The sequence below is a fragment of the Paraburkholderia sp. PREW-6R genome (genome assembly GCF_039621805.1).
Classification (GTDB): Bacteria; Pseudomonadota; Gammaproteobacteria; order Burkholderiales; family Burkholderiaceae; genus Paraburkholderia.
Map to the genome: position 1 here is coordinate 1 of NZ_CP155073.1, position 114,803 is coordinate 114,803.

Consider the following 114,803-nt stretch of genomic DNA (forward strand, 5'->3'; position numbering starts at 1 on the left):
TCCACAGGCTGCCGCCATGCTCGATAATGACTACCCCGTTGGTATACGTAAATTTTCGAGAAAACTTGAGCCCTTGCAAGGGGCCAATCCCGGCGAAAAAAAACCCGCACGCGGCGGGTTTCTTTAAACATCTCACCGATGTAATCGCGCATCGGCCTATTCGCGCCACTGCAAACATTGCTGTCTGACAGCTTCGTGCAAGGACTTTTCCTGTTCGAAAACGCCACGTAGCCACGTTGCATCGTTCACCTGACTGCGCGCAATCGCGCCGACTTCCGCGAGCGCGTCGGCCGAGCCCAACACCTCCGCGTGCGGCGCGATGGTATCCAGCGTTTCGAGTATGTCCTCGGCGATCGTTTTGCGTTCGCCTGTTTGCGGATTGATGCAGGTGCCGGCGAGGCCGAAACGGCAGGCTTCGAAACGGTTGAACGTGTAGACGAGATAGTCGTCTTCCTTCGGCGTGATCGGTTTGTCGAGCAGCAGATGCCGTGCGAGCGTTTGAATGTAGCAGGCGATCGCGGCCGCACGGTCAACCGAGAGCGGCGTATCCATCACGCGGACTTCGATCGTGCCGAAGCCGGGCTTCGGCCGGATGTCCCAGTAAAAGTCTTTCATGCTGTTGACCACGCCCGTGTGGACCATCTTCGAGAAGTACTCCTCGAAGCTGTCCCACGTCAGCACGAACGGCGCGCGGCCGGACAACGGGAACGCAAACACGGAATTCAGTCGTGCCGAATGAAATCCGGTATCTACCCCTTGTACGAACGGCGACGATGCCGACAGCGCGATGAAGTGCGGAATGAAGCGCGACAGCGAGTGAAGCAGATAAAGCGCGCTATTCGGGTCCGGACAGCCAATGTGCACATGCTGGCCAAACACCGTGAACTGTTTGGCGAGATAGCCGTACAGTTCCGACAGATACTGGAAGCGCGGTGTATCGACGATCTGCCGTTCGCTCCACTGCTGAAAGGCGTGCGTGCCACCGCCGCACAAGCCGACGTTCAGGTGGTCGGCTGCGGACACCAGCGTGTCGCGAATCTTGCGCAGATCGGTGAGCGCCTGTTCGTGTGTCGTGCAGATTCCCGTCGACAACTCGATCATGCTTTCGGTGATTTCCGGCGTGATGTTGCCGGGGATTTTTTCGTCCTTGATGAGGCGCAGCAGGTCTGAGCCGGCTTTGGTCAGATCATAGTCGTGCGTATTGACGATCTGCATTTCGAGTTCGACACCGAACGTAAACGGTTTCGAATCGATGAAGGGTTCGAGTGACATGGCGTCCCCTGAGTCAGGCGGCCGGGCTGAGTCACCTGCCCGGCCGCTTTTAAAACGAATGAATTGAATCGAGCGTGTGACGCACGGATCAGCGCGGTGCGTTCACTCCTCGCGACGTTCAGCGACGAGCGCCAGACTGCGGTACACGAGCCACGGCCCGAGAATCTGCAGAACGAAGATCGAGCACATCACGATGGCCCGCAGTTGCGGGTCGAAATTCGGATAGAGATTGTAGGTATCGTCGACCAGCAGATAAGCGAGCGCCGACATCGGCGATAACGACAGGCCCAGCGCCATGCCCTGCTTCCAGTCCAAACCGCTCGGCTTGGCGAACGCCATCACGCCCACCAGTTTGGCTATGAGGCGCGCAACAATCAGACCCAACGCCGCGACGCCGCCGAGCGCGATGTCCTTCCATTCAAACGACGTCAGCGTCAGCACGAACAGGATCACCGTGAGCAGCCAGCCAGCCGTGCCGAAATGCTGCGGCCACAACTGCGGGCGAGCCTCGTGATTTTTAACGATGATGCCGGCGGCCAGCAGCGCAAGAATCGTCGACAGTTTGAACAGATGCGCGAGCGCGATGGCGAGCAGCACAAGGCCGAACAACGCGACAAACGAGTGTTCGTCCTGCATGTTCAGACGGCGGTAAAAGAACGTGCAGGTGCGCGCGAGCAGATAGGCGAGCACGAGCGAGCCGGCCAGCAGATACAGCGGTTGCAGAATCGTTGCAAAAACGTTGCCGTACACCTCCTGATGCAGCCAGCTCGACACGAGCTTTTCGATCACGACCGCGTACATGCTATTTAACGCGGTCAAGGTCAGCAGCCGCTGCGTTACCTGCCCTTCCGCGCGCAATTCGGTTTTGAGCTGGATCACCATGGCCGGTGACGTGGCCATCGCGATCGCGGCAAGCACGGTTGCCACCATCAGCGGTACGTGCAGGAACAGCAGAACTGGCAATACTAAAGCGAATGTTAACGTGGCTTCCGCGATGCTCGACAGAATCAGCCAGGGATTACGGCGAATCCAGCGAAGATCGAGACGGCTGCCGAGTTCGAACAGCAGAAGGCCGAGCGAGACGTCGAGCAACGGCCGCGCGGCGCTTGCGGAATTCGCGTCGATCACGCCAAGACCCGCCGCTCCGGCAATCAAGCCAATGACCGCGTACCCCGAAATACGCGGCAGCCGCCAGGCGCGATAGCACAGTTCACCGCATAAGCCTGCGGCGAGCAATGCCAGACCAGCCCAGAAAATGGCATCGGGTGCGAGCGGCCAGGCTGGAAAAAACGAAAACGCCGAATTCATCGTAATGGGTTCTCCTTTGCAGCAACGGCAAACGACACGAACCGGCCGCAAACACCGGCGGGCGGGTGAGCGCACGAATGCTCACAGCTGCGATCGTTTCGCATGACCCGCGTTGCGAATTTCAGTGATCGGATGATCTGAACGCGCCGCAGCAGCGGCAACCCGGCGCAATCGGGAGTGCGGCCACGGTATACCGGTACGGCACGGTGTGAGAACGCCGTCGGGCTTCAGTCAGATGCTGATTGGGCGGCACCGTTCCGTTTGCTGCGTGTGCCGTAACGGAAAGGCACCACGCGGAAAAGAACGGCGATTGTGCCATAGCTTTTTCTACGTTAATGGAAAACACATGAACCCGCAGGGAAAACGGTAAAAACTCGCATCAACTTGCAGGCACGAGGAAAAAGCGACCGTCAATTTTTCATTGTGATTGGCGTCACTGCCGTCGACTGGCCTGCTTTGCGCGTGCTTGACGAGAACTGGCTTAGAGAAATTAGCCAATCCTGGTGTCGCGCTTCCAGGGGTGATGAGCGGCCGGCTCGCCACGGCTTGTCTGTATACAGGTTTACCGTATGTATACGTAGTAACAGTTAACAAGGTGCCTCGTTGTCTGTGGATAACCGTAGTTAACCGAAGTGAATCATGGGTTTGCAGACGGCATAACCGGATGCACAGCATGTGCGGCGGCAGCAGGTAAACAGGAACAACTTTGGCCGGTTAACGCGTGTCGCTGAGTTACCCCGTTTACGTCCACAGCGGGTCCACACGAGTTGCCTCTGTTAACAATAGGGTTATCCACATCTTCCGGTGGATAACCCATTTTTTCTTCGATCCCAGTTAACCTTCGTCCGGATCGGTGCGCATGGTTCATTGTCCGTTGACGGTCTGCTGCCGCAACGCACGCAGCAGGAACCGGGCGACGTCGACGTCTTCGGCAAGATCGCGTTCGAGCGGCCACGGCTCGCCTTCTATCTGCGACGCGATAAGTTCCGCGCCGAGCCCCGCCCATATCAGGCCGCGCGAGCCGTAGGCGAACGCGCCGTACAGACCATCGCTTCGAGGCAGATCGAGAGGCCACGCGCCGCGCAGCAGTTGGGCGTTGCTGACGGCGGCGGCTTCGTCGGCCAGTTGGCCGATCATCGGCATGCGGTCGCTCGTTACGCAGCGGAACGCGACACGGCCGGCCAGCGACTCGATAGGTATCGTGTCGGTCGCTCGCACCAGCGCGGGCAGCATCCGTGCGACACGCTCCAAGTTTTCTCGATGACCACTGGGGCGCAGCAGGGTGTCGGGATCGTCGAGTTCGTAGGTCGCACCCGTCAACGTCGTGCCATGGGTAAGCGGCACGGCATAGCCTTCACCGATCACCGGTATCGAGAGCGGCGGCACGGCGCCAGGCGGCAACAGCGTCAATTGACCACGAATGCTGCGCGTTGGCGCATAGCGCAAGCCGGCGATGCGCGATGCATCGTGAGCGCTAGCGACAATCACCACTGGCGCCCGTGCAACGGCCTGCCCGGCGCGATCGAAAACGGTCCATTGATCCGTCGTGCGCTCGATTCGCGCCACGTGAATACCAAAGCGCCGTTCGAGCAGATGGCCGGCTGCGGCGCATTGCGCGGCGCACAGCGAAGCCGGGTCGATCCAGCCGCCGGACGGGAAGAGCCAGCCCGCGCGCGCGAGCGGCATGCCGGCAAGGCGCTCCGCTTGCGCGAGCGAAACAGGCGTCACGTAGTCCGGCGGGTAACCCAACGCGGCAATGGCCTCGACCATCAGGCGCGCTTCTTCGTCGTCGGCGGCAATCTGCAGTAGGCCATGACCTCCCCGTAGCGGTGCGTGACCGGATCGCTCGAGGTCAGCCCATCTTTTTAATGCGTAGAGAAAGCCCGCGCGCGTGACCCGGGACGCGACGCTGTCGTCGCGCGAAATCATCGGATGGAACACGCCGGCGGGATTGCCCGACGCCTCCTGCGCAACCGAGCCGTGTCGCTCCAGCGATGTCACGCGCCAACCGCGCGCGGCCAGACGCTCGATCACTGCGCAGCCGGCCAACCCGGCGCCGATCACGATTGCGTGCCGTTCTTCCGACGCGAACGGCAGCGGCGGCTCATGGCGACGCACACGCCAGCGCGGCTCGAAGTGGCCGACGAGCATTGCGCGCTTCCAGCCAAAGCCGTCGACCTTTTGGTACACAAAGCCGTTTTGAAGCAACGCCCGCTTGATGTCGCCGGCGCTGCTGTAGGTGGCAAACGTGGCTCCCTCGCCGGCCATGCGCGCGAGTGACCTGAAAACGGCCGGCGCCCACATTTCAGGGTTTCTCGCTGGAGAAAAACCATCGAGATAGAAAGCGTCGGCGCGCAGCCTGAGCACCGGCAGACTTGTTTGCACGTCGCCGAAGACAAGAGTGAGGACGACGCGGCCGCCTTCGAATTCCAGCCGGTGCGTACCTGGAACAAGCATCGGCCAAGCGTCGACCAGCGTCTGGGCCAAAGCTGCGATCCTGGGATCGGAGAGCGTGGCCGCATACACACTGCGCAAGTCGCCTGGAGTAAACGGATGCTTCTCCGTCGACACGAAATGCAGCCGTTCGCAACGCGCCGGATCGGCTTGCCATGCCGCCCACGTCACGAGGAAATTAATGCCCATGCCGAAGCCGGTTTCGAGCACGGTAAACACCCGTCTTCCATGCCAGCGATCCGGTAGCGCGTTGCCGCGCAGAAATACGTAGTGAGCCTGCTCAAGACCACCTACGGCGCTGTGATAGATGTCGTTGTACAGCGGCGAATAAGGCGTGCCGTTGTCGCGGAAAGCAAGGACGGCAGGGATCAGCGGATCGGTCATGCGCAGCGGAAAATGATGCTCGACAGAGCGATGCGAAGGTTACCGCCAGCGCGCGCGGCTCGCCGGGCGGCGAAATGGAGGTGGCAAACGTTGGCAAAAACCAACGCAATGCCCCGCCCGTACTGGGTTTCAGCGCTTTTAGCGAGGCTGCCGGACGCACCAGGCGTCATTGCCCTGTTGCACGGCTTCCGGAACCGCGTAATTCTTCGAAACCCTTATCCTGATTGGGTTTGCGCTGCGCTATCATAGCAAGCGCCGCGAAGGGAGCGGCGGCACGGCCGACGGACAGTCATGCGTCCGGCGCTATTGTCCGGAGGGGATCCGGAGCCGCAGCTGCTCGACGGCGCGGTACGCGCACGTATAATCGGCGCGTTCGCGCTGTTCGTGTCAACCTAAACTCAGAAAGGAACCTTAATGAACAAACAGGAACTGATCGACGCCGTCGCAGGACAGACGGGCGCCAGCAAGGCTCAAACCGGTGAAACGCTGGACACGTTGCTTGAAGTGATCAAGAAGTCTGTGTCGAAGGGCGATGCGGTCCAGTTGATCGGCTTCGGCAGCTTCGGTTCGGGCAAGCGCGCAGCACGTACGGGTCGTAATCCCAAGACCGGCGAAACTATTAAGATCCCGGCAGCCAAGACCGTCAAATTCACGGCTGGCAAAGCGTTCAAGGACGCAGTCAACAAGCGCTAGGCAGATTACTGCCGGCCGTTGACACCCGCCAACGGCGGGTTTTTTTTCGTCTGCGCACGCTGAATCAGGTCGCCGCCATGGCGACGGCGCTTACCTGATGTGAGCGCGAATGGCATGTCGCGGCCTAATCGTGACGATGGATGATCTCGCCGTGACCGTCATGATCATGGTCATGATGTCCGTGCTCATGATGCGCATGATCGTGGTCATGATCGTCTTCGTCGAAATCCCATACAGGGAACGGATCGGCGAACTGCTGCCAGGCTGCCGGGCCTTGTGCGTATTCTTCATCGGTCAGAAGGCATGCGTCGAGCTTCGCCTGCCATGCGGCTGGATCGATGTCGACGCCGATCATCACCAGCTCCTGGCGACGATCACCGATGCTCAGGTCATCGGCGTCGCCATACCAGTCGGCGGCGATTTCCGCGGCCAGTTCGTCGTCGCCGTCGGGCCATTCGCTGCGATCCTGTGCGGCCCACCACATGCCCGCCGGTCCGTGCCGGCACGTGCCACCTGCTTGCGAGAGCGAGCCCGCAATGTCATTGCGCGTAGCAAGCCAGAAGAAGCCTTTGCTGCGCAATACGCCCTTCCACTCCTGATGCAGCAGCGCCCATAAGCGCTCGGGATGAAACGGCCGGCGCGCGCGATAGACAAAATGCCCAATGCCGTATTCATCCGCTTCACCGTGGTGAGCGTGGTCGTGAGCGTGATCCTCATTAAGCGATGCAAGCCAGCCCGGCGCACTCGCCGCTTCATCGAAATCGAAACGACCGGTGTTCACCACTTCCGCGAGCGGCACCGCGCCGAACGTGCTCACCACCTGCACGGCGCGCGGATTGATGCGGGCGAGGATGTGCTGCAGCCGCGTCAGATCGTCTGCGCTTACCAGATCCGCTTTATTCACTACCAGTACGTCGCAGAACTCGATCTGCTCGACCAGCAGTTCGACCAACGTGCGGTCGTCCTCTTCGGTAGCGGCGATTCCGCGCTCGGCGAGTGCGTCGGCGCAACCGTAGTCGCGCAGGAAGTTGAATGCGTCGACCACCGTGACGAGCGTGTCGAGCCGCGCGACATCGGAAAGCGCGACGCCGTCGTCATCGACGAACGTGAACGTTTCGGCGATCGGCATGGGCTCGGCTACGCCCGTCGACTCGATCACGATTGCGTCAAAGCGCTTTTCGCCAGCGAGGCGCCTGATCTCGACCAGCAGATCATCACGCAACGTGCAGCAGATGCAGCCGTTCGTCATTTCGACCAGTTGTTCCTCGACATGCGACAGCGCGGCGGCGTCGCGCACGAGCGTGGCGTCGATATTGACCGCGGCCAGATCGTTGACGATCACGGCTACGCGCAAGCCGTCACGATTCGCGAGGATGTGGTTCAGAAGCGTGGTCTTGCCGGCGCCCAGAAAACCGGAGAGCACGGTGACGGGCAGTAGCGGCTGGTTCATCGCAGTACGAAAAAAGCTGGAAGATAGAAGGCGTGCCGAGGCGCTAACGAGGATTTGAAGCAACCTGAGGGCGCCCCTGAGGGACCCACGTCGACGGCAGCACGAAGCCGCATTGTGCATCAAACGGATCATGCCCGCGTAACGATTGCCGCGGGACGCCGCCAGCGTATGAACACGCGTAGCAGCCAGCCTATGAACACGCATAGCAACGAGGCAATTTCGTTCGCGTAAGAAGCGCGAAAATTCAAACGTGTAGAATACGCGGCGGCAAGAGGGCCGGTAACCCCATCGTACTAATTGGGGAAGAAGCGCATGTTAGCGCGTGGCCGGCATGAGGTTCCACTTGCGCAGAATGGCGACGATCTGCTGGGCGTATTTGTCCCGCAGGGCCGGCGTTTCGGAGTGATAGGCGCCAACTGCCTGCCACGTGTTGCCGTACTTGTTCATCTGGCGGCGCAGATGCCACGCTGCGATGTACACGTTCTTGCACGGCTCCATGAGCGTGCCCTGCGAAATGCCGTACTGGGCGAGCGTGGGCAGATGAATGGAGTTGATCTGCATGAGGCCGAAGTCGGTCGAACCATTGGCGTTCTTGTGCGTCGCGTCCGGCCGGTTGTGCGATTCCTGCCAGGCAATGGCGCGCAGGATCAGCGGATTGACTTTCTGATATTTGGCCGCTTCGTCGAAGCAGTCAGCGCGTGCGGACTGAGCTGCAAGCAGCACGGCAAGTCCAACGGCGACAGTCACGAAGGGTCGTTTCATCGGGCGATAAGACTGGGCAAAGTCGCAAGGTTAAGGGTTGGTAAGGCGCTTCATCGGCCAAACTTTAGCCGCACAGGCCCGCAAAGGCACGCCAGCCGGGCTTTCGTGATCCATCGGGGAAAACCCGCGCGGACATTACGGAACCAGCGGGTCGAACCGCTCGTATCATACCGGCAGGCAAACACCCGTCAAGTTGGCTAACCGACATAAGCAAGCCAAACGCGCAGGTTCGCGCGGCCAGAACGGCGCCGAACCCAGCTTTCATTCGTATGACAGCGAATGAAAATCTCTAGAGGAATCGCACCGAGCGGTTTCGTTTGTGACAAATCCGACATGAAAAACTGTTACTGTTCATTTTTTTCGGACTTTGTACGACCGGCGCAGGCAGCGATGCCCGTTTGCGGTTCCGGTTCGCAGACCGACACGGCGGCGGCCTGCTCTTATGTCCACACGGCATGACCGTCGGCAGCTCCGGCTGCCGGCATCGATACCACATTCCATGAGAAGAAATCGTATGGCTTTGCGTCGCGTCGCAACGGCGCTGCTGGTGGCTGGATTGATCACCGCGCAGACAGCACAGGCACAGGTGACACTCAACTTCGTCAACGCTGACATCGACCAGGTCGCCAAGGCGATCGGTGCGGCGACCGGCAAGACCATCATCGTCGACCCGCGCGTAAAGGGACAGTTGAACCTCGTCTCGGAGAACTCGGTGCCTGAAGATCAGGCGCTGAAAACCTTGCAGTCCGCACTGCGCATGCAGGGTTTTGCGCTGGTCCAGGATCACGGTGTCCTGAAGGTGGTGCCCGAGGCCGATGCAAAGCTGCAGGGCGTGCCGACGTACGTAGGCAATTCGCCCGTCGCGCGTGGCGATCAGGTGGTGACGCAGGTCTTCACGCTGAAGAACGAGTCGGCCAACAATCTGCTGCCTGTGCTGCGTCCGCTGATCTCGCCGAACAACACCGTTGCGGCCTACCCGTCCAACAATACGATCGTCGTGACCGATTACGCCGACAACGTTCGGCGCATCGCGCAGATCATCGCGGGCGTGGATTCGGCGGCCGGTACGTCGGTCGCGGTGGTGCAGCTGAAGAACGCCAACGCGATCGACATCGCCACGCAAATGGGCAAGATGCTCGACCCGGGCTCGATCGGCAGCACGGATGCAACGCTCAAGGTGTCGATCACCGCGGATCCGCGTACCAATTCACTGCTGATTCGCGCGTCGAACGGCGCGCGTCTCGCCGCGGCGAAACAGCTCGCGAAAGAACTCGATACGCCGACCACGATGCCCGGCAACATCCACGTCGTGCCGTTGCGCAACGCGGACGCGACGCGCCTTGCCAAGACGTTGCGCGGCATGATGGGCAAAGGTGGCGACAGCGGCTCGTCGGGCGGCTCGAACGACGCCAACTCGTTTAACCAGAACGGCGGCGGCGGCGGCGGTGGACTCGGCGGCAACAACTCCACCGGGACATCGGGCACGCCTCCGCTGCCTTCGGGCGGCTCCAGCGGCAGTTCGCTGGGATCGTCGCCGCTCGGCGGCAGCAGCGGCGGCTATGGGTCGAGCGGCGGCTCGAACTCCGGCGACTTCCTGGGCAGCGACAAAAACAAGAGCGACGACAATCAGCCAGGCGGCATGATTCAGGCCGACGCGGCGACCAATTCGCTGATCATCACCGCGGCCGAGCCGGTCTATCGCAACCTGCGAGCCGTGATCGACCAGCTCGACGCACGCCGCGCGCAGGTTTATCTCGAAGCGCTGATCGTCGAGTTGAACTCGAACACGAACGCGAACCTCGGCATTCAGTGGCAGGTCGCGAACAATTCGGTGCTCGCCGGCACGAACCTGCAGACAGGCTCCAGCAACAGCATCGTCAACCTGACGGCTGCTGCCGCAACGGCTGCCGCCACCGCGGGCACCGGCGGTCTTGCCGCGGCGCTGGGAAATTCGGGTCTCCAGCAAGGCCTGAACGTGGGCTGGGTGCACAACATTTTTGGCGTGCAGGGTCTCGGCGCATTGCTGCAGGCGCTCTCGCAGACGGCCGACGCCAACGTGCTGTCCACGCCTAACCTGATTACGCTCGATAACGAGGAAGCGAAGATCGTCGTCGGTACGAACGTGCCGATCCAGACAGGCTCGTATTCGAACCTGACGAGCAGCACGGCGACCTCCGCGTTCAATACGTATGACCGCGTCGACGTGGGCCTGACGCTGCACGTGAAACCGCAGATCACCGAGGGCGGCATTCTCAAGCTGCAGCTCTACACGGAAGACTCGGCGATCGTTACCGGCACCACCAACGCGACGACCAATCCGGCCGGCCCCGAATTCACCAAGCGCTCGATCCAGTCTACGGTGCTCGCCGATAACGGCGAGATCATCGTGCTCGGCGGCCTGATGCAGGACAACTATCAGGTCAGCAACAGCAAGGTGCCGCTGCTCGGCGACATCCCGTGGATCGGCCAGCTATTCCGTTCCGAACAGAAAACGCGTAACAAGACTAACCTGATGGTGTTCCTGCGTCCGGTGATCATTGCCGATCGCGACACCGCGCAGGCCGTGACGTCGAACCGGTACGACTACATTCAGGGCGTGCAGGGCGCGTACAAGTCGGATAACAATCTGATCAAGGACAAGGACGATCCGGTCGTTCCGCCGATGCCGATCGGTCCGAGTCAGGGTGGCGCGCCGGCCATGAACCTGTTCGACCTCGACAAGATGCGTCGGCAACAGATGGCGCCGCCGCCGGCCAATGTGCCGCCGCAGCCGGCGAACGTGCCGCAGCCGTCGTCTTATGTGGCGCCGCAACCCGCGACCGTCGTTCCCGCGCCGGTTACGGGCGGTGCGGTGCAGACCAATCCCGTCACGGTGACGCCTTCAACGGTGTCGCCTGGAGTTCAGCCGTGAGCACACCGTCCACGCCGCAGTCCGTATCGCCAGCAGCAACGCGGGCCGGTGCTGCGGCACAAGCCGCAGCGATCCCGGCCGCGGTCGTGACCGAGCATGCCGAGCGTGTGGCGCCGTCGGCGGTGGCCGCGCGTCTCGTGCCGTATGGTTTTGCACGCAGCGGTCAGATTCTGGTCGCGCATCAGCATGCGGACAGTCTCGAAGTGTGGATCAGCGAGCGCACGAACGAAGCCGCGCTCGCCGAAGTCACGCGCAATTTCGGTGCGATTACGGTGGTGCGTCTGCCCGCCGATGAACTCGCGCAGGCCATCAATCAGGCGTATGCACGCCAGGACGGCAGCGCCGCCCAGGTGGTCGGCGAAGTGGAAGGCGAAGTCGATCTGTCGCGTCTGATGCAGGACATTCCCGAAGTGGAAGATCTGCTTGAGTCGGAAGACGACGCGCCGATCATCCGCATGATCAACGCGCTGCTCACGCAGGCAGCGCGCGAACAGGCGTCGGACATTCATATCGAACCGTTCGAGAATGCGTCGGTTGTGCGCTTTCGGGTGGACGGCACACTGCGCGATGTCGTGCGGCCGAAAAAAGCGCTGCATGGCGCGCTGATCTCGCGGATCAAGATCATGGCGCAACTCGACATTGCGGAAAAACGTCTGCCGCAGGACGGCCGTATCACGCTGCGCGTGGGTGGCCGCCCGGTCGACGTGCGGGTGTCCACGCTGCCGACCGGCCACGGTGAGCGCGCCGTGCTGCGTCTGCTGGAAAAAGACGCCTCGCGGCTGAATCTCGAAGCACTCGGCATGGCGCCCGATACGCTCGTCAAATTCGACAAGCTGATCGGCAAGCCGCACGGCATCGTGCTCGTGACCGGCCCGACCGGCTCTGGCAAGACGACCACGCTGTACGCGTCGATGTCGCGGCTCGAAACGGCGACCACCAACATCATGACGGTGGAAGACCCGATCGAATACGACCTGTCCGGCATCGGCCAGACGCAGGTGAACGAGCGGATCGGCATGAGCTTCGCGCGGGCGCTGCGCTCGATTTTGCGGCAAGACCCGGACATCATCATGATCGGCGAAATCCGCGACCTCGAAACCGCGCAGATCGCCGTGCAGGCATCGCTGACGGGCCACCTCGTGCTCGCCACGCTACACACGAACGACGCGGCGTCGGCCGTCACGCGTTTGACCGACATGGGCGTGGAGCCTTATCTGCTGGCGTCGTCGTTGCTCGGCGTGCTGGCACAGCGGCTCGTGCGGCGGCTGTGCCCGGTCTGCCGCGAAGAGCGTGTCGAGAAAGACGGCAGCGTGCGCTGGCATCCGGTGGGTTGCGACAAATGCGGTCAATCCGGCTATGCCGGACGGCGCGGCGTCTATGAGCTGCTGCTGATCGACGACGAGATCCGCGCGCAGATTCACCGCAACGCGTCGGACGCGGAAATTCTCACGGCGGGCCGCACGCAAGGCATGCGCACGCTGCGCGAGGACGCGGACCGTTGGCTCGCCTCCGGCCTGACGTCGCTCGAAGAGGTGATCCGCGTGACTGGCGGAGCATAAACGCATGCCGGCATTTCGTTTTGAAGCGATCGACGCGGCGGGCAAAGCGCAGAAAGGCGTGCTCGACGCGGACAGCGCGCGCGGCGCGCGGACCAATCTGCGCTCGCAGGGACTCACGCCGCTGATTGTCGAACCGGCGGCCACGCGCACGCGCGGCGAGCGCAATCAGCGTCTGTCCCTGGGACGCCGTCTGTCGCAGCGCGAGCAGGCTATTCTGACGCGGCAGCTCGCGAGCCTGCTGATCGCCGGCTTGCCGCTCGATGAAGCGCTTTCGGTGCTGACCGAGCAATCCGAACGCGACTACATTCGCGAACTGATGGCGGCGATTCGCGCGGAAGTGCTTGGCGGCCATTCGCTCGCCAGCGCGTTGACGCAGCATCCGAAAGACTTCCCCGAGATTTACCGCGCACTGGTCGCGGCCGGTGAGCACACCGGCAAGCTCGGTCTCGTGCTGTCGCGCCTCGCCGATTACATCGAGCAACGCAACGCGCTCAAGCAGAAGATCGTGCTGGCGTTCACGTATCCGACCATCGTCACGATCATCGCGTTTGGCATCGTCACGTTCCTGTTGAGCTATGTCGTGCCGCAGGTGGTGAACGTGTTTGCCAGCACCAAGCAGCAACTGCCCGTCCTCACCATCATGATGATGGCGCTCTCGGGCTTCGTGCGGAACTGGTGGTGGGCGGTGCTGATCGGCGTCGCGCTCGTCGCCTATCTGGTGCGCTCGACACTCAGGCAAGCCGGCCCGCGGCTCGCTTTCGACCGCTGGCTGCTGACTGCGCCGCTGCTCGGCAAGCTCGTGCGCGGCTATAACACGGTGCGATTTGCCAGCACGCTCGGCATTCTGACGGCGGCCGGCGTGCCGATTCTGCGCGCGTTGCAGGCCGCCGCCGAAACGCTGAGCAACAATGCGATGCGCGAAAACATCGACGATGCGATCGTGCGTGTGCGCGAAGGTACGTCGCTATCGCGCGCGCTCGGCAATACGAAGACGTTCCCGCCCGTGCTGGTTCACCTGATCCGGTCGGGCGAGGCCACGGGCGACGTGACGACCATGCTCGACCGGGCCGCCGACGGCGAAGCGCGCGAACTGGAGCGTCGCACGATGTTCCTGACGAGCCTGCTCGAACCGTTGCTGATTCTGGCGATGGGGGGAGTGGTGCTGGTGATCGTGCTGGCGGTGATGCTGCCGATCATCGAGTTGAACAATCTGGTGCAGTAAGGCGCACGGATGCGGATTGCGCGGCGCTGCCGGGTGTGCCGCAACGAGCGATGAGGGGCAAATCTGTGCCGCACAGCCAACACGCGGCGGTTACCGCGCCAGCGGCTGAAGCGGCAGTGGGACCACGCTGCTTCAGCGCACGTAGATCGTGGGACCTGCGGGGTTGGCAGGCAGGAACACTTCCGAATGCGCGCCGTTGCGGTCGATGATGATCGATCGGGCGCGGACTTCGGAGAGCTTGGCGCCTTGCATCAGCGTATTGCCGATCGACACCGCGTGCGGCGGTTCGCCGCCGACGCTGACGATAGCGGCGGCGCCCTGTTGCAACGCAAGGATGCCGAACAGATGGATGTCCTGATTGGCGCTGCGCGTGAGCCGGCCGCCGAACAGCGTTGCTGCCTCGTCGGTCGAAACCTGCGCGTGAGCGGCCGCGGCGGGAACCGGCGCGCCGGACATCGAAGTGAGCGTGATGACCCAGTAGGTCAGCGTCGCGCAGAAAACGGCGAACAGCGCGAGCGACAAAAGGCGGATTTGGATGGCGTTCATGACGCTCATTGTACGGACTATTGTGAAAATTGCGTTGGGTTGAAGCGACCCCGCGGGACATTAAAATGACCGGCCGGACGTACTCGATGGCTTCCTCGTTGCTGCCATGCGAATGCGGCCCTGGCCAAAAATTTCACCGAAAAGAGGTAGGAAGCTATGCAACTGTCGACCACTCGACGTATGGAAACCGCAGCTACGCGCAGCCGTCGTCAACGCGGTTTCACGCTGATCGAAATCATGGTCGTGATCGCGATTCTGGGCATTCTGGCCGCGTTGATCGTGCCGAAAATCATGAGCCGTCCGGACGAAGCGCGCCGCGTCGCCGCCAAGCAGGATATTGGCACCGTGATGCAGGCGCTGAAACTGTACCGTCTCGACAACGGCCGTTATCCCACGCAGGAGCAGGGCCTGCGCGCGCTGATCGAAAAGCCGACCACCGACCCGGTTCCGGGCAACTGGAAAGACGGTGGCTATCTGGAGCGTCTGCCCAATGACCCGTGGGGCAATGCCTATCAATATCTGAATCCGGGCGTGCACGGCGATATCGACGTGTTCAGTTACGGCGCGGACGGCAAACCCGGCGGCGAAGGCAATGATGCCGACGTCGGCTCGTGGCAGTAGTCGGCGTAGCGGTGACCCACGCATCGTCCCTGTATTTCTAGCTGATTGGTTCTGGCCGGCTCTATGCGACTGTCCGCTTGCAAGTCCCGTGTGGACACTCCGTGTACGGCACTACAGCCGCACCCGGCGCGTGACGGCGCGCGCCGTGCGGCGCGGTCGCAGGGTTCGCGTGTGACGAGGCGTCGTCGGGCGGCGGGTTTCACATTGCTGGAAATGCTGGTGGTGCTGGTGATCGCCGGTCTGCTCGTGTCCCTGACCGCGTTGACGATGACGCGCAATCCGCGCAGCGATCTGAACGAAGAGGCGCAGCGTCTTGCGCTGCTGTTCGAGTCGGCCGGCGACGAAGCGCAGGTGCGCGCGCATCCGATTGCATGGCAGCCGGTGGATGGCGGCTTCCGTTTCGACATGCGCACCGAGGATGGCTGGCGCCCGATACGCGACGACCTGCTCGGCCCGCGAACGTGGGAAGGCGGCGTGACCGGCGTGGCGATCAGCTATCCCGGCTCCGACGCGCAACCGAGCCGCGTCGTCTTCGGCACCGAGGCGATCGACGTACCGGTGCAGATCACGCTGTTTTCGTCGGCGGGGCGCGCGACGATCGTCGGCACCGGCAATGGCCGCTATGAGGTTCACTGAGATGCGTCATTGCAGCAATCACGGGGAGCGAAACGCGCGCGCTTCGCAGCGCGGTTTCACGATGATCGAGGTGCTGGTCGCGCTGGCGATCATCGCGATCGCGTTGGCGGCTTCGTTGCGCGCGGTAGGCAGTCTCGCAAGCGGGGAGGCCGATCTGCACCGTCGGCTGCTGGCCGGCTGGAGTGCGGACAATACGCTCGCGCAACTGCGGTTGACGCATGCATGGCCGGACGTCGGCGCGACGAGTTTCGACTGTTCGCAAGGCAATTTGCAGTTGCTCTGTACCGAGCAGGTGAGCGCAACGCCGAATCCGGTGTTTCGTCGCGTGGAAGTACAGGTAACGACGCCGGGCCGTTCCGGCAATCTGGCGCAGATGGTGACGGTGGTCGCGAATGAAAACAACCGTTCGCTCTGAGCGCCGCCGCCAATCGGGCGCGCGCGGCTTCACACTGATCGAATTGCTGGTGGCGATTGCGATCATGGCGGTGATTGCGGTGTTGTCATGGCGCGGGCTCGACCAGATTATTCGTGGCCGTCAGACGATTACCAACGCCATGGAGGACGAGCGCGTCTTCGCGCAATTGTTCGACCAGTTGCGTATCGACGCGCGCCACGCCGCGACCGACGACGAATCCGGCCAGGCGGCCGTGTCGATATCGGGCAGTGTGCTGCAGATCGTGCGCGAAATGATGTTGCCGGGCACGGCGCCGCGCTTGCAGGTGGTGCGGTATCGCATTTCGGACGGACGCGTGATCCGCTATGCGTCGCCGCCGCTCGGCAACCTCGACGAAGTGCGGGCGGCGCTGCGCGGTGGCGAAGGCAGCGACTGGTCGGCCGTGCCGTTGATGGGCGGCGTCGGCGCGATCAATGCGCGGGTCTATGTGCCGAAGGTCGGCTGGACCACGCAGATGAAAGACGTACAAAGTGCGATTACGGAGAACGACAACAATCTGAAAGTGCCGCAGGTGGGCAATGCGCCGTTGCCGAGGTCGGTGACGGGGCTTCAGGTCAGTATTGGGGCGAGCTCGCTCGCGCGGCCTGTTGTGCGGGTTTTTCTGGTCGGAGAGTGATATGAAGCAGTCTCATCGGTCTCCGCGACGCACGAAGGAATCCGGCGCAGCCATCATCAGCGCCCTGCTGGTCGTCGCGCTGTCGGCGATCCTGGTCTCCGGCATGCTCTGGCGTCAGCAGATCCAGATACGCAGGATCGAAAACCAGCGCCTGCTGTCGCAGGCCCAATGGGTCTCCCGCGGCGCGCTGGACTGGACGCGCCTGATCCTGCGCTCCGAAGGAGACACATCGGCCGGGATCACGTATCTGGGCGGCCTGTGGGGTGTTCCCGTCGCCAAAACACGGCTCTCGGACTTTCTCGGCCAGATCGGCGAAGTACGTGCGCAAGAAGGTGCAGCGACTTATCTGTCGGGCTCGATCGAAGACGCCCAGGCGAAATTCAATCTGCGCAACCTGGTCGAAAGTCCCGCCCCTGGCATCATGCAACTGAACACGGAGCAGATTGGCGCCTACCAGCGCCTGCTGGTCTCGCTCGGCCTGAGCAGCCAACTCGCCAAGGCCACCGCGATTCAGGTGCGCGACAGCCTCGCGCAATCGGCCACCCGCTTCCAGGCGGTCACGAACCCGAACGGCACGACCACGACTTCCGCGCCGACCATCCAGGGCGGCGCGACTGGCGGCGGCTTCACTGACAAGCCCGGCATTTCCGACAGCGACGACGACACCGGACATCACCCTTTGCAAATGACGAGCGTCGATTCGCTGCTGGATATTCCCGGCTATTCGCCGGAGATGGTCGCGCGCCTGCGGCCGTTCGTGACCGTGTTGCCCACGGTCTCCGCGCTCAACATGAACACGGCCTCCGCCGAAGTGATCGCGGCGGTCGTGCCGGGAATGAGCCTGTCCTCGGCGCAGGCGTTCGTCGCGCGCCGTCAGACGGTGTTTTTTCATAACATCGGCGACGTGCAACTGGCGCTGCAAGGGTCGGGCGCCCAACAGGTCGGGATCGACCCCAGTCAGCTCGACGTCAACACCAACTATTTCCTCGTCCACGGGCACGTGCAGCATGAACGCGCCGAGGTGGACCGGACAACCCTCGTCTATCGCGACGCTTTGACTCACACTACGCGTATCGTGCGGGTGGAAGACCAACCATGAACAACGCCTTTCCCAGAGAGAGTGGCCTTTGAGCACGCTGATCGTCCTACTGCCGCCGCGTGATCCGGCGGTGCCATCGCAGGAATGGCAACTGCCGGAGCTGCCGTTCGTGCTGCTCGACAAGGCGGGCCGCACCCAGCGCGCCGGCCGCTCGGCGCTGACGCTGCTGCCGCGCGCCACGTCGACCGTGCTGATGGTCGCCGCGCGCGACCTGCTGATGATGCCCGCCACGCTGCCGCCGCTGCGCGGTCCGCGGCTGCGCCAGGCGCTGCCCAATATCGTCGAGGATCAGCTGATTCAGGACCCGCAAACGTGCCACATCGCGGTCGATCCGCAACCGCTCGCGGGCGGACGCCAGTTGCTGGCGATCATCGACCGCGGCTGGTTCCGGTACATCTGCGAAGGCTTTCATGCCACCGGCCACCGCAGCCTGCGCGCCGTGCCGGTCACGCGCTGCCTGCCGCAGGCCGTCGCGCTCGATACACCAATTGAAATTCCCGAAACGGTTGGCGTCGGTGAACCGGCGTTGGCGGGCTCGGCGGGTGTGGCGACGTCGCTGCCGGGCGTTGCGCCGGTAATCGCGCCAGGCGCTGCGGCGGCCGTGCCCATGGTGGCGGCTGTGCTCGGCGCGGTCGTGCAAACGGCCCCGGCGTTCATGCTCGAAGGCGCGGTCGACAACACGTCGACGAGCACCGTGCCGCGCGTGGAACTGGCCATTGCGCGCGGCGCGCAGGGCGAAGGGCTCGCAGTGCCGGCCAGCGCCGTGAACGCGACCATAGGGGCGCTCGCCGGTGCTGCCCGCGTGTCGCTCTACATGCTGACCGAAGTGCCGGGCAATGAACCCAGTCTCGCCACGACGAGCCCTGCGCGCCTTGCCGCGTACGTGCATGGCGCGAGCCCGTTGCCGTTCGAGCAACTCGCCCGGCGCGCGCTGGACTGCCGCTTCGATCTTTGCCAGTTCGAGTTCGCCTCGCAGCCGTGGCGGCTCGACCGCTCGACGCTGCGGCGTCTGCGGTTGCCGGTGATGCTGGCGATCGGCGCGCTGGTGATCGCGGTCATTGGCGCAAACGTGCAATGGCTGATGCTGTCGCGTCAACGCGACGCGATCAACACGCAGATGACCGAACTGCTGCTTAACACGTTCCCGAAGACGACGGTCGTACTCGACGCGCCCGATCAGATGTCGCGTCAATTGCAGCAGTTGCGGGTCGCGGCGGGCGAGCTGTCGCCGGATGACTTCCTGTCGCTCGCCGACGGCCTCGCTCGCTCGCTGGCGCCGGTTCCGGTGAACGGCATCGCCGCGCTCGACTATCACGACCGGCGGCTCGACGTCACCTTCAAACCCGAGGTCAAGCTCGACGCCGATTTCTCGAAGCGCCTCGCGCGCAACGGTTTGAGCGGCGCAATCGACAGCAACACCGGCAAGTGGACCATCAGGAACGGACAATGAAAGCTGAACTCGCCCAAACCTGGGCTGGATTCTGGGACCAGCGCACCGAGCGCGAGAAGACGCTGATCGCGTGGGGCGGCAGCGCGCTTGCGGTCGTGATCGCGTGGTCGGTGCTGTGGGCGCCGGCGCAGGAAGGCCGCGCGCGTCTGCGGGAATCGCTGCCGAGCCTGCAACGTCAACTCGCGCAGATGACCGCGGAGTCGAACGAAGCGCGGCAGCTGTCGGCGGCCGCCCAAGGGGTCGCGCCGACCGGCGCGGCGCTCAAGGATGCGCTCACCGCTTCGCTGAGCGATCACGGCCTCGCCGCCACCCAGGTGCAGGCGGTCGGCAGCGCGGTGCAGATCCAGATGAAGAACGCGTCGTTCCCGGCGTGGACGCAATGGGTGGACGACGTTCGCAAGCAGTTCAAGGTGCAGGTTGCCGAGGCGCACATGACCGCGCTCAAGGACGACGGGCAGGTGGACCTGACGGCGTCGCTGCAGCCGTCTACCGCGAAATGAGCCGCGAAACGACCCGCGAAACGGCCATGATCGCGATGCCACCGTCACAGGGATTCGCATGACTTACTGGATGCGACGTCTGCGGTTTGCGCTGCCGTGGATCGCGGTCGCGGCGTTCTCGAGCGCGGCCGTGCTGCTCGCGTTGCTGCCTGCGGCATGGATCACGCCGCAGTTCGCCAGGCAGACGGCAGGTCACGTCAATCTCGTCGACCCAGCGGGTTCGCTGTGGCATGGTTCCGCTACGCTGATGCTCGCCGCCGGTTCCGATATGAGCGCAGCGACGCTGCTGCCGGGCCGGATCGAATGGACGACGGCGTTCTGGCCGCTCTTTACGGGGCGTGTGCGCATGACCATGCGGCACAGCGAAGCCATGCCCGACCCGATCACGGTCGATGCCACGCCGCGCAGCGCCAACGTGACGGCGGGCGCGATTGCCGTGCCGGCGTCGTTGCTGAGCGGGCTGGGCGCACCATTCAATACGCTCGATCTGCAAGGCGATGTGCGGCTCGCGTGGTCGGATTTGCGCAGTTTCAATCGCGAGGTGTTCGGGCAGTTGACCGTGACGCTGAATGACGTCAGCTCGCGCGTGTCGCTGGTGAGGCCGCTCGGCTCGTATCGCCTGCTTATTCAGGCACAGGGCGCTTCGTCCACGATCGACCTGAGCACCTTCAAAGGACCGCTGATGCTCACGGGCAGCGGTACGGTGTCGCCCGCCTCCACGTCGTTCCACGGTACGGCGAGCGCCGCGCCGGAAGCACGCGACAATCTCGCCGGACTGCTGAATGTGCTCGGCCGGCCGAGCGGACCGGATTCGGTCGCGCTGACCTTCGTGCACTGACCTTCGCCGCGCCTATTGCGGGGGTGCGAGCGCCCCGCTTTGCGCGACCGGAACAGCCGCCGACGCCGGCAGCGGCGCGGGCGCGGCGATGTCGCCCGTTTCGCGATTCATCTGCGACGCGTCCCAGCCGCCGCCGAGCGCCTTCACCAGACCGACCGACGACACCATCCGCTGCCCGGCGATGTTTTCGAGTTTCTGCTCGGCTGTCAGAGCGGTGGTCTGCGCGGTCAGCACGTTGACGAAGCCGACTGTGCCCGCCTTGTACTCGTTGGTGACGATGTCGAGCGCCTGACGCGCCGACGCCACCGCCTGCTGCTGCACGACGATTTCCTGTTCGAGGATGCGCTGCGACGCGAGGTTGTCCTCGACGTCCTGGAACGCGGCCAGCACGGTCTGACGATAGGTCGCGACATTCGCGTCGTACGTGGCGCGGGCCGCTTCGGTCTGCGCCTGGCGCAACCCGGCGTCGAAGATCGTGGCGGCCAGTTGCGGGCCGAGCGTCCAGAAGCGCGAAGGCACCGTCAGCAATTGCGAAAACACCGAGTTCTGGAAGCCGCCCGTGGCCGACAGCGTGAGCGACGGGAAAAACGCGGCAATCGCCACGCCGATCTGTTCATTGGCCGCGGCCGCCTTGCGTTCTGCCGATGCGATATCCGGACGACGTTCGAGCAGCGCCGACGGCATTTGCGCCGGCACCGCGGGCGGCGTGGCGGTAAGCGGCATGCTCGGCAGCGAGAATGTCGACGCCGGTTCGCCGATCAGCACGGCGATTGCATGCTCGTCCTGGGCGCGCTGGACGCCGTTGTCGATCGCGGACGCCTGCGCCGACTGCAGTTGCGTCTGTGCCTGAATGACGTCCGAGCGCGCCGCAACGCCTGCCGCGTACTGGTTCTGCGTGAGTTGCAGCGAGCGCTGGTAGGCCGCGACGGTGTCGTCGAGCAGCTTTTGGGTGGAGTCAAGCGCGCGCAGTGAGAAATAGGTCTGCGCCAGCGTAGCCTGCGCCGACAGACGCGCGTTGGCGAGATCGGCAGCAGCGCCCTGCTGACCGGCTTTCTGCGCATTCACCGTGCGCGAGATCGAGCCCCACAGATCGAGTTCCCATGAGGCGTCGAGTTGCACGTTAAAGCTATTGTTGATGCCGGAGCGGCTCGTTCCAGTGGTGGCAATGCCGTTGGACGACGCGCCGTTGCCTGAACGCGTCGCACCGGCGGATGCGCCGATTGTCGGAAAGTAAGCCGCGCGGGCTTCGCTGACCAGTGCGCGCGCCTGCCGGTAAACGGCGGCATATTGGGCGACCGTCTGGTTGGCGGTATTCAGCCGGTCTTCGAGCGCGTTCAGTTGCGGGTCCTGATAGATGGTCCACCAGTCGCCACGATCCTGCTGATCCGCCGGTTGGGCGACTTTCCAGCCGGGCGCGGCCTCCTTGTATGACGCGGGGACCTCGGCGGCCGGCCGCTTGTAGTTGGGACCGACGGCGCAACTGGCCAGCAGGGTGCCAAGCGTGGCCGCCACAGCAATGGTCAGCGCGCGCGGCGCCAGCGTGGCTCGCGCGCGCGAGATTCGATCTGACTGCATGCATTGATTCCTTCTGGACGCCGCGGTCAGGCGCCATGGGCGCCGCCGCCTGACGGGCGAGATCTTGGGTCTGCCGGCATGTTAGCGTATTGACCCGCATGGCGCGGGAAACTGAAAGGGTAATGCGAGGCAGGGGCGAGGTGTGTTACCGAGGGTGTCCGCAAGGTTACGCGCTGTTACGACCCTCGATCTCAGACGCGCGTTTCCGCTACGTTCGTTTGCCGTGCGAGCTTGCCGGCGGCGGCTCGACAAGGGGCGTCGGCGCGTGATTGGCAACCACCGGCAGGCGCCGGTTGGCTTGCAGTGTTCAACGCCGCGTGGCTGGCTGATTTGGCGCCCGGCGCCGGCAGCTGCTTCAAGTCTGCGGCGTTCGCATTCCTGCGTCCCCGCCGATGCTCGATCCACGCCAGCACCGCCACACCGACCGATCCGCCCGGTAGCACAAACAGCACGGCGAAAAGCGCAAGCTTCCACCAGCGGTTGGGTCCCTGGAAGCTATTCAATGCGGAATCGGTCAAAGAGCGGCTCAAGCCGCCAAGCGTGTTTTTGAGGTACAGCATCGGAAAACCCTTGAGAGCACGACACAGGCGCGGCGTGCTGAAAATCGGTCAGAACATGGTCTCGGGTGGCGCGGATTGCGCGAAACTCGTTGCCTATAATAATATTGACTATGCAATTAAATTTCAAGATACTTCCCTCCTGAGTAACCGTCATGTTGTTTTTTGGCGCTTCGCAACCGGCGAATTCTCATTTCTGGATAGCACCATGGCGGATGGTCCGTACAAGGCCGACGAAATCCAACTCGAAGCGAGTCTTGGCTATTACCTGACCAAAGCGCGCAATGTGCTCGTCGAGCGCACTGATCGCGCGGTCAAACCATTGGGGCTGACCGCCCAGCAGATCGGCGTGATCGTTGCGTTGTCCGCGGGGCGAGCGAGTACGCCCTTTGAGCTGTCGCGTGTGATGTCGTACGACAGTGGCTCTATGACACGTCTACTTGACCGGCTCGAGAAGAAAGGGTTTGTGAGCCGGGCGCGTAGCGTTGAAGACCGTCGGGTGATCAAGCTCGAACTGACCGCACAAGGTCGGGAAGCGGCGCGGCAACTTCCGGGCATCGGGGCGGAAGTATTGAACGAGCAGTTGCGCGGGTTCAGCGCCGCCGAGCACGAAACACTGATCGCCCTGCTCGCCCGCTTCATCGGCAACGGGCTTGGCGCTGATCAAATGGTTGGCTGCGGTTCCAGAATGGAGCCCACGCCATCGAACGTTGTTGCGGAGAAACCGCTCCCCGGGCGACGCGACATGTAGCCACGCATCCAGATTAAAGCATTGTTGCCGATAAATATCTGTCTGGGCAGAAGATGATGTGGCATATAAGCACGCCAACTATGCGTCCGGGTAAATCTGCCGTGACAAGTTTTCGTATTGAGGAGAAAAAGAATGAATGCGACGGCTTCCACCCCTGCCGTTCCACCCGGCGCAGCCGCTGAACCCGCGCCGCTCAAGGGCGGCGCGCTGGCTTTGCTCACCGTCGGTCTCGCGCTCGGCACGTTCATGGAAGTGCTCGATACGTCCATCGCGAACGTTGCCGTGCCGACCATTTCGGGCAGCCTTGGTGTGGCGACCAGTCAAGGCACGTGGGTCATTTCGTCGTACTCGGTCGCGTCCGCGATCGCCGTGCCGCTGACAGGCTGGCTCGCGCGGCGCGTCGGCGAAGTGCGGCTCTTCACGTTGTCCGTGCTGCTTTTCACGATTGCGTCGGCGTTGTGCGGCTTCGCGCATAACTTCGAGTCCCTGATCGCGTTCCGGCTGGTGCAAGGGCTCGTGTCCGGTCCTATGGTCCCGCTGTCGCAGACCATTCTGATGCGTTCCTATCCGCCGGAAAAACGCGGCCTCGCGCTCGGCCTCTGGGCGATGACTGTGATCTGCGCGCCAATCTTCGGCCCGGTGATGGGCGGCTATATCACTGACAACTACACGTGGCCGTGGATCTTCTACATTAACGTGCCGATCGGCCTGTTCTCGGCGGTCTGCGCGTTCCTGCTGTTGCGCGGCCGCGAAACCCGCACGACGAAGCAGCGCATTGACGCGATCGGACTTGCGTTCCTCGTGATCGGCGTCTCGTGCTTTCAGATGATGCTCGACCTCGGCAAGGACCGCGACTGGTTCAACTCGTCGTTCATCGTCACGCTGGGCGTGATCGCGGTGGTGTCGATCGCGTTCATGCTGGTCTGGGAAATGACGGAGAAAGAGCCCGTCGTCGATCTCACGCTGTTCAAGGACCGCAACTTCGCGCTTGGCGTGGTGATCATCTCGTTCGGCTTCATGGCGTTCTTCGGGTCGGTGGTGATCTTTCCACTCTGGCTGCAGACCGTGATGGGCTACACCGCTGGGCTCGCCGGCCTCGCCACCGCGCCGGTCGGCCTGCTTGCACTCTTTCTGTCGCCGATGATCGGCAAGAACATGCACCGGCTGAACCTGCGCATGGTCGCGAGCTTCGCGTTTATCGTGTTCGCGTTCGTGTCGTTCTGGAACTCCACGTTCACACTGGATGTGCCGTTCAATCACGTGATCTGGCCGCGCATCGTGCAAGGCATTGGCGTGGCCTGCTTCTTCGTGCCGATGACCACGATCACGCTCTCCAGCGTGCCGGACGAACGGCTCGCGAGCGCCTCGGGCCTGTCGAACTTTTTCCGCACGTTGTCGGGCGCGATCGGCACCGCGATCAGTACGACGTATTGGGAAAACGACACCATCTACCACCATGCGATGCTGACCGATTCCGTCAACGTCTACGCGGCCAACACGAATGCCTATACCGATGCGCTGGCGAGCCTCGGACTCTCAGGCGGCAGCTTGACCGCGCAGTTGAATCAGGAGGTGACGGCGCAGGCTTACATGCTCGCCACCAACGACTTCTTCCGCATCTCGTGCGCGGCGTTTCTCGTGCTGGCGGTGCTGGTCTGGATCACCCGGCCAAAAAAAGGCGTCGGCCCCTCGATGGGTCACTAGACTTAAGCCGCGTCATTGCGTGAGGGCCTCGCCATTCGCCGACGGAATGGACTGCCCCTGCGACGACACATCGGGATGCGCAGCCGCAGGCGCAGACTGAGACGGCTGTGCGCCGCTTTGCGGCTCGGACGGTGCGCCTTCCACGCCGCTTCGCACGTATTCCTTGAAGTCCGCGCCCGCTTCCCACGGATTCGGCTTGCAGCCGAGCGAGCCGTCGCAATGTGCGGCGAAGCCGATCGTTGCCGTGCCGTCCGGGTTGGCCGTGCGCGTGATCTGATACGCGAGCGCGCGCTTGCCGCCGTCCGGGCCCGAGGTCTGGATCAGCGTGTCGGTGGCGGTTTCCACCTTGTATTTCGAATGGCTCGTCACCCATGTCTGCGCGCGCTGCCACCACGTGTCGCACTGCGCTTTGCTCGAACACGTCAACGGCGTAGTGGCGATCTGCATCACGTCGGGGTTGACCTGGCCTTGTGTCGAACAACCCGCCGCCGCTGCGCACAGCACGGCCAACAGACTTTTTCTCATCACGTTGCATCCTCCTCGGTGGCGGCCTTTATACCAGTTTGGACCGTTTCATCGGTACGGTGTTTCATCTGTATCAGAGAATCATAAGACGGCGCGGGGCACTCGCGGGTACCTTTACGCGGCGTGCCCACGTCGTGGCAGAGCGTATCTGCGCGCAAAAAAAAGCGGCCCTGCTGAGGGCCGCTGTCATGCCATGCACGTCGGACGAGCCACTCACACGCTGAACCGGTTCAACGTGAACGCGCGATAAGCCGCGACGAAAGCATCGAACGAGCCGACTTCTTCCTGCTCGAGTTGGGTTTGCTCCGCCAACGACTTCGCGGCGAGTTCGTTGAACTCCCTCGTTTGCTCCGCATTGAGCGGACGCGAGCGGAAATACGCCGCATGCGCGTTGCTTTGCTCGAGTCCGAACGCAAGGAAGCTCTGTTTCTTCTCACGCATGGTTTGCAGCACGCGTGCCGACGGGGTCAACGACACATCCGCGAGCCTTTCGCGCTGTACCGACACCGAGCGAGCGTGTGCGTCGCCGCCTTGCAATGCATCGAGCGCACTGGCTGCCGCTTCGACCTTGACCATCAGTTCGTTGGCCCAATCCACCATCGCGACGGACACCCCATCGCGTGTCAGTTCGAGGCCTGGCTTGCGCCCTTCCATCGTGACACGGCCGAAGTTCTGATTGGCCTCGGCATAGGCGTCCGGCGGCAATGGCGCGCTGTCGTCGAGCGCACAGACCAGCAGGTAGGCGTCGAGAAAACGCGCTGTCTCCAGCGAGATACCCGTGGGCTCGAACGGGTCGATATCCATGCAGCGCACTTCGACGTATTGCACCCCGCGCGCGGCGAGCGCGTGCAGCGGCCGCTCGCCCGGACGCGTGACGCGCTTGGGACGGATCGTCGAGTAAAACTCGTTTTCGATCTGCAGTACGTTCGTGTTGATTTGCACCCATTCGCCGTCACGCTGCGTGCCGATTGCCTCGTACGCGGGATAAGGCTGGCTCACGGCTTTTGCCAACGCGTCGAGATAGCCTGGCAGCGTGTCGTAATCGGCATGCAGTGCGGCTTGCGCCGTGGTATTCGAATAGCCGAGATCGCTCATGCGCAGGCTCGTTGCGTAGGGACGGTACAGCGTGTCGGCGTCGAATGGTTCGAGCGAATGTTCGCGATTGCGGAGGAAGCGCCGATCCAGCGCCGGCGACGCGCCGAACAGATACATGAGCAGCCAGTTCGTGCGGCGGAAGTTGCGGATCAGCGCGAGGTAACGCTCCGACTGGAAATCGACCGCGCTCGACGCGGAGCGCTGGTCCGCGTGCAGCAAACGCCACACTTCTTCGTTCAGCGAATAGTTGTAGTGAATGCCCGCAATGCATTGCATCGCGCGGCCATAACGCAAAGCGAGGCCAATGCGGTACACATGTTTCAGCTTGCCGATATTCGACGAGCCGTAGTTCGCAATGGGAATGCCCTCGTCGGTGTCGGGCAGCAAGGCCGGCATCGAGTTGTTCCAGAGAATCTCGTCACCGAGTTCTGCGAAAACGAAGCGATGCAGCGTATCGAGCTTCTCCAGCGTTACTGCGACGTCGTGCTCGGCGGGCGTGATCAGTTCGAGCAGCGCCTCGGAATAGTCCGTGGTCAGCGACGGATGCGTGAGCGCCGAGCCGAGCGTCTGGGGATGCGGCGACAGGGCAAGCTTGCCATCCTGCGTGACGCGCAAGCTCTCCTTCTCGATGCCGCGCAGGCCGCGAAGCAGCGCGTCGCGCTGCGGGCCGGAGGTCAACACGGACAGGCGGTGCGAGAACGCGTCGGTCGTGCGGGATGTTGTGGTGTTTGGCATTGATGCGAGTCGGGCGTTGTCGGCCGCCATGTGCCGCTCCGCTACTCGACGGCAGCAGTGCGCGGTAGACAACGTTCGGCGGAATTTTCAGTAGCGGGCACTTTAACATCTCGCCACGGCGGCTGCTTGAGGCCATTCCAGCCTGTCTGGGAGGCGCGCTGAAGCGCTTGTTTTATCGAGGTTTTCCGCGTCTCGCTGCGGCAGCTTCGCCGATAGTTTGCAGACGCCATCACGGCGCTTTGCGTTGCCTCGGATCGCGTGCGAGTGGTGACCTTGCCCGGCAACGCACAATGAAGATCAGCCGCCGCGCGCGGCGCCTGCCCGGTCCGCGATCTCGTTCCACAAATGCATGGCCGCATACGCGCGCCACGGCCGCCATGCGTCGGTGCGACTGCGCTGCTGCGCTGGCCGCACGAGCGAAGGGTCGCGCGCGCAGATCGCCTGCATCAGCACGAGGTCCGATGCGGGCCACGCATCGGCATCGCGCCACGCCCGCATCGCGACATACTCGACCGTCCACGGACCGATACCCGGCAGCGCGAGCAACGCGGCGCGCAAGTCGTTTGCGTCGGCGGCGTCGCTATCCAGTGGAACATCGCCGGTCGCAACCGCCTGCGCGAAGCCCTGCAACGCTGCTACGCGTTTACCCGGCATGCCGATCAGCGCGAGATCGGCAGCCGCCAGCGCGGCGGGCGTAGGAAACCGCCATGCGGTACTGTCATGGGGATGGCCCTCGATGCGCTCGCCGGCGCGCTGCACGAGCCGTCCAATGATCGTGGTCGCCGCCTTCACGCTGACCTGCTGGCCGACGATCGCGCGCACCACCAGCTCGAAGCCTGACCAGGCGCCAGGCACGCGAAGACCTGGCACCGCTTCGACGAGTGGAGCAAGCCACGGATCGGCTCCAAGCACGGCGCCAATCTTCTTCGGATCGGCGCGCAGGTCGAACATTCTCGCGATCGACACGGCGAGCGCGTCGGCGTGCCGGCTCACGGGTCCTTCGATGCTCGCGACAATGCAGCGTTTGCGCGGATGCAGCCGCACGGTGAGCGTGCCGCTGTCGCCGGCCCAGTCGATTGCGCGGCGGTATGCGCCCTCTTCCACGGCTTCGACGCCTGGTGTGGCACGTCCGCCGAAAAAGCGCAGGAGGCGCGGCCAGTCGAACGGTGTCCTGAACGGCAATTCGAGGGTCGTTACATCGTCAATCGTACTCACGCGGCGTGATCCAGTTTGTCCTTCGTTTTCAAGATAGCCGTCGTGTCGCGCTCGCTTTTCTGCGTCGACTGCAAAGCGGTGTCGGCATGCTGCGCTTCGTTGTCGAGCAACGCAGCCTTACGCGGCAAGCCCCAACGATATCCCGCGAGCGCGCCACCCTTGTGTACGACCCGATGGCACGGAATCGCCAGCGCGACCGGATTGGTCGCACACGCGCTTGCCACGGCACGCACGGCACGCGGTGAGCCGACCGCCTCCGCGATTTGGGTGTAGCTGCGCGTCTCGCCGTACGGAATGCGCCGCAATGCGTCCCAGACCCGCTGCCTGAATGCGGTGGAAGCGATGTCGAGCGGCAGGTCGAAGTCCTGGCGCGTGCCGCTCAGATAGCCGTCGATCTGCGCGATGAACGGCGCGAGCTGCGCTGCGTCTTCCTTCAGTTCGGCGTTGGCGAACTCCGTGTGCAACTCTTCAGCGAGCTGCGCGGCGTCGTCGCCGAAACCGATTTTGCAGATGCCCTTGTCCGTGGCCGCGACCAGCACGAAACCGAGCGACGTGGGCGCGCTCGCATAGCGCACAGTCAGCCCGGCGCCCTTGCGGCGGAAGTCGGACGGCGCCATGCCCAACTCGGCCGACGCGCTTTCATACATCCGCGATGGCGAGCCGAAGCCGGCGTCGAGCGTCGCGCGGGTCACGTCCGAGCCGCTGCGCAGCGCTTCGCGCAACGCGGCGCCGCGTCGCGCCGCCTGATACTGCCGCGGCGATACGCCGACCACGCGCTTGAACAGGCGCTGCAAATGAAACGGGCTGACATGCACGGCGTCGCTCAGTTGTGCGAGCGTGAGGCGCTGCTGCGGATCGGCGTCGAGCGCGGCGCACGCACGCCTGACAATTTCCAGTTCGCGCGGCAGGCCGCCGGGCTGGCAACGCTTGCAATCGCGAAAGCCGGCGGCGCGGGCGGCGTCCGGATCGTCGAAAAAGGCGACGTTCTCGCGACGCGGCTGGCGCGACGCGCACGACGGGCGGCAGAACACACCGGTCGTGCGGACCGCGAAGAAAAATGCGCCGTCCGCCTGCGGATCGCGGCGTGTAACGGCTTCCCAGCGTTCTTCTTCCGATGTCCAGTTGTTGGTACTGGCGGCGGTTGCAATTTCAGCAAGGTCGGCTTTGCGGTTCATGATGATTCTTCGGAGAGAGTGTCGATGCTCACCAATTTAGGCCGCATGCCAACACATTACGCCCCACTTCTTGCTCTGTCATTGCGCTCGACGGCAGACGGAGAGCCCCGCCTGGCGCCCGTTTCGATTGAAAGTGCGACAATTTGGCACGATATCGGGTTTTCCCTTAAAAAGTTATTGCGCCGCGTCAACCCCATGTGTATATTAGTACCTGTCTCCTCCATGTCTCCTCCTGATATGGATTCAGCCCGCTCCACATAGAGCGGGCTTTTTTTCGTCTGATGCTTTTGCGGACAGTGGGCGCGTCGGGCAGCTCGCCCCCATGCGGACCTTGCGCCCGCGACATAAGCCCTTTCTTCGCAGCGTCGTCCTTTCTCCTACACTGGCTATTCATCGGTTCATCCGAGAATAGCCACAGGACGCTCGACATGAAAATCCACATCCGCGAAATCGATCACGTCGTCATTCGGGCCGCGAACGTCGAGGTCATGGCGCGCTTTTATTGCGACGTGCTCGGCTGCAGCCTCGAAAAGGACCAACGTGATCTCGGCCTGACGCAGTTGCGCGCGGGCCGCTCGCTGATCGATCTGCTGCAGGTCGGTGCGAAGCTCGATCACGCCGAGAACGGCGTGCCCGGTGCGGGACGCAATGTGGATCACGTCTGCCTGCGCGTCGACCCCTTCGACGCCGATGCGCTGAGCGCGCATCTCGCCGAACACGGTGCAAGGCCGGGCGAGCCGGCGCTGCGCTATGGCGCGGACGGTTACGGGCCGTCGCTGTATCTGTACGACCCGGAAGGCAACATGGTCGAACTCAAGGGGCCACCCGAGGCGGCGCAGGCAACTTCGTTATAAGAAGCGCTGACCGGCGAGCCGTTCAAGCGTTGGCCGGTGCTTTCAACACGGTCCATTCAATCTTGACCGCGTCCGCGTCGGCACTGCCAAGCCATGCTTCGCCGTCCTGCACGGTGCACTGCAGCCGCATGGTCCGCTCGGCGAGCGAGCCGAGCGCGGCCGCGACGTCTTCGCCGAGCGTCCACACCGTCACGTTGCGTATGCGTTCCACCTTGTTGCGCACGCCTTGCCACCAGATTTCCGACGTGCGGCCGCCGTAGGCGATCACGATCACTTCGTTCGAGCGCCCGCTCGCTTTCGCGATGCGCCGCTCGTCCGGCTGCCCGACTTCAATCCACGTTTCGATCGCGCCGGTCAGATCCTTTTGCCACAGATCCGGTTCGTCGACGTCCGACAAACCTTTGCAGAATTCCAGGCGTTCCTGCGCGAACAGCGCGAACGCGGCGACGCGCACCATCATCCGCTCGTCTGTTTCCGAGGGATGACGGGCGATCGTCAGTGAGTGGTCGGCGTAGTAATGCCGATCCATGTTGGCGATCTGCAATTCCGCCTTGTAAATCGTCGATTTGAGAGCCATGCCGTTGCTGAACCAGACGCTCGCTCCGCCGGAGCGAACAGAAAAAGAATCGTCGACGGCGCGTTGCCGTTTTCGGTGTTGGTTATACATCGCGTCTCCCTCCCCGCGCCGTGGCCGGCCGTCATACACGGAAAGGAGCATTTATTGCGCCACAGTCGTGCGGGGATCCACGCCCGGCATACCGGACCCGCTGGCCGTACCGTGCGCAGCCGGTGAGGAGGCAAAACCGCCCGTCGCGACAAGCGCGACAGGCGCGTGATGATACCGAATGTATCGGTCACGCAATGTGAAACGATCGGCATCTGTTTCCATGATTCGTACGGTCGCCCTGTCCGTCACCTGCGTTGAATCAGCCGCGACTGCACTTTGCCAGTCCTCGGCGGCCGGTGTCATGTGGCCAGCCCGCCGCCGTGCTCTCATCGTTGCGCATGGCGCTTGCGTCGCGTGAGGGTCTGCGCGAACCTACGGCTTCAGTTGCACGCCTACCTGCTTTGCAAAACTGGAGGAGATGACATGGCTGATTCAAATGAGAGAAAAAAGCCGCTACGCAGCCAGGCGTGGTTTGGCCGGAAAGATCGTGATGGGTTCATTCATCGCTCGTGGATGAAAAACCAGGGCATTCCGCATGATGAGTTCGATGGACGCCCCGTCATTGGCATTTGCAACACGTGGTCGGAACTCACGCCGTGCAATGCGCATTTTCGCGAGCTTGCCGAATACGTGAAGAAAGGCGTGCACGAAGCCGGCGGGCTGCCGCTCGAGTTTCCGGTGATGTCACTCGGCGAATCGAATCTGCGGCCCACGGCGATGCTGTTTCGCAACCTCGCTTCAATGGACGTCGAAGAGTCGATTCGCGGCAATCCTATGGACGGCGTGATTTTGCTGGTCGGTTGCGACAAGACCACCCCTGCGTTGCTGATGGGCGCGGCGTCGTGCAATCTGCCCGCGCTCGCTGTGTCGGGCGGTCCCATGTTGAATGGGCGCTTTCGCGGCAAGACTATCGGTTCCGGCACGGGCGTCTGGCAGATGTCCGAAGAGGTGCGCGCCGGCACGATGACGCAGGACGAATTCACCGAAGCCGAATCGTGCATGAACCGCTCACGCGGCCATTGCATGACGATGGGCACGGCGTCGACCATGGCCTCGATGGTCGAATCGCTCGGCATGGGATTGCCGCACAACGCGGCGATTCCCGCCGTGGACGCCCGGCGGCAGGTCCTCGCGCATCTCGCGGGGCGCCGCATCGTCGACATGGTTCGGGAGGATCTGACTATGGACAAGATTCTCACGCGCCAGGCATTTGAAAACGCAATCCGCACGAACGCCGCGATTGGCGGTTCGACCAATGCGGTCGTCCATCTGATCGCACTGGCCAAACGCATTGGTGTCCACCTGTCGCTCGACGACTGGGAGCTGGGTTCAGAGGTGCCGTGTCTGGTGAATCTGCAGCCATCCGGTGAATATCTGATGGAAGATTTTTACTACGCAGGGGGTTTGCCGGCCGTACTGAGACAGCTTGGCGAACAAGGTCTGTTGCACAAGGAAGCGCTCACCGTGAACGGCCGATCGATCTGGGAGAACGTGAGCAACGCGTCCAACTACGACGAAAAAGTCATCACCACATTTGCCGAACCGTTTAAGCCGAAGGCCGGCATTGCGGTGCTCAAGGGCAATCTCGCGCCGAATGGCGCGGTGATCAAACCGTCGGCGGCGACCGCGGCGTTGCTCAAGCATCGCGGCCGCGCGGTCGTCTTCGAAAACGTGGAGGAATTGCACGCTAGGGTCGACGACGAGTCGCTCGATATCGACGAGCACTGTGTGATGGTGCTCAAGGGAGCGGGGCCGAAGGGTTATCCGGGTTTCGCCGAGGTGGGCAATATGCCGCTACCAAAAAAGGTGCTGCAAAGAGGCATCACGGACATGGTGCGCATTTCCGACGGCCGCATGAGCGGCACGGCGTACGGCGCGGTGGTCTTGCATGTGTCGCCGGAAGCCGCGGCAGGCGGCCCGCTCGCGTTCGTGCAGACGGGCGACATGATCGAACTCGATGTCGAAGCACGCCGTCTTCATCTCGATGTTTCCGACGATGAACTCGCGCGCCGGCGCGCGGCGTGGCAAGCGCCGGAACTGCCGGCACGCGGCTACTACCGGCTTTACGTCGAACACGTCTTACAGGCCGACCAGGGCGCGGATCTGGACTTTCTCGTCGGCTCGAGCGGCGCGCCCGTGCCGCGCGATTCGCATTGAACTGACAACAGGAATCGGCCGGGCAATCCATGCCAGGCCGATTCCCTGAATGGTCTGATCGTCAAAATCGTGCAAGCGTCTATTCGCGACAATTTGCGAATTAAAAAACCGACGATTTGCAGCGCACGCCAAGCCATACCGGCATTCAGCCAGCACGTTAGTTAAAGCCGACGTTTCGCTTGTTACCTGTTTAGCTTATTGCTTGATGAAGCGGTCGTTTGCCCACAGACCTTGCGTGTCGCTATTGCCTGAATTAACAAATTCGACGTCATGGCCGACGACGCGCACGACGCGGAAACTCGAATTCTCTGGAGTCGAAACGCACTGATAACCGGAGAAGAGCTCCTGCATTTTCTGCTGTTCGCCGGCTTGTGCGTGTTCATCGGCGGCGTCGAGCTTATCCTTCGACAGGCAGCCATACGCATTGGCCTTGAACTGAATGGTTTGCTGCGGCTTGACCATAGCGTCTTGCGCCTGAACAGAAGCGGCAGCCAAACCCGCAATGGCGAAAACAAGGGCGATTCGCGTTTTCATAGTGTCCTCCGGTGCGGGCCGATTACTCAGGTTAGCTATGTATTTAACTTTAAAGCCCAGCCCGCATCTTGCACTTTAGGAGACCGCAGCAAAACGACAAGCACATCTTGTGTGCGGTCGCAACAGTGGCGAATTGTCGCACTTCGTCGAGAACGTGCTTGAGCCTGAAATCGGAAGAAGAAAGGGGTTCGGCGTGCGGATTGACTGAACGGCATTACGAGACGCCGCTTTATCTAGCAAAGCTTTGCGGCACGCTGTCGCGTAAACCATAATCTCAAATTAAGTGATTTAATAATAACGAGGTTTGGTTTGATGCGTTGCACACAAAATAACTCAATACAGTAACGGCGTTGCCACCAATTAGCCTGTAAGCGCAAAAGATAAACAGTGCCAGGCTTTAATTGATGCCGCTAGCGGAGGGCGCGCTGCCCGACATACGCAGACGAAAACGGCGCTAACGGCCTACAATGAAACGATGCTCCTGCGAACGGAGGCTACCGTGGTCGAGCACTTGATTCTGGGCGTCTTTCTGGTGATTCCACTGGCGATCGTCGCGTTTCTTTTTTCAGACGAGCTTTGGCAGGAACACCGCCATCTACACGACATGCGGCCGCTGCAAGTCAGACCGCGCCGCATCCACTGGCGACACCCGCTGCGCCGGGACCGACATCAATCCTGAAACGCGTCGTCGACGAGCCTGCACGACGCGATACCGCGCAATGAAAAAAGCCTGCCATTTCGGGCAGGCTAAAAAGAGATCCACACTCAATGCCTCGTAGATACAAGGCAGGGCAAGTGTAGCGGCGCAATGACGCGCGCTGGTTTCACAGGCTTTTACAGTTATTACCGCGCGTGACGGCCGCGTGGTGATCGCTGCATTCACGTGTCTGCGCATGCCCGTTGAAGCATCAGTCTGCGCGCCACTGATTGCGGATGCGGGCGGCCAGCGCTTCGAGCGTGGCCGAATCGGCGACTTCGCGCGCGTGCAGGCGCAGCGGCTGGCCTTCCCAGCGCGGTATCACATGAAAGTGGACATGCGGCACCGTCTGTCCTGCCGCTGCGCCGTTGAATTGCCCGATGAACACGCCGTCAGGGCGCAGAGCCGCGCGAACGGCAATGGCCAGCTTTTGCGCCATGCGCATGCACGCTACAGTCGACTCGTCGGACAGATCGAAAATTTCCGCTGCCGCTTCCTTCGGCACGACGAGCACATGCCCGTCCGCTTGCGGCATCAGGTCCATGAAGGCCAGCGCCGCACTCGTTTCGGCCACCTTGATGCAAGGCAGCTCGCCACGCAGAATTTTCGCGAACGGGTTGCTGTCGTCATAGTTCATTGCGCCATTCCTCCAGTTAGCGGTCCATATTCGTGCCGATGTCCGCATTGTCCACCACGTCCGTTACAAAACATCGCCTGCGGCTTGCTAGCGCCAGTCGGTGGATCCGTCGTCGGGATCGGCCAGTGTCAGTCCGGACGACGGCAACGGCAACGCCGTCTTGTAGCGCACCTGCTTGAGCGCAAAGCTCGAGCGAATGTTGGAGATGCCGGGAATCTTCGTCAGATGGTCGACGATGAAGCGCTCCAGCGTTTGCATGTCCGGCATGACCACGCGCAACAGATAGTCGGCGTCGCCGGTCATCAGGTAGCACTCCATCACCTCGGGCCGCTCCGAAATGGCCCGCTCGAAGCGCAACAGCGCATCTTCCACCTGCTTTTCGAGACTTACCTGAATAAACACGTTGATGCGCAGGCCGAGCGGCTCGGGATTGAGCAGCGTGACCTGCTGCTTGAAAAGGCCCAGCTTTTCGAGCGCCCGCACACGATTAAAGCACGGCGTGGGCGACAGATTGACCGAGCGGGCAAGGTCGGCGTTCGTGATCCGTGCGTTCTGCTGCAGCTGGCTCAGAATGCCGATATCGATGCGGTCGAGCCGCCTTGGTGGGGTGGTCATAGATGAAATATTCCATGAAGGGCGCTTATTCCGGAATAAGTAGCCTATCCCGACCTAACGTGGCAAGCAAATCAGACGCTAATTTTGCGACTACATGATTACCATTGACCTGATCGATAATGAACCAGGCGCATGTACGCGGGAGTCGTGCCATGACGGATTTGTCCACAGGTAGCCAGCAATTGCTCCATTCGCTCAACACGCCGGGCGCGGAGCAGATCGACAGTGATCCGCAGGAAACCGCCGAATGGCTGGAGGCGCTCGACGCGGTCGTCGCGCACGTCGGCCGCGAGCGAGCGCAATTCCTGTTCGACAAGCTTGCGAGTCATGCGCTGTCGCTCGGCGTCGAGTCGGCTCGCACCAATGTCACGCCTTACCAGAACACGATTGCGTGCGATCAGCAGCCGCGCTATCCGGGCAATCTCGAACTGGAGGAAAAGCTCGCCGCCGCGCTGCGGTGGAATGCGCTGGCCATGGTGGTGCGCGCGAACCAGGCGTATGGCGAACTCGGTGGTCACATCGCCAGCTACGCGTCGGCGGCGGATCTGTTCGAAGTCGGCTTCAATCATTTCTTCCGGGCCGCGGCGCCAGGCGGCGAGGCGGGCACGGGCGACCTCGTGTACTTCCAGCCGCATTCGTCGCCGGGCGTGTATGCGCGCGCGTACCTCGAAGGCTTCCTCAGCGAAGACAACCTCCAGCACTATCGCCGCGAAATCGGTGGACCGGGCCTGTGCTCGTATCCGCATCCGTGGCTGATGCCGGACTTCTGGCAGTTCCCGACCGGCTCGATGGGCATCGGCCCGATCAACGCGATTTATCAGGCGCGCTTCATGCGCTACCTCGCGAATCGCGGCCTGGCGCAAACAACGGGCCGCAAAGTGTGGGGCTTTTTCGGCGACGGCGAGATGGATGAGCCGGAATCGACCGGCGCGCTGTCGCTTGCGGCGCGTGAAGGGCTCGACAATCTGGTGTTCGTGATCAACTGCAATCTCCAGCGGCTCGACGGCCCGGTGCGCAGCAATGGCCGCATCATCGACGAACTGGAGGCGCACTTCGTCGGCGCCGGCTGGAACGTCATCAAGGTGATCTGGGGCTCGGACTGGGACGCGCTCTTTGAGCGTGACCGCACGGGTGCACTGTTGCGCGCGTTCGCGCATACCGTCGATGGCCAGTTTCAGACTTTCTCGGCGAACGACGGCGCTTACAACCGCGAGCGTTTTTTCGGCCAGAACCCCGAACTCGCGGCGCTCGCCGCGCAACTTTCCGACGAAGAAATCGACCGCCTGCGCCGCGGCGGCCACGACGTGCGCAAACTGCACGCGGCCTACGCGAAGGCGCTCGACCATCGCGGCCAGCCGACCGTCGTCCTCGCCAAAACGATGAAAGGCTACGGCATGGGCACGTCGGGACAAGGCCGCATGACCACGCATCAGCAGAAGAAACTTGGCTTCGAGGAACTGAAGACGTTTCGTGACCGTTTCCGTCTGCCGCTCACGGACGCCGACGTCGAGCAGGTGAAGTTTTACAAACCCGCGGACAGCAGCGCCGAGATGCAGTATCTGCATGCCCGCCGGGCGGCACTCGGCGGCTATCTGCCGAGAAGGCGACGCGCCGCGTGGGCGGGCCTGACTGTGCCGCCGGTAGCGTCGTGGGGACGATTCGCGCTGGAGTCGAACGGCCGTGAGATGTCCACGACCATGGCGCTCGTGCGCATGCTCACCGCGCTGCTGAAAGACGCAGGCGTAGGTCGGCGCGTGGTGCCGATCGTCGCGGACGAAGCCCGCACGTTCGGCATGGCGAACATGTTCCGCCAGGTGGGCATCTATTCGCCGCTCGGCCAGTTGTACGAGCCCGAAGATCTCGGCTCGATGCTGTACTACCGCGAGGACACGCAAGGCCAGATTCTGGAGGAGGGCATCTCGGAGGCCGGCGCGGTCTCGTCGTGGATTGCGGCGGCCACGTCGTACAGCGTGCACGATCTGCCGATGCTGCCGTTCTATATCTACTACTCGATGTTTGGCTTCCAGCGGATCGGCGATCTGATCTGGGCCGCGGCGGACCAACGCGCGCGCGGTTTCCTGATCGGCGCGACGTCGGGCAAGACGACGCTCGGCGGCGAGGGTTTGCAGCACCAGGACGGCACGAGTCATCTGGCGGCATCGACGATACCGAACTGCCGCGCATACGATCCGGCGTTCGCCTACGAGCTTGCCGCGATCGTCGACGAAGGCATGCGCGAGATGGTCGAGCAACAGCGCGACGTGTTCTATTACGTGACGGTGATGAACGAGAATTACGCACAGCCGTGCGTGCCGGCCGGTGACGCGCAGTCGGTGCGCGAAGGTATTCTCAAAGGGATTTATCCGCTGGCTGCACGAAAGCAAACTGAGCAGACAGAGCAGACGGAGGCGAGGGTGCAACTGCTCGGCGCCGGCGCGATACTCGGCGAAGTGATCGCGGCGAAACAGTTGTTGGCGAACGACTGGGGCGTGGAAGCCGCCGTCTGGAGCGTGACGAGCTTCACCGAGCTGCATCGCGACGGGATCGGCGTCGAGCGAAACGCGCGTCTTGGCGTCGCGACGAACACGCCGTATGTCACGCAAGCGCTCGAAGGCTCGCAAGGGCCGGTCATCGCCGCAACGGACTACGTGCGTGCCGTGCCCGAACTGATTCGCGCGTATGTACCGCGCCGCTACGTGACGCTCGGCACAGACGGCTTTGGCCGCAGCGACACGCGCGAGGCGTTGCGCGAATTTTTCGAAGTGGACCGCAAGTCGATCGTGATTGCCGCGTTGAAGGCATTAGTGGACGACGGGACGCTCGACGCATGTGTGCTGGAGCAGGCGCGCAAGCGCTATCGTGGCGACGCCGTCGCCGACGCCGGCCCCGCGCCCTGGGAATGTTGAACCGCCATTCAATCGGCGCTAAAAGGCGCACCAGACAGCGAACGCGCCCATTGCGGCGCGTTTTCCCGGGCGAACCGGGCGCGTGAGCGGCGCCTCAGCGGACCATCTTCAGCGGACCATCGCCACCTGGTTTTTCCCGTCGTGTTTCGCCCGATACAGTCCGGCGTCAGCGGCTTCGATCAGCGTCGTCACCGCTGTGCCAGGCATCGGCACCACGGCGGCCGCGCCGACGCTGATCGTTACCGCGCCGCTTGCCGAGCCTGAATGCGCAATGGCCAGCGCTTCGATCGCGATGCGGATCTTTTCGCCGAGCAGACGCAACCCGCCCGCCGACGTGCCTGGCAGCACCACCGCGAACTCCTCGCCGCCAAAGCGCGCGGCGAGATCGTGCGAACGGCCGAGGCAGGCTTCGATCGTCTGCGCGACGCGCTTGAGCACCTCGTCGCCGGCCACGTGCCCGTAGGTGTCGTTATAGGCCTTGAAGTTGTCCACGTCGATCATCAGGAAACCGAGACTGGATTGCTCGCGCGTGCCGCGACGCCATTCGGCGGCAAGATACTGATCCAGGTAACGGCGGTTCGAAAGTCCCGTGAGGCCGTCCGAATGCGTGAGCCGCTGCAACTCCAGATTGGTCGCGAGCAACTGCTGCTGCGATTGACGCAGCGCCTGGTAAGCCTCGTCACGTTGCAGCAGATTGAGATACGAGCGCGAGTGATAGCGGATGCGCGCAAGGAGCTCGATCCGATCAGGCAGTTTCACCAGATAGTCGTTCGCACCCGCTGCAAAAGCGGCGCTCTTGACGAGCGGCTCCTCCTTCGTGGATAGCACGATGATCGGGATATCCCGCGTGGCCGGATTCTGCCGGTATTGGCGCACCAGCGTGAGCCCGTCCGTGCCCGGCATCACCAGATCCTGCAGGATGACCGTGGGGCGCGTTTCTTCCGCGCAGATCACGGCTTCTTCCGGCAGCGCGCAATAGTGGAAGTCGACGCTCGACTCGCCCGCGAGCGCCTGCCGGATTGCCTCTGCGATGATTGCCTGGTCGTCGACCAGCAGCACCATGATCGGACACTCGGCAGCGGGCGGATTGCCGAGTACGCGGACCAGCGCGTCGTCGACGGCCTGATTGGGCGCGTCGTTGTGAGGCCTGTTGGGAGTGTCCATGTTCTTCAACCGGAATAGATGTCAATAAAACGGAACGGGCCCGGACGTCAGGCGTGCGACTGGCGTGCGTTCACCGCCGCCGCGAGAGCAGCGGCGATGCTCGGCAGCGGCAGGATCGCGGCGGCGGCATCGAGCGCCGCGGCCGCCTTCGGCATGCCGTAGACGGCACATGTCGCCTCGTCCTGTGCGATCGTGTGATAGCCCTTGGTGCGCATGGCCTTCAGTCCGATCGCGCCGTCGCGGCCCATCCCGGTCAGCAGCACGCCGACCGCGCGTGCCGGCCAGCGCGCGACCACGCTATGAAAGAACACGTCGACGGAAGGGCGGTATGGCGTTTCTCTGGGCACCGGCGTGTAACCGAGCACGTTCGGCAATTTCAGATGCAGGTGATCGTCGGTTGCCGCGAGCAGCACGACGCCCGCTTGCGGCCAGTCGCCTTCGCGCGCGATCCGCACCGGCAGCGCCGACTGCTGGTTCAGCCAGTCGGCCATGCCGGCGGCGAAGGCCGCGTCCACGTGCTGCACGATCACGGTCGCCGCCGCGAAGTCTTTCGGCAGACCGGCGAGCAGCGTGGCGAGCGCAGCCGGGCCGCCTGCCGATGCGCCGATTGCGACGAGCGGCGTGTCGCGACTCGCCGCGCCCGCGGTGGCCGCCATAGCCGCCGTGCCGGGCGCGTTGCGCTCCTTCACGAGCGCGCCGATGCGGTCGATCTTGGCCATCAAGGTGGCGATGCTTCTGTGGGCATCCACGCCGGCGAGCGACGGCGTGTCCACTGCGTCGAGCGCGCCCGCGCCCATCGCTTCGTAGACGCGCCACGCGTTCGCGCCCACGTCGACGGTGACGATCAGGATCGCGCACGGCGCGCGCGCCATGATGCGGCGCGTAGCCTCGATCCCGTCGACGTTTGGCATCACGAGGTCCATCAGCACGATGTCGGGCCGCTGCGCGCAGCAGAAGTCCACCGCCTGCTGGCCGTCCTGCGCGACCCACAGTACCTCGTAATCATGGCGCGCCGCGAGCGCACGACGCAGCGCCTCGATCGCGAGCGGCATGTCGTTGACGATTCCGATTCTCATCCGTTGCCTCGTGGGTATCTAGCCGTGCGCTTCGCCGATCAGGTCGCGGACCGCGTCGAGCAATGCTTCGTCGTGAAAACTGCCTTTCGCGAGATAGTAGTCCGCACCCGCGTTCAGTCCCGCACGGCGGTCCTCTTCGCGATCCTTGTACGAGACGATCATTACCGGGACCGAGTCCAGGTGCGGGTCGCGCTTGATGAGCGTCACGAGTTCGATGCCGTCCATGCGCGGCATGTCGATATCGGTGATGACGAGGTCGAACCGCTCGCCACGCACCGCGTTCCAGCCGTCCATTCCGTCGACGGCGATCGTGACGTCGTAGCCGCGCGTGGCCAGCAGCTTGCGTTCGAGTTCGCGCACGGTCAGCGAGTCGTCGACCACGAGGACACGCCGCGTGCTGCGTTGCGCGGTGCGCGCGTCGCCGTGTTGCGCGTGCAGCAGGTCACCGCCCGTCACCAGCTTTTCGACCGAGCGCAGCCAGTCGTCGACGTCGGCTAGCAGCACCGGGTCGCCGTTCTCCATCAGCGCGCCGGCAGTGATGTTGCGGATCTTGCCAAGGCGCGGGTCGAGCGGCTGCACGACGAGCATACGCTCACCGAGGAAACGGTCGACCACGACGCCGTACGTCTGCCTCCCTTCGCCGATCACGATCACGCTGACCATGCCCGCATCGTTCGTGGGCGGTGCGGTATCGAGAATCTGATGCGCGGTCACGACGCCGATGCGGCGGCCGTCGAACGCAATGTGCTGATGGCCTTCGAGCAGTCCAATGTCAGCGCGCTCCACGTGCAGCGTGCGGTTCACGTGCGCAAGAGGCACGGCGTAAGGCTCGCCGGCGACTTCGACGAGCAGACTGCGGATCACGGAAAGCGTCAGCGGCAACTGCAGCTGCACGCGCGTGCCGAGACCCGGCTCGTGTGTGATGCGCACGGTGCCGCGCACGCGTTTGACGACGTCGTGCACCGCGTCAAGCCCGACGCCGCGGCCCGAGACTTCGGTGACCTGATCGCGCAGCGAGAAGCCCGGCAGGAACAGGAATTCGAGCAATTCCGCCTCGGACAGGCGCGCGGCCGTGTCCGCGCTCGCCAGCTTCTTGCGCACGATCGAGCCGCGCAGTGCGTCGAGGTCGATGCCCGCGCCATCGTCGGATACGGTGATGAGCAACGCGCCCGCCGTATGCCGCGCGTCGAGCGTGAGGGTGCCTTCTTCGGATTTGCCGCGCGCCATACGAACGTCAGGCGCTTCGATGCCGTGATCGAGCGCGTTGCGCAGCATGTGGCCGAGCGGCGCTTCGAGCAGATCGAGAATGTCCCGATCGACCTGAGTGGATTCACCCACGAGTTGCCAGCGCACTTTTTTGCCGAGCGAACGCGCGACGTCGCGCACCATGCGCGCGAGACCGGCGGTGCCGTCGCCAAACGGACGCATCCGGCATTGCAATGCGGCGTCGTAGAGTTGCTGCGACAGATGTGTCGAGCGACGGTCGAAGCTTTCGAGATCGGCAAGGCGCTCGGCCAGCAGATGCTGCGATTCGGCGGTGAGGCGCCGCACCTCGTCGAGCGCGGCGTGCGCGCGCGGATCGAGTTTCAGGTCGGCGAGCGTTTCGTGCAGCTGATCGAGCGCACGGCCGCTTTCGCGCTGCACGCGTTTGACGCGCAGCATCGATTGCGCAAAAGGTTTGAGCCAACGGGATTCGACTAGCGATTCACCGGAGAGCGACAGCAAGCGGTCGAGATTGCCGGCGCGCACGCGCAGCATGCGGCCGGAGTCGGTGCCCGGCGACGTTGCGGTCACGTCGGGGTTGGGTGCGGCTGGCGAGGTTGCGTGGGAGCCGTTCGACGCGTGCACGGCGCCCGCTCCATCGTTCGACGCGTGCGCCGCGGCGGTAATGCGGTGCGCAGCCGCATCTGAAATCGCATCCTTCGACGCGGCCACTGCCACGTCCCGCAGCAACTCGCCGTGCGGCGCAACACGCCCCGTTCCCGCCATACGAGCCTGTAACGCCGCCACGCACGCGCTCACCGCCGCCTGCGCCGAGTCATCCTCGTCATTGCCGAGATGCGCAACGATGTCGACGCCGCGCAGCAACTCGTCGATCCACGCGGCGTCGAGCAACGCGCGCCGTTCCTGCGCGGCCACGAAACAGTCCTCCATCGCGTGGGCAAGCTCGACGCCCACCTGCACGCCGACGATCCGCGCCGCGCCTTTCAGCGAATGCGCGGCGCGCATGCAGGCTTCGAGCGCGGTAGCGTCGGCGGGAACCCGATCGAGCACGAGCAGGCCGTCGGCGAGGACGCGCGCCTGGGTACGCGCTTCTTCGCGGAACAGGTCGATCAGCGACGGGCGGCGAGGATCGTCCGTCATCCGAGACTCCGGTTCAAGGTGTCGAAGAGCGCATCCGCATCCAGCAGGCCGACGGTCAAGTCACGCCACGGCGCGACCGCACGAGTATGCGCGGCGGCGGCGGCCGACAATGTCGCGGGCGGCGGACTGAACGTGGACAACGCAATGCGATGCACGCCATCCACCTGGTCGACGGGAAACACCGCAGGCTCGTCGTCACGCGACACCACCAGCAGACGCGGCATATCGTGGCGCGGATAGTCGCCGCGTGTGGCAATGTGGTTTTCAAAACCGAGCAGATGCGCGAGCGACAGGCACACCAGCAATTCCCCTTGCACGTTCACCACACCCAGTACCGCGCGATGCTGGCGATGCGGCAACGTGTGAATCGGCCGCGTTTGCACGATGCGTTTGAAGATCGGCGTGGGCAGCGCGAGCCACTCGTCGCCGATACGGAATACGAGGAACGATTCGCTCGCGCCTGTTCGACCGTCGTGTGGCGGGTGTTGCAAGGGCGCGCGTGTGTCGTGCTGCGAAAGATCGACGAGCGGAATCGGCCGTTCGAGCAAACGAGCGGCCGCGGTTTCGAAGACAGGGCAGTTCAGGCAGCGCACATACTCGGTCAAACGTTCACACGACGAATCGCCGCGCACGCCGATGCGGTTCCAGCAGTCGTCGAAATTCACCGTGCGCAGATCAGCCACGCTGCGCTCCCGATACGCGCGACACGCGCTGCTTGAGCAAACGTGCGCCGTTGCGGTCGCCTTCGAGTTCGAGCAGCGTCGCCAGATGGGCGAGCGCTTCGGCGTGCTGCGGATCGAGGTAGAGCGCCTTGCGATAGTGACCGCGAGCGAGTGCGGTGTCGCCGTTGGCGTCGGCGAGAACGCCGAGCAGATAGAACGCGTCGGCGTGCGGCGCATGCTGTTCCAGATACGCGTTGATCGCCAGCGCGGCTTCAGTCAGTTGACCCGCGTCTGCCAGTAAGTGTGCTGATTTCAGCGAGTCGCGCGCGGCTTGTGCCGGCACGTTTGGCAACGGTGCCGCGGGTCCGGGCGACGCTGCCCACGGCGTCTGTATTGGCGCGACGCTGACCGGCTTCTCTTGCGACACACCATCTGACGATGGACGCGCTACCGGATCGGGCCACGCAAACGGCTCGGCCGAATAGATTAGCAGCGGCTCGAGCGCCGGCACCGCGACGTGCGTCGTCATGGCGAGCGCGGCGGCGGTTGCAAGCGGCGCCGTGTGCCATCTGCTCAACGGGGCGTCGGCGGGCGCAGCACGATGAAAGGCAAACGCCAACGGAATTTTCGCGGACTGCATGCCGTGGCGCATCAGCAGCCCGGTTTCTGCGGGACCGACGAACAGTGTGCCGTTTTCGGCGAGCACGCTGTTGAGCGTTTGCAATGCGGCGTGTTGCGTGTCACGGTCGAAATAAATGAGCACGTTGCGGCAGAACACGAAGTCATAGACGCCGAGCGCCGCCGCATCGAGCTGCATCAGATTGGCGCGCGCGAAACGCACGGTGTCGGCAATGCGGGCGTTCAGACGCCAGCCGTCTTCGGTGCGCGTGAAATGCGCGTCGCGAAACGGAAACGCGTTGCCACGAAACGAATTGCGTCCGTAGACCGCGCGCTGCGCAACGGCGAGCGAACGTTCGCTGATATCCATCGCATCGATGCGCAGATGTGCGGCGTCGATGCCCGCGTCGAGCAAGGTCATCGCGATCGTATAGGGCTCTTCGCCGGTCGAGCAGGGCAAGCTCAGAATCCGCAGCGGGATGGCCGTGCCGCGTTCGCCAAGGCGCTCATGGGCGAGGCGGGTAAGCGCGGCGAACGCGTCGGCATCGCGATAAAACCAGGTCTCCGGCACCACGACCGTTTCGATCAACGCCTGGATCATCGCGGGTGAGCGTTGCACCGCATCCCAGTAATCGGCGAGTGTCGCGGGTGTCTGACTGTCGGCGGACCAGGCGGCGGCGCGCTGGGCGACCGCGCGCTCCACCGCGCTTTGACCGAGCGATGCAGCATCCAGACCGATGGTCCGATTCAGCAGTTCGGCAAAGCGCCGGTAGAGCGGGGCGTTGTCGCGATGGGCGTTCATGCGCGCGCCTCGGCAAACAGCAGCGCCTTGACGTAATCGGGCAGCAGATGCTCGACGCGAATCCACTGCACCAGACCGCCCGCTTCGCTTGCGACGGGGCCAAGATAGCGCGCATCCGGCAGGTCGATGCCGGACTCGCGAAACGCACTGGCTTCGAGCCGGATCGTGCGTGTCGCGCCTTCGAGCAACAGCGCGAGCAGCCGCACCGTGCCCGCATGAGGGTAGCGAACCAGCACCACGCGCGTGGACATCAGTCGTGCAGCGGGACGGCCCAACGCAAGCGCCGGCAGGTCGATCAGCGGCAGCGGCGCGCCTTCGTGGTCGAGCACGCCCGCAACCCACGGCGGTGCGCCGGGAATCGACTTTGGCGGCGCTTTCGGCGTGAGTGGCATCAGACGCTCCACCTGCGTCGCGTCGATCACATAGCGTTCGCTATCGAGCGTGAAGAGGATGAACAGCATCGGCCTGGTGGGTTAGTGAGTGCGGACGACAGGCTCAAGGCGGGCATGACGCTCGCGCGTCAGGCGCTCACCTTGAAGCGCGACACACCGGTACGCAGACTATTGGCGACGTGCGTCAGGTCGTCGATCGCCTGCGTCGACTGACGCAGCGACTCCGCGGTCTGCTGCGCGGCCTCGGACAATTGCGTGAGCGCCTGGGTGATCTGCTCGGCGCCCGTGGCCTGCGTCTGCATGCCTTCGTTGACCATCGAAAAGCGCGGCGCGAGTTGCTGCACCTGCTGGATGATCTGCGTGAGATGGCCGCCGACGTTTTGCACGTCGAGCATGCCGCGGCGCACTTCTTCGGAAAACTTGTCCATGCCCATGACGCCAGCGGCCACGGCGGACTGAATTTCCTTGACCATCTGTTCGATGTCGTACGTCGCGACGGCGGTCTGATCGGCCAGCCGGCGAATTTCGGTCGCGACCACGGCGAAGCCTCGGCCATACTCGCCGGCCTTCTCCGCTTCGATCGCGGCGTTCAGCGACAACAGGTTGGTCTGGTCCGCCACTTTGGTGATGGTGGCCACCACCTGGTTGATATTGCTGGCCTTCTCGTTGAGGATCGCGAGCTTGGCGTTCACCGAGCCGGCGGCTTCCATGACGAGGCGCATCGTCTCTTCCATGCGCGCGAGGCCGGCGTGGCCGGTGCCCGCGAGCGCCGCGGACTGACCGGCGACGTCGGATACTTCGTTCATCGTGCGCAGCAGATCGCGCGAGGTCGCGAAAATCTCCCGCGACGTCGCGCCGATCTCGGTCGTCGTGGCGGCGGTTTCGTTCGCGGTGGCCTGCTGTTCGCGCGAAGTCGCGGCGATTTCCGTCACCGACGTGGTGACCTGTACCGCCGACTTCTGCGCCTGCCCGACGAGCGCGGTGAGTTCGTCGGTCATGCGGTTAAAACCCGCCTCGAGTGCGCCGATTTCGTCGGCGCGATTCAGTTGCAGGCGCTGCGTCAGGTCGCCGGTGCGCATGACGTCGACGACTCGCAGCACTTTGGCCATCGGCGTGGTGACGGCGCGCAGCAGCCAGTAGCCTGCAGCGACGGCCACGGCCGCTGCGACCAGCAGCATGACCAGCAGCACGATGCGAGTTGCCTCGACCGACCGGCGAATGCTTGCGGCAGCCTGATCGGCATACGCCTTGTTGTCCTCGACGAGCTTGCGAACCGAAAGCCGCCCGGTTTCCCACACCGGCGTGAGCTGCGCGTTGAAGATGCGCGCCGCTTCGGCTTTCGACGTGGGCAGCGCGCCCAGCAACGAGGTCTGGATGGGCAGGTACTGGGTCTGTTGCAGACGGAAATCGTTGAAGAGCTCACGGTCGGAATCGCGAAAAATCGTCGCGCCGTAGTCGTTCGTGAGCTTTTGCAAGGTCTGCTGGGTTTCCTGGAGGCGCGTCGTGTCGCGTTTGACGGCGTCGGCGTCGGCGTCGATATAGACAAGACGTTGCGTGACACTGTAGTTCTCGAACCAGGCCGCGCGCATGGCGGTCGCGTAATAAAGACCCGGCATGGAGTCCTGTTGCTGACTCTTCGCGTCGCGGTCAATGCCGCCGAGCTGTTCCAGGGTGACGACTGCCATTGCCAGCATCACGATCAGCACGATCCCAAAACTGCACAGAATCCGTTGCCGGATAGTCCACTGTTTCACGCGCACGCCCCTTACTTGACTGGCTTGTCCCGCGCCGGCGACGCGGCCCGGTGTTGGTACTGATGCCGAATCTGCGGATCGGAAAGCCTTACGATTCTTCGGACATATCCGACGGGTATTGCGGCGAATTTTACATTGATCGGTGGATTGACGAAGCGCGAATCAGGAAGCGCAGAAGAGCCGGCTTTCACTCCCGGCGTCGGCGACGTTACAGGGGTAATGCCCCGTTACCACTTGCAGCATCTATTTCTGGCCGTAGCCCGCACAATCGGTCGCATGCCAGAACGGCGGGAGTGAAACATGAAAAAGATTGCGGTCGCGTTGGTGATGATTGGAAGCCTGAGTGTTGCAGGGCAAGCGTCGGCTCATGGCAATGGTGGCGACGTGGTAGGCGCGCTGATCGGCGGCGCCGTGCTTGGGGCAGTGGTGACGTCGGCGCTGAATCCGGCGCCCGTGGCGGCCTATCAGCAACCGGCTTACGCACAGCCGGCATACGCACAGCCGGTATATCAGCCGGCGCCGGTCTATGCGGCTGCGCCGCCGGGATACTGCTACGACCCCTATCAGCGCGCGTATGTGGCGTGCAGTGCGCCGCCGCCGGCGCAATATGGGTATCCACAGGCGCAGCCTGGCTGGTAAGCGTTGCAGTCCACCGGCTCAGGCTCCCTCCGTGGAGACAAAAAGGCCGTCGCATTGCGCGACGGCCTTTTTGATTTCAGCAACGCTTAGTGCCTGTGATGCATCCACTCCGCGTAGTGCGTGTCCAGCCAGCGTTCCAGGCGTTGCGGTTTGGTCTTGTCGTGGTAGCGGGACGCGGCCCATATTGCAGCGCCGACCACCAGCATGACGGCCGGTCCGAGCAAGTACGCCATTAAAGATTCGTCCACGGGAGCCTCCGTATCGGGTTCCATCCATGCTCCCAGTTTAGGCGATGTAACGCGTGAGAAAAGAATCACGTTGCAGCTAGACGCATGGTCTCACAGGGGTGCGTCGAGGCTGATCGTGTAACCTTGCGAAGATCAGAATTTCCGTTTGCCCGCCTGTTGTTCGTGGTTCGATTCAGGTGGCTGTGTACCAATGAATGGTCGGATGCGGCGTTCGTCTGGTGATCCAATCGAACCTTGACTTTGGCCGCTCGAAACTAGCCGGGTCGTCAGATTCGATTTGCACGCTGAATGTGTGAATCGACGAAGTCAGCCCAGCGCTGCATGGTGTCGCGCTCGTGAGCCGCGCCGGCATCCGGCGCGTCGGAAGGCATCGGCTCGGTACCCATTTCGCTTGCCAAAGTATCGGAATGAACCCGATCTCGCGAGTGTGCCAAGGCCGTGCGTCTGAAGTCGTGCAGCACGAAATGCTCGACGTCGAGCCCTAGCGCTTTGACTGCCTGATTGAGCGTGCTTTTCGCGATCGGCCGATCATCGCCGCGTACGCTCGGAAACACAAACGTGCGGCTCGCTCCTGATTCCTGAAGTTCGCGCAGCATTGCGACCGCCTGGCGCGATAGATAGACAGGCTGATCACCTTCTCTATTCAGACGCGCAGCCGGGATAGTCCATAGCGCGCGATCGAGGTCGAATTCGCGCCACGTCGATTCGACCAGATCCGATTTGCGGACCATCGTCAACACGAGCAGATGCAGTGCAAGTTTCAGTGGACGCCGGATGCTCGATGCGTCGATTGCGCGAAGCGTCGCGCCGATTTCATCGCCTGACAGCACGCGCGTGCGACTGGCGAACGTAGCGATGGAACGTGCGGGAATCACGTCCGCCGGGTTGGCCGTCACGATCTGACGTGCGATCAGATAGTCGTATAGACGCTTGATCACATTGCGGGTGTGTAGCGCCATCTTTGGCGAGCCACGGCTTTTGATGCGGTCACAGATCCCGACAATGTCTTCCACCGTGACCGCTTTGACTGCCTTGCCGCCGATCGCGGGCAGCACGTCCTTGTCGAGTGCGCGCCGCGTGGTGCGGCGATATTCCTCGGACTTGCCGGCCATGGCGGTGGCGAGATACAGCTCGGCGGCGTCGCGCAGCAGATCGGCTCTGCTTTCCGCGCCGCGGTCGCGACGCGCGGCGGTGACGGGCGAAATGCCCTGCGCAACCATCTCCCTGTACTTCTGCGCCTTGGCGCGCGCGACGCGCAGCGAAATCATCCGATAGTCGCCGATGGTGGCAAGCGGCTGACGTTTGCCATTGAGCGTGTAGCGAAAGCGCCAGACCTTGGTGCCGGTCGTCATGACTTCGATCACGAGACCGTTGCCGTCAGCAACGCAATACCGGGTGGCGCGCGGTTCGAGCGCGCGAATCTGGCTTTCGGTCAGAGGAACGGCGAGTCGGGGCATTGCGTGGGTTTTACGAATTTGGCTGGCGGCGTCAATTCTAGCTCGTACAGCCTCTGTGTACCAAAAATGGGCGGGTTTTTGGTAGCCTGGTTCGTGCTTCTGGTGTGCAGCAGCCTGTTTCATCAGCGCACACCTTGCCCTGCCACCGTGACTGCGCAGTCAATCGCTGCATCATTTGCCGATGCAAAACCGGCTGAAAATCACGCCGAGCAGGTCGTCTGAACTGAATTCGCCGGTGATGGAATTCAGCTGATCTTGCGCGAGGCGTAATTCTTCCGCGAACAGATCGAGCGCCTGTGCGTTCTGATCGGCGTGAGCGGCGGCAGTCGCGAGGTGCTCCCCGGCGGCGCGCAATGCGACCAGGTGTCGTTCGCGCGCGAGATACACGCTTTCCGCCCCTGCCTGCCAACCGGCAATGCGCAGCAACTCGCCGCGTAAAAGCGCGACGCCGTCGCCCTGCTTCGCCGACAGGCGCACTTCGCTCAAATCGCGCGCGGCGTCGAGCACGGTCACCGTGGGCGCGAGATCCGTCAGGTCTGTTTTGTTCAGCACGCGGACCACCGGAACGCCACTCGGGAACCGGCTCGCAATGGTTTCGTCCTCTGCGGTCATTCCGGTGCGCGCGTCCAGCAGATGCAGCACGACATCCGCGCGCTCGATCTCGCTCCACGTGCGTGCAATGCCGATCTTTTCCACTTCGTCTTCTGTATCGCGCAGGCCGGCCGTGTCGATCACATGCAGTGGAATGCCTTCGATCTGGATGGTCTGCGCGACTTTGTCGCGCGTCGTGCCGGCAATCGGCGTGACGATGGCCAGTTCCGCGCCGGCGAGCGCGTTCAGCAGCGACGACTTGCCCACATTCGGCTGCCCTGCCAGCACGACCGACAGCCCTTCGCGTAACAGCGCGCCCTGCCGCGCCTCGCTCAACACATGCGCGAGGCGCGCGCGAATGCGGGCGAGCTTGCCGCGCGCGTCGGCGGCTTCGAGGAAGTCGATTTCTTCTTCCGGAAAGTCGAGCGTTGCCTCGACCAGCATTCGCAGCGTGATGACGTCTTCCACGAGCGCGTGAATGTCGCGCGAAAACGCGCCGTCGAGCGAACGGCCCGCTGAGCGTGCGGCCGCCTCGGTGCTCGCCTCGATCAGGTCGGCGACGGCTTCCGCTTGCGCCAGATCCAGTTTGTCGTTCAGAAACGCGCGGCGCGTGAATTCGCCCGGTTCGGCCAGACGCAAGCCCGACGCCCGGCCGGCGTCGATGCAGCGTTGCAGCACCAGCTGCAACACAACCGGACCGCCGTGGCCCTGCAACTCCAGCACGTGCTCGCCGGTGTAGGAATGCGGCGCGGGAAAATACAGCGCGATGCCGCGGTCGAGCGCGTTGCCGTTGCCGTCGAGAAATGGGACGTAGCTCGCGTGGCGCGGCGCGAGCGTCTGTCCGGTCAGCGCCTGCATGAATGGATCGGCCGCCGCCGCGCCCAACCGCCCGAAAGAAATTCGCACGACGCCGATGCCTCCCCGGCCGGGTGCGGTAGCAATGGCGACGATGGGATCGGAATCGGTGGTCAACATGGGATGTGACGAAAAGCTGGAAAGGGGACGGGGGCCTAAAGGCGCACGACAGGCAGCGCGAGGCATTGTAACGCGCGCTTTCATTGCGCCCTGTAGTGAGCGCTGTACATGTCGTTTGGGTCTTGCTCCTGCCTTGGTCCGGACAAATAGGATTTATCCTAAGCAGGCTAGAACAGTCATCGCCATTTACAGGACTGAGCAAAAGAATTTGAGACATGCATGCCGTTCGAAGCCGCGCTGCGGCTCAAAATTGACGAAAAATTGCAATTCGGCGAAACGCGCTGTGGATGGCGGAAGACAAGCTAAAATTATCTCAAATAGGCACCATTGAAGCTTGCCTGGTTGTCAACTGGGCGCGCTCTGAATTGCACAATCTGGCGCATGCCAACCGACAAAGAAAAAGCCGCCTTCGCCAAACGGTTGAAGGACCTGCTAGAGCCGCTCAAGATTCGCGGCGGGACGAAACTCGCCCAGCAATTCAACCTGCGCCACCGCGGCGATGTGGAGGTCACGCCGCAGACCGCGCACAAATGGCTTTCGGGTACGACGATTCCCAAGCCCGACAAGTTGCGAACGCTCGCTGAATGGCTGAACGTCAGCCAACATTGGCTTCACTACGGGCCGTCGCCGGGGGTGAAGGCGCGGCCGCTGGCGCGCGGCGAGAAGTATCCGCTGTCGCCCGAGACGATCGTCCTTGCGTCCAGAATTCAGACGCTGATGCCCAGAGATCGTTACCTGATTGAAGAGATGGTGGGTCGCTTTGCTGGCGAAGACGAGGAAGATGGCGAAGGCGAGCCTGGTGAGGACACCGACCAGGACCACGAGCCATAACTGACGCAGTGGGGAACATTGCACGAGCATGAAAAAAGCCGCCCGGCTCTGAACACCGGGCGGCTTTTCTTTGGCCATCGACAAAGGGCGCTGGGCGCCCTCCTGACACGCTATCAGGCTGCTTTGGTCTTCGACTGACCCATCATGCGCGTGATGTAGTACTGCTGCGCGATCGACAGTACGTTGTTCACGACGTAGTACAGCACCAGACCCGCCGGGAAGAAGAAGAACATGACCGAGAATGCGATCGGCATGAACATCATCATCTTGGCTTGAACCGGGTCCGGCGGCGTCGGATTCAGGCGGGTCTGCAGGAACATGGAGACCGCCATCAGCACCGGCAGAATGAAGAACGGGTCCTGCTGCGACAGATCGTGAATCCACAGAATCCACGGCGCGCCGCGCATTTCCACCGACGACAGCAGCACCCAGTACAGCGAGATGAACACCGGAATCTGGATCACGACCGGCAGACAACCGCCGAACGGATTGACCTTTTCGGTCTTGTACAGCTCCATCAGCGCGGCGTTCATCTTCTGCGGATCGCCCTTGAAGCGTTCGCGCAACGCCTGCATGCGCGGCGTGATGGCTTTCATGCGCGCCATCGACTTGTAGCTCGCAGCCGACAGCGGGAAGAACACGGCCTTGATCAGCAGCGTAAGCAGCACGATCGACCAGCCCCAGTTGCCCACGTAGCTGTGGATCTTTTCGAGCAGCCAGAACAGCGGCTTCGCGATGATCGTCACCCAGCCATAGTCTTTCACCAGTTCCAGACCCGGCGCGATGCCTTCGAGCATGCGCTCTTCTTCCGGACCGGCAAAGAGGCGTGCCGACACGTCGACCGTCTGGCCGGGTGCAATGGTCGCCACCGGCTCCTTCACGCCAACGCGATACAGCGCAGGATCGATCTTCTCGACATAGATGTCGCGCTTCACACCCTGCTGCGGAATCCAGGCCGACGCGAAGTAATGCTGAACCATCGCGACCCAGCCGTTGTCGGCCGAGTTCGCGTAGTCCTGCTTGTTCTTGTCGATGTCGCTAAACGTCATCTTCTGGAAGTGATGCTGATCCGTGTAGACGGCCGGCCCGATGAACGTGTGCGAGAAGCGCGGCGTTTCCACCGGCTGATCGTCGCGCACCAGTTCCATGTAGACCGACGGAGTCACCGGCGTCGTGCCGACGTTCTGGATCTTCGTGTCCACGCCGATCACATAGCTGCCGCGCGTGAACGTGTAGGTCTTGATGACCTTCACGCCACCCTTTACCGGCGATTCGAAGCTGAGCTGGAACGATTTTTCGTCGCCCGTCAGATCGTGCTGCTGGTTCGGCAGCGGCGTGTAGATATCGTTATGGTTCGGGAAATCGCCGCCGAGCAGGCCCGTGCGCGCGAGGTACGTGTGGTTCGCGGTATGGTCGAACAGCGTGATGACGAGGTCCGGCTGCTTGCCGTCGCCTTGCTTGACGAGCGACAGCTTCGACAGCGTGCCGCCGCGCGTATCAATTTCGCCGCTGTACACGTCGGTGTTGAACTTGATCAGCTGCGACTGCGTGGCTGCCGGCGCGTTGCCCGGCGCTGCTGCGTTCGTTGCCGGCAGATCGGCCGGCTGGGTTCCCGGCGTCGTGGTTCCCGGTGCGGCGCTACCGACGGTTCGGGTCGGCGTGGCGCTCGGGAAGAACATCGACGGGCGTCCGTGGTCGCGTTGCCAGTTGTCGAACAGCATGACCGCTGACATGAAAAAGATGACCCATAGGACGGTGCGTTTGATATCCATGCGTTGTCTCAGTGTCGATGGAACGGCGCGTCAGCGCTTTTCAGAAGTGGGAGGCGGGACGAGATCGATGCCGCCCGCGGAAAATGGGTGGCAGCGGCAAATACGCCTGGCGGCGAGATAAGTCCCGCGCGCGGCGCCATGATACTGGATTGCTTCGCGCGCGTAATCAGAGCAGGAAGGGTAAAAACGGCACCGGCTGCCGAGCATTGGGCTGACGGCAACCTTGTAGAAACGCAGTAAAGCGAAAAGTACCGTTTGCATGGCTAGTGCGGCCCGACGGCGCCGCGCAACGTGGAGTACCGGACTGTGTCCGCCAGGCAGGGCGGCCCGTGCTGCTCTGGCTGCCTGAACCGCGAGGCGGGCGGTCACTTGAGCGTCATTCCGTCTTGGGCGCTTCCGCGGGCGGCGCCTCGCGACGGACAATTTCGCGCGCTGCCTTGTCGAGCAGCGCCTCGATTTCGCTGCGGCACAGCGCCCTTAGAGGCGGCGACGACGCGCTCGGCAATGCTTTCTTGTCGAAGCGCGTGTGCAAACGCAGCAGCACATCCCAACCGCCGAATTCGGCGCGCCGCAGCCGGAAAGCTTCTCGCGCGATTCGACGCACCAGATTCCGCGTGGCCGCGCGCGGCGCATACTTCTTGCCGATGACGAGACCGAGGCGAGCTTCGTTGCCGGTAGGCCGCCCATACACGACAAAGTGCGCAGTACGGCGCCACGGGCGCAAACGAAAAACGGATGAAAATTCATCCGTTTTCAGCAGCCTTGCGGCTTTGGGGAAGGCGGCTTGCGCTCGCAACGGAACCGAGCGCTGCTGCGGCGTCCCAGCCGTTCCCGCATGACCGCCGCAGGCCTCGTCCGGCATAGACGGAGCGCGCAATCCGCTCGCCTGCTTTAGATAGCGAGGCGCTTGCGGCCCTTCGCGCGACGTGCGTTGATGACCTTGCGGCCGCCAGCGGTCTTCATGCGAACGCGGAAACCGTGGGTGCGCTTGCGACGGGTAACGGAAGGTTGGTAAGTACGTTTCATGTTGCTCTCACTTGATCGAAAAAAACCGCGCGATCATCGCTGAAAGCGCAATGGCCGGAGGTTTACTGAAATTGGTTTTCGCGGAACCCGCTATTTAAACTGGTTTTCTATTGGGCGTCAATACTTTAGCGTTGCCGCACCATGCGCGCTGCGTCCTGCGCGCGCTGATCCGTCCCTGTGGATAACTCCCTTTCCTGCTGAATTTGGCGTTAGAATCTCGCCTTACTTCCCAAAAAACCAGCACGCCGCTCCGGCTCGCTTGCCCCGCAAACCCTTGTGGCACAAGCGCCCGGAGCCATTGCGCCTGGTCCGCCAAGCTGCTCAGGGCCTTGTTGCGTTCGCGCGACAGGGGCAGCGGCGAACCGCCGTGCACACCATAACGACAGCAACTCGATGAACGATTTCTGGCAACACTGTTCCGCATTGCTGGAGCGCGAGCTGACGCCCCAGCAGTACGTGACGTGGATCAAACCGTTGGCCCCGGTCGCCTTCGACGCCGATGCGAACACGCTTAGCATCGCCGCGCCAAACCGTTTCAAGCTCGACTGGGTCAAGAGCCAGTTTTCCGGACGGATCGCTGATATGGCCCGCGATTTCTGGCAGGCGCCGGTCGACGTGCAATTCGTGCTGGACCCGAAAGCAGGCCTGCGCGTTCCGGCTGCAGCGGCGCCGGCTCCCGCGCGTCCAGCGTCTTCCGCGCCGATGAGCCGCCACCCGGGCGGCAGTGCCGCCGTGGATGCGGCAGTCAATGTGGTGCAGTCGTCGCAAGCCGCACGCGTCGGCAGCGCGAATGCCGCCGCGCAGCAAGCCCAGCAGAATGCGAACGCCCGCGCAGCCGCCGCGGCCGCTGAAGATTCCGCCGACCTCGATCTCCCCAGCCTCGACGCGAACGAAGCCGCCGCCGCGCGTCGCACGTGGCGGCCGGGGCAGGGCGCGGGCGCGAACGCAAACAGCGGCGAAAACGACTCGATGTACGAGCGCTCGAAGCTGAACCCCGTCCTCACGTTCGACAACTTCGTGACCGGTAAAGCCAATCAGCTCGCGCGCGCCGCGGCCATTCAGGTGGCGGACAACCCCGGCATTTCGTACAACCCGCTATTCCTGTACGGCGGCGTCGGCCTCGGCAAGACTCACCTGATCCACGCGATAGGCAACCAGTTGCTGCTCGACAAGGCTGGCGCGCGCATCCGTTACATCCACGCGGAACAATACGTGTCCGACGTGGTGAAGGCTTACCAGCGCAAAGCATTCGACGACTTCAAGCGCTACTACCATTCGCTCGACCTGCTGCTGATCGACGATATTCAGTTCTTCTCGGGCAAATCGCGTACGCAGGAGGAATTCTTTTACGCGTTCGAGGCGCTCGTCGCGAACAAGGCGCAGGTGATCATCACCAGCGACACGTACCCCAAGGAAATTTCCGGTATCGACGACCGCCTGATCTCGCGCTTCGACTCCGGCCTGACTGTCGCGATCGAGCCGCCCGAGCTGGAAATGCGAGTCGCGATCCTGATGCGCAAGGCGCAATCCGAATTCGTCAGCCTGAATGAAGATGTCGCGTTCTTCGTCGCCAAGCACCTGCGCTCGAACGTGCGTGAACTCGAAGGCGCGCTGCGCAAGATCCTCGCTTATTCGAAGTTCCACGGCCGCGAAATCACGATCGAAGTGACGAAAGAGGCGCTGAAGGATCTGTTGACGGTGCAGAACCGGCAGATTTCGGTGGAAAACATCCAGAAAACCACGGCTGACTTCTACAGCATCAAGGTTGCGGACATGTATTCGAAGAAGCGCCCTGCGAACATCGCACGGCCACGTCAGATCGCCATGTATCTGGCCAAGGAGCTGACGCAGAAGAGCTTGCCGGAAATCGGCGAGTTGTTCGGCGGGCGCGACCACACCACGGTGCTCCACGCAGTGCGCAAAATTGCCGATGAACGCAGCAAGGACGCGCAACTGAACCATGAATTGCACGTGCTGGAGCAGACGCTGAAGGGCTGAGCGGCCGGTCTGGAAAAATCGACCTGTTTATTTCGGAACTCGCCCCCAATTTAGTGAGGCGGTTCCTTTTTCAGGCACAATACAGGTTTAACCGCCCGGCGGCCGCGGGCGGATTTCACGCCGTGACAGGCGCTGCGTGGCGCCGGCGGGGAGCCGCGGCGGTGTGCTGAAGTGCCGCGAGGCAGGGTGCGCACGCCGTCATATCAACGAAGGAACTCTATGCAACTGGTCAAGACCGAACGCGATAACCTCCTCAGGCCGCTGCAAACCGTGAGCGGCATCGTCGAACGCCGCCATACGTTGCCGATCCTCGCCAATTTGCTGATTACCAAGAACGGCGCCGACGTGTCGTTCCTGTCGACCGACCTGGAGTTGCAGATCACCACGCATGCCGATTTCGGCGTGGGCGGCGATTCGGTGGCGACCACGGTGGCAGCGCGAAAACTCCTCGACATTCTGCGCGCCATGCCCGACGGGCAGGTCACGCTCACGCTGAATGACAAGCGGCTGACCGTGCAGTCCGGCAAGAGCCGCTTTGCATTGCAGACCCTTGCGGCCGACGAGTTCCCGACCGTTGCACAGGCTAAAGACTACGGCGCAAGTCTGGTGGTTCCCCAGAAGACGTTCCGTCAATTGCTCGGCATGGTCCATTTTTCGATGGCCCAGCAGGATATCCGCTACTACCTGAACGGCATGCTGCTGGTGGTAGACGGCGATCAGTTGATGGCCGTCGCAACAGACGGCCACCGCCTTGCGTTTTCGTCGATGAAGATCGAAGGTTCGTTCCCGCGTCAGGAAGTCATCATTCCGCGTAAGACGATTCTGGAGTTGCAGCGTCTGCTGGAAGACATCGACGACACGTTGAAGATCGACATCGCGCCCACGCAGGTCAAGTTCACCTTTGGCCAGGTCGAACTGGTGTCGAAGCTGGTCGAGGGCAAATTCCCCGACTTCCAGCGCGTGATCCCGAAGTCGCACAAGAATCAGTTCGTGATCGGCCGCGAAGAACTGCAGCGCTCGCTGCAACGCGCGGCGATTCTGACGTCGGACAAGTTCAAGGGTGTGCGCTGCATTATCGAGCCGGGCCAGTTGAAGATCATGTCCACCAACGCCGATCAGGAAGAGGCGCAGGAAGAACTGGAAATCGCGTACGACGGCGACAGCGTCGATATTGGGTTCAACGTCACGTATCTGCTCGACGTGCTGGCGAACCTGAAGGTCGACACGCTGCAAGTGAGCCTGGGCGACGCCAGCTCCAGCGCGTTGATCACGATTCCCGAGAACGACGAATTCAAATACGTCGTGATGCCGATGCGCATCTAACGCGTCCAACATCGAGAACACACCAAGGGGCGCAGCGCCCCTTTGGCGTTTTTATGGTGTTTTGAAAAGTCCCGAGCAGCAACCTTGCAGTAACGCAGAACCGGAAAAAATCCATGACTGAAACGAACAATTCGCAACCCGATAACAGCTACGGCGCCTCCTCGATTCAGATTCTCGAAGGTCTGGAAGCAGTGCGTAAGCGGCCGGGAATGTATATCGGGGATACGTCAGACGGAACCGGTTTGCATCACCTCGTGTTCGAAGTGCTGGACAACTCGATCGACGAAGCGTTGGCCGGGCACTGTAACGACATCCAGGTGATCATTCACGCGGACAACTCCATTTCCATTACCGACAATGGCCGCGGCGTGCCGACCGGTTTGAAGATGGACGACAAGCACGACCCGAAGCGCAGTGCCGCGGAAATCGTGATGACCGAGTTGCATGCCGGCGGCAAGTTCGACCAGAACAGTTACAAGGTCTCCGGCGGCCTGCACGGCGTGGGCGTTTCCTGCGTGAACGCGCTGTCGGCATGGTTGCGCTTGACCATTCGCCGCGACGGCAAGAAGCACTTCATGGAGTTCCACCGTGGCGTGCCGCAGAACCGCATCATCGAGATGATCGACGGCGTGGCGGTCTCGCCGATCCAGGTGACTGGCGAGACCGAAAATCGCGGCACCGAGGTGCACTTTCTCGCTGACGAGACGATTTTCGGCAACATCGAATATCACTACGACATTCTGGCCAAGCGCATTCGCGAACTGTCGTTCCTGAATAACGGCGTGCGTATTCGCTTGATGGATCAGCGCACCGGCAAGGAAGAAGATTTCGCGTTCGTCGGCGGCACGCGGGGTTTCGTCGAGTACATCAACAAGAACAAGTCGGTGTTGCATCCGAACATTTTCCATGTGAGCGGCGAGAAAGACGGCGTTGGCGTGGAAGTGGCCATGCAGTGGAACGACAGCTACAACGAAAACGTGCTGTGCTTCACGAACAACATTCCGCAGCGCGACGGCGGCACGCATTTGACCGGCTTGCGTGCGGCCATGACGCGCGTGCTCAACAAGTACATCAATGATCACGACGTCGCGAAAAAGGCAAAGGTCGAGACTTCCGGCGACGATATGCGCGAAGGGTTGTCGTGCGTACTGTCGGTGAAGGTGCCCGAGCCGAAGTTCAGTGCGCAGACGAAGGACAAGCTGGTGTCCTCGGAAGTGCGTGCGCCGGTGGAAGACGTCGTCGCCAAGGCGCTCGAAGAGTTTCTGCTCGAAACGCCGAATGACGCGAAGATCATTTGCGGCAAGATTGTCGATGCTGCGCGCGCGCGGGATGCGGCACGGAAGGCGCGTGAGATGACGCGTCGCAAGGGTGTACTCGACGGCGTCGGTCTGCCTGGAAAGCTGGCGGATTGCCAGGAGAAGGATCCGGCGAAGTCGGAAATTTATATCGTCGAGGGTGACTCGGCGGGCGGGTCGGCGAAGCAGGGCCGGGATCGCAAGTTCCAGGCTATTTTGCCGCTGCGCGGCAAGGTGCTGAATGTGGAGAAGGCGCGCTATGACAAGCTGCTTTCTTCGGAGCAGATCGTCACGCTGATTACGGCATTGGGCTGCGGGATTGGTAAGGAGGACTACAACCTCGATAAGCTGCGTTATCACCGCATCATCATCATGACCGATGCTGACGTGGACGGTGCGCACATTCGGACACTGTTGCTAACGTTCTTCTATCGGCAAATGCCGGAAATGATCGAGCGCGGATATATCTATATCGCGCAGCCGCCTTTGTTCAAGATCAAGGCTGGGAAGGATGAGCGGTATCTGAAGGATGAGGCTGAGGTCAATGCTCACATCTTGAAACTGGCTTTGCAGGGGTCGGAGTTACTGGCTTCTGAGGGTGCTACGCCGATTACTGGAGATGCGCTGGGTGAGTTGGCGCGGGCTTATTTGCTTGCTCAGGCGGTCGTTAACCGGTTGAGCCGGTTGTATGACGCTGGCGCGCTCGAGGCAATAATGGACGGGATCGCGATCGACCTGTCGAGCGAGGAAGCGGCGGATGCATCGGCTAAGGCGCTGGAAGCAAAGCTGCGGGATGATCCGTTGAAGCCTGAAGTCAAGGTGACGACGATGTATGACCCGGTGCGTGAATTGCGCTCGTTGCGGGTCGCGCGGACGCATCACGGCAATCAGAAGATTTCTGTGCTGGATCAGGATTTCCAACTGACTGCCGATTACCAGCAACTGGTCAATACGGCGAATACGTTCAAGGGGCTAATTGGGGTTGGGGCGGTCATCAGACGCGGTGAGCGGAGTATGGCTGTCACTGACTTCAAGTCGGCGATGAAATGGTTGCTGGCCGACGCTGAGCGCAATCTTTCCAAGCAGCGTTATAAGGGGCTCGGGGAGATGAATCCCGAGCAGCTTTGGGAAACCACGATGGATCCGGCTGTGCGTCGCTTGCTGAGAGTGCAGATCGAGGATGCTATTGCGGCCGATGGCATTTTCACGACGCTCATGGGCGATGATGTGGAGCCGCGGCGGGCTTTCATTGAGTCGAATGCGTTGAGGGCGGGGAATATTGATGTTTGAGGTTGTTTGTAGCTAGCCGCATAACCTGATAAAAACGAACCCATAAGTTGAAAAACTTATGGGTTTTTTTTGCGCAGACTCGAGATCGACTTGCATCTGGATGACAACGCAAACCAGAATCTCCGCATCGCTCATCGGCAGCCTTTAGTTTAGAAATAGCGCCGTCAAAGACTGGAAATACCAGTCAGCTTGCACAGATCGATGCCCGCTCCGCAACAAGCTAAGGCGACACCTGTGTCATGCTCCACGAGCTTAAGATTGCGGGCAAGACAGTCCTCCAAGACTGGCTACGCGTATCTCAACGTCCAATCTTGCGGGTCGTCTACGCCTCACAAGCTCACTCAACCGCCTCGTCCCCCTCCCACTCAATCGCGTCGAAAATCGCCCGCAATTTGCCGCCCCGCGCCGCATTCAGCCTCTCCGCATGCGCGACCCGTCCGGCGAGGTGTGCGCGAAAGTCTTCGAGACCCTCACGATTCTGCGAGCGCGGCCCATGCCTGACACAGTTCGTCAGCACTGCTTTTAACCGGTCGAACTCCGGCCGCATCAGATTCGGATGACGATTGACGACCACCCCTGCCAGATGTTGCCGCGCTCCAGCGCGCATCACACGCGTCTTGCGCAGGTTGACCGTGAACCCTTCCTCGATCGCAATGGCCGCGACGCGAATCGCCAAACGCTCGGCCATCCTCGCAAGATCGCCGTCGCCCGAAAACGCAAGGTCATCGGCATAGCGCGTATAGCGAGCCCCGAGCGAACGCGCGAGGCCCGCTAGCCGAAGATCCAGTCGATACGCGCACAGGTTGGCGAGCGCGGGCGAACTCGGCGCGCCTTGTGGCAAGTGCCGATCTCGATAGCGTCGCCGCTCCTGCCAGTCAAAGCGCTCACGTAAATCAGGCGCGAGCAGACGTGCGCTCGGAACGCGATTGGTACACAGACCCGTCAGGCAGCGTGCAACCTCGCCCGGATAGCCCAAAGCACGCCAGATGGCATCAATACGTCCGGCATGGACGGACGCGAAGAAGTCCGTCAGATCGAAGCGAATCACAACGGCCTTGCCGACATGAGGTGCAGCGAAACTCAGCGTGCTGCGGCCACGCCGGAAGCCATGCACGGATTCGTGCGCCGGGACCTTGTCGAGCAGGCCATGCAGCACCTTTCGCTGCAAGCCACGCAAAGCGACTTTGGCATTTCGATAAGACGACAGCGTCCGTCGCGCTTCTCGACCACCTTATAGACATAGTGATGCACCGGCGCATTCGCGTCCCCGGCCGGCACGCGCCAGCGGTCCGCGAACCAGTCCAGTTCGGCGGCGTCGAGTTCGAGCCAGTTGGCGACGTCCCCAGGCGTCGGCAGGTTGGGTAGCACTGCGCCGTGCAACCAGGGCGGCGCAGGCTTCTGAGCCGGCGGCAGCTTCAACAGACGAACCGCGCGCGGAGGGTCGTCGCCGCGCCATGCGGCGACGAAGCCGGCCGATTCAGCCACGATTCTCGACAACTGTTGACGCTCGACGCGATCCCAGCGCGCACCAAAGCGTTTCGCGATCTGTTTCGCGAGCGGCACCATCCACTCCGCCGACGCACCGACCACGAACGTCATCCGCCGGACCAGCGCGTCCGATTCCGGGCCACCCGCAAGCATGGCATCGGCGAGTGCGGAGGTGACGTACTGCAGCGTGGATAGGGACATGAAAGAAGAGGCGGGCAGGCCAGTCAACGCGTCTTGTGATGCGTGAGCCGGGTTGCGCAACGCGCAAATAACGCTCATGCGACGAACTGCGAAGTGATTCAGATCCACGGGGTAGCCCCGTAGTGCCTTGAACGTAAACCATCCCATCCCTGGCAAGCTTGACCAGCCGTCCCGCGACGCGAAGATAATGAACGCGCCCGCACGTTGTCAACGCGTTGCCGCACGCATCACTTTTTCGCAGCCATTTTGCATCGCCCCTGGCTGATAACCGATTCAAGGCCGAACAGTTATCCACACGGCCCTCTGGACAACTTGTGTACAACCCGCCGCACTCGTTGTGGGCGGAATCTTGATAACACGGCGATCGAATGTCCCGGCAGACAAGTTGTCCGTCGCTCGCGCTGATTCCCGCTGTTTACATCGCAGGGTTATCGAATCCACAGTCCGTTGATCCGTCGACCAAGTTTCAGGTTATCCACAGCATGAGGCGATGCTTGTTAACTATTACTACGTATACATATACGAAGACTGTAAAAACCAGAGAAGCAGGTGAGCAGGGTGCCACGCTCGCCTGCAGATGCTCCTTAAGACAGCGTATCGACAGCCTCGTCAGCTTCTCAGACGAGCGGTAAACATATTTCCGTGAGTAGATCTGCAGGGGCAGTGTCCGTCGGGCTGTTCAGGTATTCCTCGAAGGCTGGCGCATTGGCCGCTTCTCTGCCTGACTGTACGAGCCACGTGCCGTACAGCCAGTCATAAGCGGCGCCGAGATCGCTATACGGTCCACTGTGCTCCAACACCGCGTAATCACCGCCGGCTATATGCGCGATAGCAACCGGCGGACTGACCGTCACCGAAGTCAGCACCGGATGCGGCAGCAACACGGCCGCTTTCGAGCGCAGCGCGTGCTCTTCGACCACGCCGGGGTCGTCGTAATAGACGGCGATCATCCGCATCCTTCCGGCAAGCAGATTGTGTTTTGCCAGCCAGCCGAACAGCGCATCGAACGCCTTGCCGATCTCCATGTACGGACCGATATGATCGACCGCCAACAAATCCATCGGCTCCATCGTGCGAATCGTCACTTCACGCACAGTCATTTGATCGTCTCCTGAAAGGGACCAACGACACCGGCCGACATAGCCCGCCGATGGTCTGATGCATTCATGGAACCGCCCAGCAAGGTAGCGTGCGACAAGAATATTGCGACCTTATCACGACACCATTTAGCCAAAGCTGCGGAGATCGCACTGGATCGGCGCCGCCTGTGTCGTCACGGTGACGCGCGAGATGGGCGCTGCACCGCACATCTGCGCTTCGCGCCCCATTTCGCGCGATCCACTGCAAGCGGAATGGCAAGTTTCTCCGAAATCCAGGGCGGCGAGTCGATCCACATAAGGGAGAAGAGCCTGACCGCGAGCAACGTGACGGTCACTGTATTTTGGCGCCATCAGGCAGGGTTATCATCAGCCTGTGACCGCGTCTCGGCCTGCGACGAACCGGGCCGAACTCGGATTGCCTCTTCAGCGTGCCGCTGTCGGATCGGCGGCAATGGAGTCGTAAATGAGCTACACAGAGACGATCGGCAGCCGCACCTATCGCTTTGCCGACCTGAAGACGTTAATGGCAAAGGCGAGTCCGCAGCGCTCCGGCGACCAGCTTGCGGGCGTCGCGGCGGCGAGTGAGGAAGAGCGCGTCGCGGCCAGAATGGCGCTCGCTCAGCTGCCGCTGCGTGCGTTCCTGAACGAAGCGTTGATTCCCTATGAGAGCGACGAAGTCACGCGTCTCGTGATCGACAGTCATTCTCTTCAAGCATTTGCCGAGATATCGCATCTCACGGTCGGCGATTTTCGCAACTGGCTGCTGAGCACCACGACCGATGCCGCCGCGCTCACACGCGTCGCTGCCGGTCTGACACCGGAGATGGTCGCCGCCGTGTCGAAAATCATGCGCAATCAGGATCTGATCGCGGCTGCGCGCAAACGTCCAGTGATTACGCGCTTTCGCAACACGGTCGGCTTGCCCGGACACATGTCGGTGCGTCTGCAACCTAATCATCCGACCGACGACGTCAAAGGCATCGCCGCCTCCATGCTCGACGGCCTGATGTACGGCTGCGGCGACGCGATGATCGGCATCAATCCGGCTGGCGACAATCTCACCGCAATCACGAGACTGCTGACGATGGTCGACGATTTTCGCCAGCGCTACCAGGTGCCGACGCAATCCTGCGTGCTGACGCACGTCACCAATACGATCGCCGCGATCGAGAAAGGGGCGCCCGTCGATCTTGTGTTCCAGTCGATCGCGGGTACGGAGAAGGCCAACGCGGGCTTTGGCATTTCACTCGCCTTGTTGCAGGAAGCGTACGAAGCAGGACTGTCGCTGAATCGCGGCACGGTCGGCCATAACCTGATGTACTTCGAAACCGGCCAGGGCAGCGCGCTGTCGGCAAACGCGCATTCCGGCGTCGACCAGCAGACGTGCGAAGTGCGCGCCTATGCAGTGGCGCGCAAGTTCAACCCGTTTCTCGTCAACACAGTCGTGGGCTTCATCGGGCCGGAGTATCTGTACGACGGAAAACAGATCACGCGCGCCGGCCTCGAAGACCACTTCTGCGGCAAGATGCTCGGCGTGCCGATGGGTTGCGACATCTGCTACACGAATCACGCGGAAGCCGATCAGGATGACATGGACAATCTGCTCACGCTGCTCGGCGTCGCGGGCATAAACTTCATCATGGGGGTTCCCGGCGCGGACGACGTCATGCTCAATTATCAAAGTACGTCGTTCCACGACGCGCTTTATGTGCGAGATGTGCTCGGACTGCGCCGCGCGCCGGAGTTCGAAGAATGGCTGGAGTCGATGCAGATCACCGACGCGCGCGGCGCGTTGCTGAGCGCGTCGAGCCAGCAACCATTGCTCGAAGGCGTAAGTGACTGGATGGGCGTCGCATGACCGATTCCATCGAAAAGAATCCTTGGAATGCGTTACGGCAATTTACCCACGCGCGAATTGCGCTGGGCCGCGCGGGCAACAGCCTGCCGACCGCGCCGCTGCTCGCGTTCAACCTGTCGCATGCGCAAGCGCGCGATGCCGTGCACCATCCGCTCGACGCCGACGCGTTGCACGAACAGCTGCGTGTGCAAAACATCGCCACGCTGGACGTGCACAGCGCCGCGCCGGATCGTGAGCATTACTTGCGGCGACCGGATCTAGGCAGACGCTTGTCGGACGAGAGCCGCGAGCGGCTGCGGCAACACGCGGCGCAGTCGCCGGAGGTCGTGTTCGTGATCGCCGACGGCCTGTCGGCATTCGCGGCGTCGAAGCAGGCCATTCCGCTTTTGCAAGCGGTTCTGCCACGGCTCGCTGACTGGAAAATTGGCCCGGTGGTGGTCGCGCGGCAGGCGCGCGTGGCGTTGGGCGATGAGATCGGAGAACTGCTCGACGCGAAGTTAGTCGTGATGCTGATCGGTGAACGGCCGGGCTTGAGTTCTCCCGACAGTCTCGGCATTTACCTGACCTACGCGCCGAAAGTGGGTTGCAGTGACGCGCAACGCAACTGCATTTCGAACGTGCGGCCCGAGGGGCTCGACTACCCGCTGGCTGCGCACAAACTGCACTACCTGTTGACACATGCAAGGCGTCTCGGTCTGACGGGCGTCGGGCTGAAAGACGACAGCGATGCGCTGCTGGCGGATGCGCCCAGGCCACCCGCCGTCAGCGATGAATCAAAGCCCGATGCGGCATGACGGGTCAGGCATCGGCACGCGCCACGGGATGCGCTTCGAGCCACGCATTCTCGTCGTCCTTGAAAAGACGCGAGCGCGTGAGAAAGCGTAATCCGCTCGGACGTTCCAGTGAAAACATGCCGCCATTGCCAGGCACGGCGTCGATGATCAATTGCGTGTGCTGCCAATATTCGAATTGCGATTCGCTCATGTAAAACGGCACCTCTGCGATCGCACCGAGTTTCACGTCGGACGAGCCCACCATGAATTCGCCCTGCGGAAACATCATCGGCGCGCTGCCGTCACAGCATCCACCCGATTGATGAAACAGCACCGCGCCATACTCGGCCTTCAGCTTCTCGATCAACTCGATTGCTGCCGGCGTGGCAATCACGCGGGCCACCTCGTGTGCATCAGCCATCACCTATCCTCGCTGAAAATGAGCGAGCCGCATGGCGCGGCTCGCCCGAACAGGATCGCTGCGCTTTAGAAGAAGCCGAGCGGCTTGTCGCTATAGCTCACGAGCAGGTTCTTGGTCTGCTGGTAATGATCGAGCATCATCTTATGATTCTCGCGGCCAATACCGGACTGCTTGTAGCCGCCAAACGCGGCATGTGCCGGATACGCGTGATAGCAGTTGGTCCAGACACGGCCGGCCTGAATGGCGCGGCCGAAGCGATATGCACGCGTGCCGTCGCGCGTCCACACACCGGCGCCGAGGCCATATAGCGTGTCGTTGGCGATGTCGAGCGCTTCCTCTTCGTTCCTGAATGTCGTCACCGACACGACCGGTCCGAAGATTTCCTCCTGGAAGATGCGCATTTTGTTGTGGCCTTTGAACACGGTCGGCTTCACGTAATAGCCTTTGCTCAGTTCGCCGTCGAGTGCATTGCGCTCACCGCCAATCAGACAGTCGGCGCCTTCCTGTTTGCCGAGATCGATATACGACAGGATTTTTTCCAGTTGCTCCTGCGAGGCCTGTGCGCCGATCATCGTCTTGGTGTCGAGCGGGTGGCCTTGCGAGATTGCCGCGACGCGTTTCAATGCGCGTTCCATAAAACGGTCATAGATCTTTTCGTCGATCAGCACGCGCGACGGGCACGTGCAGACTTCGCCCTGATTCAGCGCGAACATCGTGAAACCTTCGAGCGCCTTGTCGAAGTAGCTGTCGTCGGCGTCCATCACGTCGTCGAAGAAAATGTTCGGGCTCTTGCCGCCCAACTCGAGCGTGACCGGAATGATGTTCTGGCTCGCGTACTGCATGATCAGGCGGCCGGTGGTGGTTTCGCCGGTAAACGCGATCTTCGCGATGCGCTTGTTGGATGCCAGCGGCTTGCCGGCTTCGAGGCCAAATCCGTTCACCACGTTCAGCACGCCGGCCGGCAGCAGATCGTGAATCAGCTCGACCAGCACGAGAATCGAGGCCGGCGTCTGCTCGGCAGGTTTGAGCACCACGCAGTTACCCGCAGCGAGGGCGGGTGCGAGCTTCCATACCGCCATCAGGATCGGGAAGTTCCACGGAATGATCTGGCCAACCACGCCGAGCGGCTCGTGGAAATGATAGGCGACGGTGTCGTGGTCGATCTCCGAGATCGAGCCTTCCTGAGCGCGCACGGCGCTGGCGAAATAGCGGAAGTGGTCGATGGCGAGCGGAATGTCGGCGGCCATGCTTTCGCGCAGCGGCTTACCGTTGTCGATCGTCTCCGCGACGGCCAGACGCTGCAGATTCGCGTCCATGCGGTCCGCTATACGCATCAGGATGTTCGAACGGTCGGCGGCGGACGTTTTGCCCCAGGCGGTTTTTGCGCGATGCGCTGCGTCGAGCGCCAGTTCGATATCGGCTTCGCGCGAACGCGGAATCGACGTGAACGGCTCGCCAGTAATGGGCGACACGTTGTCGAAATACTCGCCGCCAACAGGCGCGACCCATTCGCCGCCAATGAAATTCGCGTACTGCTTTTTGTACGGAAATTCGGTGGTCAGAAACTGCATCTCTGCATGATTCATCTGTGTGCTCCTCACATGTTTGAATGGGCTTTTTCGGCGCGATGTTGCAACGGGCCGCGATACGGCAGAGCCAGAAGTGTGCCAATCGGCCGGCAGGCCTGCGCGCGCTTGCGCAGCTGGCCTCGACGAATGAGAATGAGCGGCAGACCTGTTCAGCGTGCGACGCCTCGCCGTGCTGATTCTGATCACTGCTCAGGGTGGCGTTCAGGAATTGAACAGTTCGCTTGCGGGCTGCAACGGCGGATTGGCACGACCGCCTGCGTGACCGTCTTGGGGCGGCGCAGTGGCTTCCTCGGTCGTTTTGTGGTCTAGTAAACACCTTGAAGCCACTACAAGGTCAAGACCGCGTTCCCGGAGGGTCGATGAAAATCGGCGAACTGGCGAAAATCGCCCACTGTACGACCGAAACCATCCGCTTCTACGAGAAAGAGGGCTTGTTGCCCGACGCGGATCGCACCGAGGCCAATTACCGCAGCTACACCGCGCGCCATGTCGAAAGACTGCGGTTTATCCGTCACTGTCGTGCGCTCGACTTGACGCACGACGAAATCCGCACGTTGTTGCATCTGACGGACGCGCCCGTGAGCGGTCGCGGCGGGGTCCATGCGCTGATCGACGCGCACCTCGCGCACGTCGAGGCGCGTATCAACGAACTCAGGCAACTTGAAGCGCAGCTCATCACGCTGCGCGCACAATGCCGCGACAAACCGGCCGCGCAGGATTGCGGCATCGGTCAAGGCTGCGTGGAAATGGACGCGAGGGCGCCGCGGGCGCGGCACACGCATCCGGGCTGACGCGGCCGGGCGGCTCGCTGCGTGCATCCCGGCAGAACCGCATACATTCATGGCCGGGCCGTTTGCACGGTCCGCTCAACAGACAATCGAAGTTGGAGAATCAACGTGTTTACCTGTAGAAACCAGTCCTGCGGCGCGCAGTGGGAACAGTCGGAAGTCGTCATCAAAAACGAAGGCCAAGGCCTTCTGTTTCGCTGCCCGATGTGCGGTGCGCGCAATTATGTCGAACGTTTCGACGCAGACGATGGCTCGGTGTTGTACGAGCAGATTGAAGGCCGTCCGAATCCCGGCCCGATGGCCGTTTGAATTCCAGTCATCGGCGCCTCGCCATCAGTCGAATATTTGAGTCTCCATTCCATGAATAGTCCCAACACCGCCGGCGCGCCGTTCAGCGAATTGCCGCTACCGGCCGCGACGATCGCCAATCTGACGCAACTTGGCTACGTCGACATGACGCCGATTCAGGCCGCGAGTCTGCCGATCGCGCTCGCCGGGCAGGATCTGATTGCGCAGGCGAAAACCGGCAGCGGCAAGACCGCGGCGTTTTCGCTTGCATTGCTCAATCGTCTCGACGTGCGCAACTTCGCCGTGCAGGCCATGGTGCTGTGCCCCACGCGCGAACTCGCCGATCAGGTCACGCAGGAAATCCGCCGCCTCGCTCGCGCCGAGGAAAACGTCAAGGTGCTGACGCTGTGCGGCGGCACGCCGATGCGTCCGCAGACCGCGAGCCTCGAACACGGCGCACATATCGTGGTCGGCACGCCGGGGCGCATCATGGATCACCTCGAACGCGGCAGTCTGCCGTTGCAATCGCTGAACACGCTGGTACTCGACGAAGCGGACCGCATGCTCGACATGGGTTTTTTCGACGACATCGCCACGGTGGTGCGGCAATGTCCGAAAGAACGTCAAACGCTCCTTTTTTCGGCGACGTATCCCGAAGGCATCGTCAAATTGAGCCAGCAGTTCCTACGCAATCCGAAAGAAGTGAAGCTCGCCGAGCGGCACGACAACACCAAGATTCGCCAGCGTTTCTACGAAGTGACCGAGGACGAGCGTCTGCATGCAGTTGGCCTGTTGCTGAACCACTATCGGCCGGTCAGCACGCTCGCGTTCTGCAACACCAAACAGCAGTGTCGCGATCTGCTCGACGTGCTTCGGGCGCAAGGTTTTCATGCGCTCGCGCTGCATGGCGAACTCGACCAGCGCGAACGCGATCAGGTGCTGATCCAGTTTGCGAACCGCAGCTGCTCCGTGCTGGTTGCAACGGACGTCGCCGCGCGCGGTCTCGACATCGCGCAACTCGAGGCGGTGATCAACGTGGACGTGACGCCTGATCCGGAAGTGCATGTGCACCGTATTGGCCGCACCGGTCGCGCCGACCAGGAAGGCTGGGCGCTGAGCCTCGCGAGCATGAACGAGATGGGCCGCGTCGGCAATCTCGAACATGCGCAGAAGCGCGACGTGGAATGGCACAAGCTGTCGGAACTGAAAAGCGAGAGCAACGAACCGCTGCTGCCGCCCATGGAGACGCTGCAGATTCTCGGCGGCCGCAAGGAAAAGATCCGTCCCGGCGATGTGCTCGGCGCGCTCACCGGCGAAGCGGGCTTTGCCGGTTCGCAGATTGGCAAGATCAATGTGACCGAGATGTCCACCTACGTCGCGGTAGAACGCAGCATCGCGCGCGACGCGGTGCGCAAGCTGAGCGCCGGCAAGGTGAAAGGCAAGAAAGTCAAAGTGCGTCTGATGGACGACGCCTGATCGCGTGGCGGCGCGCTGGCCGTTGTGCTTGCGCGATCGTACGGGTCGCGCAAGCGCTTTGCATCACGTCGCATCGCATCGCATTTCGTCATATTGCCAGGCTCTCCGCGCGGCTTCCCATGCATCCCGCAGAGCGCCGACCCCGCTGTGTCCCGTACCAAAGCGCCTTTGCGCCTGTCATGACGTAAACGCATGCCGCGCATGACAAAGTTTCGATTGTGACGCTTCATTGGCTGATGCCTAATTCATCGACCGGAACGGACGGCCTCGCTATGGCTGTTCGTCAATCCGCTGCCGGATGGAAAGGGAGACGCCTTATGCAGAGCGCTACGCAAACCCGCTCGAAATTGCCTGACGTAGGCACGACGATATTTACCGTGATCGGCCAGCTTGCCGCGCAGTACGACGCGCTGAACCTGTCGCAAGGCGCGCCGAATTTCGCGCCGGACCCGAAACTCGTGGACGGTGTCGCGCAAGCCATGCGCGCCGGTCACAACCAGTACGCGCCGATGGCCGGCATCGCCCCATTGCGTGAAGCGCTCGCCGACAAGGTCGAGACGCTCTACGGCGTGCGCTACGATCCCGCCACTGAAGTCACCGTGATCGCCAGCGCGAGCGAAGGCTTGTACTCGGCGATCAGCGCGCTCGTGCATCCCGGCGACGAGGTAATCTACTTCGAGCCTTCGTTCGACAGCTACGGCCCAATCGTCCGCCTGCAAGGTGCGACGCCGGTGCCCATCAAACTGTCGCTGGACGACTTCCGCGTGGACTGGGACGAGGTCGCCGCGGCGATTACGCCTAGGACGCGGATGATTATCATCAACACGCCGCACAATCCGACGGCCACGGTATTGCGTGAGGCAGACGTCGCGCGGCTCAAGGCGATCACGCGCAACACCGATATCGTGATACTGGCCGACGAGGTGTACGAACACGTGGTGTTCGACGGCGCTAAACATCAGAGCATGGCTTGCGACGCCGAACTGGCGGAGCGCAGCGTGATCGTGTCGTCGTTCGGCAAGTCGTATCACGTGACCGGATGGCGCGTAGGCTATTGCCTTGCGCCAGCCGCGCTGATGGATGAGATCCGCAAGGTCCATCAGTTCATGGTGTTTTCCGCCGACACGCCGATGCAGTACGCGTTCGTCGATGCGTTGGCGAATCGCGACAGCTATCTCGGCTTGTCTGTGTTCTACCAGCAAAAGCGTGATCTGCTGATCGACGCATTGCGCGGTTCACGCTTCGAACTGTTGCCGAGCGAAGGCTCGTTCTTCATGCTCGCGCGCTTCCGCGGCTTCTCTGAAGAAAGCGACAGCGACTTCGTTTTACGTCTGATTCGCGACGCGCGCGTTGCCACGATTCCGCTTTCCGCTTTCTATACCGATGGCACCGACTCCGGTTTGATTCGCCTGAGCTTCTCGAAGGACGACGCAACGCTGCTCGAAGGTGCGCGGCGTTTGTGCGAAATCTGATGACGCGCTGCATGCATGCGTGACGACACTATCGAACCAGAAAAGGATCTGCCGATGACATTGCTCAAGCCTCTCTTCGCGCTGGTCTGCGCGTGCGCGTCGCTGATAGGCATACCTGCCGCGAGCGCAGCCGATACGTCCACATTGCGTTTTGGACTTGAAGCACAGTATCCGCCGTTCGAATCGAAGGGTGCCAATGGCGAGTTGCAAGGCCTCGATATCGACGTGGGAAATGCCGTGTGCGCGGCCGCGCACATGACCTGCAAATGGGTCGAAACATCATTCGATGGCTTGATCCCTGCATTGCAGGGTCGCAAGTTCGACGCAATCAATTCGGCGATGAACGCGACGGAAAAGCGCCGTCAGGCGATCGATTTCACGGCGGTGGTTTATCGCGTGCCGTCACAGTTGATTGCAAAGCGCGACAGCGGTTTGCTACCGACTCCGGAATCGTTAAAGGGCAAACGTGTCGGCGTGTTGCAGGCGTCCATTCAGGAGAACTTTGCGAAAGCGCATTGGGAGCCGGCTGGCGTGACTATCGTTCCGTATCAGGATCAGAATCAGGCGTATGCGGACCTTCTGGCGGGGCGTCTGGATGCCACGCTCGTGCTGGCGCCGGCGGGGCAGACCGGATTTCTTTCCAAGCCTGAAGGCAAGGACTATGCGTTCGTCGGCCAGCCCGTGCGCGACGACAGGATTCTCGGCAGCGGCATTGCATACGGGATTCGTAAAGGCGATACCGCGCTGCGTGACAGGTTGAACGCGGCCATCGCGAAAGTGCAGGCCGACGGCACCGTGAAGACGCTTGCCGCAAAATATCTCGGCAATATCGATGTGAGCGTGAAGTAGGTTTTCTGGTATGCGGGACGCGCGGGCGGTGGCGACATGCAGACGCAACGGGGGAGCGTTTCTGCCCACGCGTGTATGAGAATCCGAACAGCAAAAAGCCCGGTTAGCGTTCGCTAACCGGGCTTTGAATTCTTTGGTGGGGCGTGAGTGACTCGAACACTCGACCTACGGATTAAGAGTCCGCTGCTCTACCAACTGAGCTAACGCCCCAAACAGAAGCGAAATTATGCAGCAACTTTTCGGGATTGCCAAGTCCCTTTAGCAGATTTCCTAAAAAATCCGCGCGACAAAGTGGAGGGCTGCCTCTCCCGATAAACGGCATCCAGAAAGCCGCGCGATTCATCGTCCCGGTATCATGTTGCGGACACCTTGCCGTTCGACGCGTCGCGCGGCTTTTGATCCGGGGGACGCCATGGATGACAAAGAGATTACGGAACTGCTGGATCGCATCCTTGCGCCATGGGTGAGAGCGTTGACGCTCACGCCGGTTAAAGTGGACGACGAAAGCGCGACGCTGCGTCTGCCGTTTTCCGGCGGCCTGCGCCACTCGGGCGGCGTGATCTGCGGCCAGGTGTTCATGGCCGCCGCCGACACCGCGATGATCGTCGCCATTTCGGCCGCTCTCGGCGGTTTCAAGCCGATGAGCACCGTGTCACTCAACATCAATTTCATGCGCACGGTCCGTAAGGGCGACGTGCTGATCACCGCGCGCGTGCTGCGCATGGGCCGCAATCTCGTGTTTGGCGAAGTCGAATTGTTCGATGAAAGCGGCAACATGGCCGTTCACGCCACGACCACTTACGCGCTGCTCGATTAGCGGCAGTCATCGGCGGCTTAAGAGGAACTGACAGGATGTTCGATCAGGTCGTATTCGCCGGCGGCGGCAATCGCTGCTGGTGGCAGGCAGGTTTCTGGGACGTCGTCCAGCCGGAACTGCATATTCGCCCTCGTGTCATCACCGGCATTTCGGCTGGCGCGGCGACCGCGTGCATGCTTTACACGAACGACTCGGCCTCGGTCATGCGCTATTACGAGGAGGCGCTGCGCCACAATACGCGCAACGCTTACTGGGGCAATCTGTTGCGCGGCCAGTCGGTGTTTCCGCATTACCGCATTTACCGGCAGGCGCTGCTGGACATTTACGGCGACAAATTTTCGACGCTTGCTGACGCCAGCGCGCCGGAAATCCGCATCGGCGTGTCGCATCTGCCGCGTTGGCTCGGCGCGCGCAGCGCGGTCGCGGCCGGTTTGATCGCATACAACATCGAAAAATATGTTCGCAAGACGCTGCATCCCACGCTTGGACAAACGTTAGGTTTTCATCCTGAGTTCGTGCGGGCGCAGGATTGCGCAACCGTCGAAGATCTTGCGGATCTGATCCTGCAATCGTCGAGTACGCCGCCTTTTACTCCGGTCTTGCGGCGCAACGGGCGGCCGGTGCTCGACGGCGGCATGGTCGACAACGTCCCTGTCGGTGCGCTCGACGCCGACGCGCCCGGCAATGTGCTGGTGATGGTCACGCGGCTGTATCCAAGGCCGCAGATGTTCGTCGTCCCGCACGGCGTGCAGCAACGGCTCTACGTGCAGCCGTCGCGCAAGGTGCCGATCTCGAGCTGGGATTACACCAGCCCGGCGCAGATGGCGCATGCGTACAACCTCGGTCGCACCGACGGTGAGACGTTTCTCGAACGCCTTCCAGGTCTGCTGGACGCGAGCGCGAGGAACGAGACGGCTCAGGTGTCTCTCTAGCCGGAGTGCCGGTCGAAGGCGGTCATCAGGCGCGCGCTCGCAGGAAAAAGAAAGGCGCCCAGAGGCGCCTTGGCTTGCAGGTACAGCGGTTTTATCGCCGGCGTCCGCCCTGCAACGCTTCGGGATTGGCGACGCTCGCGGTGTCGCCCGCATCGAACGCGAGGATGTTCCTGAAAGCCGCGGTGAAGTACTGCTCATAGCTCTCGCGCTCCACATAGCCGATGTGCGGCGTGCAGATCACGTTTTCCATGCGCAGCAGGCTGTAGCCCTGCAGGATAGGCTCGCTTTCGTACACGTCGATCGCGACCATCCCCGGACGGTTGTGCGACAGCGCGTTGACCAGCGCATTCTCGTCGAGCAGTTCGGCCCGGCTCGTGTTCACGAGCAACGCGGTCGGCTTCATCCGCATCAGATCTTCCTGCTTGACGATGCCACGCGTGTCGTCATGCAGACGCAAATGCAGCGACAGCACATCGCTCTGTTCGAAGAGCGCCTCGCGGCTCTCCGCCACGCCGTAACCGTCGGCGCGCGCGGCTTCGCGCGAATGTTCACGGCCCCAGATCAGCACGTTCATGCCGAAAGCCTTGCCATAGCCGGCAACCAGGCGCCCGATCTTGCCGTAACCCCAGATGCCGAGCGTCTGCCCGCGCAGGACCTGACCTAAACCGAAGTTCGGTGGCAGCGCCGACGTCTTCAGCCCCGACTGCTGCCAGGCGCCCTGCTTAAGGTTTGCTACGTATTGCGGAATGCGGCGTTGCGCGGCCATGATGAGAGCCCAGGTCAGCTCGGCCGGTGCATATGGCGAACCCGTGCCTTCCAGCACGGCAATGCCGCGTTCGGTACAGGCGTGCAGGTCGATGTGGCTCGACACTTTGCCCGTCTGGCTGATCATGCGCAAACGCGGCAGTTTGTCGAGCAGTTGGGAGTTGATGCGGGTACGTTCGCGAATCAGCACGAGCGCATCGACTTCGGACAGACGGCTTGCGAGTTGTCCAAGACCGCGAACTGTATTGTTGAAAACCTTGACCTCATGGTCGGCCAGCAAATGAAAGCAATCGAGCTTGCGGACGGCGTCCTGGTAATCGTCGAGGATGGCAATCTTCATGATGTCTGTCTTGCGACGCACCTTGGCGGTGCGGAACGGAGTGTTATGCTGACTGTCCCACCATGTGACCTAGGTCACATGCCGGACTGGCTGGATGCCTTACCGTAGAAGCTCCCGCAAAAGACGGCGGCGCCACAGTAAGGCCGATTGACATCGTTTTTAACAGTTTGTTGCGTGTAGAGGCAAGCCGCTTTACAGACGGTTGCAGAAGCCGTCCGCCGGCGCCCCGCCCAGCAAGCCGTGTAGCCCAATGATGACCTGCGCAATGGCGCGTCGGAATCGTTTGAAACCGGGTTGAATCTGGTCCGATCCCTGACGCGATGTATTGAACGCCTCTCGCGAGCAGCGTCCATTTCTGGGCTTGTACCGTTTTTCTATTGTTATCAAAACGGAGACAGGTCGATGAATCTTCCCTCGTTCGAAGGACAGTCCGCCATTCAAACGTCCGCAGGCGCACCCGCCTGGGTCAAGCACCAGAAACTGATCGAGTGGGTCCAGCGGGTCGCCGCCTTGACCCAGCCCGAGACGATCGTCTGGTGTGACGGCTCCAAGGAGGAATATGACCGCCTGTGTGCTCAGATGGTCGAAGCGGGCACCCTCCGCCAGCTCAATCCAGCGAAACGTCCCAATTCCTATCTGGCGTGGTCCGATCCTTCCGACGTCGCGCGTGTCGAAGATCGCACCTTTATCTGCTCGCAACGTCCCGAAGATGCGGGCCCGACGAACAACTGGATCGCGCCGGCTGAAATGCGTTCCACGCTCGACGGTCTGTTCGAAGGCGCCATGCGCGGCCGCACGATGTATGTCGTGCCGTTCTCGATGGGCCCGCTCGGTTCGCCGATTGCGCACATTGGCGTGGAACTGAGCGACAGTCCCTACGTGGTGACCAACATGCGGATTATGACCCGCATGGGCCGCAAGGTGTACGACGTGCTGGGCGAAGACGGCGAATTCGTGCCGTGTGTTCACTCGGTGGGCGCACCGCTCGCAGCCGGCGCGCAGGACGTGCCGTGGCCGTGCAACGACACGAAGTACATTGTTCACTTCCCGGAGTCGCGTGAAATCTGGAGCTATGGGTCGGGTTACGGCGGCAACGCACTGCTCGGCAAGAAATGCTTTGCGCTGCGTATCGCGTCGACCATGGGCCGCGACGAAGGCTGGCTCGCCGAACACATGCTGATTCTCGGCGTGACTTCGCCGGACGGTCACAAGCATCACGTGGCAGCGGCGTTTCCGTCGGCGTGCGGCAAGACCAATTTCGCGATGCTGATTCCGCCGCAAGGGCTGAGCGGCTGGACCATCTCCACGATTGGCGACGACATCGCGTGGATCAAGCCGGGCAAGGACGGCCGCCTCTACGCAATCAATCCGGAAGCCGGCTATTTCGGCGTGGCACCCGGCACGAGCGAAAAGACCAATTACAACGCCATGGCCACGCTGAAGGAAAACGTGATCTTCACGAACGTCGCGCTGACCGACGACGGCGATGTTTGGTGGGAAGGCATGACCGACGAGCCGCCGGCGCATCTGATCGACTGGCAGGGCAACGACTGGACGCCGGCTGACGCGAAGAAAAGCGGCCGCAAGGCAGCGCATCCGAATGCGCGCTTTACAGCGCCGGCCTCGCAGTGCCCCTCGATCGACGCGGACTGGGAGAATCCCGCGGGCGTGGCGATCGACGCGTTCATCTTCGGCGGCCGCCGCTCCACGACCGTTCCGCTCGTCACGGAAGCGCGTAACTGGGTCGAAGGCGTGTACATGGCCGCGACTATGGGCTCGGAGACCACAGCCGCCGCGGCGGGCCAGCAGGGCGTCGTGCGTCGCGATCCGTTCGCGATGCTGCCGTTCTGCGGCTACAACATGAGCGACTATTTCGGTCACTGGCTGAAAACCGGCGAGCGGCTTGCGCAAATGAACGCGAAGCTGCCGAAAATCTTCTGCGTGAACTGGTTCCGCAAAGACGCAAACGGCAAGTTCGTATGGCCGGGCTTCGGCGAGAACATGCGGGTGCTCGGCTGGATGGTCGGGCGCATCGAGGGCACGACGCAGGGTGAAGAGCATGCGTTCGGGCTGTCGCCGCACTATGACGACATCGACTGGAGCGGCTTGAATTTCACCCGCGAGCAGTTCGAGCAGGTCATTTCCGTCGATGACAACGCTTGGCGCGACGAACTCGCGCTCCACGCGGAATTGTTCGACACGCTGCAGCACGGACTGCCGCCAGCGCTCGCCCAAGCGAAGGCCTCGCTGGAAGCCAAGCTTGTCGCCTGATTAGGTGAGTGGTCACTTCGCAGAAAAGCCGCCTTTGGGCGGCTTTTTTCATTTGTGGCGGCTGTGAAAGCGGCAAGCGGCCGAGTCCAGGCGCTTAGCGCGACATCTGCGTCTGTTCGAACAAAAAAGACAGTGCAAGCTGCACTGCAGCAGATTGTTGCTGCCGACGGAACAATTGACGCTCGTGCCCTACATTGGAGAGTACAGTCGCACGAATTTCTACATATTTTCCGCTATCGCGGGCAACTTCTGCACGATTTCACGAGTCGTAGGAGAATTCCAAGTTCGCTTCGCTGGTTTTCACCGATTGTCAGGAAGCAGTAACAAGGCAGGAGTTGTCAAATGGATCATTTGCAGTCGATGCGAGTTTTCGTCAAAGTGGCGGATCTCGGCAGTTTTGCCCGCGCTGCGAGCGCGATGGATATTTCCAACGCAGTTGCCACCCGTCACGTTGCCGACCTCGAAGGCCGTCTTGGTACGCGGCTGCTCAATCGCACAACCCGCAGCCTCTCCCTGACCGAGTCCGGCCAGGTTTATCTGGAACGTGCCCGCCAGATTCTCGACGAACTGGAAGACGTCGAGCAGATGGTGGTGGCGCGTAATCACGAGCCGGTCGGCACGTTGCGGATCGTTGCGCCCGTGGTGTTTGGGCTGCACAACCTTGCGCCCGTGTTGCAAACCTATGCGGAACGCTATCCCAAAGTTATTCCCGACGTTACGCTAGTTGACCGTCAGGTCGATCTGGTCGAAGAAGGTTTCGACGTCGGCGTGGTGATCGCGCGGCAAATGCGCAGCGCGAGCATCGTTACGCGGCGGCTCACTACCGGTTGCATGACCGTGTGCGCAACGCCGGCTTATCTGGAAAAGCATGGCGTGCCCACGCGGCCGGAGCACTTGCTGGAGCATCCGTGCCTGAGCCTGCCGTCCGAGTATTGGGGCGACGAGCGGGTATTCACGGGCCCGGAAGGTGAGGTGCGGGTGCGTCCGTCGAATGTGATCGTCGCGAACAATACCGAAATGTTGCGGCAATTCGCATTGCTCGGCATGGGTATCGCGATTTTGCCGAGCTATCTGATTGGCCGTGATATGACGCGTGGTCGTCTGGTGCGTCTGCTGGGTGATTACCGTTTGCCGCAGGTCGAGATCAACATTGCGTATCCGAGCCGTCGGCACTTGCCAGCGAAGGTGCGCACGTTCATCGATCACCTGGTCGAGCATTTCAGCCAGACGCCGAACAGCCTGCTCGGCGAACAGTGGATCAAGGACGGCGTAGAACAACCCGTCAGGCCGATGGCGCTCGAATCGCAGGAGCCTATGCCGCCGGAAGCGTTCGACGGCGCAGAACCGCTCTCACGCCTGCTGGACAGCGAGTTGTCCCCCGTGCCGAAGACGTTGGCCAAGCAGACGAACCGTCCGCAGTCCGCGGCGTTGTCACCGCTTTGATCTGGGAGCGGGGCTTGAGCGGGGCTTGAGCCGGATATAAGCCGGACTGAACCGAATCGGGCCGCGTTGAAGACGGTCGCGGTTGGCAAAAGAAAAAGCGCAGTCACCTGTCAGTGACTGCGCTTTTTTGTTTAAGGGCCGCGTGACTTACGAACTCGTCTTGCGAGCCACCGACTTTTTGGCCGGCGCCTTCTTGGCCGCCGCCGATTTAGCTGCCGTTCTGGTCGCCGCCGTTTTCGTAGCGGCCGTCTTTTTGGCCGCAGCTTTCTTCGCGGCCGGCGCGGTCTGCACGGCAACCTGCGTGTCTTCTTCGTCTTCGGCTTCCGGGCCCGCTTTCGCTGCGGACTTCGCCGCCGCTGTCTTGGCCGCCGTTTTCGCCGACGGCTCCTTTTTCTCGAATTCAAAGCCGATCTTGCCGTCGTTCTGCTTGACGAGGAACGCCTTGAAGTTGCGGCCGGTACGCGACGACTTGAAATTCGTCAGCAGATCGGTGCGACCTTCTTCGAGCAGCTTGGCCATCTGCTCACGGGGAATCTCCTGTTGCAGGATCACCTTGCCGGAGCGGAAGTCACAAGTCTTGGGATTGGTGACCGAATTCTCGCAGACATAGCTCATACCGAGCTCGAACACGCGGCCTTTACACTTCGGGCAGGCGCCAACCGGCTGCTGGTCGGAGAAATCAGGCGGTTCGCCGTCATCCCCACCTGAGTCCTGGCCGAAGTCGAACTCCAGCTTGAAGTTCTTGATCTCGTCGTCGAACGAGAGCTTGAGGATCGCGGAGAACGGGCGCCCCATCTTGCTGCGAAAGCCCGACAGCGGTCCGATCGTCTTGTTCCCGAGCAACTCTTCGACTTCCTCGATCTCGAACTGACGGCCGCCCGGAATCTTGGAGATTGAGAACTCGCACTTCGAGCAGGCGAAGCGACGGTAGTTCTCTTTCACCAGGCCGCCGCAGTTCGGACAAGGTGTCTGCAGCGTCGCGTAATCGCCGGGGATAGTATCCGAGTCGTATTCCTTCGCGCGCTTGACGATAGTTTGCGTCATGCGGGCGATCTCCTGCATGAACGCGTCGCGCGGCAGGTTGCCGCGCTCCATTTGCGACAGCTTGTATTCCCATTCGCCAGTCAACTCCGGCGCGGTCAATTCCTTCACGCCGAGGCCGCGCAACAGCGTCATGAGCTGGAACGCCTTCGCGGTCGGAATCAGATCGCGCCCTTCACGCACCAGATACTTTTCACCCAGTAATCCTTCGATGATCGCCGCGCGCGTAGCCGGCGTGCCGAGACCTTTCGCAGCCATCGCTTCGCGCAATTCGTCGTCTTCGACGAGCTTGCCGGCGCCTTCCATGGCCGACAACAGCGTTGCTTCGTTGTAGCGTGCGGGCGGCTTTGTCACCAGTTGCTGCGCGGCGATCTTGTCGGTTTTGACCTTTTCGTCTTTCTGCACCGGCACGAGGTTCGCATCTTCGCCGCTTATTTCGCGGCCGTAGATTTGCAGCCAGCCAGGTTCGACCAGCACCTTGCCTTCGGTCTTGAAGTGATGACCCACCACTTCGGTGATCCGCGTGGTCACGCGATATTCGGCGGCGGGGAAGAACACCGCCAGGAAGCGCTTCACCACCAGGTCGTACAGTTTCTGTTCCGGCTCGGACAGATTTTTTGGCGCCTGAAGCGTGGGGATAATGGCGAAGTGGTCGCTGATCTTCGAATTATCGAAAATGCGTTTGTTCGGCTTCACCCAGCCCTTGTCGAGCACCTGCTTGGCGAACGGCAGATAGTTGTTGCTCTCCTTGAGCATGCCGAGCGTTTCTTTGACCGTGTCCATGTAATCCTCGGGCAGCGCACGCGCGTCGGTCCGGGGATAGGTCAGCACCTTGTGCTTTTCATAGAGCGCCTGGGCGAGGCCGAGCGTGTTCTTGGCCGAAAAGCCAAAACGCCCGTTGGCTTCGCGCTGCAAGCTGGTCAGGTCGAATAGTGCCGGCGACAGTTGCGTAGAGGGTTTCGATTCCTCGGTCACCGTACCGATCTGGCCGCGGCAGGCAGCGACGATCGTCTCTGCCGCGGGCAGCGCCCACAGGCGCGAGTCGCGCTTCTCGGGATCGAACTCGTCACGCTTGAACTTCGGGTCGAACCAACGGCCCTCGTAGAAACCCGCCGCGCACACGAATTCCGCTTTCACTTCCCAATAATCGCGCGGCACGAAGCGGCGAATCTTTTCTTCGCGCTCCACCACGATCGACAGCGTCGGCGTTTGCACCCGGCCCACAGTCGTCAGGAAGAAGCCGCCGCCTTTGCTGTTGAACGCCGTCATCGCGCGCGTGCCGTTGATGCCGACGAGCCAGTCCGCTTCCGAACGACAGCGCGCGGCGTCGGCGAGCGGCTGCATTTCCTCGTCGCTGCGCAGACGCGCAAAGCCGTCGCGGATCGCCGCAGGCGTCATGGACTGCAGCCACAGGCGTTGCACCGGCTGTTTGGCTTTGGCGTGCTGCGCGATCAGGCGGAAAATCAGCTCGCCCTCGCGCCCCGCGTCGCATGCGTTGATGAGGCGATCGATGTCCTTGCGCTTGAGCAGCTTGGTCAGCACCTTCAGGCGCGACTCGCTTTTGGCAATCGGATTCAGATCGAAATGCGGTGGAATGACGGGCAGGTTGGCGAAGCTCCACTTGCCCCGCTTGACTTCATAGTCTTCGGGCGCGGCGATTTCCAGCAGATGGCCGACTGCCGAGGAAAGGACGTAGTCGTCGCTTTCGTAGTACTCGTCATGCTTGGTAAAGCCGCCCAAAGCGCGCGCGATGTCGTTCGCGACGGAAGGCTTTTCGGCGATGATCAGTGCTTTGGACATGACTCGATGTGAGGTTGGTAGAACCGGGTTGATGGTCTTGAGTGCGCGAATCAGCGCGCGACCCTCGTTTGCGACCTTTGCGACCCTTTGACGACCGCTTTATAGCACACGCAGCAAACGCGACGTGTCAAGTGCCATAAAAGCGCGCCATCATAATTGCGCGTTCAGCCGTTGAGCAAGCCTTGCAGACGGACCATGCGCCGCTTGCAACGCCCGCGCCGCCTGTACCCAAGGCCGTGGCGCGCTGTGTCAGGCAACTGCCAGCGCGGGCCGCAGTTTCGGCGCGCCACTCACGCCCGGCAACGCCGTCAGGTCATGCAACATCCTCTCCACGATAGCCGCCTGCGGCAACACGGTGCCGAAAAAACGTGTCGTTACCGAGTCTTCGATCAGGATCGTCGGAAAATTCTCAACGTCCAGATCGTCGAAGCGATCCGCGTGGGTTTCAATGTCGATCCATGCAAAACAGATGTCAGGGTGCCGCTCGGCCAGCTTGTCGAAAGCCTCCCGATACTCACGACAGGTTCCGCACCACTCCGCGCACAGGCAGGCAACGAACAGCGTGTCGGGGTCGTTGACGCACTCGGCGATCCGGTCTTGGTCGGTGTCGAGATTCAGCGCGGGCATGGCGGTTCCTTGCGTACTTTTGTCAGGTGCTTTGGCGCGAATGTAGCATGGCCGATCCCGGACCGTGGTCAACCCTGACGAGTACGGGGTCAGCCACGGCTTGCCCGCATGAAGCGTCCGCCCGGCAGCGCGCTGACCAGGCCGTCGAGTTCGAGTCGCAGCAACGTGGTTTGTAATGCGGTGTCCTCCATCTCGGTACGGGCAGCAAGATTTTCAAGCGTGGTGGGCGAATGGCCCAGCGCCGCGAGCAATCGCTCGGCTTGCGGATCGGGCGCGGACGCGGCGCCACACGCGGGCTCAGACTCCGCGGGGCGCCCGATGCAGGTTGCCGGCCCCACTTCGGTTCTCCCATCAAGCTTGTCCCCACGCTCTGCGGCGCGTGCCGCAGCCGACCCTGTGTGCTTTGCCGCGCGCCGGGCGAAACCCAGTTCCTCCAGCACTTCGTCCGGCGTTTCGACGAGCTTCGCCCCTTGTTTGATCATCCGATGGCATCCGCGCGACAGCGGCGCGTGAATCGAACCGGGCAGCGCAAAAATATCGCGCCCCATTTCGTTGGCAAGCCGCGCGGTAATGAGCGATCCAGAACGCATGGCCGCTTCAACGATCACCACACCGCTGACGAGCCCCGCAATCAGACGGTTGCGCTGCGGGAAGTTGGCGGCGCGCGCGGGCGTGCCGAGCGGCCATTCCGACAGAATCGCGCCCTGTACGGCGATCTGCCATGCCAAAGCATGATGCGCCGCCGGATATACGAGGTCCGCGCCGGTGCCGATCACCGCAACTGTGCTGCCGACGCCGCTGAGCCCGCCCCGATGCGCCGCGCCGTCTATCCCAAGCGCGAGCCCGGACACGACAGCAACCCCGGCCGCCGCCAGCTCCCGGCCGAACCGCTCCGCATCTTCGACGCCTTGAGGCGTTGCGCTGCGGCTTCCGACAATTGCAATTGCCTTCTCATGCAGCAATTCGAGCCGGCCTTTTATATAGAGCATTGGCGGCGGATCAGGCATGGTCAGCAGCGCGGGCGGATAAGCCGGGTCGTCGAGCATGACGACCTGGTTGCCGGGTTGGTCGCACCAGTTCACCACCGCTTCGAGCTGGGCGTCGAATTCCGGACCGGTCGGCGCCAGCGCCGCGCGCGCGGCGGCTTCGCCGGCGATGTCGGCGAGCGCCTCGTGCGACTGCGCGAAAATCGTTTCCGGCAGGCCAAATGTGGTGAGCAACAGACGCAGGGCCGCCGGTTTCAGCCCCGGCGCAAGCGAGAGCCGCAGCCACGCGGCAAGTTCAGAAACGGTTGCGGGCAAGGTGTGCATCGTGGGTCGGTCCTCCTGCTGGGCCTGCGGGCAGGCGGGCGCCATGCTAAAATTTTCATCATCCGAAATAATGTCAGCGCCGCGCCCACCCGCGCGGGCTCATCGTTTGGCGCATGGAGTGCGCGTTGAATCGAACTGGTTCGACACCATCTATCCTGTGCGTATTGCGATGCGCCCACCATTCGGCCGAATGGCTAACGCGAGCTCTTTGCCGGTCGGCGGCGCCTAAAATCACACTCGAGATCATGGCTTTACTGAATATCCTCAATTACCCGGACAAGCGGTTGCACAAGGTCGCCAAGCCGGTCGAACAGGTCAACGAGCGCATCCGCCGCCTCGTCGCGGACATGGCCGAAACGATGTACGCGGCACCTGGCGTCGGCCTTGCCGCCACGCAGGTGGACGTGCACGAACGCGTGATCACGATCGACGTATCGGACGATCACAACGAATTGCTCGTCTTCATTAACCCGGAAATCATCTGGTCGAGCGACGAGAAGAAACTCTCGGAAGAAGGCTGTCTCTCGGTGCCGGGCATATACGACAACGTCGAGCGCGCGGAGAAAGTGCGCGTGCGCGCGCTGAACGAAAAGGGCGAAACCTTCGAGCTGGATTGCGAAGCGCTGCTCGCGGTGTGCATCCAGCACGAGATGGATCATCTGATGGGCCGCGTGTTCGTCGAGTATCTGTCTTCGCTGAAACAGACGCGTATCAAGAGCAAGATGAAGAAGCTCGCCCACGCCATGTAATGCGCGTTCACCTCGCTTTCGGCACCCGTTCATGAGTCATTCGTTGCGCGTCATTTTCGCCGGTACGCCGGAATTCGCGGCGGCCGCGCTCGCCGCGATTCACGGCGCCGGTTTTCCGGTGCCGCTCGTGCTCACGCAGCCCGATCGCCCGGCCGGGCGTGGCATGAAGTTGCAGGCCAGCCCGGTGAAGCGTTATGCGCTGGAGCATGGCCTTGCCGTTGCGCAGCCGCCTTCGTTGCGGCGCGCCGGGAAATACCCGGCCGAGGCCGCCGCGGCAATCGACCAGTTGCGCGCCACGCCGCACGACGTGATGGTCGTGGCCGCATACGGGCTGATCCTGCCGCAGGAGGTACTCGACATTGCGCCATATGGCTGCATCAACATCCACGGTTCGCTGCTGCCGCGCTGGCGCGGCGCTGCGCCGATCCATCGCGCGATCGAAGCGGGGGACGCGGAAACGGGCATCACCTTGATGCAGATGGACGCCGGGCTCGACACCGGCGCGATGCTTGGCGAGGCACGCACGCCGATCTCGAACGACGACACCACGGCCACGCTGCACGATCGCCTCGCGCAAGACGGTGCGCGGCTGATCGTCGAAGCGTTGAGCGAACTCGAGCGCAACGGCAAACTGGACGCAACCCCTCAGCCTGCCGACGGCGTGACCTACGCAGAAAAGATCGGCAAGCACGAAGCCGCGCTCGACTGGAAGCGCGCGGCGGACGTACTGGCGCGCCAGGTGCGTGCGTTCGATCCTTTCCCAGGCGGAGTCGGCACACTGGAAGACGGCACCTCGATCAAGATCTGGGGTGCAACGCCTGTTGCCGCCAGCGGGCACGGGCGCGCCGAGCCCGGCACGATCACGGAGGTCTCGCCGGAAGGCGTGGTTGTCGCATGCGGAGAAGGCGCGCTGCGTCTCACGCAACTGCAAAAACCGGGTGGCAAGCGCCTGCCGGTGCGCGAGTTTCTCGCCGGCTCCGCGCTGGCCGTGGGGCAGCGCTTTCAACTCCCCAAAGCAGAAAAATAACGCGTCGTTCACGGCTTGAACATCCGCCATCCGGCCGATGTTCAAGTCCGCCGCGTCAAGTGCGCCGCGCGTTAGAATCCTTGATGCAATCACGCTGGTTCGAGGATTTCATGTTCGGCATCACCCATTTCGAGTTTTTTGTCGTCGCGGTCTTTTTATTGAACGTGACGCCTGGTCCGGACACCGCCTACATTGTCGGCCGGAGCGTCGCCCAAGGGCGCGGGGCGGGCCTGATGTCCGCGCTTGGAATTTCCGCTGGCTGCTGCGTGCACTCGCTGGCTTGCGCGTTTGGGCTGACTGCGCTGCTTGCCGCATCGGCCACTGCGTTTACGGTCATCAAATTCGTCGGCGCCATGTATCTGATGTATCTCGGCGTGCGGCTGATCTTCGTCAGGCCGCAAGCGGAAGAGGCGCGGGGCGAAGCGCGGGCGGCCGGCACGCCGAGGTCGCTGCGGCAGCTCTTTCTGCAAGGCTTCTGGACCAATGTGCTGAATCCAAAAGTCGTGCTGTTCTTCGTTTCGTTCTTTCCTCAGTTCGTCACGACCGGCAGCGACCATAAAGCGCTGGCGTTCCTCACGCTTGGCGCCGTATTCGTCGTGATGAGCATGCTCTGGAACAGCTTCGTCGCGTGGATTGCAGGCAGCGTGACGCGGCGCTTCTCCGGCAAGCCCGGCTTGAAAAAGTGGCTGGACCGCGGGGTCGGCAGCGCTTTTGTCGGCTTGGGCCTCAAGCTTGCGACTGCTTCAAGATGATTGAATTTTTCCGGCGCGCCCTTATCTAACGTTTTGCTTACAATCAGGCGCCGTACTCTACGGCGCAGATGAGATTCGCGTCAGCAAGGAGTAGCAAACATGTTCAACTGGGTCAAAACCGCGATGTTGATGGCCGCGATCACGGCCCTTTTCATCGTGATCGGCGGGATGATCGGCGGGTCGCGCGGCATGCTGATCGCGCTCATCATTGCCCTTGGAATGAATTTCTTTTCATACTGGTTTTCGGACAAGATGGTTCTGCGCATGTACAACGCGCAGGAGGTCAACGAAAACAGTGCGCCGCAGTTCTTCCGCATGGTGCGCGAACTCGCCACGCGAGCCAATCTGCCCATGCCGCGCGTCTATCTGATCAACGAAGACGCGCCGAACGCGTTCGCCACCGGCCGCAATCCGGAACACGCCGCGGTGGCTGCGACCACCGGCATTCTGCGTGTGTTGTCCGAGCGCGAAATGCGTGGGGTGATGGCGCACGAACTCGCGCACGTCAAACATCGCGACATTCTTATCTCCACGATCTCCGCCACCATGGCCGGCGCTATTTCCGCGCTCGCGAACTTCGCAATGTTTTTCGGCGGTCGCGACGAGGATGGCCGTCCGGCCAACCCGATTGCGGGCATCGCCGTCGCGCTGCTCGCGCCGATCGCCGGTGCGTTGATCCAGATGGCCATTTCGCGCGCGCGTGAATTCGAAGCGGATCGCGGAGGCGCACAGATTTCGGGCGATCCGTCGGCGCTTGCTTCCGCGCTCGACAAGATCCATCGTTACGCGAGCGGCATTCCGTTCCCGGCAGCCGAGGCGCATCCAGCCACCGCGCAAATGATGATCATGAATCCGCTGGCAGGCGGCGGCATCGCCCATCTGTTTTCTACTCACCCGGCCACCGAAGAGCGTATCGCGCGTCTGATGGAAATGGCGCGCACCGGGCGCTTTGAATAGAGCGAATGGCGCGCAGTGATTAAAGGCGAGTCGCAAGTCTCGCCTTTTTTTATGGGTGCCGAGCCGCGCCATCCATCCGCTTGCATGCCGCCTGAAAAAGGCCGCGTGCCGTGCCAAGCTACAATGTGCGTTGTCGTGTTGCGCGCTTCGCGCGGCCTGCCTTGCCTTTTTCATGACCACAAAGCCTTCTTCGCGTTCAGCTTCACACTCGGCGCGTCCGCGCGATTCTCGTCTGTCGCTGCTGCATCTCGCGCCTGAATCGCTCGGCTTCGCGCTCGACAGCGCAGGCCAGGCTGTCGGTTCGGTGCGCCTCGGTGCCGCGCTGCCGGCCGCGTTGCAGTCGGTGCTCGCTTCAGTGCCGGAAGGCAGTGCGGCCGCCGCGCGCGGCGCGGTACAGGACATCGCTTACCGCACCATGCGCCGCCTCGCGACCGCCGAATGGCTGATCGCGAGGCTGGTGAAAAAGGCGCCGCCGCCGCACGTCGGCCATGTGCTCGCCTGTGCCTTCGCCCTGCTGATCGACGATGAAGCAGATGCCGCCTACTCGCCGTTCACCATCGTCGATCAGGCCGTGAGCGCGATTGCCGCGCGCCGGGAATTCGCATTTGCCAAAGGCCTCGTCAATGCAGTGCTGCGAAATTTCCTTCGCGAACGCGAGACATTGCTGAATGCCGCGCAAGCCGATGAAGTCGCGCGCTGGAATTACCCGGCCTGGTGGATTGACGCTGTGAAGCGCGCATGGCCGCATGCGTGGCAAGCGGTGCTCGCGGCCGGCAATACACAAGGTCCACTCACGCTGCGCGTCAACGCGCGCCAATCAACGGTCGACGGTTACCTGCACACGCTGCGCGAGCACCACATCGGCGCGAGCAGGATAGGCGAGTACGCGGTGCGTCTGGATACGCCGATGCCTGTCGACCGCATTCCCGGCTTCAGTGAAGGTACGGTCTCCGTGCAGGACGCCGGCGCGCAACTCGCTGCGCCGCTGCTCGACGTGCGCGACGGGATGCGCGTGCTCGATGCGTGCGCCGCGCCTGGGGGCAAGACGGGCCATCTGCTGGAACTCGCCAGGCTGCAACTCGTAGCGCTCGAGAGCGACGCGTCGCGCGCGCGGCGCATCGGCGACAATCTGCAGCGGCTTAAGCTCGAAGCAGAAGTGCGGATCGGCGACGCCGGCACGCCGGCCAAATGGCATGACGACATCGACCAGCCATTCGACCGTATTCTTGCCGACGTGCCGTGCTCTGCGTCGGGCATCGTGCGACGTCATCCGGATATTCGCTGGCTGCGCCGCGCGTCGGACATGCCCGCGCTGGTCGCCGAGCAGCGCCGCATTCTCGAAGCGCTCTGGCCGCTCGTGAAACCCGGCGGCGAACTGCTCTATGTGACGTGTTCGATCTTTCCCGAAGAAGGCGAGCTGCAGGCGCAGTGGTTTGGAAACAAGTACCAGGATGCGGTACGATTGGACGCGCCAGGGCAACTTTTACCCGCTGTTGCCCGCGCGCCCGCCGACACATCGGCCGGTTCCCTGGCCGGACAACCCGCTGGGAGCAGCGCCGGCGCGAATTCAGACCACGACGGATTTTTCTACGCGCGCTTCCAGAAACGGTGACCATCAAACGCTTTTACCCGCTTCGGCTCGCTGCCGTGCTCTGGATCGCGCTGGCCGTCTGGCTAGCCGCACCGGGCGTGGCGCACGCCGATTCGATCGCGGTGCAGCGTGCGTCGCTGCAGGCCGACGCTACAGGCTGGAGTCTCGACGCGCGGTTTGACTTCGAGCTGAACAGCAATCTCGAGGACGCGGTCAACAAAGGCATTCCGCTGTATTTCACTACCGATTTCGAACTGAGCCGGCCGCGCTGGTACTGGTTCGACGAACAGCCGGTGAGCGTGTCGCAAAGCATTCGCCTTTCGTTCCAGCCGCTCACGCGGGAGTATCGTGTGTCGAGCGTGTCGTCGGGCGGTTTGCAACTCGGCTTCACGACGCTCAAAGACGCGCTCGCGGTCATCAAGCATGTAACCTCCTGGCATGTGATCGACCGCAATGAGGTGCACGCCGGCGAGACGTATAACGCGTCGGTGCGCATGCAGCTCGACATCGCGCTGATGCCCAAGCCGTTCCAGATCGACGCGGTGAATAACCGCGACTGGAACCTCGCCTCCGAATGGAAGCGCTTTACCTTCACGGTGACCGGAAGTGCTAAATAAAGTGCGCCGAGCCACCAGCGTCAGCAGCATCGTCGTGCGGGTGCTGGTCTCCACGGTCGCCGTCACGGCCGTGCTGCTGCTCGTGCTGCTGGCCGCTGCAAGTGCGAATACCGAGTTCTTCGACCGCTACTATCAGTGGCTCTACGCCGCGAATCTCGTGGTGGCGATGATCTTTCTGCTGGTGGTGGCGACGCTCGTCGTCATCATCATTGCACGCCTGAAAAAGGGAAAGTTCGGCACGCGGCTGCTGGCAAAACTCGCGTTTTTCATGGCGCTCGTTGGCGTGGTGCCGGGCGGCATCATCTACGTGGTGTCGTATCAGTTCGTGTCGCGCAGTATCGAATCGTGGTTCGACGTGAACGTGGAAACCGCGCTGACCTCCGGGCTGAACCTCGGGCGCGGCATGCTCGACGCGTCGCTGTCCGATCTGCAGACCAAGGGTCGCCTGATGTCCGAGCAGCTTGCCAGCGCGGACGCGGCGGGCACCACGTTGACGCTGCTGCGACTGCGCGACCAGTTCGGCGTGCAGGACGCAACGATCGTCGAGCCCACGCGCAGCATGTCGGGCGCAACGCCGGACATGCACGTGGTCGCGCAGGCGTCGAGCAATTACGCGACGCTCGTGCCAAACGACCTGCCCACGCCAATGATGATCGACCAGGCGCGCGGCCACGGCTACGCCGCCATTGAAGGCGAAGTGGATGGCGATCCGCTTGCGCACGGCAGCAAGGGCGCGCTGCGTTTGCGTATCGTGCAGCGCATTCCGGATTCGAACGCGGCGTTGCTGCAGCCCGCCGAGCGTTTCCTGCAACTCACGCAGCCCGTGTCGCCCACGCTCGCGCGTAATGCAGATGCGGTGCAGCGCGCGTATCGTGAGTATCAGGAAAAGGCGCTTGGCCGTACCGGCTTGCGCAAGATGTACATTGGCACGCTGACGCTCGCGCTGTTCCTTGCCACGTTCATCGCGATGATGCTCGCGCTTGCACTCGGCAATCAGCTTGCGCGGCCATTGTTCCTGCTTGCGCAGGGCACCAAGGAAATTACCGAGGGCGACTACACGCCGAAGCGTGAAATCAAATCGCGCGACGAACTGGGCTTTCTCACGCAGTCGTTCAATGCGATGACGCGGCAGTTGTCGGAGGCGCGCGCAGCGGTCGAAAACAATCGCATTGCGCTCGAGCATTCGAAAGCGTATCTGGAAAGTATTCTCGCGAACCTTACCGCCGGTGTGTTCGTGTTCGATCGCCAGTTCAGGCTGACCACCGCCAATCGCGGCGCCGAGCGGATTTTCCGTCAGCAGTTCCAGGAAATGCTGGGTTCAGCGCTCGAACGCATTGGCGTGTTGAGCGAATTCGGTGCGATGGTGCGCAAGGCGTTCGCCGACAGGGAAGCCGCGAGCGGCGATGGTCACGACGATCGCGGCCATTGGCAACAACAGTTCTCCGTGCAGGTGCCGGGAGAAACCGAGCCCTTGACGCTGCTCGTGCGCGGCGCGCGTCTCGTGTCCGCAACCGACCGTGACGCAGAGGACGTGCAGACCTCCGGCTATGTCGTCGTGTTCGACGATATCTCCGACGTGATTTCCGCGCAGCGCTCGGTTGCGTGGGGCGAAGTGGCGCGGCGGCTTGCGCATGAGATCAAGAATCCGCTCACGCCGATCCAGTTGTCGGCGGAACGTTTGCAGATGAAACTGGCTGATAAGCTCTCCCCCACAGACGCCGATGTGCTCAAGCGCGGCGCGACCACGATCGTCAACCAGGTCGCGGCGATGAAGCAGATGGTCGACAATTTCCGCGACTACGCGCGCACGCCGCCTGCCGTGCTCGCGCATCTGCAACTGAACGATCTGGTCAGCGAAGTGCTCACGTTGTACGGTATAGAGGAAGGCAAGGGTGCGATCCAGGTGGAACTGGCTGCACTGCCGGCAATCCGCGGTGACGCGACGCAACTGCGTCAGGTGATTCACAACCTGCTGCAGAACGCGCAGGATGCGGTGGCTGACGTCGCGCAACCGCGTGTGTTGCTCGAGACGAGGACAGTAGAATACGGAGACCCCGACGCGGAAGGCAAGGTACGCGTCGCGGTGCGTTTGACAGTGTCGGATAACGGAGCAGGTTTTCCCGCGCGTATCCTCACACGTGCATTCGAACCTTACGTGACGACCAAGGCCAAAGGTACGGGTCTGGGTCTTGCGATGGTCAAGAAGATCGTCGACGAACACGGCGCGCGTATCGACATCCGCAATCGCATGAAAGCGGGCGATGTGATCGAGGGCGCGCAGATTTCGATCCTCTTCCTTCAACTGGCAGACGATGCCGCGGCGCCCGGAGCAGGGCCGCGTCCTGCGCACGGCGGTGCGTCGCAGGGAACGAGAAAAGCAACAGTGCAGACAAGGGCAGCTTAAATGGCAACCATCCTGGTGGTAGATGATGAAATGGGCATCCGGGAATTGCTCTCGGAGATCCTGAGCGACGAGGGGCATGTCGTGGAGGCGGCGGAGAACGCGCAGGAAGCGCGCGAGTTCCGTCTGCGTCAGGCGCCGGACCTGGTGCTGCTCGACATCTGGATGCCCGATACCGACGGCGTCACGTTGCTCAAGGAGTGGGCCGCGCAAGGGCAGTTGACGATGCCGGTGATCATGATGTCCGGACACGCGACCATCGACACGGCAGTCGAAGCGACCAAGATCGGCGCGCTCAACTTTCTCGAGAAGCCCATTGCGTTGCAAAAGCTGCTCAAAGCGGTCGAGCAAGGTCTCGCGCGCGGCAACGCAGCGGCCGCGCCGGGCGGCGCGGCGGTCAAGCCCGCGATGCCGGTAACGGCGTCCACGGTGGCCTCGGCAGCGGCTTTGCCGATGCTTTCCACCGATGGCATGGGTAGCGGCGCGCTGGCCGCGCAAACGGCGTCGATCTCGTTCGACATTCCATTGCGCGATGCACGTGACGCGTTCGAGCGCGCGTACTTCGAGTATCACCTCGCGCGTGAGAACGGCAGCATGACGCGTGTCGCGGAGAAGACCGGACTTGAGCGCACGCACCTGTACCGCAAGCTCAAGCAACTCGGTGTCGACCTCGGCAAGAACAAAGGCGAGTGAGTCGCGCGTCCCATTCATAAGTGCCAGGAGAATTTTTGGATAGGGGGCTTGTCGGACTGGGTACCCTTTGATATTATTTCGTTCTTCGTTGGCCCGGTAGCTCAGTTGGTAGAGCAGCGGATTGAAAATCCGCGTGTCGGTGGTTCGATTCCGCCCCAGGCCACCAGGATTCAGCCCCAGGAAATCGCAAGATTCCTGGGGCTTTTCCTTTTCTGCTGGTGCTCGTTATCCGGTCGTCATCAAGCAGGGTGATGGGCGTGCGCGGCGGCGTTCGGTGTCGCGTGATAAAATCGCGCCAGTTCAAGGACTTGCAAGCAAGTCTTTCGGCAGCGTGCCACGCGGCGAGCCGCAACCGGCACCGAACCCTTCGCCAGACGATCAGCGGTATAAGCGCCAGCGACTCTGCGTGCGGAAGGCGCGGCCTATACTGCTTTGGACCGGCAACAGTTCCGGCACGCGTCGCGCCGCGTTGCTTGCATGGCGCACCTCGCGCAGCGCGACGCGGCACTCATCATTCACGGAGTTTCACGGTGATCCGCAACGACGCTAAACGTAGCGCTCTGGTGCTGTTTTCCGGCGGCCAGGATTCCGCCACGTGCCTCGCCTGGGCACTCGAACGGTATGACACGGTTGAGACGCTCGGCTTCGATTACGGTCAGCGGCACCGAGTCGAACTCGAATGCCGCGAAGGGTTCCGTCATGCGATAACACGCGCTTTTCCCGCATGGGCCAGCCGTCTTGGCGACGATCACATGATCGACCTGTCGGTACTCGGCTCGATCAGCGATACGGCCATGACGCGTGAAATCGAAATTCACGCCACGGCGAACGGCCTGCCGAACACGTTCGTCCCGGGCCGGAATCTGATGTTCATGACGATTGCGGCAGCCATTGCGTATCGGCGTGGTCTGCAGATATTGGTGGGCGGTATGTGCGAAACGGATTTTTCGGGCTATCCCGATTGCCGCGACGATACGATGAAGGCATTGCAAGTCGCATTGAATCTCGGCATGGACACGCGCTTCTCACTCGAAACGCCGCTCATGTGGCTCGACAAGGCCGACACCTGGCGCCTTGCGCACGAATTGGGCGGCGACGAACTGGTTGAGCTGGTACGCGTCGAGACGCACACCTGCTATGTCGGTGAGCGCGCCGAGTTGCATGCATGGGGCTTCGGTTGCGGTGAATGCCCCGCCTGCCGTCTGCGCAAGCGCGGCTATGAGGCGTATCTGGCCGGCGAGAAAGTCACCGAGCCGGTTTGAGTCTCAGTCACGGCTTGAGTCACAGCGTCGGCAATGGGTAGTGCTACACCAGCGGTACACCGGCATCTTTAGAAACACGAGGCAGAAAGCAGCATGACTTACGCGGTCAAGGAAATCTTCTACACGTTGCAAGGCGAGGGCGCGAATGCCGGGCGCCCGGCCGTCTTCTGCCGGTTCGCCGGCTGCAATCTGTGGTCGGGCCGCGAAGAAGATCGTGCAGAGGCAGTCTGCCGCTTCTGCGACACGGATTTCGTCGGCACCGACGGTGAGAACGGCGGCAAGTACCGCACCGCCGACGATCTCGTGAAGATGATCGCGTCGCAATGGCCCGAAGGTGAAGGCGAGCGTTTCGTGGTGTGCACGGGCGGCGAGCCGATGCTTCAGATCGACCCGCCTCTCGTGGATGCGCTGCATGCGGCAGGCTTCGAAATCGCCATTGAAACGAACGGTTCGCTGCCGGTGCTCGAAACGATCGACTGGATTTGCGTGAGCCCGAAGGCCGATGCGCCGCTCGTGGTCACCAAAGGCAACGAACTGAAGGTCGTGATTCCGCAGGACAACCAGCGCTTGTCCGAGTATGCGAAGCTCGACTTCGACTATTTCCTCGTCCAGCCGATGGACGGCCCGTCGCGCGAGATCAACACCCGGCTCGCGATCGACTGGTGCAAACGTCATCCGCAATGGCGCCTGTCGATGCAGACCCACAAGTACCTGAACATTCCCTGATTTTGCCGTGCTGACGATTACACGAAAACTCGAATTCGACGCGGGTCACCGCATTCCTGACCACCGCAGCCAGTGCCGTAATCTGCATGGCCATCGCTATGTACTCGAAATCACGCTGCAGGGCGATCTCGTCGACACCGAAGGCGCGCCCGATCGCGGCATGGTGATGGACTTCGCCGATGTGAAGTCGCTCGCCAACGAACATCTCGTCGACAAGTGGGATCACGCGTTCCTCGTCTACGAGGGCGACACGCAGGTGCGCGGCTTCCTCGAGACCATGACGGGTCACAAGACCGTTGTGCTCGACCGCATTCCCACGGTGGAAAATCTGGCCGCCGTCGCGTTCAACATTCTCGCGAACGTCTATGACGCGCACTACGGCGTGAATCTGCGCCTGTATAAGCTGCGTCTGTACGAGACGCCTAATTGCTGGGCCGACGTCGTTCGCGACTGACGCCTCGCTCACCGCGCATTCAAGGGCCCATCGCGCGGTCCCACCCTTCCGTTATTGTCACGGTATGATCGCTCCGATAACCACACGGAGCGAGACATGCCGGTCCCCGCATTGCGTCGCAGCAGACCTGACGGTCGTCATGGTTCGCGCGCTCATCTGGCTCGTGAAGCCAGTAAGGCCTCCCGCGTTAACGGCATGGCGTTGCGTCAGCGGCACGGAGCGCAGCGATGAGCACGTTCACCAATCCCCTCAAGTCACGCCTCAGGGAAACCGAGCCGCTGTTCGGCCTGTGGCTCTCGCTCGGTAGCGACACTGCCGCCGAAGCGCTCGCGCACGCCGGTTTTGACTGGCTGCTGATCGACATGGAGCACGCGCCGAACGATAGCGCCGACGTCACGTCGCAATTGCGCGCGATCGCAGCCGCGCATCTGCCGAGTGAGCCCGTGGTGCGCGTGCCGGCAAACGACGCGTGGCTCGTCAAGCGCGTGCTGGACGCGGGCGCGCGCACGCTGATGTTTCCGAATATCGAGTCTGCGGAAGAGGCCGCTCATGCGGTGCGCCTCACGCAATATCCCACTGCCGAGGCGCTCGACGGCGAGCGCGGCGTCGCGGGCCTCGTGCGCGCGGCCGGCTATGGCATGCGCCGCGACTATGTGCAGAACGCCAACGCGCAGATTGCGACTATCGTGCAGATCGAATCGGCGCGCGGTTTGCAGGAAGTCGAGAAGATTGCGGCGACGCCGGGCGTCGATTGTCTGTTCGTCGGACCGGCCGATCTGGCGGCGAGTCTCGGTCATCTCGGCGACTCAAAGCATGCGGACGTGCAGGCGGCCATTACGCGCATCGTCGGTGCCGCCGACAAGGCAGGGATCGCCAGCGGTATATTCGCAATGGACGTCGCGAGTGCCCGGCAGTCTCGCGAAGCTGGTTTCCGTTTTATCGCCCTGGCCGCGGACGTCATATGGATGTTGCGCGCAACCCGCCAGGCGCTGCAGGAGGTGAGGTCATGAAGGGGAAGGTGCAGAGCGTCGCCACGCGTGTGGCGGTGGCAGCGGCGTTGATCGTAAACATGGCGGCATACGCGCAGGACCGCCCGGCGAAGTCGAACGATCCGGAAACGCAGACCGCAGTGGCGGACTACAACGCCGGCAATCTGACGGCTGCGCTGTCCGAGTTTCGCAAGGCCGCGCAGCGCGGCAGCCGGCTTGCCGAGTTCAATTACGCAATGATGCTGCTCAACGGCGAGGGCACCACGGCCGACGTCGACGAAGGCAAGAAGTGGCTGCGCAAGGCCGCCGACGCCAACATGTCGCACGCGCAGTACGTGTACGGCAAGATGTACGACGACGGCGAGTTCGTCGGGCGTGACCCGGTCGAGGCGCATCGCTGGTTTCTGAAGGCGGCGCAGCAGGGACACGTGCAGGCGGAACTGGCGCTCGCCAATCAGTTTCTCGACGGCCGCGGCACAGAGCGTGACAACAAGCAGGCGTTCGTCTGGTACAAGAAGGCGGCCGAAGGCGGCGACATGACCGCGCAATACGTGACCGGCTCGTTCTACGAGCGTGGCGGCGACGGCGTGGACAAGAATCTGAACGTCGCGCGGGCTTACTATGCGGCCGCGGCCGCGCAGGGCGATCCGGCGGCGCGGCTCAAGTTTCAGCAGTTGAGCGCGCTGCTGCGCGATCAGCACGAAGCAAAGCCGCAGTGACACCGTTTCGCAGCTCAGGCGATCCCGGCAAATAAAAAGGGGCGCCCGGTGTAACGAGCGCCCCATTTCTGTTTATCGCCTGAACCAACGGGATACCGACGACTCTGCGCTAACTCTGCATCAACCGCTTTTGCCGCGCGACGCTCATGATGAGCCCGATCGCGACGCCTAGCGTCGTCAGCGCGGTGCCGCCGTAACTCATGAAGGGTAATGGCACGCCCACCACCGGCAGGATGCCGCTCACCATGCCGATGTTCACGAACGCGTACGTGAAGAAGGCCATGGTCAGCGAGCCAGCCAATAGTCGTCCGAAAAGTGTTGCGCCGTTAGCCGCGATGTAGAGTCCGCGCGCGATCAACAGCATATAGAGCGTGAGCAGCACAACGCCGCCCGCAAGTCCGAATTCCTCGGAGAACACCGCGAAAATAAAGTCGGTGTGCTTCTCGGGGATGAACTCCAGATGCGCCTGTGTGCCTTTCAGCCAACCCTTCCCGAGCGGACCACCCGAACCGATCGCAATGACCGCCTGGATCGTGTGGAAACCCTTGCCGAGGGGGTCCGACGTGGGGTCGAGCAACGTGCAGATACGGTGTTTCTGATAGTCGTGCATCAGCGGCCACTGCACTTCAGGCTGACAGATCTTGTCCTGGAACGCCGCGATCGATCCCACTGCAATCACGGCGGCAATCAGCACCGGCACGATCAGCTTGAAACTCAGTCCCGCGAAATAAATGACGAAGAGGCCGGCTGCGAACACCAGCACGGCCGTGCCGAGGTCCGGCTGTTTCGCGATCAGGCCGACCGGGACGATCAGAATCAGAAAACCGACCAGATAGTCCCACCACCGCATCGTGCCTTCGCGGCGCTGGTAGTACCACGCAAGCATTAACGGTGTGGCGATTTTCAGGATTTCTGACGGTTGAATGACCACGCCGACATTGATCCAGCGCTTCGCGCCTTTGCGTGTCAGCCCGAAGAGCGCAACCGCGACGAGTAACGCGATCCCGAACGTGTAGAGCGGCACCGCGAAGCGCATTAGCGTGGTGGGCGGCACATTGGCGAGTGCCCACATCAGCACGAACGTCAGCATGATGTTGCGAAGCTGATCTTCCACGCGACCGGGGACGTCGAGGCTTGCGCTGTAAAGCGTGACGATGCCGACACACAACAGCAGAAACACCACCAGCGCGAGCGGGCGGTCGAAGCCCGCGAACATCCGCTTGACGCGGTCGATCCAGGCGCGCTTGTCGAATTGCATGCCTTTCTCCTTACTCGTCGATGCCGCCGGTAGCCGGCTGGCGTGGCAACTTGGGTTCGATGCCGTCGTCGCGCGACGGAGCCGCGGCGGCGGTCGGAACCGCTTCGCTGGCCGGACGGGGGTGATGCGGCATACCGGGCTTGCGCGTCGCCATGTTTGCGGCGCCGGAAGCGGAAGCGGCCCCCGCCGACGATGCCGCGACGCCCGCTTTGCCCGACGCGCCGGTTTTTGCCGACGCCCCCGGTTTCGCGGCGGTGGTTGTCGTTGCAACAGCCGATGCGGACGCAGCGACGGCGCCGGAGCCCGCATCGGCGGCGGAAGCCGCGTTGGCCGCTGACGCAGCCGCCGCAGCCGAGGCCGCCGCTGCCGCCGACGCCGCGCCCGGCAAGGGCAGCGCCGTGAAGCCCGCCGCAACCTTGACCGGCTGCACCGCGTCTTGCGATGACGGCGCCGCGCCGACTTCCGGCGCAGACGCGTCTTCGGTAGCCGACGCCGCTGCCTCGATCGCTGCCGCTTCCGCGCCGGGCTTGTTCTTGCCGACGAGGTAGTAATCGAGTACGCGGCGCGCGATCGGGCCGGCCGACTCCGCGCCCCAGCCGCCGTTTTCGACGATCAGCGCAAGCGCGATTTTCGGCTGCTCGACCGGCGCAAACGCGATGAAAAGCGCGTGGTCGCGCAGATGCTCCGCAATCGCGTGGCCTTTGTAGTTCGCGCCTTGCAGCGAGTACACCTGCGCCGTACCGGTTTTGCCGGCGGCCTGATACGGCGCGCCGATAAAGAGTTTCGACGCCGTGCCGTTCGTCACCACGCCTTCCATTGCGCGCTTGATGATGTCGATGTCCGACTGCTTGACGGCGATCCTGTCGCTCGGGTCGCGCACCACGGGCCGCGTCTCTTTGGTGATCGGATTCTCGATATCGCGCACGAGGTGCGGCTTCATCACGACGCCATTGTTCGCAAGCGTCGCCGTGGCATGCGCGAGTTGCAGGATGGTGAACGAGTTATAGCCCTGGCCAATGCCCAGACTGATCGTTTCGCCTTCATACCAGCGCTGCTGCTCGGGCCGGCGGTAAGCCTTGCGCTTCCATTCCGTGGACGGCAGGATGCCGCGCGCTTCGCCTGAAATGTCGATGCCGGTGATCTGCCCGAACCCCCACGGCTTCATGAAATTGGCGATGTTGTTGACGCCGAGATCGTGCGCGAGCATGTAGAAGTAGGTGTCGTTCGAGACGACGATCGCGCGGTTCATGTCCACCCAACCCTGGCCGGAGCGCACGTCGTTGCGAAACGTGTGGCCGCCGAACGTGTACGAGCCCGGATCCTGGAAGCCCCAGCCGGGCGTCCGCTTGTGCAGCGTGAGCGCGGCGAGCGCCATGAACGGCTTGTACGTGGAGCCGGGCGGATACGTGCCGTGCAGCGGACGGTTCAGGAGCGGGTGATCCGGCGAATTGTTGAGGTCGTCCCACGTCTGCTGATCGATGCCGTCGACGAACGCATTCGGATCGAAGCTCGGCGCGGAAACGAACGCGAGCACGTCGCCCGTTGACGGCTCGATCGCGACAAGCGCGCCGCGCTTGCCGGCAAACGCCTGTTCGGCGACCTGCTGCAGACCGATATCGAGCGACAGCACGAGATTGTTGCCAGGCGTGGCTTGCGTGCGCGACAGCGTGCGCACCGGCCGGCCTCCGGCTGTGACTTCCACTTCCTCGAAACCGGTCTGGCCGTGCAGTTCGGTTTCATAACTCTGCTCGACACCGATCTTGCCAATGTAATCCGTGCCCTTGTAGTTATTCGCGTCCAGACGCGGATCGTAGTGATCGGGGTCGCTGTCGTTCTGGTCGCTGGCGTCGTCGATACGTTCCTGGTCGCGCTGCGAAATCCGGCCGATGTAGCCGATCACGTGCGCGGCGGTGGGCCCAAGCGGATATTGGCGGAACAGACGCGCGCGCACTTCGACGCCCGGAAAACGGAAGCGCTGCGCGGTGAATCGCGCGACTTCGTCGTCGGTCAGGCGGGTGCGGATAGGCAGGCTCTCGAAGTTTTTCGAGTCCTCCTGCAGTTTCTTGAAGCGGCGCCGGTCGCGCTGGTCGATCGAGACCACGGTGGCCAGATTGTCGATCACGTTTTCGAGCGAGTCGTTCAGCTTCGAGGGCGTGATTTCCAGCGTGTAGGCCGAGTAGTTCTTGGCCAGCACGACACCGTTACGATCGGTGATGATCCCGCGGTTCGGCACGATCGGCGCGACTGAAATGCGGTTTTCGTCGGCTTGCAGCGAATATTTGCTGTAGTGCCACACCTGCAGGAACAGAAAGCGGAAGCCGATCAGCCCGAAGCAGACGAACACGAACAGCCCCGCCGCCGCGACGCGCAGGCGGAACTTCGAGAGCTGTTGCTGGGTGTCCTTGAATTCGGTCATGCGATTCTGCAAAAGGCCGCTCGACGGCCATCATGAGTGTGCGCCTATTTCGGCCGGAACCGGAAGGCATGAAGAGCGAGCGCCACAGCGGGCCATGCGTGTTCGGTCAGAACAGCCGGCGGCTCGACGCGCAATCAAATAGGCCGCGTATCGTCCGGATCGGCCGGGCGGCGCTGCGGCATCAACAACAATACGCTGGCCACGGGCCAGAGTGCAGCTTCGACGAAACCGTCGATCAGATAACCCCAGCCCGGAAACGCCGCGCCGGTCAGTAGACGGATGATGAACGGCACCAGTTGCGCGGCCACCAGCAGAGGCATCACCGCGAAAGTCTGAACACCGAGCGACATCCACAACACCCGCCGATGAATCGTGATCGCGCCATACGACAGCAGCGTATAGGCCAACGCGTGCTCGCCGAGCAGGCTGGCATTGTGCACGTCCATCAACAGGCCGAGCGAAAACGCGATGCCCATGCCGACCTTGCGCGGCTGATGGACGTTCCAGAACAGCAGCACGAGCGCGACGAAGTCGGGTACGCCGATCAAACGGCCCCACGGCATCAGGTTCAGCAGGAAAGCCGCGGCCAGACTGAATGCAATGAAGTAAGGATTGACCGGCTGCAGAATGTATTGCGGACGGTTCATTGCTGCGTCCCCGGCTTCGCTTGCGGCTTTGCGCTCTTTTCGGCGGCTGATTTTCTTTCAGCTGCGGCTTTCTTTTCCGCAGCGGATCTGGTGGGCGCTTTCTCTGCGGCCTTTGGCGTCGCAGCCGGCTTGTCGGCGGCCTTGTCCGCAGCCTTGTCCGACGGCTTTTCAGCCGGCTTGTCGGCCGATTTTCCGCCTGGTTTCGCCGCGGATTTGTCCGCGGTGGCGGCTTTGCCGTCGGCCGGCTTCGCGTTCTTCTTCGCCTTGGCGTCTTTCGCCACGGTGGCTGCGTCGGGCTCTTCCGGCGGACGCGGCGGTACGTCGTTCACGTAATGCAGCACCAGCAACTGACGTGCGCCGCGCACCGGCGCAATGGGCAGACAGATGACGCGCGCGAAAGCCGTGTCGGCCTGTTTGTCCACGCGCACCACCTTGGCAACCGGCAGCCCGGGCGGATAGATGCCGTCGAGGCCGCTCGTGACGAGCTCGTCGCCCGTTTGCACGTCGGCGCTGATCGGCACGAAGCGCAGATCGAGCGTGTCACCCTTCGGCGTGCCGTAGATTACGCTGCGCAAACCCGTGCGTACGATCTGGACAGGCACGGCCTGATCCTTGTCCGTGAGCAGCGTGACTTCCGCCTGCAGGGGGAACACGCGCGTGACCTGGCCGATCACGCCGTCTTCGTTCACGACCGGCGATCCGTTCTGGATGCCTTGCTGCGCGCCGCGGCCAATCACGACTTTCTGCGTGAATGGATCACGCGTGTCGTACTGGATTTCAGCGGGAAGCGCCTGCGTGGTCGAGCGTTGCGACAATTGCAGCAGCGCGCGCAAATGCGTGTTTTCAGCGGCGAGTTCAGCGGCCGTATTGGCTTGCTGCGACAACTGGAGATTTTTCGCGCGCAACGTGTTGTTCTCGCTGCGCAGCGTAGCGCTGGTCACGGCCAGATCGGCCGCGCCCATGAAGACGTCGCGCGGTACCAGCGCCGCGCGTTGCAACGGATAAAGACCCGCGCCGAGCACGCCTCGAACGATTTCGAGCGTGTTGAAACGTGCGTCGGAGATCAGCAGGGCCAGCGCGAGCAGGACGAAAAATACCAGTCGAGCGAGTGCGGAAGGGCCTTGCTTGAACAGGGGCGGCGGACTGTATTCCATGGTCGGCGCCGGGGGCGTGAGCGGTTGGGTGAGACGGCGGCGCGCGGCGAACGCGCGTTCAGCGCGCGGAGGCTGGCAGGTCCAGCCAACGGCAAACCGGCCCGCATGGGGCCGTTTGCCAGATCCGCGCTACTGACATGGAGACGAGCTCGCTTACTCGTACGAGAAGATGCTGCCCAGCTTGTCCATGCGTTCGAGCGCCATGCCCGAACCGCGCACAACGCAGGTCAGCGGGTCTTCGGCGACGAGCACCGGCAGGCCGGTTTCTTCGGCGAGCAGGCGGTCCAGATCGCGCAGCAATGCGCCGCCGCCCGTGAGCATCATGCCGCGCTCGGCGATGTCCGCACCGAGTTCCGGCGGGGTTTGTTCAAGCGCAATCTTGACGGACGACACGATCTGGTTCAGCGGATCGGTGAGGGCTTCGAGAATTTCGTTGCTGGAGATCGTGAAGCTGCGCGGAATGCCTTCCGACAGGTTGCGGCCCTTCACTTCCATTTCCTTGACTTCGGAACCCGGGAACGCGGAGCCGATTTCCTTCTTGATGGCTTCGGCGGTTTGCTCGCCGATCAGCATGCCGTAGTTGCGGCGGATGTAGTTGACGATTGCTTCGTCGAACTTGTCGCCGCCCACGCGCACCGAACCCTTGTACACGATACCGCCGAGCGAGATCACCCCGACTTCGGTCGTGCCGCCGCCGATATCGACGACCATGGAGCCCGTTGCCTCGGACACCGGCAGGCCGGCGCCGATCGCGGCAGCCATGGGTTCTTCGATGAGATAGACCTGCGAAGCGCCTGCGCCGTGCGCAGCTTCCTTGATTGCCCGGCGTTCGACCTGGGTCGAACCGCACGGCACGCAAATGATGATGCGCGGCGACGGCGAGAACATGCGCGATTCGTGAGCAGTTTTGATGAACTGCTTGATCATCTGCTCGGTGACGGTGAAGTCGGCGATCACGCCGTCTTTCATCGGGCGGATCGCCTCGATGTTGCCCGGCACCTTGCCGAGCATCTGCTTGGCTTCCTTGCCGACTGCCTGGATGGTTTTCTTGCCGTTGGGGCCGCCTTCCTGACGGATCGACACCACTGAAGGCTCGTCGAGAACGATACCCTTGCCGCGCATGTAGATGAGCGTGTTGGCCGTGCCGAGGTCAATGGCCAGATCGTTGGAAAAGTAGCTGCGCAGAAAACCGAACATTCAAAATCCTGTCTCGCTTGGGGCCGGGCCGCGCAACCTATGCGCAGGGCGGCAGCGGAAAAAATAACAGCTTCAACCGGGCGGAAGCGGCGCCAGCGGAACTTGAAGCTGCGAGGGAGTCTACCGGAGGCCGATGCAAAGCCAGGTCAGAAAATTCCGAACTATCCTTGAAACTTGTTCAGAAAGGCCTTGGTAAGTCGGTCCGGGTTTGGGTCGAACGCGTAATGATACCTTATAATTTTGGATGATTTGAAGGAAACGGGTGGCACTTTTCGCTACCGCTGGCCCCTTTATCGTGGTCTTCCTCCAGTGTCGTAACCCGCTGTCGCAGCATCGTTTTTCCCGCGCTGCGGCGGTCCACCACATTTTCCGGTGACTGCATGGCTCTGACTCTGACCGATGTTAAACGCATCGCGCATCTCGCACGGCTCGAACTGGCCGATGCCGACGCTGAGCACACGCTCGCCCAGCTCAATGACTTCTTCGGCCTCGTCGAGCAGATGCAGGCGGTCGATACCACCGGTATCGCGCCGCTCGCCCATCCGATCGAGCAGATCGAAGACGTCGCGCTGCGTCTGCGTGAAGACGTGGTAACCGAAACCGTCGAGCGCGAAGCATTCCAGCGCCCCGCACCCGCCGTGCAGGATGGCCTGTACCTCGTGCCGAAGGTGATCGAGTAACACCCCGCGCTTAAAGCCCAGGATAAAACGCAATGCATGAAAAAAGCTTGACCGAACTGCGTGCCGCGCTTGCGGCCAAGGAAGTCTCCGCAGTCGAACTGGCGCAGCTCTATCTGAAGCGGATCGAAGCAGCGAATAGCCTGAACGCGTTCATTCAGGTCGATCCGGATCTGACGCTCGCGCAGGCCAAAGCCGCGGACGCGCTGCTGCACACCGGCCACGCCGGCCCGCTGGCCGGCCTGCCGATCGCGCACAAAGACGTGTTCGTGACCAAAGGTTGGCGCTCCACCGCCGGCTCGAAGATGTTGGCGAACTACGAAAGCCCGTTCGACGCCACCGTGGTCGCGCGTCTGCAGAGCGCCGGCATGGTGTGTGTGGGCAAGACCAACATGGACGAGTTCGCGATGGGTTCGTCCAATGAGAACTCGCATTTCGGACCCGTGCAGAACCCGTGGGACGTGAAAGCCGTGCCGGGCGGTTCGTCGGGCGGTTCGGCGGCTGCGGTCGCCGCGCGCCTCGCGCCGGCCGCCACCGGCACCGACACGGGCGGCTCGATCCGTCAGCCGGCATCGTTCTCCGGCATCACCGGTATCAAGCCGACGTATGGCCGCGTATCGCGCTACGGCATGATCGCGTTTGCTTCGTCGCTGGATCAGGGTGGCCCGATGGCGCAAAGCGCCGCGGACTGCGCCACCTTGCTCAACGCCATGGCCGGCTTCGACGAGCGGGATTCCACGAGCCTCGTGCGCGACAACGAAGACTACACGCGCTACCTCGGCAAGCCGTGGCAAGAGGCCGGCGGTGACAAGCCGCTCGCCGGCCTGCGTATCGGCCTGCCCAAAGAGTACTTCGGCGCGGGTCTCGCGGACGACGTGCGCGCGTCCATCGACGCAGCGCTCAAGCAATACGAGGCGCTCGGCGCCACGCTGGTCGAAGTCTCGCTGCCGAAAACCGAGCTGTCGATTCCGGTGTACTACGTGATTGCGCCGGCGGAAGCTTCGTCGAACCTGTCGCGTTTCGACGGCGTGCGCTTCGGCCATCGCGCAGCCGAATACCGCGATCTGCTCGACATGTACAAGAAGTCGCGTGCGGAAGGTTTCGGACCCGAAGTGAAGCGCCGCATTCTGGTGGGCGCCTACGTGCTGTCGCACGGCTACTACGACGCGTACTACCTGCAGGCGCAAAAGATTCGCCGCATCATCGCGCAGGACTTCCAGGAAGCGTTCAAACAGTGCGATGTGATCATGGGGCCGGTGGCGCCGTCGGTGGCGTGGGATCTCGGCGCAAAGGGCGACGATCCGGTGCAGATGTATCTGGCCGACATCTACACGCTGTCGGTCAGCCTCGCGGGCTTGCCGGGCATGAGCGTGCCGTGCGGCTTCGGCGCCGGCGCGAATGCGCAGCGTCCGGTCGGCTTGCAGATCATCGGCAACTATTTCAATGAAGCCCGGATGCTGCAGGTGGCCGACGCGTTCCAGCGTGCGACCGACTGGCACCGCAAAGCGCCGGCAGGAGTGTGAGCACCATGACCAAGCAATGGGAAGTCGTGATCGGTCTGGAGACCCACGCGCAACTGTCGACCACGTCGAAAATCTTTTCCGGCGCCGCCACGCAATTCGGCGCTGCGCCGAACACGCAGGCTTGCCCGGTCGACCTGGCGTTGCCCGGCACGCTGCCGGTCATGAATCGCGGCGCGGTGGAACGCGCGATCCAGTTCGGTCTGGCGATCGGCGCGAGAATCGCGCCGCGCAGCATTTTCGCGCGCAAAAACTACTTCTACCCTGATCTGCCAAAGGGCTATCAGATCAGCCAGTACGAAATTCCCGTCGTGCAGGGCGGCCAGGTGACCATTCAGGTTCCGGCTAACGAAAAGGCCGGCAAGGAGGCGTACGAGAAGGTCGTGAACCTCACGCGCGCCCACCTCGAGGAAGACGCCGGCAAGTCGCTGCACGAAGACTTTGCAGGTATGACCGGCATCGACCTGAATCGCGCCGGCACGCCGCTGCTCGAAATCGTCACCGAGCCCGAAATGCGCAGTGCGGCCGAAGCGGTGGCGTATGCGAAGACGCTGCACACGCTCGTCACGTGGCTCGGCATCTGCGACGGCAACATGCAGGAAGGCTCGTTCCGCTGCGACGCGAACGTGTCCGTACGTCCGCTTGGTCAGGCCGAATTCGGCACGCGCGCCGAGATCAAGAACCTGAACTCGTTCCGCTTTCTGGAAGAAGCAATCCAGTATGAAGTGCGCCGTCAGATTGAACTGATCGAAGACGGCGGCACGGTTGTGCAGGAAACGCGTCTGTACGATCCGGACAGGCGCGAAACACGCTCCATGCGCAGCAAGGAAGACGCGCACGATTACCGTTATTTCCCCGATCCGGATCTGATGCCGCTCGTGATCGATCCGCAATGGGTCGAGCGTGTGAGGCGCGACATGCCGGAACTGCCCGAGGCGATCCAGCAGCGCTTCGTGTCGCAATACGGTCTGACGCCGTACGACGCGAACGTGCTGACGTCGGGCAAGGACATGGCCGCGTATTTCGAAGCGGTGGTCAGCAAGATCGGTCCAGCGAACGCGAAGGTCGCGGCGAACTGGCTGATGGGCGAAGTGTCGTCGCAACTGAATCGCGAAGGGCTGGAGTTCAGCGAGAATCCGGTCTCCTCGGCGCAGCTCGCGCTGCTGCTGCAGCGCATTGCCGACGGCACGATCTCGAACAAGATCGCGAAGGAAATCTTCCTCACGATCTGGGAAGAGAATGCCGCCGACGATGCCGCCGCCGACCGCATCATCGAAGCCAAAGGGCTTAAGCAGATTTCGGATACCGGCGCGCTGGAGGCGATCATCGACGAGGTGCTCGCCGCGAATCAGAAGTCGGTCGAGGAATTCCGCGCGGGCAAGGACAAGGCGTTCAACGCGCTGATTGGTCAGGCAATGAAGGCGACCAAGGGCAAGGCAAACCCGGCCCAGGTCAACGAACTGCTGAAGAAGAAGCTGTCCTGATCTGAAGCTTGAATCAGGCTGAGTTGTCAATCCGTGGCTGAGGCAAGCGCTTCAGCCGTCACGGGCTGTTGCCGCAGACGAAAGTAGCGCAACGGCCCGTTTCATTTTGCGGCCTCGCTTTCGCTGTTGCGAACCGCAAGTCCCGAACGCAGATGACGGAGTCTCTGGATGGCCAGGCAACCCGAACTCGACGATTTTCGCGTGCCGTATTTCGAAGACGGCAAGGAAAGCAGCCAGTTTTCACTCGACGGCTTCGACCCGTCGTCAAAGCCGTTTTCCACCGGCTCGAAAGACAGCGACCGCGCGCGCCTCGTGGAAATTGGCGAAAAGCTCGACACCATGCAGGAGTGTCTGCACGCGCAGCAGAAGCAGCGCATGCTGCTGGTGTTGCAAGGCATGGACACGAGCGGTAAAGACGGCACGATCCGCGCCGTGTTCCATGAGGTCGATCCGCTCGGGCTGCGCATCGTGCCGTTCAAGGCGCCCACGCCGATGGAACTCGCACATGATTTTCTGTGGCGCGTGCATTCGCAGGCGCCTGCCGCCGGTGAGCTGACGATTTTCAACCGCAGCCACTACGAAGATCTGCTCGTGCCCAAGGTGCTCGGCACGCTGACTCCCGAAAATTTCGAGGTGCGCTGTCACCACATTCGCGAGTTCGAAGCCTTGCTTGCGGATAGCGGCACGACGATCATCAAGTGCATGCTGCATATTTCAAAAGACGAGCAGCGCAAGCGCTTGCAGGCCCGTATCGACGATCCGAGCAAGCACTGGAAATTCGACGTGTCCGATCTCGAGGCACGCAAGCAGTGGGACGACTATCAGGCGGTGTACCGCGACGCGCTGGCCGCCACGTCGACGGAATACGCGCCGTGGTATGTGATTCCCGCCGATTCGAAAACGCATCGCAACGTGATGGTCGCCGAGCTGCTGCTGCGCGCGTTCGAAGCGATGAAGCTCGAATACCCGCCCCCCAAGGAATCGCTGAGCGGCATCAAGGTAGAGTGAATTTGCGCTGTGCTTCACAACGAATTGAATATCAAGGGAACGACATGTTGCGTGTGATTACCGCCAATCTGAACGGCATCCGCTCGGCGGCAAAGAAGGGTTTTTTCGACTGGTTCGGCGAGCAGAAGGCCGATGTGCTGTGCGTACAGGAAATCAAATGTTCGCAGGACGACATGACGCCGGAATTCATGGCGCCGCATGATTTCACCGGCTACTTTCAGCACGCGGTGAAGAAGGGCTACAGCGGTGCGGGCGTCTATACGCGTCACGAGCCGGACGAGGTAGTGATCGGTTTCGGTAGCGAGGAATTCGATCCGGAAGGGCGCTATGTCGAACTGCGCTTCGGCAAGCTGTCGGTCATCTCGGTCTATGTGCCGTCGGGTTCGAGCGGCGAGGAACGCCAGCAGGCCAAGTACCGTTTCATGGACGAGTTCATGCCGCATCTCGCGCAGCTCGCCAGGGAGCGCGAAGTCATCGTGTGCGGCGACGTGAATATCGTGCACAAGGAAATCGACATCAAGAACTGGAAGAGCAATCAGAAGAATTCGGGCTGCCTGCCGGAAGAGCGCGCGTGGCTCACCAGACTGTTCGACGAGGTCGGGTATGTCGACGTATTTCGCACGCTGGATCAGCGGCCCGAGCAGTACACGTGGTGGAGCAATCGTGGCCAGGCGTATGCGAAGAACGTCGGGTGGCGGATCGATTACCAGATCGCGACGCCGGGCATTGCCAGCAAGGCAAAACGCACTGAGGTGTTCCGCGACATCAAGTTCAGCGACCACGCACCGCTCACCGTGGATTACGACCACACGGTAGCCAGGTAAGTCCGCGCGCAGCGACTGACGGCCTGCCGCCGGGTTTAGCCGTCAGTCGCGTGCCGACTTGCGGCGCGGGCTGCTCATGCCGGCGTAGTCCGGCAATGCGTCGACCGTGGTGCCGATAGCCTTCGCGTACAACGGCAGCATGTCTGGCAGACGTTTGACGATGTCCTGGCGGCGCGCCTGCGTGTACGGATGCACGTAGATGAAGCCCTGCTGGCGATTGCTGCGGGTCGCGACCGCGAGCTTGTCCCATAACGTGACCGCCGCACGCGGATCGAAACCGGCGCGCGACGCAATGTCGCTGCCGATCACGTCGGCTTCGGTTTCGTCCGTATTCGTGTACTTCATTTCCAGTAGCCGCGAGCCGATGCCAAGCGGCGCCGCGCCCAGATCGGCAAGGCCGAACAGCTGCGGAATCGTACCCGACGAATCGAGCTGGCTCGCCTGCAACTGGCCGAGCCGCTCACGCGCATGTTCGCGCAATGCATGCGCGATTTCGTGGCCGATCAGCATGCCGAGTTCGTTGTCGTTCAGATGCGCGCGGTCGAGCAGGCCGCCGTACACGACGATCTTGCCTCCCGGCAGGCAATACATGCGGATGTCGGGTGAATTCACGACGGCCACTTCCCACTTCCAGTTCTTCGCGCGCTCGTTCCATTTCAATGAGTACGGAATCAGCTTGTCGACGGTGGAGCGCACGCGGGTCACGTGCGCATCGGAGTCGGCGTACAGGCGGCTCGCGTGTTCGGCGCCGTAGGTGATCTGGCTGAATTCCTCGGCGGCCTGTGCTTCGAGTACCGGCGACGGGATCAGGTTGCGGAACACGAGGTAGCCGCCGTAGCGCAACTGGTTGTTCGGACCGTAGGGCGTGGTCGCATTGCCCGGCGCGGAAGGCAGGGGCGCGCCGGCGGCCGCGGCGTTGCCGGTACCCGTGCCGCCATTGGTGGCAGGCGTGGCAGGGGCAGCAGGCGTAGCGGGCGCAGCAGGCGTAGCAGGCGTAGCGGGCGCAGTAGGCGTAGCAGGGGTAGCGGGCGCAGTAGGCGCAGCAGGCGAGCTGCCCTCGGGCGTTGCCGCGGCCGGTGCGGATCTGGCGGTTGGCGGCGCGGCAGTGGATGGCGCCGGCGCAGACGTTGCGGCAGCCGGGGGAAGGCTCGTACCCACGGGCGGCATCGCCGTCGCCTGGGCGCTTTGCGGCAACGCTGCCATCCCGCTGATGCACCCGAACGTCAGCGCAGCGTGCAGCGCAACACGACGGGCTTTGCGCGAAATGACGCGCCCGGCGCCTGAGTGCGCAATGCGCGTGACGATAAGCGCGATCACGACCGGGTTCTCCACGGCGCGATGCGCAGCAACAGCAGCATGCCCGGCAATGCAAGCGCGGTGCAGACGAGGAAATAGTCGAACCAGCCGATCTGCGCGACCACGTAACCGCTTGCCGCCGACGCCAGCGTGCGCGGCACCGAAGCGAGGCTCGTGAACAATGCGAATTGCGTGGCCGTATAGCGCGGGTCCGTGGTGCTGGCGATATACGCGGTGAACGCCGCCATCGTCAGACCGGTGGCGAACGTTTCCAGACCGTAGACGAGCGCCAGCGCGACCGAACGCGGGTCGAGTTGCACGGACCAGTCGACACCCACGAGCGCGAGCAGTCTCGTCGTGCCTTCGCTGATCCCCACGGCGATGTCGTAAATCGCAGTCAGACCGGGCGACGCCGGGCCGAGATGCGCAAGCCACGCAAAGCCAAGCGTCGACAGCATCTGCAGGATGCCGAAAATCCAGAGCCCACGGCCAATGCCGACTTTCATCAGCCAGATACCGCCGACAATGCCGCCCGCCAGACTCGCGCCGAACGCGGTAGTCTTTGCGATCACGCCGATCTGTGTACGCGAAAAACCAATGTCGAGAAAGAACGACGTGGACAGCGTGGTCGCCATCGTGTCGCCGAGCTTGTACAGAAAGATGAAGCCGAGCACGAACAGCGCGCCGCGCCAGCCGTCGCGATGAAGAAACTCGCTGAACGGTTGCACGATCGCTTCTCGCAAATTCCTGGGCGGTGCGCCATGCACTTCGGGTTCGCGTACGACGAGCGTCATGATCATGCCAGGCAGCATGAATGCCGCGGTCACGATGAACACCGTGCTCCACGGCAAATGATCGGACAGAATCAACGCAAGCGATCCGGGTACGAGCGCCGCGATCTTGTAAGCGTTCACATGCACGGCGTTGCCGAGACCTTGCTGAGCGTCGCTGAGCAATTCACGCCGGTAAGCGTCGATCACGATGTCCTGGCTCGCGCCAAAGAACGCCACCAGCGAGGTCAACGCGGCGACTGTCCAGATCGATTCTTTAGGTGAGACGAAACCCAGCGTTCCCATTGCTCCCGCCACCAGAATCTGCGTGAAGAGCATCCAGCCGCGCCGTCTGCCTGGCCGCCAGCCAGGCAAGCGCGGCACGTAGCGGTCCATCAGTGGCGCCCAGACGAATTTCCATGTGTACGGGAACTGGATCAGCGCGAAGAGGCCGATTTCCTTCAGATTGACGCCTTCGGAACGTAGCCACGCCTGAACCAGGTAGACGAGCGTAAACAGCGGCAAACCCGACGTGAATCCAAGGAAGACGCAGATCAGCATGCGCGCATTCAGGAACGCGCGCCAGCCGGGATGTTCTTCGTGAGCGGTAAGTGCAGGCGCCTCGTGCGGCGGGTTCGACATGAGGATAAGTGTTAGCTTTTCTTGACGCGATAGACCGCAAGACTACCACGCCAGTTCACGCCCCATCGCACCACCTGGCCGTCGTGCAGCACCACGCGATCCAGAATTTCGATGCCGACTTCCGGCGCGAGCGCTTCGAAATCCTCGATGGTCAGCACGCGGACGTTCGGAGTGTTGTGCCACTGATAGGGCAGCGACTTCGACACCGGCATGCGCCCCTTCAGCACCGACAACCGGTGAGCCCAATAGCCGAAGTTCGGAAACGACACGATGCATTGCTTGCCCACGCGCACCGTCTCACGAAGGATCGCGGCCGTCTGATGAATGGTCTGCAACGTCTGCGACAGAACCGCAAAATCGAAGCTCGAATCTTCGAACAGACGCAGACCGTCTTCCAGATTCTGCTGGATCACGTTGACGCCGTTTTCGGTCGACGCCAGCACGCCCGCGTCGTTGATTTCGATACCGTAGCCCTGCACGTCCAGTTCTTCGGTGAGCAACGACAGCAGCGAGCCGTCGCCGCAGCCCAGATCGAGCACGCTGGAGCGCGGTTCGACCCAGCGGGCGATCGCGCGGAAGTCGGGGCGCAGCGCCAGGTAATCGAGTGCTCGCTGGTTCATGCGTTCACCTCGTTTGCAATACGTTCGTAATAGGCGCGCATCAGGTTGTGATAGCGCGCGTCGTCGAGCAGGAAGGCATCGTGGCCGTGCGGTGCGTCGATTTCCGCATAGGTGACCGTGCGCTTGTGGTCGAGGAGCGCCTTCACCAGTTCCCGCGAGCGCGCAGGAGCAAAGCGCCAGTCGGTCGTGAAACTGGCGATCAGGTATTTCGCCGTGGTGTGCGCGACGGCAGCGGTCAGATCGCCGTCGAACGCTTTGGCCGGGTCGAAATAATCGAGCGCGCGCGTGATGAGCAGGTAGGTGTTGGCGTCGAAGTAGTCGGCGAATTTGTCGCCCTGATAGCGCAGATAGGACTCCACTTCGAACTCCACGTCGAAGTTGAAGTTGTACGCATCCAGCGCGCCTTCCGCGCGGCGCAGCGAGCGGCCGAATTTTTCGGCCATGTCGTCATCCGACAGATAGGTGATGTGGCCGATCATGCGTGCGACGCGCAAGCCCCGCTTCGGCTTCACGTCGTGCGCGTAGTAGTTGCCGCCGTGAAAGTCCGGGTCCGACAGAATCGCCGAGCGCGCGACTTCGTTGAACGCAATGTTTTGCGCGGAGAGCTTCGGCGTGGATGCCACCACGATGCAATGAGCCACGCGTTCCGGATACATCATGCTCCAGGCGAGCGCCTGCATGCCGCCGAGGCTGCCGCCCATGACGGCGGCGAAGCGTGCGATGCCGAACTCGTCCGCGACGCGCGCCTGTGCATTGACCCAGTCTTCGACCGTGACGACGGGGAAGGCGGCGCCGTACGGTTTGCTGGTGGCCGGGTCGATACTCATCGGGCCAGTCGAGCCGAAGCACGAGCCCAGATTGTTGACGCCGATTACGAAGAACCGGTTGGTGTCGAGCGGCTTGCCGGGGCCGACCATGTTGTCCCACCAGCCGACGTCTTTCGGGTTATCCGCGTAAACGCCCGCAACGTGATGCGACGCGTTGAGCGCATGACAGACCAGCACGGCATTGCTGCGCGCGGCGTTGAGTGTGCCGTAGGTCTCGACCATCAGATCGTAACCGGCGAGCGACGTGCCGTTCTGCAAGCGCAGCGGCTCGCTGAAATGCATTTTTTGGGGAGCGACGATACCGATCGATTCCATTCATTCCGCCATTTGACAAAACAGGGCGGCTAGACGGCGTCGGCGAAGCACGGAGGGAACTGCTGTGTGCGCGGCTGACGACCTCTTTAGCCGCATTTATAGTGAACCGCG

The 114,803-nt window shown here is 62.4% G+C and carries 100 protein-coding genes and 2 tRNA genes; 53 read left to right on the forward strand and 49 right to left on the reverse strand.

Annotated features, from left to right (window positions below; all coding sequences use genetic code 11):
* Window positions 1–156: 156 nt before the first annotated feature.
* The 3 genes from AAGS40_RS00005 to mnmC form a co-directional block, all read right to left on the reverse strand.
* Window positions 157–1,272 carry a YbdK family carboxylate-amine ligase gene (locus AAGS40_RS00005; RefSeq protein ID WP_345812377.1) on the reverse strand — a complete coding sequence of 372 codons (1,116 nt, stop codon included), beginning with the start codon at window positions 1,270–1,272 and terminating at the stop codon, window positions 157–159.
* 102 nt (window positions 1,273–1,374) lie between these two features.
* A complete protein-coding gene (locus tag AAGS40_RS00010) occupies window positions 1,375–2,580 on the reverse strand; it encodes a cation:proton antiporter (RefSeq protein WP_345812378.1) in 1,206 nt (401 codons plus the stop codon).
* Between the two features lie 864 nt (window positions 2,581–3,444).
* Entirely contained in the window at window positions 3,445–5,418 is a 1,974-nt protein-coding gene (gene mnmC, locus AAGS40_RS00015) for a bifunctional tRNA (5-methylaminomethyl-2-thiouridine)(34)-methyltransferase MnmD/FAD-dependent 5-carboxymethylaminomethyl-2-thiouridine(34) oxidoreductase MnmC (protein WP_345812379.1), read from the reverse strand.
* A 414-nt stretch (window positions 5,419–5,832) separates the two neighbouring features.
* Here mnmC and AAGS40_RS00020 point away from each other — a divergent pair, with 414 nt between their 5' ends.
* Window positions 5,833–6,111: an HU family DNA-binding protein gene (locus AAGS40_RS00020; protein ID WP_006050811.1), complete on the forward strand. Its 279-nt coding sequence runs from the start codon at window positions 5,833–5,835 to the stop codon at window positions 6,109–6,111.
* A 124-nt stretch (window positions 6,112–6,235) separates the two neighbouring features.
* Here the strand turns inward: AAGS40_RS00020 and AAGS40_RS00025 are convergent, their stop codons facing one another.
* Window positions 6,236–7,561, reverse strand: coding sequence for a GTP-binding protein (locus AAGS40_RS00025; RefSeq protein WP_345812381.1), 1,326 nt, complete (start codon window positions 7,559–7,561; stop codon window positions 6,236–6,238).
* A 315-nt stretch (window positions 7,562–7,876) separates the two neighbouring features.
* A complete protein-coding gene (locus AAGS40_RS00030; RefSeq protein ID WP_345812383.1) occupies window positions 7,877–8,323 on the reverse strand; it encodes a lytic transglycosylase domain-containing protein in 447 nt (148 codons plus the stop codon).
* Between the two features lie 514 nt (window positions 8,324–8,837).
* Between AAGS40_RS00030 and gspD the strand changes: the two genes are divergently transcribed.
* From gspD to gspF, 3 genes are read left to right on the forward strand one after another with little or no spacing between them, the layout of a single operon-like run.
* Window positions 8,838–11,234, forward strand: coding sequence for a type II secretion system secretin GspD (gene gspD / locus AAGS40_RS00035; protein WP_345812384.1), 2,397 nt, complete (start codon window positions 8,838–8,840; stop codon window positions 11,232–11,234).
* Window positions 11,231–12,793 (forward strand): type II secretion system ATPase GspE, encoded by a 1,563-nt coding sequence (gspE, locus tag AAGS40_RS00040; RefSeq protein ID WP_345812386.1) that lies wholly within the window; start codon window positions 11,231–11,233, stop codon window positions 12,791–12,793. The genes gspD and gspE overlap by 4 nt, the downstream gene beginning before the upstream one ends.
* A 4-nt stretch (window positions 12,794–12,797) precedes the next feature.
* Window positions 12,798–14,015 carry a type II secretion system inner membrane protein GspF gene (gene gspF / locus AAGS40_RS00045; protein ID WP_345812387.1) on the forward strand — a complete coding sequence of 406 codons (1,218 nt, stop codon included), beginning with the start codon at window positions 12,798–12,800 and terminating at the stop codon, window positions 14,013–14,015.
* A 132-nt stretch (window positions 14,016–14,147) separates the two neighbouring features.
* On the opposite strand, the gene AAGS40_RS00050 is transcribed toward gspF, so the two are convergent.
* Window positions 14,148–14,561 (reverse strand): type II secretion system protein N, encoded by a 414-nt coding sequence (locus tag AAGS40_RS00050; protein WP_345812388.1) that lies wholly within the window; start codon window positions 14,559–14,561, stop codon window positions 14,148–14,150.
* Between the two features lie 156 nt (window positions 14,562–14,717).
* Here AAGS40_RS00050 and gspG point away from each other — a divergent pair, with 156 nt between their 5' ends.
* From gspG to AAGS40_RS00090, 8 genes are all read left to right on the forward strand, one after another.
* A complete protein-coding gene (gene gspG, locus AAGS40_RS00055; protein ID WP_345812389.1) occupies window positions 14,718–15,182 on the forward strand; it encodes a type II secretion system major pseudopilin GspG in 465 nt (154 codons plus the stop codon).
* Between the two features lie 63 nt (window positions 15,183–15,245).
* A complete protein-coding gene (locus AAGS40_RS00060; protein WP_345812391.1) occupies window positions 15,246–15,818 on the forward strand; it encodes a GspH/FimT family pseudopilin in 573 nt (190 codons plus the stop codon).
* Window position 15,819: 1 nt separating this feature from the next.
* The gene (gene gspI, locus AAGS40_RS00065; protein ID WP_345814435.1) at window positions 15,820–16,233 is read left to right on the forward strand and encodes a type II secretion system minor pseudopilin GspI; all 414 of its coding nucleotides are present in this window, start codon (window positions 15,820–15,822) and stop codon (window positions 16,231–16,233) included.
* Entirely contained in the window at window positions 16,211–16,888 is a 678-nt protein-coding gene (locus AAGS40_RS00070; protein ID WP_345812392.1) for a prepilin-type N-terminal cleavage/methylation domain-containing protein, read from the forward strand. The genes gspI and AAGS40_RS00070 overlap by 23 nt, the downstream gene beginning before the upstream one ends.
* 1 nt (window position 16,889) lies before the next feature.
* On the forward strand, window positions 16,890–17,987 hold the full coding sequence (gene gspK / locus AAGS40_RS00075) for a type II secretion system minor pseudopilin GspK (RefSeq protein WP_345812393.1): 1,098 nt from the start codon (window positions 16,890–16,892) through the stop codon (window positions 17,985–17,987).
* 28 nt (window positions 17,988–18,015) lie between these two features.
* On the forward strand, window positions 18,016–19,437 hold the full coding sequence (gene gspL / locus AAGS40_RS00080; RefSeq protein WP_345812394.1) for a type II secretion system protein GspL: 1,422 nt from the start codon (window positions 18,016–18,018) through the stop codon (window positions 19,435–19,437).
* Window positions 19,434–19,937, forward strand: a complete 504-nt coding sequence (locus AAGS40_RS00085; RefSeq protein ID WP_345812395.1) for a type II secretion system protein M — start codon at window positions 19,434–19,436, stop codon at window positions 19,935–19,937. The genes gspL and AAGS40_RS00085 overlap by 4 nt, the downstream gene beginning before the upstream one ends.
* A gap of 58 nt (window positions 19,938–19,995) precedes the next feature.
* On the forward strand, window positions 19,996–20,775 hold the full coding sequence (locus AAGS40_RS00090; RefSeq protein ID WP_345812396.1) for a type II secretion system protein N: 780 nt from the start codon (window positions 19,996–19,998) through the stop codon (window positions 20,773–20,775).
* Between the two features lie 12 nt (window positions 20,776–20,787).
* On the opposite strand, the gene AAGS40_RS00095 is transcribed toward AAGS40_RS00090, so the two are convergent.
* Together AAGS40_RS00095 and AAGS40_RS00100 are read right to left on the reverse strand one after the other, a co-directional pair.
* Window positions 20,788–22,350: an efflux transporter outer membrane subunit gene (locus AAGS40_RS00095; RefSeq protein ID WP_345812397.1), complete on the reverse strand. Its 1,563-nt coding sequence runs from the start codon at window positions 22,348–22,350 to the stop codon at window positions 20,788–20,790.
* A gap of 191 nt (window positions 22,351–22,541) precedes the next feature.
* Entirely contained in the window at window positions 22,542–22,910 is a 369-nt protein-coding gene (locus tag AAGS40_RS00100; protein ID WP_345812398.1) for a hypothetical protein, read from the reverse strand.
* 205 nt (window positions 22,911–23,115) lie between these two features.
* On the opposite strand from AAGS40_RS00100, the gene AAGS40_RS00105 reads away from it, so the two are divergent.
* Both AAGS40_RS00105 and AAGS40_RS00110 read left to right on the forward strand, forming a co-directional pair.
* Window positions 23,116–23,658, forward strand: a complete 543-nt coding sequence (locus tag AAGS40_RS00105) for a MarR family transcriptional regulator (protein ID WP_345814438.1) — start codon at window positions 23,116–23,118, stop codon at window positions 23,656–23,658.
* A gap of 132 nt (window positions 23,659–23,790) precedes the next feature.
* Entirely contained in the window at window positions 23,791–25,362 is a 1,572-nt protein-coding gene (locus tag AAGS40_RS00110) for a DHA2 family efflux MFS transporter permease subunit (protein WP_345812399.1), read from the forward strand.
* A 12-nt stretch (window positions 25,363–25,374) separates the two neighbouring features.
* Here the strand turns inward: AAGS40_RS00110 and AAGS40_RS00115 are convergent, their stop codons facing one another.
* The 4 genes from AAGS40_RS00115 to ada form a co-directional block, all read right to left on the reverse strand.
* Window positions 25,375–25,887 carry a hypothetical protein gene (locus AAGS40_RS00115; protein ID WP_345812400.1) on the reverse strand — a complete coding sequence of 171 codons (513 nt, stop codon included), beginning with the start codon at window positions 25,885–25,887 and terminating at the stop codon, window positions 25,375–25,377.
* 213 nt (window positions 25,888–26,100) lie between these two features.
* A complete protein-coding gene (gene gshA / locus AAGS40_RS00120; RefSeq protein ID WP_345812401.1) occupies window positions 26,101–27,717 on the reverse strand; it encodes a glutamate--cysteine ligase in 1,617 nt (538 codons plus the stop codon).
* Window positions 27,718–28,014: 297 nt separating this feature from the next.
* A complete protein-coding gene (locus tag AAGS40_RS00125) occupies window positions 28,015–28,932 on the reverse strand; it encodes an AlkA N-terminal domain-containing protein (RefSeq protein WP_345812402.1) in 918 nt (305 codons plus the stop codon).
* Window positions 28,929–30,107, reverse strand: coding sequence for a bifunctional DNA-binding transcriptional regulator/O6-methylguanine-DNA methyltransferase Ada (ada, locus tag AAGS40_RS00130; protein WP_345812403.1), 1,179 nt, complete (start codon window positions 30,105–30,107; stop codon window positions 28,929–28,931). Before ada ends, AAGS40_RS00125 begins: the two co-directional genes overlap by 4 nt.
* A 428-nt stretch (window positions 30,108–30,535) precedes the next feature.
* Between ada and AAGS40_RS00135 the strand changes: the two genes are divergently transcribed.
* The gene (locus AAGS40_RS00135; protein WP_345812404.1) at window positions 30,536–30,961 is read left to right on the forward strand and encodes a VOC family protein; all 426 of its coding nucleotides are present in this window, start codon (window positions 30,536–30,538) and stop codon (window positions 30,959–30,961) included.
* 22 nt (window positions 30,962–30,983) lie between these two features.
* On the opposite strand, the gene AAGS40_RS00140 is transcribed toward AAGS40_RS00135, so the two are convergent.
* Window positions 30,984–31,538 carry a YaeQ family protein gene (locus AAGS40_RS00140; protein WP_345812405.1) on the reverse strand — a complete coding sequence of 185 codons (555 nt, stop codon included), beginning with the start codon at window positions 31,536–31,538 and terminating at the stop codon, window positions 30,984–30,986.
* Between the two features lie 513 nt (window positions 31,539–32,051).
* Here AAGS40_RS00140 and AAGS40_RS00145 point away from each other — a divergent pair.
* The gene (locus tag AAGS40_RS00145) at window positions 32,052–33,785 is read left to right on the forward strand and encodes an IlvD/Edd family dehydratase (RefSeq protein WP_345812406.1); all 1,734 of its coding nucleotides are present in this window, start codon (window positions 32,052–32,054) and stop codon (window positions 33,783–33,785) included.
* Window positions 33,786–33,980: 195 nt separating this feature from the next.
* Here AAGS40_RS00145 and AAGS40_RS00150 read toward each other — a convergent pair whose 3' ends face one another.
* Window positions 33,981–34,319 carry a hypothetical protein gene (locus AAGS40_RS00150; protein WP_345812407.1) on the reverse strand — a complete coding sequence of 113 codons (339 nt, stop codon included), beginning with the start codon at window positions 34,317–34,319 and terminating at the stop codon, window positions 33,981–33,983.
* Window positions 34,320–34,818: 499 nt separating this feature from the next.
* On the opposite strand from AAGS40_RS00150, the gene AAGS40_RS00155 reads away from it, so the two are divergent.
* A complete protein-coding gene (locus tag AAGS40_RS00155) occupies window positions 34,819–34,998 on the forward strand; it encodes a hypothetical protein (RefSeq protein WP_345812408.1) in 180 nt (59 codons plus the stop codon).
* Between the two features lie 229 nt (window positions 34,999–35,227).
* Here the strand turns inward: AAGS40_RS00155 and AAGS40_RS00160 are convergent, their stop codons facing one another.
* Entirely contained in the window at window positions 35,228–35,653 is a 426-nt protein-coding gene (locus tag AAGS40_RS00160) for an HIT family protein (RefSeq protein ID WP_345812409.1), read from the reverse strand.
* 87 nt (window positions 35,654–35,740) lie between these two features.
* Complete coding sequence (locus AAGS40_RS00165) at window positions 35,741–36,268, reverse strand: Lrp/AsnC family transcriptional regulator (protein ID WP_345812410.1); 528 nt, start codon at window positions 36,266–36,268, stop codon at window positions 35,741–35,743.
* Window positions 36,269–36,420: 152 nt separating this feature from the next.
* On the opposite strand from AAGS40_RS00165, the gene mdeB reads away from it, so the two are divergent.
* Entirely contained in the window at window positions 36,421–39,174 is a 2,754-nt protein-coding gene (gene mdeB / locus AAGS40_RS00170) for an alpha-ketoglutarate dehydrogenase (protein WP_345812411.1), read from the forward strand.
* A 108-nt stretch (window positions 39,175–39,282) separates the two neighbouring features.
* Here the strand turns inward: mdeB and AAGS40_RS00175 are convergent, their stop codons facing one another.
* The 7 genes from AAGS40_RS00175 to AAGS40_RS00205 are packed head-to-tail and all read right to left on the reverse strand — an operon-like array spanning window position 39,283 to window position 48,006.
* Entirely contained in the window at window positions 39,283–40,338 is a 1,056-nt protein-coding gene (locus AAGS40_RS00175) for a diguanylate cyclase (protein ID WP_345812412.1), read from the reverse strand.
* A 47-nt stretch (window positions 40,339–40,385) separates the two neighbouring features.
* The gene (locus AAGS40_RS00180) at window positions 40,386–41,414 is read right to left on the reverse strand and encodes a chemotaxis response regulator protein-glutamate methylesterase (protein ID WP_345812413.1); all 1,029 of its coding nucleotides are present in this window, start codon (window positions 41,412–41,414) and stop codon (window positions 40,386–40,388) included.
* 18 nt (window positions 41,415–41,432) lie between these two features.
* Entirely contained in the window at window positions 41,433–43,778 is a 2,346-nt protein-coding gene (locus tag AAGS40_RS00185; RefSeq protein WP_345812414.1) for a hybrid sensor histidine kinase/response regulator, read from the reverse strand.
* Window positions 43,775–44,461, reverse strand: a complete 687-nt coding sequence (locus AAGS40_RS00190) for a chemotaxis protein CheW (protein ID WP_345812415.1) — start codon at window positions 44,459–44,461, stop codon at window positions 43,775–43,777. Before AAGS40_RS00190 ends, AAGS40_RS00185 begins: the two co-directional genes overlap by 4 nt.
* Window positions 44,454–45,860: a CheR family methyltransferase gene (locus tag AAGS40_RS00195; protein ID WP_345812416.1), complete on the reverse strand. Its 1,407-nt coding sequence runs from the start codon at window positions 45,858–45,860 to the stop codon at window positions 44,454–44,456. The genes AAGS40_RS00190 and AAGS40_RS00195 overlap by 8 nt, the downstream gene beginning before the upstream one ends.
* Window positions 45,857–46,321, reverse strand: coding sequence for a chemotaxis protein CheW (locus tag AAGS40_RS00200; RefSeq protein ID WP_345812418.1), 465 nt, complete (start codon window positions 46,319–46,321; stop codon window positions 45,857–45,859). The genes AAGS40_RS00195 and AAGS40_RS00200 overlap by 4 nt, the downstream gene beginning before the upstream one ends.
* Before the next feature lie 59 nt (window positions 46,322–46,380).
* Complete coding sequence (locus tag AAGS40_RS00205) at window positions 46,381–48,006, reverse strand: methyl-accepting chemotaxis protein (protein ID WP_345812420.1); 1,626 nt, start codon at window positions 48,004–48,006, stop codon at window positions 46,381–46,383.
* Between the two features lie 300 nt (window positions 48,007–48,306).
* Here AAGS40_RS00205 and AAGS40_RS00210 point away from each other — a divergent pair, with 300 nt between their 5' ends.
* Window positions 48,307–48,645 carry an ecotin precursor gene (locus tag AAGS40_RS00210; protein WP_345812422.1) on the forward strand — a complete coding sequence of 113 codons (339 nt, stop codon included), beginning with the start codon at window positions 48,307–48,309 and terminating at the stop codon, window positions 48,643–48,645.
* Window positions 48,646–48,731: 86 nt separating this feature from the next.
* On the opposite strand, the gene AAGS40_RS00215 is transcribed toward AAGS40_RS00210, so the two are convergent.
* From AAGS40_RS00215 to mnmE, 3 genes are all read right to left on the reverse strand, one after another.
* Window positions 48,732–48,893, reverse strand: a complete 162-nt coding sequence (locus AAGS40_RS00215) for a hypothetical protein (protein WP_345812423.1) — start codon at window positions 48,891–48,893, stop codon at window positions 48,732–48,734.
* A 266-nt stretch (window positions 48,894–49,159) separates the two neighbouring features.
* Window positions 49,160–50,350, reverse strand: coding sequence for an integrase arm-type DNA-binding domain-containing protein (locus AAGS40_RS00220; RefSeq protein WP_345812424.1), 1,191 nt, complete (start codon window positions 50,348–50,350; stop codon window positions 49,160–49,162).
* A 171-nt stretch (window positions 50,351–50,521) separates the two neighbouring features.
* On the reverse strand, window positions 50,522–51,916 hold the full coding sequence (mnmE, locus tag AAGS40_RS00225) for a tRNA uridine-5-carboxymethylaminomethyl(34) synthesis GTPase MnmE (RefSeq protein WP_345812426.1): 1,395 nt from the start codon (window positions 51,914–51,916) through the stop codon (window positions 50,522–50,524).
* Between the two features lie 381 nt (window positions 51,917–52,297).
* Between mnmE and AAGS40_RS00230 the strand changes: the two genes are divergently transcribed.
* Window positions 52,298–52,747 (forward strand): XRE family transcriptional regulator, encoded by a 450-nt coding sequence (locus AAGS40_RS00230; RefSeq protein ID WP_345812427.1) that lies wholly within the window; start codon window positions 52,298–52,300, stop codon window positions 52,745–52,747.
* Window positions 52,748–52,860: 113 nt separating this feature from the next.
* Here AAGS40_RS00230 and yidC read toward each other — a convergent pair whose 3' ends face one another.
* The 4 genes from yidC to rpmH form a co-directional block, all read right to left on the reverse strand.
* Entirely contained in the window at window positions 52,861–54,519 is a 1,659-nt protein-coding gene (yidC, locus tag AAGS40_RS00235) for a membrane protein insertase YidC (protein WP_345812428.1), read from the reverse strand.
* Window positions 54,520–54,549: 30 nt separating this feature from the next.
* Complete coding sequence (gene yidD, locus AAGS40_RS00240) at window positions 54,550–54,780, reverse strand: membrane protein insertion efficiency factor YidD (RefSeq protein ID WP_345812429.1); 231 nt, start codon at window positions 54,778–54,780, stop codon at window positions 54,550–54,552.
* Window positions 54,781–54,895: 115 nt separating this feature from the next.
* The gene (locus AAGS40_RS00245) at window positions 54,896–55,381 is read right to left on the reverse strand and encodes a ribonuclease P protein component (RefSeq protein WP_345814439.1); all 486 of its coding nucleotides are present in this window, start codon (window positions 55,379–55,381) and stop codon (window positions 54,896–54,898) included.
* Between the two features lie 29 nt (window positions 55,382–55,410).
* On the reverse strand, window positions 55,411–55,545 hold the full coding sequence (rpmH, locus tag AAGS40_RS00250) for a 50S ribosomal protein L34 (RefSeq protein ID WP_004198824.1): 135 nt from the start codon (window positions 55,543–55,545) through the stop codon (window positions 55,411–55,413).
* 393 nt (window positions 55,546–55,938) lie between these two features.
* Here rpmH and dnaA point away from each other — a divergent pair, with 393 nt between their 5' ends.
* The 3 genes from dnaA (at window position 55,939) to gyrB (ending at window position 61,451) form a co-directional block, all read left to right on the forward strand.
* Window positions 55,939–57,543 carry a chromosomal replication initiator protein DnaA gene (dnaA, locus tag AAGS40_RS00255; protein ID WP_345812430.1) on the forward strand — a complete coding sequence of 535 codons (1,605 nt, stop codon included), beginning with the start codon at window positions 55,939–55,941 and terminating at the stop codon, window positions 57,541–57,543.
* A 219-nt stretch (window positions 57,544–57,762) separates the two neighbouring features.
* Window positions 57,763–58,866 (forward strand): DNA polymerase III subunit beta, encoded by a 1,104-nt coding sequence (dnaN, locus tag AAGS40_RS00260; RefSeq protein ID WP_345812431.1) that lies wholly within the window; start codon window positions 57,763–57,765, stop codon window positions 58,864–58,866.
* Between the two features lie 113 nt (window positions 58,867–58,979).
* Window positions 58,980–61,451: a DNA topoisomerase (ATP-hydrolyzing) subunit B gene (gene gyrB, locus AAGS40_RS00265; RefSeq protein ID WP_345812432.1), complete on the forward strand. Its 2,472-nt coding sequence runs from the start codon at window positions 58,980–58,982 to the stop codon at window positions 61,449–61,451.
* A gap of 337 nt (window positions 61,452–61,788) precedes the next feature.
* On the opposite strand, the gene AAGS40_RS00270 is transcribed toward gyrB, so the two are convergent.
* The 3 genes from AAGS40_RS00270 to AAGS40_RS00280 form a co-directional block, all read right to left on the reverse strand.
* Entirely contained in the window at window positions 61,789–62,607 is an 819-nt protein-coding gene (locus tag AAGS40_RS00270; RefSeq protein WP_345812433.1) for a reverse transcriptase family protein, read from the reverse strand.
* The gene (locus AAGS40_RS00275) at window positions 62,532–63,218 is read right to left on the reverse strand and encodes a hypothetical protein (RefSeq protein WP_345812434.1); all 687 of its coding nucleotides are present in this window, start codon (window positions 63,216–63,218) and stop codon (window positions 62,532–62,534) included. Before AAGS40_RS00275 ends, AAGS40_RS00270 begins: the two co-directional genes overlap by 76 nt.
* Before the next feature lie 539 nt (window positions 63,219–63,757).
* Window positions 63,758–64,240, reverse strand: coding sequence for a GyrI-like domain-containing protein (locus tag AAGS40_RS00280; RefSeq protein WP_345812435.1), 483 nt, complete (start codon window positions 64,238–64,240; stop codon window positions 63,758–63,760).
* A gap of 463 nt (window positions 64,241–64,703) precedes the next feature.
* On the opposite strand from AAGS40_RS00280, the gene AAGS40_RS00285 reads away from it, so the two are divergent.
* Window positions 64,704–66,098, forward strand: a complete 1,395-nt coding sequence (locus AAGS40_RS00285; protein WP_345812436.1) for an ethanolamine ammonia-lyase subunit EutB — start codon at window positions 64,704–64,706, stop codon at window positions 66,096–66,098.
* Entirely contained in the window at window positions 66,095–66,892 is a 798-nt protein-coding gene (gene eutC, locus AAGS40_RS00290; RefSeq protein ID WP_345812437.1) for an ethanolamine ammonia-lyase subunit EutC, read from the forward strand. The genes AAGS40_RS00285 and eutC overlap by 4 nt, the downstream gene beginning before the upstream one ends.
* Window positions 66,893–66,896: 4 nt before the next feature.
* Here eutC and AAGS40_RS00295 read toward each other — a convergent pair whose 3' ends face one another.
* Together AAGS40_RS00295 and adh are read right to left on the reverse strand one after the other, a co-directional pair.
* Window positions 66,897–67,292 carry a DUF779 domain-containing protein gene (locus AAGS40_RS00295; protein WP_345812438.1) on the reverse strand — a complete coding sequence of 132 codons (396 nt, stop codon included), beginning with the start codon at window positions 67,290–67,292 and terminating at the stop codon, window positions 66,897–66,899.
* 65 nt (window positions 67,293–67,357) lie between these two features.
* Complete coding sequence (gene adh / locus AAGS40_RS00300; RefSeq protein ID WP_345812439.1) at window positions 67,358–68,878, reverse strand: aldehyde dehydrogenase; 1,521 nt, start codon at window positions 68,876–68,878, stop codon at window positions 67,358–67,360.
* A 362-nt stretch (window positions 68,879–69,240) separates the two neighbouring features.
* Here adh and cadR point away from each other — a divergent pair, with 362 nt between their 5' ends.
* The 5 genes from cadR (at window position 69,241) to AAGS40_RS00325 (ending at window position 73,754) form a co-directional block, all read left to right on the forward strand.
* On the forward strand, window positions 69,241–69,672 hold the full coding sequence (gene cadR, locus AAGS40_RS00305; protein ID WP_345812440.1) for a Cd(II)/Pb(II)-responsive transcriptional regulator: 432 nt from the start codon (window positions 69,241–69,243) through the stop codon (window positions 69,670–69,672).
* Between the two features lie 105 nt (window positions 69,673–69,777).
* A complete protein-coding gene (locus tag AAGS40_RS00310; protein WP_345812441.1) occupies window positions 69,778–69,978 on the forward strand; it encodes a hypothetical protein in 201 nt (66 codons plus the stop codon).
* 51 nt (window positions 69,979–70,029) lie between these two features.
* The gene (dbpA, locus tag AAGS40_RS00315; protein ID WP_345812442.1) at window positions 70,030–71,433 is read left to right on the forward strand and encodes an ATP-dependent RNA helicase DbpA; all 1,404 of its coding nucleotides are present in this window, start codon (window positions 70,030–70,032) and stop codon (window positions 71,431–71,433) included.
* A gap of 317 nt (window positions 71,434–71,750) precedes the next feature.
* A complete protein-coding gene (locus tag AAGS40_RS00320; protein ID WP_345812443.1) occupies window positions 71,751–72,905 on the forward strand; it encodes a pyridoxal phosphate-dependent aminotransferase in 1,155 nt (384 codons plus the stop codon).
* 54 nt (window positions 72,906–72,959) lie between these two features.
* Window positions 72,960–73,754: an ABC transporter substrate-binding protein gene (locus tag AAGS40_RS00325; protein ID WP_345812444.1), complete on the forward strand. Its 795-nt coding sequence runs from the start codon at window positions 72,960–72,962 to the stop codon at window positions 73,752–73,754.
* Between the two features lie 134 nt (window positions 73,755–73,888).
* On the opposite strand, the gene AAGS40_RS00330 is transcribed toward AAGS40_RS00325, so the two are convergent.
* Window positions 73,889–73,964, reverse strand: a tRNA-Lys gene (locus AAGS40_RS00330).
* A gap of 202 nt (window positions 73,965–74,166) precedes the next feature.
* Between AAGS40_RS00330 and AAGS40_RS00335 the strand changes: the two genes are divergently transcribed.
* Together AAGS40_RS00335 and AAGS40_RS00340 are read left to right on the forward strand one after the other, a co-directional pair.
* On the forward strand, window positions 74,167–74,571 hold the full coding sequence (locus AAGS40_RS00335; RefSeq protein WP_345812445.1) for a PaaI family thioesterase: 405 nt from the start codon (window positions 74,167–74,169) through the stop codon (window positions 74,569–74,571).
* 35 nt (window positions 74,572–74,606) lie between these two features.
* Entirely contained in the window at window positions 74,607–75,503 is an 897-nt protein-coding gene (locus AAGS40_RS00340; protein WP_345812446.1) for a patatin-like phospholipase family protein, read from the forward strand.
* A gap of 91 nt (window positions 75,504–75,594) precedes the next feature.
* On the opposite strand, the gene AAGS40_RS00345 is transcribed toward AAGS40_RS00340, so the two are convergent.
* Window positions 75,595–76,608 (reverse strand): D-2-hydroxyacid dehydrogenase family protein, encoded by a 1,014-nt coding sequence (locus tag AAGS40_RS00345; RefSeq protein ID WP_345812447.1) that lies wholly within the window; start codon window positions 76,606–76,608, stop codon window positions 75,595–75,597.
* Between the two features lie 402 nt (window positions 76,609–77,010).
* On the opposite strand from AAGS40_RS00345, the gene AAGS40_RS00350 reads away from it, so the two are divergent.
* Both AAGS40_RS00350 and AAGS40_RS00355 read left to right on the forward strand, forming a co-directional pair.
* The gene (locus AAGS40_RS00350) at window positions 77,011–78,879 is read left to right on the forward strand and encodes a phosphoenolpyruvate carboxykinase (GTP) (protein ID WP_345812448.1); all 1,869 of its coding nucleotides are present in this window, start codon (window positions 77,011–77,013) and stop codon (window positions 78,877–78,879) included.
* 342 nt (window positions 78,880–79,221) lie between these two features.
* Entirely contained in the window at window positions 79,222–80,322 is a 1,101-nt protein-coding gene (locus AAGS40_RS00355; protein ID WP_345812449.1) for a LysR family transcriptional regulator, read from the forward strand.
* Between the two features lie 147 nt (window positions 80,323–80,469).
* Here the strand turns inward: AAGS40_RS00355 and AAGS40_RS00360 are convergent, their stop codons facing one another.
* From AAGS40_RS00360 to dprA, 3 genes are all read right to left on the reverse strand, one after another.
* The gene (locus AAGS40_RS00360; RefSeq protein ID WP_345812450.1) at window positions 80,470–83,163 is read right to left on the reverse strand and encodes a DNA topoisomerase III; all 2,694 of its coding nucleotides are present in this window, start codon (window positions 83,161–83,163) and stop codon (window positions 80,470–80,472) included.
* A 249-nt stretch (window positions 83,164–83,412) separates the two neighbouring features.
* Window positions 83,413–83,790, reverse strand: a complete 378-nt coding sequence (locus AAGS40_RS00365) for a thioredoxin family protein (RefSeq protein ID WP_345812452.1) — start codon at window positions 83,788–83,790, stop codon at window positions 83,413–83,415.
* Window positions 83,791–83,879: 89 nt separating this feature from the next.
* A complete protein-coding gene (dprA, locus tag AAGS40_RS00370; protein ID WP_345812453.1) occupies window positions 83,880–85,100 on the reverse strand; it encodes a DNA-processing protein DprA in 1,221 nt (406 codons plus the stop codon).
* Between the two features lie 245 nt (window positions 85,101–85,345).
* Here dprA and def point away from each other — a divergent pair, with 245 nt between their 5' ends.
* From def to AAGS40_RS00440, 14 genes are all read left to right on the forward strand, one after another.
* Window positions 85,346–85,849, forward strand: a complete 504-nt coding sequence (def, locus tag AAGS40_RS00375) for a peptide deformylase (protein WP_345812454.1) — start codon at window positions 85,346–85,348, stop codon at window positions 85,847–85,849.
* A 31-nt stretch (window positions 85,850–85,880) separates the two neighbouring features.
* Window positions 85,881–86,876 carry a methionyl-tRNA formyltransferase gene (fmt, locus tag AAGS40_RS00380; RefSeq protein WP_345812455.1) on the forward strand — a complete coding sequence of 332 codons (996 nt, stop codon included), beginning with the start codon at window positions 85,881–85,883 and terminating at the stop codon, window positions 86,874–86,876.
* A gap of 110 nt (window positions 86,877–86,986) precedes the next feature.
* A complete protein-coding gene (locus AAGS40_RS00385) occupies window positions 86,987–87,628 on the forward strand; it encodes a LysE family translocator (protein WP_345814441.1) in 642 nt (213 codons plus the stop codon).
* Between the two features lie 99 nt (window positions 87,629–87,727).
* On the forward strand, window positions 87,728–88,585 hold the full coding sequence (gene htpX, locus AAGS40_RS00390) for a zinc metalloprotease HtpX (protein ID WP_345812456.1): 858 nt from the start codon (window positions 87,728–87,730) through the stop codon (window positions 88,583–88,585).
* A 172-nt stretch (window positions 88,586–88,757) separates the two neighbouring features.
* The gene (gene rsmB, locus AAGS40_RS00395) at window positions 88,758–90,197 is read left to right on the forward strand and encodes a 16S rRNA (cytosine(967)-C(5))-methyltransferase RsmB (protein ID WP_345812457.1); all 1,440 of its coding nucleotides are present in this window, start codon (window positions 88,758–88,760) and stop codon (window positions 90,195–90,197) included.
* The gene (locus AAGS40_RS00400; RefSeq protein ID WP_345812458.1) at window positions 90,194–90,793 is read left to right on the forward strand and encodes a DUF4390 domain-containing protein; all 600 of its coding nucleotides are present in this window, start codon (window positions 90,194–90,196) and stop codon (window positions 90,791–90,793) included. Before rsmB ends, AAGS40_RS00400 begins: the two co-directional genes overlap by 4 nt.
* On the forward strand, window positions 90,783–93,197 hold the full coding sequence (locus tag AAGS40_RS00405) for a PAS domain-containing sensor histidine kinase (protein WP_345812459.1): 2,415 nt from the start codon (window positions 90,783–90,785) through the stop codon (window positions 93,195–93,197). Before AAGS40_RS00400 ends, AAGS40_RS00405 begins: the two co-directional genes overlap by 11 nt.
* The gene (esaR, locus tag AAGS40_RS00410) at window positions 93,198–93,887 is read left to right on the forward strand and encodes a response regulator transcription factor EsaR (protein WP_345812460.1); all 690 of its coding nucleotides are present in this window, start codon (window positions 93,198–93,200) and stop codon (window positions 93,885–93,887) included.
* A 90-nt stretch (window positions 93,888–93,977) separates the two neighbouring features.
* A tRNA-Phe gene (locus AAGS40_RS00415) sits at window positions 93,978–94,053 on the forward strand.
* A 364-nt stretch (window positions 94,054–94,417) separates the two neighbouring features.
* Window positions 94,418–95,149 carry a 7-cyano-7-deazaguanine synthase QueC gene (gene queC / locus AAGS40_RS00420; protein ID WP_345812461.1) on the forward strand — a complete coding sequence of 244 codons (732 nt, stop codon included), beginning with the start codon at window positions 94,418–94,420 and terminating at the stop codon, window positions 95,147–95,149.
* 93 nt (window positions 95,150–95,242) lie between these two features.
* Complete coding sequence (queE, locus tag AAGS40_RS00425) at window positions 95,243–95,875, forward strand: 7-carboxy-7-deazaguanine synthase (protein ID WP_345812462.1); 633 nt, start codon at window positions 95,243–95,245, stop codon at window positions 95,873–95,875.
* A 7-nt stretch (window positions 95,876–95,882) separates the two neighbouring features.
* Window positions 95,883–96,329, forward strand: coding sequence for a 6-carboxytetrahydropterin synthase QueD (queD, locus tag AAGS40_RS00430; RefSeq protein WP_345812463.1), 447 nt, complete (start codon window positions 95,883–95,885; stop codon window positions 96,327–96,329).
* Between the two features lie 227 nt (window positions 96,330–96,556).
* On the forward strand, window positions 96,557–97,339 hold the full coding sequence (locus AAGS40_RS00435) for an aldolase/citrate lyase family protein (protein WP_345812464.1): 783 nt from the start codon (window positions 96,557–96,559) through the stop codon (window positions 97,337–97,339).
* Complete coding sequence (locus tag AAGS40_RS00440; RefSeq protein WP_345812465.1) at window positions 97,336–98,037, forward strand: tetratricopeptide repeat protein; 702 nt, start codon at window positions 97,336–97,338, stop codon at window positions 98,035–98,037. The genes AAGS40_RS00435 and AAGS40_RS00440 overlap by 4 nt, the downstream gene beginning before the upstream one ends.
* 109 nt (window positions 98,038–98,146) lie before the next feature.
* On the opposite strand, the gene rodA is transcribed toward AAGS40_RS00440, so the two are convergent.
* From rodA to AAGS40_RS00465, 5 genes are all read right to left on the reverse strand, one after another.
* Window positions 98,147–99,295: a rod shape-determining protein RodA gene (gene rodA / locus AAGS40_RS00445; RefSeq protein WP_345812466.1), complete on the reverse strand. Its 1,149-nt coding sequence runs from the start codon at window positions 99,293–99,295 to the stop codon at window positions 98,147–98,149.
* Window positions 99,296–99,305: 10 nt separating this feature from the next.
* Window positions 99,306–101,711: a penicillin-binding protein 2 gene (gene mrdA / locus AAGS40_RS00450; protein ID WP_345812467.1), complete on the reverse strand. Its 2,406-nt coding sequence runs from the start codon at window positions 101,709–101,711 to the stop codon at window positions 99,306–99,308.
* Window positions 101,712–101,845: 134 nt separating this feature from the next.
* On the reverse strand, window positions 101,846–102,358 hold the full coding sequence (mreD, locus tag AAGS40_RS00455) for a rod shape-determining protein MreD (RefSeq protein ID WP_345812468.1): 513 nt from the start codon (window positions 102,356–102,358) through the stop codon (window positions 101,846–101,848).
* A complete protein-coding gene (gene mreC, locus AAGS40_RS00460; RefSeq protein ID WP_345812469.1) occupies window positions 102,355–103,512 on the reverse strand; it encodes a rod shape-determining protein MreC in 1,158 nt (385 codons plus the stop codon). The genes mreD and mreC overlap by 4 nt, the downstream gene beginning before the upstream one ends.
* Window positions 103,513–103,665: 153 nt before the next feature.
* Complete coding sequence (locus AAGS40_RS00465) at window positions 103,666–104,709, reverse strand: rod shape-determining protein (RefSeq protein WP_004189550.1); 1,044 nt, start codon at window positions 104,707–104,709, stop codon at window positions 103,666–103,668.
* A gap of 380 nt (window positions 104,710–105,089) precedes the next feature.
* On the opposite strand from AAGS40_RS00465, the gene gatC reads away from it, so the two are divergent.
* The 5 genes from gatC (at window position 105,090) to AAGS40_RS00490 (ending at window position 110,222) form a co-directional block, all read left to right on the forward strand.
* On the forward strand, window positions 105,090–105,389 hold the full coding sequence (gene gatC, locus AAGS40_RS00470) for an Asp-tRNA(Asn)/Glu-tRNA(Gln) amidotransferase subunit GatC (protein ID WP_345812470.1): 300 nt from the start codon (window positions 105,090–105,092) through the stop codon (window positions 105,387–105,389).
* A 32-nt stretch (window positions 105,390–105,421) separates the two neighbouring features.
* A complete protein-coding gene (gatA, locus tag AAGS40_RS00475; RefSeq protein ID WP_345812472.1) occupies window positions 105,422–106,909 on the forward strand; it encodes an Asp-tRNA(Asn)/Glu-tRNA(Gln) amidotransferase subunit GatA in 1,488 nt (495 codons plus the stop codon).
* A 5-nt stretch (window positions 106,910–106,914) separates the two neighbouring features.
* A complete protein-coding gene (gatB, locus tag AAGS40_RS00480; RefSeq protein WP_345812473.1) occupies window positions 106,915–108,390 on the forward strand; it encodes an Asp-tRNA(Asn)/Glu-tRNA(Gln) amidotransferase subunit GatB in 1,476 nt (491 codons plus the stop codon).
* A 168-nt stretch (window positions 108,391–108,558) separates the two neighbouring features.
* Window positions 108,559–109,398 (forward strand): PPK2 family polyphosphate kinase, encoded by an 840-nt coding sequence (locus tag AAGS40_RS00485; RefSeq protein WP_345812474.1) that lies wholly within the window; start codon window positions 108,559–108,561, stop codon window positions 109,396–109,398.
* 44 nt (window positions 109,399–109,442) lie between these two features.
* Window positions 109,443–110,222, forward strand: a complete 780-nt coding sequence (locus AAGS40_RS00490; protein ID WP_345812475.1) for an exodeoxyribonuclease III — start codon at window positions 109,443–109,445, stop codon at window positions 110,220–110,222.
* A 42-nt stretch (window positions 110,223–110,264) separates the two neighbouring features.
* Here AAGS40_RS00490 and AAGS40_RS00495 read toward each other — a convergent pair whose 3' ends face one another.
* From AAGS40_RS00495 to AAGS40_RS00510, 4 genes are all read right to left on the reverse strand, one after another.
* Window positions 110,265–111,425 (reverse strand): M48 family metallopeptidase, encoded by a 1,161-nt coding sequence (locus AAGS40_RS00495; RefSeq protein ID WP_345814443.1) that lies wholly within the window; start codon window positions 111,423–111,425, stop codon window positions 110,265–110,267.
* 110 nt (window positions 111,426–111,535) lie between these two features.
* The gene (locus tag AAGS40_RS00500) at window positions 111,536–112,930 is read right to left on the reverse strand and encodes an AmpG family muropeptide MFS transporter (protein WP_345812476.1); all 1,395 of its coding nucleotides are present in this window, start codon (window positions 112,928–112,930) and stop codon (window positions 111,536–111,538) included.
* Between the two features lie 11 nt (window positions 112,931–112,941).
* Window positions 112,942–113,550 carry a methionine biosynthesis protein MetW gene (gene metW / locus AAGS40_RS00505; protein WP_345812477.1) on the reverse strand — a complete coding sequence of 203 codons (609 nt, stop codon included), beginning with the start codon at window positions 113,548–113,550 and terminating at the stop codon, window positions 112,942–112,944.
* Window positions 113,547–114,692, reverse strand: a complete 1,146-nt coding sequence (locus AAGS40_RS00510; protein ID WP_345812478.1) for a homoserine O-acetyltransferase — start codon at window positions 114,690–114,692, stop codon at window positions 113,547–113,549. The genes metW and AAGS40_RS00510 overlap by 4 nt, the downstream gene beginning before the upstream one ends.
* Between the last annotated feature and the right edge of the window lie 111 nt (window positions 114,693–114,803).

Bases quoted from the DNA above. Each gene is read 5' to 3' on its own strand.
- AAGS40_RS00500 (WP_345812476.1), bottom strand. From the start codon at position 112,930: ATGTCGAACCCGCCGCACGAGGCGCCTGCACTTACCGCTCACGAAGAA.
- AAGS40_RS00010 (WP_345812378.1), bottom strand. From the start codon at position 2,580: ATGAATTCGGCGTTTTCGTTTTTTCCAGCCTGGCCGCTCGCACCCGAT.
- eutC (WP_345812437.1), top strand. From the start codon at position 66,095: ATGACCGATTCCATCGAAAAGAATCCTTGGAATGCGTTACGGCAATTT.
- AAGS40_RS00060 (WP_345812391.1), top strand. From the start codon at position 15,246: ATGCGACTGTCCGCTTGCAAGTCCCGTGTGGACACTCCGTGTACGGCA.
- def (WP_345812454.1), top strand. From the start codon at position 85,346: ATGGCTTTACTGAATATCCTCAATTACCCGGACAAGCGGTTGCACAAG.
- AAGS40_RS00325 (WP_345812444.1), top strand. From the start codon at position 72,960: ATGACATTGCTCAAGCCTCTCTTCGCGCTGGTCTGCGCGTGCGCGTCG.
- AAGS40_RS00085 (WP_345812395.1), top strand. From the start codon at position 19,434: ATGAAAGCTGAACTCGCCCAAACCTGGGCTGGATTCTGGGACCAGCGC.
- dnaN (WP_345812431.1), top strand. From the start codon at position 57,763: ATGCAACTGGTCAAGACCGAACGCGATAACCTCCTCAGGCCGCTGCAA.
- AAGS40_RS00090 (WP_345812396.1), top strand. From the start codon at position 19,996: ATGACTTACTGGATGCGACGTCTGCGGTTTGCGCTGCCGTGGATCGCG.
- yidD (WP_345812429.1), bottom strand. From the start codon at position 54,780: ATGCAAACGGTACTTTTCGCTTTACTGCGTTTCTACAAGGTTGCCGTC.
- AAGS40_RS00385 (WP_345814441.1), top strand. From the start codon at position 86,987: ATGTTCGGCATCACCCATTTCGAGTTTTTTGTCGTCGCGGTCTTTTTA.
- rsmB (WP_345812457.1), top strand. From the start codon at position 88,758: ATGACCACAAAGCCTTCTTCGCGTTCAGCTTCACACTCGGCGCGTCCG.
- AAGS40_RS00485 (WP_345812474.1), top strand. From the start codon at position 108,559: ATGGCCAGGCAACCCGAACTCGACGATTTTCGCGTGCCGTATTTCGAA.
- ada (WP_345812403.1), bottom strand. From the start codon at position 30,107: ATGAACCGCAAAGCCGACCTTGCTGAAATTGCAACCGCCGCCAGTACC.
- AAGS40_RS00355 (WP_345812449.1), top strand. From the start codon at position 79,222: ATGGATCATTTGCAGTCGATGCGAGTTTTCGTCAAAGTGGCGGATCTC.
- fmt (WP_345812455.1), top strand. From the start codon at position 85,881: ATGAGTCATTCGTTGCGCGTCATTTTCGCCGGTACGCCGGAATTCGCG.
- adh (WP_345812439.1), bottom strand. From the start codon at position 68,878: ATGAATCATGCAGAGATGCAGTTTCTGACCACCGAATTTCCGTACAAA.
- esaR (WP_345812460.1), top strand. From the start codon at position 93,198: ATGGCAACCATCCTGGTGGTAGATGATGAAATGGGCATCCGGGAATTG.
- gyrB (WP_345812432.1), top strand. From the start codon at position 58,980: ATGACTGAAACGAACAATTCGCAACCCGATAACAGCTACGGCGCCTCC.
- AAGS40_RS00335 (WP_345812445.1), top strand. From the start codon at position 74,167: ATGGATGACAAAGAGATTACGGAACTGCTGGATCGCATCCTTGCGCCA.
- gshA (WP_345812401.1), bottom strand. From the start codon at position 27,717: ATGCCAAACACCACAACATCCCGCACGACCGACGCGTTCTCGCACCGC.
- AAGS40_RS00160 (WP_345812409.1), bottom strand. From the start codon at position 35,653: ATGAACTATGACGACAGCAACCCGTTCGCGAAAATTCTGCGTGGCGAG.
- AAGS40_RS00345 (WP_345812447.1), bottom strand. From the start codon at position 76,608: ATGAAGATTGCCATCCTCGACGATTACCAGGACGCCGTCCGCAAGCTC.
- AAGS40_RS00360 (WP_345812450.1), bottom strand. From the start codon at position 83,163: ATGTCCAAAGCACTGATCATCGCCGAAAAGCCTTCCGTCGCGAACGAC.
- htpX (WP_345812456.1), top strand. From the start codon at position 87,728: ATGTTCAACTGGGTCAAAACCGCGATGTTGATGGCCGCGATCACGGCC.
- AAGS40_RS00490 (WP_345812475.1), top strand. From the start codon at position 109,443: ATGTTGCGTGTGATTACCGCCAATCTGAACGGCATCCGCTCGGCGGCA.
- gatC (WP_345812470.1), top strand. From the start codon at position 105,090: ATGGCTCTGACTCTGACCGATGTTAAACGCATCGCGCATCTCGCACGG.
- mnmE (WP_345812426.1), bottom strand. From the start codon at position 51,916: ATGTTGACCACCGATTCCGATCCCATCGTCGCCATTGCTACCGCACCC.
- AAGS40_RS00350 (WP_345812448.1), top strand. From the start codon at position 77,011: ATGAATCTTCCCTCGTTCGAAGGACAGTCCGCCATTCAAACGTCCGCA.
- AAGS40_RS00110 (WP_345812399.1), top strand. From the start codon at position 23,791: ATGAATGCGACGGCTTCCACCCCTGCCGTTCCACCCGGCGCAGCCGCT.
- AAGS40_RS00230 (WP_345812427.1), top strand. From the start codon at position 52,298: ATGCCAACCGACAAAGAAAAAGCCGCCTTCGCCAAACGGTTGAAGGAC.
- rpmH (WP_004198824.1), bottom strand. From the start codon at position 55,545: ATGAAACGTACTTACCAACCTTCCGTTACCCGTCGCAAGCGCACCCAC.
- AAGS40_RS00195 (WP_345812416.1), bottom strand. From the start codon at position 45,860: ATGAACGCCCATCGCGACAACGCCCCGCTCTACCGGCGCTTTGCCGAA.
- metW (WP_345812477.1), bottom strand. From the start codon at position 113,550: ATGAACCAGCGAGCACTCGATTACCTGGCGCTGCGCCCCGACTTCCGC.
- AAGS40_RS00295 (WP_345812438.1), bottom strand. From the start codon at position 67,292: ATGGCTGATGCACACGAGGTGGCCCGCGTGATTGCCACGCCGGCAGCA.
- AAGS40_RS00115 (WP_345812400.1), bottom strand. From the start codon at position 25,887: ATGAGAAAAAGTCTGTTGGCCGTGCTGTGCGCAGCGGCGGCGGGTTGT.
- AAGS40_RS00440 (WP_345812465.1), top strand. From the start codon at position 97,336: ATGAAGGGGAAGGTGCAGAGCGTCGCCACGCGTGTGGCGGTGGCAGCG.
- AAGS40_RS00185 (WP_345812414.1), bottom strand. From the start codon at position 43,778: ATGACGGACGATCCTCGCCGCCCGTCGCTGATCGACCTGTTCCGCGAA.
- AAGS40_RS00340 (WP_345812446.1), top strand. From the start codon at position 74,607: ATGTTCGATCAGGTCGTATTCGCCGGCGGCGGCAATCGCTGCTGGTGG.
- AAGS40_RS00320 (WP_345812443.1), top strand. From the start codon at position 71,751: ATGCAGAGCGCTACGCAAACCCGCTCGAAATTGCCTGACGTAGGCACG.
- dprA (WP_345812453.1), bottom strand. From the start codon at position 85,100: ATGCACACCTTGCCCGCAACCGTTTCTGAACTTGCCGCGTGGCTGCGG.
- gspD (WP_345812384.1), top strand. From the start codon at position 8,838: ATGGCTTTGCGTCGCGTCGCAACGGCGCTGCTGGTGGCTGGATTGATC.
- mreD (WP_345812468.1), bottom strand. From the start codon at position 102,358: ATGAACCGTCCGCAATACATTCTGCAGCCGGTCAATCCTTACTTCATT.
- cadR (WP_345812440.1), top strand. From the start codon at position 69,241: ATGAAAATCGGCGAACTGGCGAAAATCGCCCACTGTACGACCGAAACC.
- AAGS40_RS00025 (WP_345812381.1), bottom strand. From the start codon at position 7,561: ATGAACCAGCCGCTACTGCCCGTCACCGTGCTCTCCGGTTTTCTGGGC.
- AAGS40_RS00095 (WP_345812397.1), bottom strand. From the start codon at position 22,350: ATGCAGTCAGATCGAATCTCGCGCGCGCGAGCCACGCTGGCGCCGCGC.
- gspK (WP_345812393.1), top strand. From the start codon at position 16,890: ATGAAGCAGTCTCATCGGTCTCCGCGACGCACGAAGGAATCCGGCGCA.
- mdeB (WP_345812411.1), top strand. From the start codon at position 36,421: ATGACGGATTTGTCCACAGGTAGCCAGCAATTGCTCCATTCGCTCAAC.
- rodA (WP_345812466.1), bottom strand. From the start codon at position 99,295: ATGCAATTCGACAAGCGCGCCTGGATCGACCGCGTCAAGCGGATGTTC.
- gspI (WP_345814435.1), top strand. From the start codon at position 15,820: ATGCGTCATTGCAGCAATCACGGGGAGCGAAACGCGCGCGCTTCGCAG.
- AAGS40_RS00105 (WP_345814438.1), top strand. From the start codon at position 23,116: ATGGCGGATGGTCCGTACAAGGCCGACGAAATCCAACTCGAAGCGAGT.
- AAGS40_RS00145 (WP_345812406.1), top strand. From the start codon at position 32,052: ATGGCTGATTCAAATGAGAGAAAAAAGCCGCTACGCAGCCAGGCGTGG.
- dbpA (WP_345812442.1), top strand. From the start codon at position 70,030: ATGAATAGTCCCAACACCGCCGGCGCGCCGTTCAGCGAATTGCCGCTA.
- AAGS40_RS00285 (WP_345812436.1), top strand. From the start codon at position 64,704: ATGAGCTACACAGAGACGATCGGCAGCCGCACCTATCGCTTTGCCGAC.
- gatB (WP_345812473.1), top strand. From the start codon at position 106,915: ATGACCAAGCAATGGGAAGTCGTGATCGGTCTGGAGACCCACGCGCAA.
- AAGS40_RS00465 (WP_004189550.1), bottom strand. From the start codon at position 104,709: ATGTTCGGTTTTCTGCGCAGCTACTTTTCCAACGATCTGGCCATTGAC.
- yidC (WP_345812428.1), bottom strand. From the start codon at position 54,519: ATGGATATCAAACGCACCGTCCTATGGGTCATCTTTTTCATGTCAGCG.
- AAGS40_RS00140 (WP_345812405.1), bottom strand. From the start codon at position 31,538: ATGGCTCTCAAATCGACGATTTACAAGGCGGAATTGCAGATCGCCAAC.
- AAGS40_RS00210 (WP_345812422.1), top strand. From the start codon at position 48,307: ATGAAAAAGATTGCGGTCGCGTTGGTGATGATTGGAAGCCTGAGTGTT.
- AAGS40_RS00135 (WP_345812404.1), top strand. From the start codon at position 30,536: ATGAAAATCCACATCCGCGAAATCGATCACGTCGTCATTCGGGCCGCG.
- AAGS40_RS00280 (WP_345812435.1), bottom strand. From the start codon at position 64,240: ATGACTGTGCGTGAAGTGACGATTCGCACGATGGAGCCGATGGATTTG.
- AAGS40_RS00165 (WP_345812410.1), bottom strand. From the start codon at position 36,268: ATGACCACCCCACCAAGGCGGCTCGACCGCATCGATATCGGCATTCTG.
- AAGS40_RS00365 (WP_345812452.1), bottom strand. From the start codon at position 83,790: ATGCCCGCGCTGAATCTCGACACCGACCAAGACCGGATCGCCGAGTGC.
- AAGS40_RS00200 (WP_345812418.1), bottom strand. From the start codon at position 46,321: ATGCTGTTCATCCTCTTCACGCTCGATAGCGAACGCTATGTGATCGAC.
- AAGS40_RS00220 (WP_345812424.1), bottom strand. From the start codon at position 50,350: ATGCCCCGACTCGCCGTTCCTCTGACCGAAAGCCAGATTCGCGCGCTC.
- gatA (WP_345812472.1), top strand. From the start codon at position 105,422: ATGCATGAAAAAAGCTTGACCGAACTGCGTGCCGCGCTTGCGGCCAAG.
- gspF (WP_345812387.1), top strand. From the start codon at position 12,798: ATGCCGGCATTTCGTTTTGAAGCGATCGACGCGGCGGGCAAAGCGCAG.
- AAGS40_RS00070 (WP_345812392.1), top strand. From the start codon at position 16,211: ATGAAAACAACCGTTCGCTCTGAGCGCCGCCGCCAATCGGGCGCGCGC.
- mrdA (WP_345812467.1), bottom strand. From the start codon at position 101,711: ATGACCGAATTCAAGGACACCCAGCAACAGCTCTCGAAGTTCCGCCTG.
- AAGS40_RS00100 (WP_345812398.1), bottom strand. From the start codon at position 22,910: ATGCTGTACCTCAAAAACACGCTTGGCGGCTTGAGCCGCTCTTTGACC.
- AAGS40_RS00020 (WP_006050811.1), top strand. From the start codon at position 5,833: ATGAACAAACAGGAACTGATCGACGCCGTCGCAGGACAGACGGGCGCC.
- AAGS40_RS00175 (WP_345812412.1), bottom strand. From the start codon at position 40,338: ATGGACACTCCCAACAGGCCTCACAACGACGCGCCCAATCAGGCCGTC.
- AAGS40_RS00275 (WP_345812434.1), bottom strand. From the start codon at position 63,218: ATGAGCGTTATTTGCGCGTTGCGCAACCCGGCTCACGCATCACAAGAC.
- AAGS40_RS00050 (WP_345812388.1), bottom strand. From the start codon at position 14,561: ATGAACGCCATCCAAATCCGCCTTTTGTCGCTCGCGCTGTTCGCCGTT.
- AAGS40_RS00180 (WP_345812413.1), bottom strand. From the start codon at position 41,414: ATGAGAATCGGAATCGTCAACGACATGCCGCTCGCGATCGAGGCGCTG.
- AAGS40_RS00030 (WP_345812383.1), bottom strand. From the start codon at position 8,323: ATGAAACGACCCTTCGTGACTGTCGCCGTTGGACTTGCCGTGCTGCTT.
- mreC (WP_345812469.1), bottom strand. From the start codon at position 103,512: ATGGAATACAGTCCGCCGCCCCTGTTCAAGCAAGGCCCTTCCGCACTC.
- AAGS40_RS00435 (WP_345812464.1), top strand. From the start codon at position 96,557: ATGAGCACGTTCACCAATCCCCTCAAGTCACGCCTCAGGGAAACCGAG.
- AAGS40_RS00245 (WP_345814439.1), bottom strand. From the start codon at position 55,381: ATGCCGGACGAGGCCTGCGGCGGTCATGCGGGAACGGCTGGGACGCCG.
- queE (WP_345812462.1), top strand. From the start codon at position 95,243: ATGACTTACGCGGTCAAGGAAATCTTCTACACGTTGCAAGGCGAGGGC.
- mnmC (WP_345812379.1), bottom strand. From the start codon at position 5,418: ATGACCGATCCGCTGATCCCTGCCGTCCTTGCTTTCCGCGACAACGGC.
- dnaA (WP_345812430.1), top strand. From the start codon at position 55,939: ATGAACGATTTCTGGCAACACTGTTCCGCATTGCTGGAGCGCGAGCTG.
- AAGS40_RS00510 (WP_345812478.1), bottom strand. From the start codon at position 114,692: ATGGAATCGATCGGTATCGTCGCTCCCCAAAAAATGCATTTCAGCGAG.
- AAGS40_RS00495 (WP_345814443.1), bottom strand. From the start codon at position 111,425: ATGGCAGCGTTGCCGCAAAGCGCCCAGGCGACGGCGATGCCGCCCGTG.
- AAGS40_RS00150 (WP_345812407.1), bottom strand. From the start codon at position 34,319: ATGAAAACGCGAATCGCCCTTGTTTTCGCCATTGCGGGTTTGGCTGCC.
- AAGS40_RS00005 (WP_345812377.1), bottom strand. From the start codon at position 1,272: ATGTCACTCGAACCCTTCATCGATTCGAAACCGTTTACGTTCGGTGTC.
- gspG (WP_345812389.1), top strand. From the start codon at position 14,718: ATGCAACTGTCGACCACTCGACGTATGGAAACCGCAGCTACGCGCAGC.